The sequence below is a fragment of the Brevibacillus fluminis genome, assembly GCF_003710825.1.
GTDB lineage: Bacteria > Bacillota > Bacilli > Brevibacillales > Brevibacillaceae > Brevibacillus_D > Brevibacillus_D fluminis.
The window spans coordinates 230686-346028 of sequence record NZ_RHHQ01000007.1; the positions used below are offsets into that span (position 1 = coordinate 230686).

105 protein-coding genes (1 of these 105 running past the window's edge) are annotated in these 115343 nt (G+C 52.6%); 83 read left to right on the plus strand and 22 right to left on the minus strand.

What is annotated here, in order from left to right; all coding sequences use genetic code 11:
- The first annotated feature begins 18 nt into the window (after nucleotides 1-18).
- On the plus strand, nucleotides 19-1020 hold the full coding sequence (locus EDM56_RS07925; protein WP_122917355.1) for a sugar ABC transporter substrate-binding protein: 1002 nt from the start codon (nucleotides 19-21) through the stop codon (nucleotides 1018-1020).
- Between the two features lie 214 nt (nucleotides 1021-1234).
- Nucleotides 1235-2266 (plus strand): aldo/keto reductase, encoded by a 1032-nt coding sequence (locus EDM56_RS07930; protein ID WP_122917356.1) that lies wholly within the window; start codon nucleotides 1235-1237, stop codon nucleotides 2264-2266.
- A gap of 5 nt (nucleotides 2267-2271) precedes the next feature.
- Here EDM56_RS07930 and EDM56_RS32050 read toward each other — a convergent pair whose 3' ends face one another.
- A complete protein-coding gene (locus EDM56_RS32050; protein ID WP_281274943.1) occupies nucleotides 2272-2397 on the minus strand; it encodes a hypothetical protein in 126 nt (41 codons plus the stop codon).
- An 81-nt stretch (nucleotides 2398-2478) separates the two neighbouring features.
- Here EDM56_RS32050 and EDM56_RS07935 point away from each other — a divergent pair, with 81 nt between their 5' ends.
- Nucleotides 2479-5541, plus strand: coding sequence for a hybrid sensor histidine kinase/response regulator (locus EDM56_RS07935; RefSeq protein WP_122917357.1), 3063 nt, complete (start codon nucleotides 2479-2481; stop codon nucleotides 5539-5541).
- Between the two features lie 86 nt (nucleotides 5542-5627).
- On the opposite strand, the gene EDM56_RS07940 is transcribed toward EDM56_RS07935, so the two are convergent.
- Entirely contained in the window at nucleotides 5628-6578 is a 951-nt protein-coding gene (locus EDM56_RS07940; RefSeq protein WP_122917358.1) for a ring-cleaving dioxygenase, read from the minus strand.
- Nucleotides 6579-6628: 50 nt separating this feature from the next.
- Nucleotides 6629-7717 (minus strand): low temperature requirement protein A, encoded by a 1089-nt coding sequence (locus EDM56_RS07945; protein WP_122917652.1) that lies wholly within the window; start codon nucleotides 7715-7717, stop codon nucleotides 6629-6631.
- A 256-nt stretch (nucleotides 7718-7973) separates the two neighbouring features.
- On the opposite strand from EDM56_RS07945, the gene EDM56_RS07950 reads away from it, so the two are divergent.
- The 6 genes from EDM56_RS07950 to EDM56_RS07970 all read left to right on the plus strand — a co-directional run bounded on the left by EDM56_RS07950 (nucleotide 7974) and on the right by EDM56_RS07970 (nucleotide 11847).
- A complete protein-coding gene (locus EDM56_RS07950; RefSeq protein ID WP_122917359.1) occupies nucleotides 7974-8591 on the plus strand; it encodes a DNA-3-methyladenine glycosylase family protein in 618 nt (205 codons plus the stop codon).
- A 35-nt stretch (nucleotides 8592-8626) separates the two neighbouring features.
- Nucleotides 8627-9310: a DNA alkylation repair protein gene (locus EDM56_RS07955; protein ID WP_122917360.1), complete on the plus strand. Its 684-nt coding sequence runs from the start codon at nucleotides 8627-8629 to the stop codon at nucleotides 9308-9310.
- Nucleotides 9311-9397: 87 nt separating this feature from the next.
- The gene (locus tag EDM56_RS07960; RefSeq protein ID WP_122917361.1) at nucleotides 9398-10528 is read left to right on the plus strand and encodes a deoxyribonuclease IV; all 1131 of its coding nucleotides are present in this window, start codon (nucleotides 9398-9400) and stop codon (nucleotides 10526-10528) included.
- Nucleotides 10503-10802 carry an Ada metal-binding domain-containing protein gene (locus EDM56_RS07965; protein WP_122917362.1) on the plus strand — a complete coding sequence of 100 codons (300 nt, stop codon included), beginning with the start codon at nucleotides 10503-10505 and terminating at the stop codon, nucleotides 10800-10802. Before EDM56_RS07960 ends, EDM56_RS07965 begins: the two co-directional genes overlap by 26 nt.
- Nucleotides 10803-10961: 159 nt before the next feature.
- Nucleotides 10962-11114: a hypothetical protein gene (locus tag EDM56_RS31425; RefSeq protein ID WP_183192344.1), complete on the plus strand. Its 153-nt coding sequence runs from the start codon at nucleotides 10962-10964 to the stop codon at nucleotides 11112-11114.
- A 136-nt stretch (nucleotides 11115-11250) separates the two neighbouring features.
- Nucleotides 11251-11847, plus strand: a complete 597-nt coding sequence (locus tag EDM56_RS07970) for an ankyrin repeat domain-containing protein (RefSeq protein ID WP_122917363.1) — start codon at nucleotides 11251-11253, stop codon at nucleotides 11845-11847.
- A 67-nt stretch (nucleotides 11848-11914) separates the two neighbouring features.
- Here EDM56_RS07970 and EDM56_RS07975 read toward each other — a convergent pair whose 3' ends face one another.
- On the minus strand, nucleotides 11915-12790 hold the full coding sequence (locus EDM56_RS07975; protein WP_122917364.1) for a hypothetical protein: 876 nt from the start codon (nucleotides 12788-12790) through the stop codon (nucleotides 11915-11917).
- A gap of 295 nt (nucleotides 12791-13085) precedes the next feature.
- On the opposite strand from EDM56_RS07975, the gene EDM56_RS07980 reads away from it, so the two are divergent.
- The 13 genes from EDM56_RS07980 to EDM56_RS08040 all read left to right on the plus strand — a co-directional run bounded on the left by EDM56_RS07980 (nucleotide 13086) and on the right by EDM56_RS08040 (nucleotide 29256).
- Nucleotides 13086-13457 (plus strand): CidA/LrgA family protein, encoded by a 372-nt coding sequence (locus EDM56_RS07980; protein WP_122917365.1) that lies wholly within the window; start codon nucleotides 13086-13088, stop codon nucleotides 13455-13457.
- The gene (locus EDM56_RS07985) at nucleotides 13454-14134 is read left to right on the plus strand and encodes an LrgB family protein (RefSeq protein WP_122917366.1); all 681 of its coding nucleotides are present in this window, start codon (nucleotides 13454-13456) and stop codon (nucleotides 14132-14134) included. The genes EDM56_RS07980 and EDM56_RS07985 overlap by 4 nt, the downstream gene beginning before the upstream one ends.
- Before the next feature lie 686 nt (nucleotides 14135-14820).
- Nucleotides 14821-17013, plus strand: a complete 2193-nt coding sequence (locus EDM56_RS07990) for a hypothetical protein (RefSeq protein WP_122917367.1) — start codon at nucleotides 14821-14823, stop codon at nucleotides 17011-17013.
- 31 nt (nucleotides 17014-17044) lie between these two features.
- Entirely contained in the window at nucleotides 17045-18220 is a 1176-nt protein-coding gene (locus tag EDM56_RS07995) for a HEAT repeat domain-containing protein (RefSeq protein WP_122917368.1), read from the plus strand.
- A gap of 16 nt (nucleotides 18221-18236) precedes the next feature.
- Nucleotides 18237-19658: a glycosyltransferase family 2 protein gene (locus EDM56_RS08000; protein WP_122917369.1), complete on the plus strand. Its 1422-nt coding sequence runs from the start codon at nucleotides 18237-18239 to the stop codon at nucleotides 19656-19658.
- Nucleotides 19659-19665: 7 nt separating this feature from the next.
- On the plus strand, nucleotides 19666-20457 hold the full coding sequence (locus EDM56_RS08005) for a response regulator transcription factor (RefSeq protein WP_246009304.1): 792 nt from the start codon (nucleotides 19666-19668) through the stop codon (nucleotides 20455-20457).
- Nucleotides 20458-20476: 19 nt separating this feature from the next.
- The gene (locus EDM56_RS08010; RefSeq protein WP_122917370.1) at nucleotides 20477-21838 is read left to right on the plus strand and encodes a nucleotide sugar dehydrogenase; all 1362 of its coding nucleotides are present in this window, start codon (nucleotides 20477-20479) and stop codon (nucleotides 21836-21838) included.
- A 48-nt stretch (nucleotides 21839-21886) separates the two neighbouring features.
- Nucleotides 21887-23719: a glutamine--fructose-6-phosphate transaminase (isomerizing) gene (gene glmS / locus EDM56_RS08015; protein ID WP_122917371.1), complete on the plus strand. Its 1833-nt coding sequence runs from the start codon at nucleotides 21887-21889 to the stop codon at nucleotides 23717-23719.
- 121 nt (nucleotides 23720-23840) lie between these two features.
- Nucleotides 23841-24056: a hypothetical protein gene (locus tag EDM56_RS08020; RefSeq protein WP_122917372.1), complete on the plus strand. Its 216-nt coding sequence runs from the start codon at nucleotides 23841-23843 to the stop codon at nucleotides 24054-24056.
- Nucleotides 24053-25429, plus strand: a complete 1377-nt coding sequence (gene glmU / locus EDM56_RS08025) for a bifunctional UDP-N-acetylglucosamine diphosphorylase/glucosamine-1-phosphate N-acetyltransferase GlmU (protein WP_122917373.1) — start codon at nucleotides 24053-24055, stop codon at nucleotides 25427-25429. Before EDM56_RS08020 ends, glmU begins: the two co-directional genes overlap by 4 nt.
- Nucleotides 25426-26334, plus strand: a complete 909-nt coding sequence (locus EDM56_RS08030; RefSeq protein WP_122917374.1) for a hypothetical protein — start codon at nucleotides 25426-25428, stop codon at nucleotides 26332-26334. The genes glmU and EDM56_RS08030 overlap by 4 nt, the downstream gene beginning before the upstream one ends.
- Before the next feature lie 148 nt (nucleotides 26335-26482).
- Nucleotides 26483-28192, plus strand: coding sequence for a hypothetical protein (locus tag EDM56_RS08035; RefSeq protein ID WP_122917375.1), 1710 nt, complete (start codon nucleotides 26483-26485; stop codon nucleotides 28190-28192).
- Nucleotides 28193-28332: 140 nt separating this feature from the next.
- Nucleotides 28333-29256 carry an MBL fold metallo-hydrolase gene (locus EDM56_RS08040; RefSeq protein ID WP_122917376.1) on the plus strand — a complete coding sequence of 308 codons (924 nt, stop codon included), beginning with the start codon at nucleotides 28333-28335 and terminating at the stop codon, nucleotides 29254-29256.
- A 64-nt stretch (nucleotides 29257-29320) separates the two neighbouring features.
- Here EDM56_RS08040 and EDM56_RS08045 read toward each other — a convergent pair whose 3' ends face one another.
- The 4 genes from EDM56_RS08045 to EDM56_RS08060 are packed head-to-tail and all read right to left on the minus strand — an operon-like array spanning nucleotide 29321 to nucleotide 32846.
- Nucleotides 29321-29926, minus strand: a complete 606-nt coding sequence (locus EDM56_RS08045; RefSeq protein WP_122917377.1) for a pentapeptide repeat-containing protein — start codon at nucleotides 29924-29926, stop codon at nucleotides 29321-29323.
- A gap of 10 nt (nucleotides 29927-29936) precedes the next feature.
- On the minus strand, nucleotides 29937-31748 hold the full coding sequence (locus EDM56_RS08050) for an SH3 domain-containing protein (RefSeq protein ID WP_122917378.1): 1812 nt from the start codon (nucleotides 31746-31748) through the stop codon (nucleotides 29937-29939).
- The gene (locus tag EDM56_RS08055) at nucleotides 31748-32701 is read right to left on the minus strand and encodes a hypothetical protein (protein WP_122917379.1); all 954 of its coding nucleotides are present in this window, start codon (nucleotides 32699-32701) and stop codon (nucleotides 31748-31750) included. Before EDM56_RS08055 ends, EDM56_RS08050 begins: the two co-directional genes overlap by 1 nt.
- Nucleotides 32667-32846, minus strand: a complete 180-nt coding sequence (locus tag EDM56_RS08060; RefSeq protein WP_122917380.1) for a hypothetical protein — start codon at nucleotides 32844-32846, stop codon at nucleotides 32667-32669. The genes EDM56_RS08055 and EDM56_RS08060 overlap by 35 nt, the downstream gene beginning before the upstream one ends.
- Nucleotides 32847-33180: 334 nt before the next feature.
- Here EDM56_RS08060 and EDM56_RS08065 point away from each other — a divergent pair, with 334 nt between their 5' ends.
- The 8 genes from EDM56_RS08065 to EDM56_RS08100 all read left to right on the plus strand — a co-directional run bounded on the left by EDM56_RS08065 (nucleotide 33181) and on the right by EDM56_RS08100 (nucleotide 47805).
- Nucleotides 33181-34926 (plus strand): vWA domain-containing protein, encoded by a 1746-nt coding sequence (locus EDM56_RS08065; protein ID WP_122917654.1) that lies wholly within the window; start codon nucleotides 33181-33183, stop codon nucleotides 34924-34926.
- A gap of 13 nt (nucleotides 34927-34939) precedes the next feature.
- Nucleotides 34940-38338 (plus strand): tubulin-like doman-containing protein, encoded by a 3399-nt coding sequence (locus EDM56_RS08070; protein WP_122917381.1) that lies wholly within the window; start codon nucleotides 34940-34942, stop codon nucleotides 38336-38338.
- A gap of 57 nt (nucleotides 38339-38395) precedes the next feature.
- Nucleotides 38396-40756, plus strand: coding sequence for a hypothetical protein (locus tag EDM56_RS08075; RefSeq protein WP_122917382.1), 2361 nt, complete (start codon nucleotides 38396-38398; stop codon nucleotides 40754-40756).
- 36 nt (nucleotides 40757-40792) lie between these two features.
- Nucleotides 40793-42073: a vWA domain-containing protein gene (locus tag EDM56_RS08080; RefSeq protein WP_122917383.1), complete on the plus strand. Its 1281-nt coding sequence runs from the start codon at nucleotides 40793-40795 to the stop codon at nucleotides 42071-42073.
- A gap of 18 nt (nucleotides 42074-42091) precedes the next feature.
- Nucleotides 42092-42736: a beta-mannanase gene (locus EDM56_RS08085; RefSeq protein WP_122917384.1), complete on the plus strand. Its 645-nt coding sequence runs from the start codon at nucleotides 42092-42094 to the stop codon at nucleotides 42734-42736.
- An 11-nt stretch (nucleotides 42737-42747) separates the two neighbouring features.
- Nucleotides 42748-44016, plus strand: a complete 1269-nt coding sequence (locus tag EDM56_RS08090; RefSeq protein WP_122917385.1) for a TRAFAC clade GTPase domain-containing protein — start codon at nucleotides 42748-42750, stop codon at nucleotides 44014-44016.
- Nucleotides 44013-46724 (plus strand): GAP1-N2 domain-containing protein, encoded by a 2712-nt coding sequence (locus EDM56_RS08095; protein WP_122917386.1) that lies wholly within the window; start codon nucleotides 44013-44015, stop codon nucleotides 46722-46724. The genes EDM56_RS08090 and EDM56_RS08095 overlap by 4 nt, the downstream gene beginning before the upstream one ends.
- A gap of 178 nt (nucleotides 46725-46902) precedes the next feature.
- Nucleotides 46903-47805 carry a DMT family transporter gene (locus tag EDM56_RS08100; protein WP_122917387.1) on the plus strand — a complete coding sequence of 301 codons (903 nt, stop codon included), beginning with the start codon at nucleotides 46903-46905 and terminating at the stop codon, nucleotides 47803-47805.
- A 119-nt stretch (nucleotides 47806-47924) separates the two neighbouring features.
- Here the strand turns inward: EDM56_RS08100 and EDM56_RS08105 are convergent, their stop codons facing one another.
- On the minus strand, nucleotides 47925-49103 hold the full coding sequence (locus tag EDM56_RS08105) for an MFS transporter (protein ID WP_122917388.1): 1179 nt from the start codon (nucleotides 49101-49103) through the stop codon (nucleotides 47925-47927).
- Nucleotides 49104-49187: 84 nt separating this feature from the next.
- On the minus strand, nucleotides 49188-49946 hold the full coding sequence (locus EDM56_RS08110) for a TrmB family transcriptional regulator (protein ID WP_122917389.1): 759 nt from the start codon (nucleotides 49944-49946) through the stop codon (nucleotides 49188-49190).
- A 172-nt stretch (nucleotides 49947-50118) separates the two neighbouring features.
- Here EDM56_RS08110 and mobA point away from each other — a divergent pair, with 172 nt between their 5' ends.
- Nucleotides 50119-50748 carry a molybdenum cofactor guanylyltransferase gene (gene mobA / locus EDM56_RS08115; RefSeq protein WP_183192345.1) on the plus strand — a complete coding sequence of 210 codons (630 nt, stop codon included), beginning with the start codon at nucleotides 50119-50121 and terminating at the stop codon, nucleotides 50746-50748.
- 16 nt (nucleotides 50749-50764) lie between these two features.
- Here the strand turns inward: mobA and fdhD are convergent, their stop codons facing one another.
- Entirely contained in the window at nucleotides 50765-51562 is a 798-nt protein-coding gene (gene fdhD, locus EDM56_RS08120) for a formate dehydrogenase accessory sulfurtransferase FdhD (RefSeq protein WP_122917391.1), read from the minus strand.
- A 213-nt stretch (nucleotides 51563-51775) separates the two neighbouring features.
- Between fdhD and EDM56_RS08125 the strand changes: the two genes are divergently transcribed.
- The 4 genes from EDM56_RS08125 to EDM56_RS08140 all read left to right on the plus strand — a co-directional run bounded on the left by EDM56_RS08125 (nucleotide 51776) and on the right by EDM56_RS08140 (nucleotide 57248).
- On the plus strand, nucleotides 51776-52141 hold the full coding sequence (locus EDM56_RS08125; RefSeq protein ID WP_122917392.1) for a Na-translocating system protein MpsC family protein: 366 nt from the start codon (nucleotides 51776-51778) through the stop codon (nucleotides 52139-52141).
- A gap of 407 nt (nucleotides 52142-52548) precedes the next feature.
- Complete coding sequence (locus EDM56_RS08130) at nucleotides 52549-53811, plus strand: molybdopterin molybdotransferase MoeA (protein WP_122917393.1); 1263 nt, start codon at nucleotides 52549-52551, stop codon at nucleotides 53809-53811.
- A gap of 2 nt (nucleotides 53812-53813) precedes the next feature.
- Nucleotides 53814-54320, plus strand: coding sequence for a molybdopterin-guanine dinucleotide biosynthesis protein B (mobB, locus tag EDM56_RS08135; RefSeq protein WP_122917394.1), 507 nt, complete (start codon nucleotides 53814-53816; stop codon nucleotides 54318-54320).
- Between the two features lie 318 nt (nucleotides 54321-54638).
- Nucleotides 54639-57248 (plus strand): SLC13 family permease, encoded by a 2610-nt coding sequence (locus EDM56_RS08140; RefSeq protein WP_122917395.1) that lies wholly within the window; start codon nucleotides 54639-54641, stop codon nucleotides 57246-57248.
- 383 nt (nucleotides 57249-57631) lie between these two features.
- Here the strand turns inward: EDM56_RS08140 and EDM56_RS08150 are convergent, their stop codons facing one another.
- Nucleotides 57632-58987, minus strand: a complete 1356-nt coding sequence (locus EDM56_RS08150; protein WP_246009305.1) for an APC family permease — start codon at nucleotides 58985-58987, stop codon at nucleotides 57632-57634.
- Between the two features lie 182 nt (nucleotides 58988-59169).
- Between EDM56_RS08150 and cls the strand changes: the two genes are divergently transcribed.
- Both cls and EDM56_RS08160 read left to right on the plus strand, forming a co-directional pair.
- On the plus strand, nucleotides 59170-60615 hold the full coding sequence (gene cls / locus EDM56_RS08155; protein WP_122917398.1) for a cardiolipin synthase: 1446 nt from the start codon (nucleotides 59170-59172) through the stop codon (nucleotides 60613-60615).
- 96 nt (nucleotides 60616-60711) lie between these two features.
- Nucleotides 60712-62310 (plus strand): WG repeat-containing protein, encoded by a 1599-nt coding sequence (locus EDM56_RS08160; RefSeq protein ID WP_183192346.1) that lies wholly within the window; start codon nucleotides 60712-60714, stop codon nucleotides 62308-62310.
- A 63-nt stretch (nucleotides 62311-62373) separates the two neighbouring features.
- Here the strand turns inward: EDM56_RS08160 and EDM56_RS08165 are convergent, their stop codons facing one another.
- The 4 genes from EDM56_RS08165 to EDM56_RS08180 form a co-directional block, all read right to left on the minus strand.
- Nucleotides 62374-63483: a Ger(x)C family spore germination protein gene (locus EDM56_RS08165; RefSeq protein WP_122917400.1), complete on the minus strand. Its 1110-nt coding sequence runs from the start codon at nucleotides 63481-63483 to the stop codon at nucleotides 62374-62376.
- On the minus strand, nucleotides 63480-64580 hold the full coding sequence (locus EDM56_RS08170) for a GerAB/ArcD/ProY family transporter (RefSeq protein ID WP_122917401.1): 1101 nt from the start codon (nucleotides 64578-64580) through the stop codon (nucleotides 63480-63482). Before EDM56_RS08170 ends, EDM56_RS08165 begins: the two co-directional genes overlap by 4 nt.
- Complete coding sequence (locus tag EDM56_RS08175; protein WP_122917402.1) at nucleotides 64577-66139, minus strand: spore germination protein; 1563 nt, start codon at nucleotides 66137-66139, stop codon at nucleotides 64577-64579. Before EDM56_RS08175 ends, EDM56_RS08170 begins: the two co-directional genes overlap by 4 nt.
- 206 nt (nucleotides 66140-66345) lie before the next feature.
- The gene (locus EDM56_RS08180) at nucleotides 66346-67770 is read right to left on the minus strand and encodes a sigma-54 interaction domain-containing protein (RefSeq protein ID WP_122917403.1); all 1425 of its coding nucleotides are present in this window, start codon (nucleotides 67768-67770) and stop codon (nucleotides 66346-66348) included.
- A 276-nt stretch (nucleotides 67771-68046) separates the two neighbouring features.
- Here EDM56_RS08180 and EDM56_RS08185 point away from each other — a divergent pair, with 276 nt between their 5' ends.
- The 9 genes from EDM56_RS08185 (at nucleotide 68047) to EDM56_RS08225 (ending at nucleotide 75455) form a co-directional block, all read left to right on the plus strand.
- A complete protein-coding gene (locus EDM56_RS08185) occupies nucleotides 68047-68703 on the plus strand; it encodes a CoA transferase subunit A (RefSeq protein WP_246009326.1) in 657 nt (218 codons plus the stop codon).
- Nucleotides 68700-69359 (plus strand): 3-oxoacid CoA-transferase subunit B, encoded by a 660-nt coding sequence (locus EDM56_RS08190; RefSeq protein WP_122917405.1) that lies wholly within the window; start codon nucleotides 68700-68702, stop codon nucleotides 69357-69359. Before EDM56_RS08185 ends, EDM56_RS08190 begins: the two co-directional genes overlap by 4 nt.
- Nucleotides 69360-69457: 98 nt before the next feature.
- On the plus strand, nucleotides 69458-70288 hold the full coding sequence (locus EDM56_RS08195; protein ID WP_246009306.1) for a transporter substrate-binding domain-containing protein: 831 nt from the start codon (nucleotides 69458-69460) through the stop codon (nucleotides 70286-70288).
- Nucleotides 70289-70362: 74 nt separating this feature from the next.
- A complete protein-coding gene (locus EDM56_RS08200) occupies nucleotides 70363-71028 on the plus strand; it encodes an amino acid ABC transporter permease (RefSeq protein ID WP_122917406.1) in 666 nt (221 codons plus the stop codon).
- A gap of 39 nt (nucleotides 71029-71067) precedes the next feature.
- A complete protein-coding gene (locus EDM56_RS08205; RefSeq protein WP_122917656.1) occupies nucleotides 71068-71790 on the plus strand; it encodes an amino acid ABC transporter ATP-binding protein in 723 nt (240 codons plus the stop codon).
- Nucleotides 71791-71843: 53 nt separating this feature from the next.
- Nucleotides 71844-73025, plus strand: coding sequence for a thiolase family protein (locus EDM56_RS08210; RefSeq protein WP_122917407.1), 1182 nt, complete (start codon nucleotides 71844-71846; stop codon nucleotides 73023-73025).
- A gap of 16 nt (nucleotides 73026-73041) precedes the next feature.
- Nucleotides 73042-74067: a ketopantoate reductase family protein gene (locus EDM56_RS08215; RefSeq protein WP_122917408.1), complete on the plus strand. Its 1026-nt coding sequence runs from the start codon at nucleotides 73042-73044 to the stop codon at nucleotides 74065-74067.
- A 25-nt stretch (nucleotides 74068-74092) separates the two neighbouring features.
- Nucleotides 74093-74812, plus strand: coding sequence for a M15 family metallopeptidase (locus EDM56_RS08220; protein WP_246009307.1), 720 nt, complete (start codon nucleotides 74093-74095; stop codon nucleotides 74810-74812).
- A 94-nt stretch (nucleotides 74813-74906) separates the two neighbouring features.
- Nucleotides 74907-75455, plus strand: coding sequence for a hemerythrin domain-containing protein (locus tag EDM56_RS08225; RefSeq protein WP_122917410.1), 549 nt, complete (start codon nucleotides 74907-74909; stop codon nucleotides 75453-75455).
- Between the two features lie 50 nt (nucleotides 75456-75505).
- Here the strand turns inward: EDM56_RS08225 and EDM56_RS08230 are convergent, their stop codons facing one another.
- The 3 genes from EDM56_RS08230 to EDM56_RS08240 form a co-directional block, all read right to left on the minus strand.
- Nucleotides 75506-76249 (minus strand): thioredoxin-like domain-containing protein, encoded by a 744-nt coding sequence (locus EDM56_RS08230; RefSeq protein ID WP_122917411.1) that lies wholly within the window; start codon nucleotides 76247-76249, stop codon nucleotides 75506-75508.
- A 75-nt stretch (nucleotides 76250-76324) separates the two neighbouring features.
- Nucleotides 76325-77173: a M56 family metallopeptidase gene (locus tag EDM56_RS08235; RefSeq protein ID WP_122917412.1), complete on the minus strand. Its 849-nt coding sequence runs from the start codon at nucleotides 77171-77173 to the stop codon at nucleotides 76325-76327.
- Nucleotides 77174-77176: 3 nt separating this feature from the next.
- The gene (locus EDM56_RS08240; RefSeq protein WP_122917413.1) at nucleotides 77177-77590 is read right to left on the minus strand and encodes a BlaI/MecI/CopY family transcriptional regulator; all 414 of its coding nucleotides are present in this window, start codon (nucleotides 77588-77590) and stop codon (nucleotides 77177-77179) included.
- A gap of 128 nt (nucleotides 77591-77718) precedes the next feature.
- Between EDM56_RS08240 and EDM56_RS08245 the strand changes: the two genes are divergently transcribed.
- The 28 genes from EDM56_RS08245 (at nucleotide 77719) to EDM56_RS08375 (ending at nucleotide 102977) form a co-directional block, all read left to right on the plus strand.
- Nucleotides 77719-79695, plus strand: coding sequence for a methyl-accepting chemotaxis protein (locus EDM56_RS08245; protein ID WP_122917414.1), 1977 nt, complete (start codon nucleotides 77719-77721; stop codon nucleotides 79693-79695).
- A 156-nt stretch (nucleotides 79696-79851) separates the two neighbouring features.
- Nucleotides 79852-80505, plus strand: coding sequence for an ethanolamine utilization microcompartment protein EutL (gene eutL / locus EDM56_RS08250; protein WP_122917415.1), 654 nt, complete (start codon nucleotides 79852-79854; stop codon nucleotides 80503-80505).
- Nucleotides 80506-80520: 15 nt separating this feature from the next.
- On the plus strand, nucleotides 80521-81003 hold the full coding sequence (locus EDM56_RS08255) for a BMC domain-containing protein (protein WP_122917416.1): 483 nt from the start codon (nucleotides 80521-80523) through the stop codon (nucleotides 81001-81003).
- Nucleotides 81000-82457, plus strand: a complete 1458-nt coding sequence (locus EDM56_RS08260) for an acetaldehyde dehydrogenase (acetylating) (RefSeq protein WP_122917417.1) — start codon at nucleotides 81000-81002, stop codon at nucleotides 82455-82457. The genes EDM56_RS08255 and EDM56_RS08260 overlap by 4 nt, the downstream gene beginning before the upstream one ends.
- A 28-nt stretch (nucleotides 82458-82485) precedes the next feature.
- A complete protein-coding gene (locus EDM56_RS08265) occupies nucleotides 82486-82773 on the plus strand; it encodes a BMC domain-containing protein (protein WP_122917418.1) in 288 nt (95 codons plus the stop codon).
- Between the two features lie 11 nt (nucleotides 82774-82784).
- The gene (pduL, locus tag EDM56_RS08270) at nucleotides 82785-83555 is read left to right on the plus strand and encodes a phosphate propanoyltransferase (RefSeq protein WP_122917419.1); all 771 of its coding nucleotides are present in this window, start codon (nucleotides 82785-82787) and stop codon (nucleotides 83553-83555) included.
- The gene (locus EDM56_RS08275) at nucleotides 83555-84379 is read left to right on the plus strand and encodes a hypothetical protein (RefSeq protein WP_342772373.1); all 825 of its coding nucleotides are present in this window, start codon (nucleotides 83555-83557) and stop codon (nucleotides 84377-84379) included. The genes pduL and EDM56_RS08275 overlap by 1 nt, the downstream gene beginning before the upstream one ends.
- A gap of 5 nt (nucleotides 84380-84384) precedes the next feature.
- Nucleotides 84385-84654, plus strand: a complete 270-nt coding sequence (locus EDM56_RS08280; protein ID WP_122917420.1) for a EutN/CcmL family microcompartment protein — start codon at nucleotides 84385-84387, stop codon at nucleotides 84652-84654.
- 10 nt (nucleotides 84655-84664) lie between these two features.
- Nucleotides 84665-85006 (plus strand): BMC domain-containing protein, encoded by a 342-nt coding sequence (locus tag EDM56_RS08285; protein ID WP_122917421.1) that lies wholly within the window; start codon nucleotides 84665-84667, stop codon nucleotides 85004-85006.
- A 16-nt stretch (nucleotides 85007-85022) separates the two neighbouring features.
- Nucleotides 85023-85466, plus strand: a complete 444-nt coding sequence (locus tag EDM56_RS08290; protein ID WP_122917422.1) for a EutP/PduV family microcompartment system protein — start codon at nucleotides 85023-85025, stop codon at nucleotides 85464-85466.
- An 83-nt stretch (nucleotides 85467-85549) separates the two neighbouring features.
- A complete protein-coding gene (locus EDM56_RS08295; protein WP_122917423.1) occupies nucleotides 85550-87001 on the plus strand; it encodes a sensor histidine kinase in 1452 nt (483 codons plus the stop codon).
- Nucleotides 86988-87554 (plus strand): ANTAR domain-containing response regulator, encoded by a 567-nt coding sequence (locus EDM56_RS08300; RefSeq protein ID WP_122917424.1) that lies wholly within the window; start codon nucleotides 86988-86990, stop codon nucleotides 87552-87554. Before EDM56_RS08295 ends, EDM56_RS08300 begins: the two co-directional genes overlap by 14 nt.
- A gap of 144 nt (nucleotides 87555-87698) precedes the next feature.
- Nucleotides 87699-89162: an ethanolamine ammonia-lyase reactivating factor EutA gene (locus EDM56_RS08305; RefSeq protein WP_122917425.1), complete on the plus strand. Its 1464-nt coding sequence runs from the start codon at nucleotides 87699-87701 to the stop codon at nucleotides 89160-89162.
- Between the two features lie 4 nt (nucleotides 89163-89166).
- Entirely contained in the window at nucleotides 89167-90531 is a 1365-nt protein-coding gene (locus EDM56_RS08310) for an ethanolamine ammonia-lyase subunit EutB (protein WP_122917426.1), read from the plus strand.
- Between the two features lie 30 nt (nucleotides 90532-90561).
- Nucleotides 90562-91500 carry an ethanolamine ammonia-lyase subunit EutC gene (gene eutC / locus EDM56_RS08315; protein ID WP_122917658.1) on the plus strand — a complete coding sequence of 313 codons (939 nt, stop codon included), beginning with the start codon at nucleotides 90562-90564 and terminating at the stop codon, nucleotides 91498-91500.
- Between the two features lie 36 nt (nucleotides 91501-91536).
- Nucleotides 91537-91674: a hypothetical protein gene (locus tag EDM56_RS31430; protein WP_183192347.1), complete on the plus strand. Its 138-nt coding sequence runs from the start codon at nucleotides 91537-91539 to the stop codon at nucleotides 91672-91674.
- Between the two features lie 26 nt (nucleotides 91675-91700).
- The gene (locus EDM56_RS08320) at nucleotides 91701-93257 is read left to right on the plus strand and encodes an amino acid permease (protein ID WP_122917427.1); all 1557 of its coding nucleotides are present in this window, start codon (nucleotides 91701-91703) and stop codon (nucleotides 93255-93257) included.
- A 260-nt stretch (nucleotides 93258-93517) separates the two neighbouring features.
- On the plus strand, nucleotides 93518-94282 hold the full coding sequence (locus tag EDM56_RS08325; protein ID WP_122917428.1) for an IclR family transcriptional regulator: 765 nt from the start codon (nucleotides 93518-93520) through the stop codon (nucleotides 94280-94282).
- Nucleotides 94283-94494: 212 nt separating this feature from the next.
- Nucleotides 94495-95025 (plus strand): 3-hydroxyanthranilate 3,4-dioxygenase, encoded by a 531-nt coding sequence (locus EDM56_RS08330; protein WP_122917429.1) that lies wholly within the window; start codon nucleotides 94495-94497, stop codon nucleotides 95023-95025.
- Nucleotides 95010-96017, plus strand: a complete 1008-nt coding sequence (locus EDM56_RS08335) for an amidohydrolase family protein (RefSeq protein WP_122917430.1) — start codon at nucleotides 95010-95012, stop codon at nucleotides 96015-96017. The genes EDM56_RS08330 and EDM56_RS08335 overlap by 16 nt, the downstream gene beginning before the upstream one ends.
- A gap of 22 nt (nucleotides 96018-96039) precedes the next feature.
- Entirely contained in the window at nucleotides 96040-96495 is a 456-nt protein-coding gene (locus EDM56_RS08340; RefSeq protein WP_122917431.1) for a RidA family protein, read from the plus strand.
- On the plus strand, nucleotides 96492-97943 hold the full coding sequence (locus EDM56_RS08345; protein ID WP_122917432.1) for an aldehyde dehydrogenase: 1452 nt from the start codon (nucleotides 96492-96494) through the stop codon (nucleotides 97941-97943). Before EDM56_RS08340 ends, EDM56_RS08345 begins: the two co-directional genes overlap by 4 nt.
- A gap of 111 nt (nucleotides 97944-98054) precedes the next feature.
- Nucleotides 98055-98834 (plus strand): 2-keto-4-pentenoate hydratase, encoded by a 780-nt coding sequence (locus EDM56_RS08350; RefSeq protein ID WP_122917433.1) that lies wholly within the window; start codon nucleotides 98055-98057, stop codon nucleotides 98832-98834.
- Between the two features lie 14 nt (nucleotides 98835-98848).
- Nucleotides 98849-99727, plus strand: a complete 879-nt coding sequence (locus EDM56_RS08355; RefSeq protein ID WP_122917434.1) for an acetaldehyde dehydrogenase (acetylating) — start codon at nucleotides 98849-98851, stop codon at nucleotides 99725-99727.
- A gap of 27 nt (nucleotides 99728-99754) precedes the next feature.
- Entirely contained in the window at nucleotides 99755-100783 is a 1029-nt protein-coding gene (dmpG, locus tag EDM56_RS08360) for a 4-hydroxy-2-oxovalerate aldolase (protein ID WP_122917435.1), read from the plus strand.
- Between the two features lie 3 nt (nucleotides 100784-100786).
- A complete protein-coding gene (locus EDM56_RS08365; RefSeq protein WP_122917436.1) occupies nucleotides 100787-101575 on the plus strand; it encodes a 2-keto-4-pentenoate hydratase in 789 nt (262 codons plus the stop codon).
- A gap of 3 nt (nucleotides 101576-101578) precedes the next feature.
- The gene (locus EDM56_RS08370; RefSeq protein WP_122917437.1) at nucleotides 101579-101776 is read left to right on the plus strand and encodes a 4-oxalocrotonate tautomerase; all 198 of its coding nucleotides are present in this window, start codon (nucleotides 101579-101581) and stop codon (nucleotides 101774-101776) included.
- Between the two features lie 88 nt (nucleotides 101777-101864).
- The gene (locus EDM56_RS08375) at nucleotides 101865-102977 is read left to right on the plus strand and encodes an NADH-dependent flavin oxidoreductase (RefSeq protein WP_122917438.1); all 1113 of its coding nucleotides are present in this window, start codon (nucleotides 101865-101867) and stop codon (nucleotides 102975-102977) included.
- 112 nt (nucleotides 102978-103089) lie between these two features.
- On the opposite strand, the gene EDM56_RS08380 is transcribed toward EDM56_RS08375, so the two are convergent.
- The 3 genes from EDM56_RS08380 to kynU all read right to left on the minus strand — a co-directional run bounded on the left by EDM56_RS08380 (nucleotide 103090) and on the right by kynU (nucleotide 107148).
- Nucleotides 103090-104058, minus strand: coding sequence for a superoxide dismutase (locus tag EDM56_RS08380; protein ID WP_246009308.1), 969 nt, complete (start codon nucleotides 104056-104058; stop codon nucleotides 103090-103092).
- A 336-nt stretch (nucleotides 104059-104394) separates the two neighbouring features.
- Nucleotides 104395-105825 (minus strand): amino acid permease, encoded by a 1431-nt coding sequence (locus tag EDM56_RS08385; protein WP_122917439.1) that lies wholly within the window; start codon nucleotides 105823-105825, stop codon nucleotides 104395-104397.
- Between the two features lie 33 nt (nucleotides 105826-105858).
- Nucleotides 105859-107148, minus strand: a complete 1290-nt coding sequence (kynU, locus tag EDM56_RS08390; protein ID WP_122917440.1) for a kynureninase — start codon at nucleotides 107146-107148, stop codon at nucleotides 105859-105861.
- Between the two features lie 177 nt (nucleotides 107149-107325).
- Here kynU and EDM56_RS08395 point away from each other — a divergent pair, with 177 nt between their 5' ends.
- The 9 genes from EDM56_RS08395 to clpX form a co-directional block, all read left to right on the plus strand.
- The gene (locus tag EDM56_RS08395) at nucleotides 107326-107943 is read left to right on the plus strand and encodes a TetR/AcrR family transcriptional regulator (protein ID WP_122917441.1); all 618 of its coding nucleotides are present in this window, start codon (nucleotides 107326-107328) and stop codon (nucleotides 107941-107943) included.
- A 473-nt stretch (nucleotides 107944-108416) separates the two neighbouring features.
- On the plus strand, nucleotides 108417-109220 hold the full coding sequence (gene racE / locus EDM56_RS08400; RefSeq protein WP_122917442.1) for a glutamate racemase: 804 nt from the start codon (nucleotides 108417-108419) through the stop codon (nucleotides 109218-109220).
- A 97-nt stretch (nucleotides 109221-109317) separates the two neighbouring features.
- Complete coding sequence (locus EDM56_RS08405; RefSeq protein WP_246009309.1) at nucleotides 109318-110397, plus strand: GerMN domain-containing protein; 1080 nt, start codon at nucleotides 109318-109320, stop codon at nucleotides 110395-110397.
- Nucleotides 110398-110580: 183 nt separating this feature from the next.
- Nucleotides 110581-111354 (plus strand): ribonuclease PH, encoded by a 774-nt coding sequence (gene rph / locus EDM56_RS08410; protein ID WP_122917444.1) that lies wholly within the window; start codon nucleotides 110581-110583, stop codon nucleotides 111352-111354.
- Nucleotides 111347-111955 carry an XTP/dITP diphosphatase gene (locus EDM56_RS08415; protein ID WP_122917445.1) on the plus strand — a complete coding sequence of 203 codons (609 nt, stop codon included), beginning with the start codon at nucleotides 111347-111349 and terminating at the stop codon, nucleotides 111953-111955. The genes rph and EDM56_RS08415 overlap by 8 nt, the downstream gene beginning before the upstream one ends.
- A 7-nt stretch (nucleotides 111956-111962) precedes the next feature.
- The gene (locus EDM56_RS08420; RefSeq protein WP_122917446.1) at nucleotides 111963-112496 is read left to right on the plus strand and encodes a metallophosphoesterase family protein; all 534 of its coding nucleotides are present in this window, start codon (nucleotides 111963-111965) and stop codon (nucleotides 112494-112496) included.
- 113 nt (nucleotides 112497-112609) lie between these two features.
- Nucleotides 112610-113902, plus strand: coding sequence for a trigger factor (tig, locus tag EDM56_RS08425; RefSeq protein WP_122917447.1), 1293 nt, complete (start codon nucleotides 112610-112612; stop codon nucleotides 113900-113902).
- Nucleotides 113903-114013: 111 nt separating this feature from the next.
- Nucleotides 114014-114586 (plus strand): ATP-dependent Clp endopeptidase proteolytic subunit ClpP, encoded by a 573-nt coding sequence (gene clpP / locus EDM56_RS08430; RefSeq protein WP_122917448.1) that lies wholly within the window; start codon nucleotides 114014-114016, stop codon nucleotides 114584-114586.
- Between the two features lie 39 nt (nucleotides 114587-114625).
- Nucleotides 114626-115343, plus strand: partial view of an ATP-dependent protease ATP-binding subunit ClpX gene (gene clpX / locus EDM56_RS08435; protein ID WP_122917449.1) — the 5' portion only. 551 nt of this gene lie beyond the right edge of the window; the window shows 718 of its 1269 coding nt (coding positions 1-718); it begins with the start codon at nucleotides 114626-114628; the stop codon falls past the right edge of the window.

The window sequence follows — 115343 nt, forward strand, 5'->3', positions numbered from 1 at the left end:
GAGGGGGCGTTCATTCAGATGAAACGATGGAGGAGTTTGGCAGGGGTGCTTAGCTGTGGGGTGCTGTTGCTTGCGGGTTGCGGGACGGAGACAGGAGCAGGCGGACCAACAGCTGGCAGCAATGACAAAATCGTTGTCGGCGTAACAAATATCACGATGAAAGAGTCGGTTTACCAGTTCATGAAAACAGCCGCCGAAAATAAGGCAAAAGAGCTCGGAGTGGAAGTGATGTGGCAAAGCTCAGAGCTTGATCCTTCCGCGCAAATGAATCAAGTGCAAAATTTCATCGCGCAAAAGGTAGACGCTATCGTGATCGAGCCGGCCGATCCACATGCGGCCAAGCAGCAGGTCATGCTGGCGAAACAGGCAGGCATTCCGGTCATCAATCTGGAAGGGTTGATTGAGGGAGCCAAAACCGATTTGCGGATCGTTGGCGACAGTGTCAAGGTAGGGGAAGCACAGGCGGAGAGTTTTGTTCAGGAGTGGGGCGATAAACCTGCCAATGTCGTGATTCTCTCCGGAACGAAAGGTGACGAGGTGGCGGAAAGCATCACGAAAGGCAATCAGAACATCATTGGAAAACATGCCAATTTGAATGTCGTGGGGAGTCAATACCACACCAACTGGGACAAACAGCTGGCGATGAATACAATGGAAAATCTGCTGGTGAAATATAAAAACGACATACAGGTAGTCTTCGCGAACAACGACGGCATGATCGCAGGCGCCATGAAAGCCGCCGAAAATGCAGGCGTGAAGGACAAAATCATTTTTTACGGAGCTGACAATGACAAAAGCACGGTGGAAGCTATTTTGAAGGGAGACCCGGTGCGAACGATTGACAAAGGAGCTGTACTTCAAGGAGAACGCGTCGTAGAAGGTGCAGTAAAGCTTGCAAAAGGGGAAAAGCCGCCGTCTGATCAAGTGATCGATGACATCCCGGTATGGTATACGCCGATTACGATTGTGGATAAAGACCACCTGGAGGCAGCGAAGCAAAAGTTTCCGGAACTGTTTTGAGTTTTCGCCAAGCGCCGCTGCAATAAGCGGCTTTTTTTTTCACTCCACATCGCTTATTACTCGACACTGGATGGGTATAAATACCACCGATTGGATGGTCCCTTCCCGATGATTTTCACTTACATTCATCTCATCGCCCACGTGATGCGGATCCAATACATGGGGCTAGATCCATGCCAGGCATCGCACTAAAGGTGAAAGAGGGGGACCATCAATGAAATATCGGAAGTTTCCAGGCACGGATTCGCTAGTGTCGGAAGTTGGGTTCGGCGTCTGGACCGTAGCGACCAAATGGTGGGGAGTCACGGACAGGCAAGACGGGAAGCGGCTGCTCCGGTCAGCCTATGAAGACTATGGGATGACCTTTTTTGACACGGCCGACGTTTATGGCGACGGGTATGGGGAGGAGGTTCTCGCCGAGACGCTCGGGGATGTTCGCGACAAGCTTTTTATCGCGACCAAATTCGGCTATGACACCAGCCATCAGCCAGGTGAACGCAGAGGGCATTCGGAGCTACCGCAAAACTGGAGCAAGGCGCACATTATCAACGCTTGCGAACAGAGCTTGCGGAGGCTCGAAACCGATACCATCGATTACTACCAGCTCCATAACCCGCGAATGGAGGCCGTGCTTTCCGATGAGGTCATGGAAGCGCTGGAGCAGCTCAAGGACGAGGGCAAAATTCGGTATTACGGCGCCGCGCTGGGGCCGGACCTCGGCTGGAAGCAAGAATCGCTGGCAGCATGGGATAAAGGGTATGAAGCGATTCAGATCATCAACAACATCGTCGAGCAAGAGCCGGCAAGAGAGCTCTTGCGCACTGCAAAGGCAGAAAAGAAAACGCTCATCGTCCGCATTCCCCATGCTTCCGGGTTGTTAGACGGCACCTACGACCCCAACCAGCATTTCAGCAAGGCGGACCATCGTGCCCATCGCCCTGTCGCGTGGATGAAGGCAGGCAACGAGGTCGTGCATGAAATGAAAGAGATGGGGCTGTTCGATGATGGCAGACGCACGTTGGGGCAAACGGCGATCCAATTCTCACTCTATCATCCGACCGTTCTAGCCGTGCTGCCGAACATCACCAACGCGGACAATCTGAAAGAGTTTGCCCAGGCTGCGGATGTGTCGCCCCTCACAAAGGAAGAGTTCGAACTTCTGGACGCGCTGTGGTGCAACGGGTATGGCGAGCGCCTGCAGCAGCCGTTGTCAGACTCGATCAGCAAGCCGGCTCCCGTCCGCTAGCATTTTCATATCTGTAGAACAAAAAGCAGTGAGACAGGCATATCCCCGTCTTGCTGCTTTTTGTTCTGTAAAAACGGGCTGTCATGCTCGTAGCGAGTCAACTCACGATGATCGATTTGTTTGCTTGACATGGCAGGGACGCACCTCTTATCGTGGACAATGGGTACTACCATGAAAAATCAGGAAATGCGACTTAGATTGAGGGGAAGCGCATGTCGAATAAAGGGAAACTACTCATCGTTTTTGCCGTGTTTTTAGTGGTGACTTGCGTCCGCCTAGGGTGGCACGATATATCCGGCTCTCCCCAGATGCCGGTCGCCAAACAAGGGGTGCTGGATGCAAGAGGCTGGGATTTTGCCCACAACGGTGCTATGAAACTGAATGGCGAATGGGAGTTTTACCGTGATGGGCTGTATACGGCTGACCAGCTTGCGGCACAAGCCGGGCAGAAGCTCACTGTAAATGTGCCAGGTGTATGGGACGCTTATGTGAACGAGCAGTCGAAAACATCGTTCGGGTATGGCACATATCATCTAACAATGCTTCTGCCCGAGAGCAGCCAGCGTGTATGGGGCGTTCGGGTTGCGAATATACGATCGTCACATCGGTTGTTCATCGACGGACAGACCGCAGGAGAACAGGGCCGGCCATCTGCACGCGCCGATGATGTGGTTGCCCGCAATGTTCCCTATGTGACGTATATGGAAGTAACGGGGAACCGTCTTGATATCGTGCTGCAAATTGCGAATGCCGATTTTGGCTCCGGGGGCGGGATATTTGAACCGATCATGGTCGGGCCTCTTCAGGAAATCGTAGCGGCCAAGCGCAGCTCGGAATATTTCGATGCGATCGCAGGCAGCTTACTGCTGTTGTTTGGCATTTACTTTTGCATGCTGTTTATCCACAATAGCCGCTTTACGGAATTCATTTATTTTTCATTATCAAATCTGTTTGCCGCTCTTTACTTGGTTACCCATCGGGAGCGCATCGCACTCGGCTGGTTTGACTTGTCGTACGATTGGGTAACGCGTATTCAATTTCTGTCCATGCTCGGGCTTATCATCACCTATTCGTTGTTCATGAAAAACATCGCCCGCCAAACATCGGGCGGAAAAGCGGGCAGCATGCTGCTGGCATTGACCGGTTTGTGCATTGCCTCGGTATTGCTGCTGAACGCGAACACATTCACCAGTCTGAACGCCTTTTATATTTTCGTCTCATGGATTACCGTCATGTATCACTTTGTTTGGCTGCTTCGCAGCGTGTGGTCGAACCATGCGAGCCTGATCTGGGTCGTCATCAGCACGTGCAGCATCTTTTATAACGGTGTGTTTGAAAATTTACGTTTTCTCGGCTGGATTCAAGACGACGGCTGGGTGCCGATCGAGATTCTCGTGTTTGCCATTTCGCTTGCGATGTTAAGCTCGGAGCGATTTTTCTCGACGTTGACAAAAGCGGAACAGCTATCCCAGCAGCTTTTGACGCTGGATAAGGCGAAGGACGAATTTTTGGCCAACACCTCGCATGAGTTGCGTACGCCGCTCCATGCCACGATGAATATCGTACAATCTGTAGTCGAGGGCGGTGCAGGAGAACTGAATGAACGGCAAAAGGAAAATCTTCAGCTCGTCTTGGACGTAGGGAAGCGCCTGACCCATCTCCTGGATGATTTGCTCGATATTTCACACTTGCAGGCAGGGATCGAGCTGAAGCGGACAAGCCTTGCTGTGCATGATGTCGTCGCTGTTGCTATGGATGTAATGCGTTTTTTGACAGACGAGCAGGTCGTGCGGCTCGTGAATCGGGTGCCCGAACAGCTGCCGCGCATCGTCGCTGACGAGCAGCGATTTCTGCAAATTATTTTTAACTTATTGTATAATGCAATCAAATTTACGCCGGTTGGTACGATTACGGTGGAAGCGGAGCGAAAGGGTGGGATGGTTGAAATTCGCGTGGCGGATACGGGAATCGGCATTGTGACGGAGAAACAGGCATCCATTTTTGACATGTTCGCTCAGGGCGATGATGGAAAAGAAGGGAAAGGGCTTGGGCTGCACATTTGCAAAAAGCTGGTGGAGCGACATGGCGGCACGATCCGCGTAACCTCCGAGCAGGGGCGCGGTACAACCTTTTTCTTCACGATGCCGATTACAGGGGCAACTGAAGAAGTCACTTCTTCTGCAGTCAACGAGCAATTCCTTCGTGAGTCGATTACGCACATGCAAACGGCAGCGGCGGCTATGCCGCAGGTGCCGGAAACCAGGCAACCGCAGCGGGAGAAGACGGAAGCGCATATTTTGCTGGTGGACGACGATCCGACTAATCGCTATGTGATGATGAATCTGCTGGCGGCGGAACCGTATCAGATCACGATCGCGACCAATGGGCGAGAGGCGTTGGCCGCGCTGTCACAGCATCGCCGATGGGACTTGGTGATTCTTGACGTCATGTTACCGCACATGTCGGGGTACGAGGTGTGTCACCATCTGCGACAGCTGTACACGCCGTCGGAGCTGCCTGTGTTGATGGTCACCGCTCGCATTCAAAAGGACGATTTGCTCGCAGGCTTTGCAGCGGGTGCCAACGACTATGTGACAAAGCCTGTGGAAGCGTTTGAGCTGCGGGCAAGGGTTCGCACGCTGCTCAGAATGAAACAGTCTGTCAGCGAGGTGATTCAGGCGGAAATGGCGTTTTTGCAGTCACAAATCAAACCTCATTTTTTGTTCAATACCCTTAATACGATTTTGGCGGTCAGCCAAAAAGACGTGGAGCGGGCGCAAGACTTGCTGATCGATTTGAGCACGTATTTGCGCAATAGCTTTGATTTTGAACAGCATGAAAACGTAATCGCGATTCAACGCGAGCTGGAGCTGGTGGAAGCGTATCTCCATATTGAGCAAACCAGGTTTGGCGACCGGCTGCATGTCGTCTGCGAATTCCCGGACAGTCCAGCTGGCCAGGTCCCGCCGCTGACGATTCAGCCGATCGTGGAAAACGCCATCAGACATGGGGCGATGAAGCGGCTGTCGGGCGGCACCGTGAAGATCGCGCTCTACGCCGAGGATGGCCACCTTGTGGTCACAGTTGAAGATAACGGCCCCGGTTATTCGGCGGATGAAGCTTTGCAGGTCGCAGACAAACGGAACCGGAAAGGGGTTGGGCTGCGCAACATTGAAAGACGCTTGCGGAGTATCGGCGCCGGGCTGGAGATTGAAAGCGAGCTAGGGAGCGGTACAAAAGTGACGATACGCATCCCGCAAACACTGGGTGCGTAAGAGCGCTCGTCGGCAAGCGTGTCCGATAAATGAAACAGCGGTCCGTCTATGACCTGATAAAATAAGTCGTAGACGAACCGCTGTTTTTATTGCCTGTCTGCTTCCAGCGCACGGACTTGGATAGGCGGCAGCTTCTCTTCGATCTGTGCACGGTTAGGCTCGAACCAGGACGGTAGCATCAATTTCTCTCCCAGAAACGCTGCAGCCTCATCATTGGCAAACCCCGGTGGATCGGAAGCGATCTCAAACAAGATTCCTCCTGCTTCGCGGAAATAAATCGCTTTAAAATAATTACGGTCTTTGATTTCAGTCGGCTCGTAGCCAGATTGACGTACTTCCTTTTGCCATTGCTCGTGTTCCTCTAAGTCCTTAGCCCGCCAAGCAATATGGTGTACCGTACCAGCTCCGCCGGCTCCCCGCTCCATATCGGCTATCCGTACGTCGATCAAGTTCCCCATCTCAGCTGACGTTTGGAAACGCGCATACTCCTGATCCTCACCGATTTTCTTCATACCGAGAAGATTCTCCATAGCACTCATCGTTTTTGCTGCGTCGAGACTAAACAGAACAGCTCCACCTAATCCTTTGATTGCCTTTTCAGTGGGCACTCCGTCAAACGACCATTCGCTATTTGCGCCTTCCAACCGTTCCACTATCTCTAGTTGGAGCCCTTGATCATCCGAGAACTGGAGATACTGCTCGGAGAATCTGGAAGTCTTCGTCGCCGAAATGCCATAGCTTGAAAGACGTTCTTCCCAGAAAGGAAGTGCGCCTATCGGAACGACAAAAGTAGAAATCCCCACCTGTCCGCCTCCAACCCGTCCCTTGCGTGAAGTGGGATACGGGAAGAAGGTGATGACCGTTCCGGGGCTTCCTGCTTGGTTGCCGAAGTACAAATGATACACTTCCGGAGCGTCAAAGTTAACGGTGCGCTTTACAAGTCGAAGGCCAAGAACGCCTGCGTAAAAATCTACATTCGCCTGCGGATCTCTTGCAAAAGCTGTAATGTGGTGAATACCAACGGTTCGTAATGACATGAATCATCTCTCCTAGTAAGATTCGATTTTTGGGGGCTTACGTTTGGGCATCAGGTCGTTACTTTAGCATAGACGATAAAAAACAGCGCTATTTCCGCAATGATCACGTAGTTAGGCAGCGGGAATAACAAATCCACCATGAAAAAAACGCCAAGTAAGCCTAAGAATACGACTAAATGGTAGAACTTTAATTGTTGGTTGACGTGTCTGTATTTATGGAAGACCAACGAGGTGGAAAGAAAGTAAATGAACACCGAACCAAAAAGAAAGTTTAACATAAAGCTATTATTTACTTGTTTCAAAAATAACAGTTGGATCGAAGCAGCAATCATGCACATGGATAAATAGATGAATAAATGGCCGTATATGATGGTCTGCCCGGCCGTCTCTATATTTTTGTTGACCTTCTTCTCCACATTATCGAAGTATTGCCACCATATCGCGATGAGTAATACAAACGTGATGGAAGCGAATAAAACGGATTGCCAAGTCATGTCCCCAGACTGCAGGACGGTGATGATACTGATGACGGATTCACCAAGAAGAATGAGTGTAAACAACGCGAAGCGCTCTAATAAATGATGCGTTTGGATCGGACTTCTCACCAAGTATTTCCGGCCGATCAAAGGTAACAAAATGTCAATGACAATGCCCGCGTAAAGAAGGGCATAACGAATCCACGAGTCAAAAAATAGGGAGAGCGAAGAGACCAAAAGTCCAATCCAAAAGCGGCTACCCAAATAACGAGCGGTGACTTTTCGATCGGCTTCCTCATTCTTATGTACCGAAAGATACTGGATGGCAGTCATGGCTCGTAAACCAATGTAGCCGATGAAGAAGGGAGCATAGTATTGATCAAAATGAACGGATAGGCTGACCGTCATGATAAGTACAAAAAATAATTGCACGATCAAAAATATCCGGTGCGATAAAATATCTTGCCCAAACCGGTTCACAAAGAGAGATTGGCCGACCCATGCCCACCAGATTGGGACAAAGATGAGAACGAATTTGGTCAAGTATTCGATCGGAACCACGCCGGATTCCACATGTAACAAAACATGACCCGCTTTTGAAACGGCTGCGACAAAAAGCAGATCGTAAAACAGTTCCAGCCAGGTAACCTTCTTTTCGGCCAATGGTGTGCCGCGTTTAAATCTTGATGCTTGTTCTTTCATCGTTTTGCTCCTTTAATAGGATGTTCCGGATAAACATTATTCCATTATACTCCATGTAATCGGATGCGTTGTCAACGTATCCAACCATTTCACAATCTTGCTCTTCCATTGCATTCTCGTCGTCTTGGTGCAGACAGATGCGATATAGTAGTGCTACAAAGGAAAAAATAGATTGTATCGGCCAAAATCATAGATACGGACAGGAGAGCAGAAGCAAATGGGGATTGTTCCGACTACTTATTTTATATATGGCAAAAAGGAAATCGATTTTTTAACACAGGCAGACCCAACGTTGGGGGAGGCGATGAAGCGGTTGGGCATGGTGGAGCGCACCGTCATCCCCGATCTGTTCACCGCCCTGGTTCACGCGATTGTCGGTCAACTCATTTCCGCCAAAGCGGCGCAAACCGTGTGGGAACGCATGCAGACACAGCTCGGTGAAATTACGCCGCACAACCTAACCGAGCAGCCGGCAGAGGTTATCCAGCAATGCGGTATCACCATGAAAAAGGCGTTGGTCATTAAAGAGATTGCCGCAAGCATCGTGCAAGGAACGATTCAGCTGGAGGAACTGTGCGAGCTATCAGATGCCGAGGTGATCAAAAAGCTGATGAGTATCAACGGAGTAGGCAGATGGACGGCGGAAATGATGCTGATCCATTCGTTGCAGCGTCCGGATGTCGTCAGCTGGGGTGATATCGCCATCCGACGCGGCATGATGAAGCTCTACGGCCTCGATGCGTTGACAAAGGAGCAATTCGAGTCATATCGGCGCACATACAGCCCATACGGCTCCGTCGCTTCGATCTATTTATGGCGCATCTCGTTTGAATAAAAGGCAACCGTTATGAGAAAAGAAGGGGAAAACAAGTGAAAACGACGATAAAACAGCAGCTAATTGAAATGGCGGAGCCGGAGTATCAACAATTTTCAGCGGCGCTGCTTCCTACCATCGACAACGTGCTGGGCGTGCGGCTGCCCAAGCTGCGTACGATGGCGAAGGCGATTGCGAAAGGGGATTGGCGTTCGTACTTGTCGAGCGCCGAAACAGATACGTTTGAAGAAATCATGCTGCAAGGGATGGTGATCGGCTATGCCAAAACCGATTGTGAGGAACGGTTGCGGCAGATCGCAACTTTTGTCCCCAAAATCGACAATTGGTCGGTCTGCGACAGCTTTTGCATCGGGCTTACGTTCACGAATACGAACAAAGCGGCCGTCTGGGAGTTTTTACAGCCGTACCTCGCGTCCCAAAACGAGTACGAAGTGCGCTTTGGCGTCGTGATGCTGCTTGATTTTTACATCGAAGAAGCATATATTCAGAAGGTCTTCGCATGTTTGGACAACGCCAGTGCCGACGGGTATTACGCCAAAATGGCGATCGCCTGGGCCGTGTCAATGTGCTTTGTGAAAATGCCGGAGCAGACGATACCTTATTTACGAAAAAACGCACTCGACGATTTTACGTACAACAAGGCACTGCAAAAAATAACCGAATCCAATCGCGTTGATTCGGAAACAAAAAAGGTTATTCGACAAATGAAACGAAAATAGTTACAGGCTGCTTATGCCAAAGGGACGAAAACGGAAAAGAATCGCAGGCAAGGCTTGCTTATGAGTGAAAGAAGAGGAGTGTTTATCATGTTGAGAATCGGATCACATGTGTCTTTTTCCGGCAAGGGGCTGCTGAACGCCGCGGAAGAAGCGGTCGCGTACGGCTCGAGCACGTTCATGATCTATACGGGCGCACCGCAAAACACGCGCCGCAAACCGATTGAGGACCAATATATCGAAAAAGGCAAAGCGATCATGGATGAGCAAGGAATCGGGGAAATCGTTGTCCATGCGCCATACATCATCAATCTGGGCACCTTTAAAGAAGATAATTTCGAATTCGCGGTGCAATTTTTGCAAGAAGAGATCCGGAGGACCGCTTACATCGGAGGCGCGAAAAACATCGTGCTCCATCCGGGCGCCTATACGGAAATGGACGCGGAATACGGGATTAAGCGGATCGCAGAAGGGCTGAACGAGGTTTTAAACGGTGTCAAAGATAACGACGTCAAAATTGCGCTGGAAACAATGGCCGGCAAAGGGACCGAGGTTGGCCGCAGTTTTGAGGAAATCGCCGCGATCATCGACAAGGTAGAAGCGAATAACAGACTTTCCGTCTGCATGGATACGTGCCATATTCATGATGCCGGCTACGACGTCGTCAATGATTTCGACGGCGTGCTGGAGCAGTTCGATCGCATTGTCGGGTTGGACCGGATCGCTGTTGTCCACTTAAATGACAGCAAGAGTCTCATCGGTACAGGGAAAGACCGTCATGCCCCGGTGGGAGCCGGCATGATCGGCTTTGACGCGATGAACCGGATCGTGCACCACGAAAAAATCCGTCATCTGCCGCTCATCTTGGAAACACCATGGATCGGCAAGAGTAAAGAAAAGCTGTATCCGATGTACGAGGCGGAGATCGCACTTCTTCGCGGCGATGCCGATGGCCGATTCGGCACGGCATTCATTACCGATGTCGAAAAGCTGGCTGACTTTTTCCGCAAGCAGGAAGTAGATCGGCGCGATTTTGTTATCAACACGTGGCACCTGCTGAAAACCGATGCAAAGGCGAAAAAAGCAGATGGACGGGAACCGATGGAACGTTTGTACGACATGGTTACAGAAGCCAACCTGTTTGAAGGCTTGGCTGAGGAAGAGATCAATTTCCGCCTGATCGGCTGGTTTGCCAATGTGCACGCCGCAAAGACCGTGTGACGGCAGCGACAAAACCTTCACGCTGCTAGGGGCGGACGGGCTACGATATCAAAGCAAAACACCCGGAACACTCGGCGGATATAAGCCACGCAAGCTTTATGGGCGTTTGGACTGCCCATCCGCACTGCGTGCAATCGCCCGTGGCGGCTATGTGAGGCATCGTGTATTTTTTGAGGATGAGCGGACAGCGATTGCGGCAGGGTATCGACCTTGTGCCATCTGCTTGCCTTCCGCCTACAAACAGTGGAAAACGGCAAAAGGTGTGACAGATTAAAGGCGGCTATGGCGATGGAAACGAAGTGGATGGGTAAATTAACGAAAAAGTGGATGGTTTTCACCCTTTTCTCGCATCCTATAATTAGGATGGTACGTGTCGTTGGTATGTGGGACGGTAGCTAAGGGTTAGAGAATGCCAATGTCTGGAGGATTGTATATGGGTAGCGGATTTATTATCGTCATGGTCGTCATGTGTGCCGTCATCGTGTGGATCAGCATATGGGTCACCAACAAGGCCTATGCGAGAAAACCCGATGTTGTTGACCCGATCGAGACGAATCAGAATAAATGGGATGACAAAAGAGAGTAACGGCAAAGCGCTCCCCCTATTTCCTCGAAAGAGAGTAGGGCGGAGTCTTTTTTTTTTACAAAATGACCCAGTTGGAAGCGATGTCTTCTATTATAATAGGATGGAAACAGGTCAATTGTGTAGGGAGGAACTGAGGATGACTCACAAGCTCTTGCAGGCTGCAAAAAATGGTGAGACAAGTGTCGTTAAAGATTTGCTCGAACGAGGTGCTGACATCAATGCGCGGGATGCTGCAGGGCGAACGCCTGTCCTACTCGCAGCACATGGGAGCCATATCGAAACTATTCATTTTCTGATCGAGGCGGGGGCAGATGTGAATCTGCGGGATGATCGCAATGACAATCCGCTGCTGCATGCAGCGGCTGCAGGGAAGCTCGCGATCGTGAAGCTGTTGCTCGATGCGGGCGCGGACACGCGACTGACCAACCGTTATGGCGGTGTTTCGCTGATCCCTGCCAGTGAACGCGGCCATGTGGAAGTGGTGAAGGAGCTGCTTACCCGTTCTGATGTGAACGTGAATCACATCAACAACCTTGGCTGGACGGCACTGCTGGAGGCGATCATCTTAAGCGACGGCGGAGAGGACCATCAGAAAATCGTCGCGTTGCTGATCGAACACGGCGCTGATGTGGAGCTTGCGGACCGGGAAGGTGTTACGCCGCTTTCGCATGCAAGAAGCCGACGGTATCAAGAGATGGAAAGGATGTTGGTGAATGCAGGCGCAACCCGTTGATGTACACGAAAAACCCCAGTACCGAACACGCAGTGCGTGCGGGACTGGGGTTTTTGTCTGAACGGGCCTACCGAAGGCGATTCGCGGCAACTACACGATGTGTCAAGGAGCGTCGTAGCACAAGCGCTCCCGATGCGATCGAAACGAGGAAGCATCCCAGGGCTAAAAGAGGCAAGAGTGAGAATTCCAGAATAGAGAAGCCTTGATACGTTTGAGCGGCGATAGCGACGAGGCCAAGCAAGTATGTGATACCAGCTAGGTGGATAGGACGGCTTCGTACTTTTTCGGCGAGGTTTGAGCGTTCGGCAAGCAAGGCGACTGCCGGTACTGCCTGTAGCGCATGAAAACCGAGGCCGTGCAGCCAGATGATATTTCCGTGAAGACCGACGATCCTGCCATGGTTGAAAGAAATCCAGACCCCGGCCACAAAGGAGATGACCACGGCAACCATCGCATAGCGGATGGCTAAGACCAATGTGGGGCGGAGCTTTGTGGACCTTTGCCGGAAATATTGTACCGCGAAAAACAAATATCCAACGATCAGCAGCAGGGCGACGAAAGTAAAAATGGAGCCGACCATGACGTCAAAGGGAGCGCCTCCCTTTACGAACCGCGGATTGACGCCGCGAAAATTTTGTACGGTTTCAGCAAAGTACGAATAAAGTGCGAGGATGATATAAGACCAGCGAAAAGCAGCCCTTCTCTTTGGCCCCATCCCGGAGAAGGGGGCGATTGCCGCTGTCGACAGCAAGAAGATGCCCAGAGCGGCATTGAAGGAGAAAGCATTCAATACGTCACCATTCGGACTGACTGGTCCTCCGTAAAGGATGACCCACCCTGCGCAAATGCAGGAGAGCAAAAAACCAAGCAGCCCGGTAAGCACCAGCCATTTTTCCCCTTCAAAAAAAGAGGGGGTTGTGTTGCGAGTCGTTTGACTCTTCATAAACGACCACCCATTTCGTTGTGATTTGTATCTCTGACTTTACAGGAGGAAGTGGAACATTTTAACAGGCCGAGGAATGATCGGTTGACAGACTCTTGTTGGGGGGCGGCTACGACCTGAGTCCGAGAGAAGGCCGTTTTGCGTATCCGGACAAAACGCAACCAGCCACCGCCCACCCAAGGTCGCTCTATGATTCGAAAATAGACAAATGGAATGAAAACCATGCGATAAATTCATTTCATTTATGAAAAGAGTTTCCCTATACTAGTCGTAGGGAGAGGAGACGACAAACAAAATGAATAGAATACTGAAATTGATTGGCCAAGTGCTTTTCTTCATCGTCATCGCCAAACTGGCGGATGCGGTGGTGGCTTGGCTGCATCTGCCCATTCCGGGCGCCATCCTGGGAATTTGCACGCTGTTTGCGTTGCTGAAGCTGAAGGTAATCCGGTTGGATTGGATCGAAACGGGCTCCAAATGGCTGCTCTCCGAGATGCTGTTGTTTTTTATCCCGGCGACTGTCGGCATCGTCAATTACAAAAGCTTGGTGATGACGAGTGGCCTGTGGATTGCGCTTACTATCATTTGCAGCACAATCATCGTGATGCTGTGCTCCGGTTTGATCGGTCAAATGATCACCCGACGCAAAGAAAGGATGACATCATGATGAGCGCCTTATTCTGGCTGTTCTGCACGATTGCCGTGTATGTGGCGGCAAAAAGATTGTACAGGGCATTTCCCAAAATTTATCTCACGCCGCTGCTCGTGACGCCAATCATCATTATCACGGCGATCGAGCTGTCTGGCGTTTCATTTGATACGTACAACCAAGGGGCGAAATGGCTGAGCGATATGATCGAGCCCGCCACAATCGCACTAGCCGTCACCTTATACAAACATTTTGACGTGATGAAAAAGAATGCGAGCGCCATCCTGATCAGCGTCGGCTGCGGGGCGATCGCAGCGATCCTCACCTCGGCGGGCCTTGCTCATCTGTTCGGCTTGACGAATGCGATCATGGACAGTCTCGCACCGCGTTCGGCCACAACGCCGATCGCGATTTCCATCTCCAAAATCATTGGCGGTGTGCCGACGATCACGGCGGTTGCCACCTTGGTGACTGGATTGTTCGGCATGATCATCGGCCCCTTAATCGTCAAATGGTTCCGGATTCACAGCCCGATCGCCCGAGGGGTTTTGTTCGGCACCAGCGCCCACTCGGCCGGGATCAGCAAGGCGTTGGAGTATGATGGCGTCTCCGGCTCCGTCGCCGGGATCGCGATGATGGTTACCGCCTTCGTCACGCTTTGCGTGGCCCCGTGGCTGATGACACTGTTCCAATGACGGGCTGACTGCATGGATCGACAACAGCTTACAACCGAAATTAGCATGTTGACTCCCCGAAAGCGGGTGAGGCAGCATGCTTTTTTTGTTATAAGTACAACCGCAACTCCGCCAAAAAGCATGGCGTAGCCAGGTTTTCTAACTATTGACGCCTGATTCTGCCCAAAAAGGGTTAAAATCGTTAAGTTTTCGTGATGTTTTCACACAATTCCGTCGATCGCAATTAGTTGCAACCTACCAATTTTCATCCTTCTCCTTCGCAAATTAGTTGCAACCTCTCACTTTCCCCCCACACATTTCCAGCGGAAAACTGATCCGATTTCCTACTCGGTCTCTGCAACCTTTTCGATGCAGGAAAAAAGTCCGTATAGGTTGCAGACTTTTTTCCTGAAAAGTTTGGCAATTTTATCCTTTTGTCAAAAAACATTAATTTTTGATGAATATCGATCATGGTTCATTATGGGGACATGGGTCTATGGGAACAAGCTGATTCCGGATTATATAATGGCAACAAAGCTGGCTGCATTTTACAAAAGCTGACAAATGGTGCGTGGAATGCGTTTCCCCCATCATTTCACGATATAGAAATGCATGAGGAAGCCGGGTTTGCGCAACGGATTCACGAGGCGCGAACGAAATAGGAGGTCGAATGAGTTTTGGCACGGAATAAGAGGCGGCTTCGCTGGATGGGCTTGCTCGCCGTAGTCGTGGCAAGCGCAGGTTTTCTTACCTGGTACTGGCAGCCGCCGCCAGTTGAAAGCATGCAGACTACCGATGGCGTCAAGCTGAAGTTTCGCACACAGGGAGATCAAATCGAAATCTATCAAAACCAAAAATGGCAGCCTTTCTTTGCGAAAGGTATGAACCTCGGCGCGTCGCTGCCGGGGCATTACCCAGGTGAGCTGCCGATGACAAAAGAGGACTATATGCGGTGGTTTTCCATGATGGATGAGATGGGGGTCAATGTGATTCGCATCTACACGATCCATTCGCCGGTCTTCTATGAAGCATTGGTTGATTTCAATCGAAAGAAACAGGGTGAACCTTTGTATTTCATGCAAGGGATCTGGAGCCCGGAGGAAAAGCTCGCTGAGAAAAAAGATGCGTATCTGCCGGAGATTCGCCAGGAGTTTCATCAAGAGATCGCGGATGCGGTCGGCGCGGTGTACGGCAAAATCACGATCCCGGAAAAACCGGGGAAGGCGAGCGGGACCTATCGCGCCAATGCGGGACCGTACCTGCTCGGATGGCATACCGGAACGGAATGGGACCCGCTGATGGTGCAAAAGACGAATAAGCTACACCAAAAAGATGCACTTCCGCCAGGCACTCATTTCCAAGGGACGAAACAAGCGACACCTTTTGAAAAGTGGTTAGCCGAGATGGTGGACGATGTGGCTACGCAAGAGAGCAAGTATAACTGGCAGCATCCGATGACCTTCACCAACTGGGTGACGACCGATCCGTTGTCCCACCCTGGTGAGCCGATTTTGCAGGAGGATTTGGTTAGCGTTGATCCGACGCACATTCAGGCAACGAATTGGCAGGCGGGTTACTTTGCTTCCTACCACGTCTATCCGTACTATCCGGATTTTTTCCGGTATGACAAGACGCTGCAGACGGTGAAAAGCAAGAATGGCCAAATCGATACGTACAAAGCGTATTTGCAAAAGCTGAAGGCATATCACAAAAACATGCCGGTCATGGTCACCGAGTTTGGGGTGCCGGCTTCCTGGGGAACGGCGCATTTGGGCAATTTGGGTCGCGACCAAGGCGGGCATTCCGAAAAAGAACAGGGTCAAATCGACGCCGACCTGCTCAAAGAGATTCATGAGGAAGGGTATGCGGGCGCCATCCTGTTTGTGTGGCAGGACGAATGGTTCAAAAAAACGTGGAACACGATGAAATATGAGCTGCCGGAGGACCGACGGGCGTTCTGGATCAATGTGCTGACCAATGAATCGCTGTTCGGTGTGCTCGGGATGTATCCGGGCAAAGAAGATGAGCTGGCGATTGACGGTGATGCGAGTGATTGGGACAAGCTCAAGCCGGAAGAAAAGCAACGGCTCGATATCCAGATGCCAGGTGTGAAAGAAATGTGGATGACCCATGACGAAGGGTACGTCTACATCATGACGAAGCTAGACCATGCGTTTAACCCTGCAGCCGAGACCCTATATCTGGGGGTCGACACGTTGCCGGGCGGAAATCGCCATGCTGCTGAATTGGGCGGGCACACGCTTGACGAGGGATTGGACACATTGATCGAGTTGGGCAACGACAAGGAGAGCGGCGTACGCATTGCCTCTAATTACGATTTCTTCACCCGACTCTATGGGAAACGATACCGTATGGTGCAGGTGCCGCTGCAAGAGCAGCAAGATAATTCGGGCATCTTCAATCCGTGGAAGCTGGCGGTCGGCCTAGAAATGGAGCCGCCGGACAGCAAGACATATCATCCGTTGGAAGCGGTGAACGCCGGGCAGTTAGTGAGAGGCACATCCAATCCGAACGATCCAGCTTACAATTCGCTTACCGCATGGCAAGCGAAAGGGGACACGGTGGAAATGCGCATACCGTGGATGTTGCTCGGATTCACGGACCCAAGCTCTCTGCAGGTGATGAGTTACCAGGATGCGGGGAAAGCATTCCGCAGCGAAACGACCAAAGGCATCCGCTTGCTGCCATGGATCGTTGAGCGAAAAAGCAAAAGTGTGATCGGGCTGGGGCCGGATACGGCGGTGGTCCCGGTATCCAAACTGCCGCGCTATACATGGCAGCCATGGGAGCAAGTCAACTATGTCGAGCGGAAAAAGCAAAGCTTTGGGATCATGCAAAAAGCTTTGGGCGAGATAAGCCCGACGCAGACAAAAAAATAGAAACCATGTGTGGATAGGAGAGGAGATTTTCGTGGAGACACATTTGGCGACAGCAATTACCTTCATCTATGCGCTCACGGGAATAACGGTTATTGGGTTGATTGTGCTGTTTGCGATCAAGCTGCGGCATGTTGCAGAAGAAAAGCGGACGGCGCGCTGCATGGAGACCCATCAAGATTACTTCCAGTACGTACAGGCTTACATCGAGGAGGAAGAGCGGCTGCAGTTGCCGCCCGGCACGGTTACGCTTGCCGAGCGGCGGATTATCCAGAAGAAGCTCTTTGAATTGATTGAGCGCTTCAATGGCGCGCATCGCGAAAAGCTGATCATGCTGTGCCAGGACTTGGGACTGGTGGAGTACGATTTGCAAAGGCTGCGCAGCTGGCGCAAATGGACGCGCATCGATGCGGCTTACAATCTCGGCACCATGCGGTCGCCACTGGCCGTACCCGAGCTGCTTGGGCTGCTTAGACGGAGCAGCTACGATCCGAGCATCTTCATTATCGCCCGGGCAATTGCCAAATGCGCGGAGGACGAGGGCACGCTGCGTGAATTAGTGAAGCTGATGAGCATCTATCAAAAAAGCTTTCATCAGCTCATCGTGGATATTTTGAGCGAATCGCAGGTCGATTTCATCCCACTGTTGATCTCGTTATTGAAAGAACAGGACCAAGAATTGGTCAAAATCGCGCTGGTCGGTCTTTCCTTCCACGCAGAACTAGGCATGGAAGGGCCGCTCGCCAACTTGAGCCGCTCGACGGACAAGGAAGTAAGAATCAAAGCGATCAAACTACTCTGCCGAGACAGCCGCTTCCTGACAAAAGAGCGTATCAACCGTTTCATGAGTCACGCTGATTGGGAAGTTCGGGCGATTTGCGCGAAAGCGATCGGCGACTTGGGTCTGCAAGGCTACATTCCATTGCTGAAAAAAGCGGTAGGGGATTCCAACTGGTGGGTCTGCCGCAATAGCGCGCATAGTTTGGCCCAGCTTCATGTCGATGGTTTTGTGGCGCTGTGCGAAATTTTGCAGGAAAACAACGAGTCAGGCAAGCTGGAAATGGCGTACCACGTCATTCAGGAAGAGCTTGAAAAAGGCGAATCGATGCAGTCCGATCTGGACGTGCAGCTCGATTACAATCACAAACTGCATGTGTATCAAAAGCTGAATAAGCAAAAGACAGCTGCGATGCACGCGCTGGAAATGTAGCAGGAAGGAGGAAGACATGAGAGAGTTTCTGCTTTATTACGGCATCTTTGCCATCTACTACGTCATTGCGATCAACTCCATGTATTTTTTCATCATGATGTTCTCGTTCAAGAACATCATGACGATTTTGAAAAGCTCGGTTTATTCGCGCTTCCAGAAGTTGTCAGGTTCGGAGTACGTACCGCCGATCTCGATTTTGGTTCCGGCATACAACGAAGAGCTGACGATTATTGAAAATGTTCGTTCGCTTCTGTCATTGAACTATCCACGGTATGAGGTGATCGTGGTCAATGACGGCTCGAAGGACGATACGCTGCAAGTCTTGATCGATCAGTTTGAGCTGACAGCGGCCAAGCATCAACCGATCAACCGGGTGCTGTCCACGTCGAAAGTGAGGGGGATTTACCACAATCCCGCTTACCCGAACCTTTATCTGATCGACAAGGGGAACGGGGGAAAAGCGGATTCGCTCAATGCCGGAATCAACCTTTCCCACTACCCGCTGATCGCTTCGATCGACGCGGACTCCTTGCTGGAAAAAGACGCGCTGATCCGGATCGCCAAAGTTTATATGGAAAATCCGGAAGAGACGGTTGCAATCGGTGGCGATATCCGCATCGCGAACGGCTGCAAGATTGAAGACGGAGTCGTAAGCGACATCCGCTTGCCGAAAAAGCTATTGCCGATGCTACAGTGTGTCGAGTATCTCAAGGCGTTTCTCGGCGGCCGGATCGGCTGGAGTGCGATCAACGGGTTGATCATCGTCTCGGGGGCGTTCGGCGTGTTCCGCAAAGACTATGTGGTCAAGGTCGGCGGCTATCGCGAAGGTTATCCCGGCGAGGACATGAACATTATCATCAAGCTGCACAAATACATGCTGGAAAACAAGCTGCCGTATCGGATCGCGTTTGCGCCGGACGCGGTGTGCTGGACCCAGGCGCCCGATTCGTTCAAAATTTTGGGCAGCCAGCGGCGCAGATGGGGCCGCGGGAATCTGAAAAACATGATCGAGTACGGCAAAAACATGGTGCTACGTCCCAAATACAAAGTGTTCGGGATGATCACGCTGCCGTTCAACATCTTGTTTGAGACACTCAATCCGTACTTCCGGCTTACCGGTCTATTGGCGCTCATCGGCTATACCGCTCTCGATATGACGAACAGCAAGATTTTGCTGGTGTACGGGCTGCTCAACATCCTGTATGGCGTGCTGCTTGGTATCGGTTCGCTGCTTCTTGAAGAAATCGCATTTCGCCGTTATCCGCGCGTGCGTGATATCGTCAAAATGCTTTTCTATACAATCCTTATGTTTTTTGGCTATCGCCAGATTGGCGTCATTTGGAGATTCCTCGGGCATATCGAGTTTTTGCGCAACAACAACTCGTGGGGAACGATGACGCGAACCAGCTGGAAGCTGGAAGAGAAAAAATCTAGTTAGGAGGAAAATGACGTTGAGCAGTCTCGTGCAAAGTTTTTACCAGTTCCTTACCCATTGTGAAGAAAACCGGTTATCATGCGGAGCCATCCTTGCCAGATGCAAAAACTTCTCTAAGGAATTGCTGGATACCATGCGATTCGATCTGGAAAAGGAGCGGCCCACGGTAGTGGCGCAGTATGTCTTTGACGCAAGCAAGGGCATTTTGGGCGTAATCGTGGAGGGACAAAAGCTCAGCGACACCCATTTTCATTGCTTGCTGGTGAAAGATTACCTGCTGCAGCGAAATTTGTTGGGCGGGTCCCTCTTGGTCGCCAGCTTTCCAGAAAGTGCGGAAACCGCGTCGGAAATGCTGATTCGCATGATCCAGGAGATCAAGGAGCCAGGCGTGCTGGGGGCGATCAAAATTTATGACCATCGCATCGAGGAAAGGCAAGAGGAAGCAGCGAGCATCCTGTTGATCAACAACGATGAAACCGTGACAGAATTTTTGCGCATCTACCTTCAGCGCAAAGGATACCAGGTCCATGTCGCGTGCGATGGGATGGATGGTGTGAACAAGTACCAGGAAGTCACCCCCGATCTGGTCATCACCGATCTGAATTTGCCGATCATGAATGGTTATCAAATCATGGAGCGCATCCGCAATGAGGCAAAGCAGGCAAGCAAAATCGTTGTGTTAACCGACAAGCGGCTCGAAGAAGACGTCAGCAAATCGTTTGCCATGGGGGCGTCGGATTACATCACCAAGCCTTTTTCCCCCACGGAGCTGGAAGCACGCGTCAAACGTTTAATTTCATAAAATAGAGGAGAGAGCCAGAATGGATCGATATACAGAACTAAAAAAACGTTTTCAAATGAAAACCGCAAAAATCGGTGTGGTTGGATTGGGATATGTGGGCTTGCCGCTCGCGATGGAAATCGTAAAAAGCGGGTACACCGTCGTCGGGATCGACCTCGATCAAAGCAAAATTGAAAAATTGAAGGCGGGCAGCTCCTATGTGCAAGATATCGCCGATGAAATTTTGCAGGAAGCGAATGCGACCAACCGCTTTATCCCGACCGCCGATTATTCCGTGATTGAGGGCCTCGATGCGATCAGCATTTGCGTGCCGACGCCGCTCAGTCAAAATCAGGACCCGGACACATCCTATATCACCAAAGTGGTTGACCAGATCAAGACCTATATGAAAAAAGGGCTGCTCATCACGCTGGAGAGCACCACGTATCCAGGGACGACCGAGGAATTGATCCAGTGGGAGCTGGAAGCGATGGGCTACAAGGTTGGCGTCGACTTCTTCCTTTGCTATTCGCCGGAGCGCGTCGATCCGGGCAATAACCGGTTCACGACCTTCAATACACCGAAAATCATCGGCGGCACGACGGAAGCATGCCAGGAGCTGGGGACGCTCTTGTACAGCAATCTGGTCAAAACCGTCGTACCCGTTACCTCGCCGAAAGTGGCTGAAATGTCCAAGCTCTTGGAAAATACGTTCCGCAGCGTGAACATCGCGTTCATGAACGAAATGGCGCTGATGTCCGACAAAATGGGCATCGACATTTGGGAAGTGATCAAGGCAGCTTCTACCAAACCGTTCGGATTCATGCCGTTTTATCCGGGACCGGGTATTGGCGGACATTGCATCCCGCTTGATCCGATGTATCTGGCTTGGAAGGCAAAAGGCTTCCGATTCCACAGCCAGTTCATCGAAATCGCGCAATCGATCAATGTCAACATGCCGGATTACGTGCTGAATAAGACGGCACAGGTGCTGAATGTGAAGGCGAAATCGATCAACAATTCCAAGATTTTGATTCTCGGCATGGCGTATAAGCCGGATGTCGATGACTTGCGCGAATCGCCGGGCCTCGAAATCTATGAATTGTTCAAGCACAGTGGAGCGACGGTCGATTTTTACGATCCGTATGCCCAAAGCTTCCTAGACAAACACGGCAAAGTGATTCCGTCGATCAGCTACGATTTGGAGCGGATGAAAACGTATGACTGCATGGTGCTTGTCACCAACCATCGCTGCTTCAATTATCAGGAGCTCGCCGATTTGGGTGTTGGCATCATCGATACGCGCAATGCGTTTGACGGAATTCGTAGCCCGAACATCTACAAGATCGGTACGCCGATTTCCATTCAGCAAGAAAAAGAACTGTACAGCCTGTTGGCATAAGCGAACGGGTCACCGGAGCTCGTCTTAACTGAAGGAGGAATTACAAGTATGTGCGGAATTATGGGATATATTGGCTTCAGAGAAGCGCAAACCATTTTAACCAATGGGTTGAGAAAGCTGGAATACCGCGGCTATGATTCGGCCGGAATCGCCGTAAGCAATGGCGATAAAATCACGGTCTGCAAGGCAAAGGGCAGAATCGACGTACTGGAGCAGCAGGTGAGCGAGGTAAGCCTTGCGGGCAGCGCAGGCATCGGTCATACCCGCTGGGCGACCCATGGCCGTCCTTCTGATGAAAACTCACATCCTCATGTCGATGAGACAGGCAAATTTTCGATCGTCCATAACGGCATCATCGAAAACTATTTGGACATCAAGCAAGAGCTAATCGACAAAGGTGTGACGTTCACCTCGGAAACCGATACGGAAGTCATCGTTCATTTGCTTGCCGACCTGTATGATGGCGACATCGTGTCGACTGTACGCAAAGTGGTGGGCAAAATTCGCGGGGCCTTTGCGCTGGGCGTCATGTGCGAGCATGAGCCGGACAAGCTGATTGCGGTCCGCTACGCCAGCCCGCTGATCATTGGTGTCGGCCAAGGCGAAAACTTCATCGGCTCGGACATTCCGGCAATCCTTGAGCATACGCGCGATGTGTACATTCTCGACGACGGCGACCTGGCAATTTTGACAAAAGAATCAGTGACGGTCGTTGACATCCACACCAATGAGCCGCAAGCGCGTGAGCTTGTGCGAGTGGAATGGAACAAGGAGCAGGCCGAGAAGGAAGGCTTCCAGCATTACATGCTGAAAGAAATTTACGAGCAGCCGCGCGCCCTGAAGAGCACGATGGCGGGCCATCTTGATGAGGCCGCGGGCAAGGTGACGTTTCCAGGCTTGCGCTTGACAGCGGAGGAGCTCAAGGAGATCGACAAAATCTTCATCGTCGCTTGTGGTACAGCGTACTATGCCGGGCTGGTCGGCAGATACGCAATCGAGCGGCTGACGCAAATCCCGGTCGATGTCGATGTGGCCTCCGAGTTCCGTTATCAGCGACCGCTGGTGACCGCCAAAACGTTGACCATCGTCGTCAGCCAATCCGGAGAGACAGCGGATACGCTCGCTGCGCTGCGTGAAGCGAAGCGACTGGGCTCAAAAGTGCTCGCGATCACCAACGTGGTCGGCAGCACGATCGCACGGGAAGCGGATGATGTGATCGCCACGATTGCTGGTCCTGAAATCGCAGTCGCGTCGACGAAAGCGTACACCGCACAGCTGATGGCATTCTATCTGTTTGGCCTGTATCTGGCGCAGGAGAAGCAAACGATCGATCCGCAGGAGCATGCGACCTTGATCGCCGCTCTGAAGAACGTGCCGGAACAAGTGGAAAAAGTGTTGGAGAACGCCGACGATCTGCGCACGTTTGCCGAAGGGATCAAGGATGAGAAGAGCGTATTTTTCATCGGACGCGGCATCGATTTTGCCGTGTCGCTCGAAGGCTCGCTCAAGCTGAAGGAAATTTCCTACATCCATTCTGAGGCTTATGCCGCAGGCGAGCTGAAGCACGGAACACTTGCGCTGATCGAGGAAGGCACACAAGTGATCGCGTTGTCCACGCAGGCCGAACTGCACGAAAAAATGATCAGCAACATTACCGAAGTGAAGGCGAGGGGCGCGAAGGTGCTCGGCATTACGCCGGATTCGCACATCGAATTGCATCGTACCGTCGATGAGCTTTGCTTCATTCCGACTACGGCACCGCTGTTCACACCGATTTTGAGTGTAGTTCCGCTGCAGCTGATCGCTTACTATACATCGCTCGCATTGGGAAATGACGTCGATCGTCCACGCAATCTCGCCAAAAGCGTGACGGTTGAATAGCGGAAAAGGAAAGAACACGCAAACGTTTTCGGTCTGGGTCTCGCTATAAGAGTGAGGCCCGGCTATCACCATACAGCACATGGCAGCTGATCAAATTGGAAAAAGAAGGAGGAACAGATGGATGAATACCTCTCAACCAACGATGGACCAGCGAGTTTTGTATGAAATCATGCTGCGTGCCTATCGATTGGGCAGCCAGGCAAACATGGATTCGAAAGAGATCGTGCAAAAAATGGCGGGCGAGCTACGCGCCTACCTCCAGCCAGACCATACGCCAATCGAGCGGATGGACCGGGCGGAGTTGAAACGGACGAATAGCAAGGAGGTAGCAGGATGAAGACACATGCAATTGTACTCGCAGCAGGAAAAGGCACAAGAATGAAATCAAGCCTCTACAAGGTGATGCATCCGGTTTGCGGCAAGCCGATGATTCAGCATATCGTCGATTTGCTGCAGAAGCTCTCCCTGGAAAACATCGTGGTGGTAGTCGGCCATGGGGCTGAGGCCGTCAAGGAGCAGCTCGGCGATCGCGTGCAGTTCGCGTTTCAGCCGGAGCAGCTGGGGACGGCCCACGCAGTCTCGATGTGCCGCGATCAGCTACAGGGACAGGATGGCATCACGCTCGTCATCAATGGCGACACTCCATTGGTGAAGGAAGAAACACTGCAGAGCCTGTTTTCCTATCACCAAAGCAAACAGGCGACGGCTACCGTCCTGACCACGCTGTTGCCTGATCCGACCGGCTATGGCCGTGTCATCCGGGACCAAAACGGTGATGTCAACCGCATCGTGGAAGAGAAGGACGCCACTCTTGGACAAAAAAAGGTGTGCGAGATCAGCACCGGCATCTTTTGCTTTGATAATCGCAAGCTGTTCGAGAGTCTGACTCAGGTGCGCAACGACAATGCGCAAGGGGAGTATTATTTACCCGATGTACTCCACATTTTGAAAGAACAGGGGTGCCGGGTCGCCGCCTTCATGACGAGTGATCCTTCTGAAGGAACGGGCGTCAATGACCGGGTGCAGCTGGCTCAGATGGAAGCGCTCATGCGCAAGCGGATTTGCGAGCAGCATATGCGCAACGGTGTCACGCTGATCGATCCGTCGTCCACGTATATCGATGCGGATGTCGAGATCGAGCCGGACACGGTGATCCATCCAAGCACGTTTTTGCGCGGGCGGACGCGGATCGGCAGCGCGTGCGTGATCGGCCCGAACGCGGACGTGACCGATTGCCTGATCGAAAGTCACGTCAAGATCACCCAGTCCACACTTGCGGGAAGCATCATCGGCGAAGAGGCGACGGTGGGGCCGTTTGCCTACATTCGTCCACAGTCCGAGGTGGGCAGAGGCGCGCGTGTCGGCGACTTCGTGGAGTTGAAAAACACCCGGATCGGCGCGTTTTCCAAGGTGTCTCACCTCTCCTATCTGGGAGACGCAGAGGTGGGACAAGGCGTCAATGTTGGCTGCGGCGTCATTACGGTGAATTATGACGGCGTGGAAAAGCACAGAACGGCCATCGAAGATGAGTCGTTCATCGGCTGCAATGTAAACCTGATCGCTCCGGTGACGGTCGGGGAGGGTGCCTATGTGGCGGCAGGCTCGACCATCACAGAGGATGTGCCTCGACAGGCGTTGGCGATCGCGCGGCAGCGGCAGCAAAACAAAGAAGCGTACAGTGTGAAAAAGAAACTGCAAGAGGTGCGATGAGCGGTTTGCGCTCGATCCAATCGGAAAAAAGGAAACTTTTCGCATTGGTCGCCATGCTGCTTATTCTCTCTGCCGTTGTGTTTTCACTCTACAAAGACAAGCCTGTCACCACGGCGACCTGGATTTGGGACGCCACGATCATCACCGAACAAGCCGACGATGTTATCGCCTTTGCCAAAGAAAACGGAGTGAACCTGATCTATTTGCACATTGAACAAAACAAGATCGCCCCGGACCAATACCGCTCCTTCATCAAGGCGGCGGGTCAAGCGGGCATCAAGGTCGATGCGCTCGGCGGCGACCGGAACTGGGCCCTCACCGACAATCAGAGTAATATTTCCAGCTTCATCTCCTGGGTGAAGGACTATAACAGCCAGGCGGCAGAAGCGGAGCGGTTCCAGGGCATCCACGTTGACATCGAGCCCTACTTGCTGTCCCGCTGGGAAAAACATAAGGATGACGTAATCGAGCAATGGATGGAGAACATGGAGTTCGTCGTTAGCGAGACGAAAAAAGATCCGGGGCTTACCGTAAGCGCGGACTTGCCGTTTTGGATCGATACGCTGAAGGTGCCTGGGGATTCGGAGAAGGTCAGTAGCTGGATGCTCGACCGGCTGGACAGCATCACCCTGATGGCGTACCGCAACTATGCGGAAGGGCCGAACGGCATCGTCGACATCACGCAGCGGGTGCTGGCGGATGCCAACGACCGGAAAAAAGCGTCCGTCATCGTCGGCGTCAATATTTTAGAGTCAAAGGAAGGGGATAACGTCAGCTTCCACAAGCAGGGAACCACAGAAATGGAAAGGGAGCTGTCGATTTTGCAGTCTGCGCTGGCCCAATCCCCCTCATTTGCAGGATATGCCGTCCATGATTACAAAAGCTGGCGCAAAGCCAGTCAGTAGGCGGGGGAGACGATTAGTCTCTCCCGCTTTCATTTTTTATACAGATAAGAATTTATAAAATTCTTATCCAGTATAAGGGCAACCGCGGCTTAAGCCAAAAGCATGGCGTAGCCAGGTTTTCTAACTCACATCAAAAGGAGGAAAGCGAATGAAAGCTGCCCGTCTCTATCTCTGCCTCCTTGGCATTGCCATGTGCTTTTTGGTTGGTTTTTCTTCGCCTGAAAAGAAGAGTAAAGCGACCTGGATTTGGCAGGCAGAGCTTATCGGGAAAGAACAACAGCAAATTCTCACGTTTTGTAAGCAAAATGAAATCAACTTGATCTATTTGCGGATCGATCAGGGAAAGCCGGATGACGACTATCGCGCATTCATCCGGCAAGCGACGGCGAACGGGATCGAAGTGCATGCGGTTGGTGGCCATCCGACATGGGCGCTTGCTTCCGGAAAGTCGCGCATGCTGCAGCTCGCAAAATGGGTCAAGCGCTATAATGAGCAGGCAGATTCAGATGAACGAATCAAAGGCATTCAGCTGGATGTCGAGCCTTATATGCTGAAGCAATGGGAGACCGATCAAGAGGACGTGCTTGTCCAATGGCAAGCGAATGTGAAAGCGTTCATGAAGGAAGCGGGTGCCGAATCGGATCTGCAAATTGGCACGGCACTCGCATTTTGGCTGGATGAAATCCCGGCTCCGAATCAGCCTGACATGTCGATGGGCAAATGGATGATCAGCCAGTTTGATACGGTCACGATCATGGCGTATCGCAACGAGCTCGATGGGAGGAACGGCATTCTGTCATTGGTGGAAAAGGAAATGAGCGACGCGGATGAATTGCATAAACCGGCGATCATCGCGGTCAATATGAAAAAGATGAATGAGCGTCATACGTCGTACGCTGATGTGGGCGCGGCGGAAATGAACCGCCAATTGGCCCAATTGCCACAGGAAATGGCTGCACATCCATCGTTTGCAGGAACGGCTGTCCACGATTTCCGCTATTGGAAGCAAGCGGATGCCCCGTCCGAGGAGGTGCCGCCTGTGGAGGTGCCGGCGACAAAAGGGATAAAAGGGACCTACATTTGGGAAGCGGAGCAGATCATGTCCGAGCCCGATGAGATCCTCGCGTTCGCCAAGGAGCATGGTCTCAATTTCCTCTACGCCCGCCTTGATTTGGATCAACCGTTTTCCGTGTACCGCAATTTCGTCAAGAAAGCTCATGCGGCAGGGATCGAAGTACAGGCGATGGGGGGGCATCCAATCTGGGCGTTGGAACAGAACCGACCGCGTATCATGCGCTTGGTCAAGTGGGTGAAAAACTACAATGCTCACGTCGAAAAAGATGAGCGGTTCCAGGGCATCCACCTGGATATCGAGCCGTATGTGATGCCGATTTGGCGCACCGACAAGGAGTCTTTGCTGCGTCAATGGATGGGCAACATCCGTGCGTTTGTACAGGAAACAAAAGACTCACCCGATTTGAAGACGAGCGTCGATTTGGCTGTATGGCTGGAAAATACACCGACGCCTGGCGAGCCCGAGCTTCCGTTCAGCAACTGGATGATCAAGCAGGTGGATCAGACGACGCTGATGGCGTTCCGCGATCATGCCGAAGGCCCGGGCGGGATCGTGGATATCGTGAAAAATAAGATGGCTTACGCTGACTCGATCGGCAAACCACTGATGGTCGCCGTTGAGATGAAGGAAAGCCACGAAGGCAACTATGTCTCCTTCCATGAGGAGGGCAAAGCCGAAATGAACCGCCAGCTCGAGCTGATGGCGTCACATTTGGAGAAGTATGACTCGTACAGTGGCTTTGTCGTTCATGCCTACGATTATTGGAAAACCAGCAAGGAATAAAAGAAGGCTCCCCCGGGGATTGAGGGGGAGCTTTTTGCCGTGTGCGCCCTGTTTGTGGCAGATGCGCGCTCCACCCTTGCAGGCTGCACGCAATTACGATTATCCTTAGCAGTAGCAAGCGTTTGTGCAGGAGGAAACAGATGCGAAAACGATACGGCAACATGGACGGGATCGAAAACAATCACGCTTTTCTCGATGGCTGGCGGTGGATGAAAGAACGGCGGAGCAAGCAAAAGGATTTGTCCACACAGATCCCTGTCGCCGAACAACAGCTGCATCGCGAAGTTAAGCAAAACCAAACGAAAACGACGATCACCTGGATCGGACACTCGACTTTTTTGATTCAGATGAACGGGCTGGCCATACTGACAGACCCGGTCTGGGCGAAGCGAATGGGTTTTGCCAAACGGCTTACCGAGCCGGGCTGGTCGCTCGCCGAATTGCCGGAGATTGATATCGTCGTGATTTCCCATGGCCATTATGACCATCTGGATTTTCCAACATTGCGGCAGCTGAAAGGAAATCCACACTATTTCGTGCCAGTTGGCCTGAAACGGCTGTTTGCCAAAAAAGGGTACCCGAATGTGACGGAGCTGAACTGGTGGGAATCGGTGCAGCACAAGGACCTGGAGCTGCATTTCGTACCGGCCCAGCATTGGACGCGTCGCACGCCGTTTGACACGAATACGTCGCATTGGGGCGGCTGGGTGCTCCGCAAGGCGGGTGAGACGCTTTATTTCGTCGGAGACACAGGCTATTTCCGCGGCTTTGCCGAAATCGGCAACCACTTTGATATCGATATCGCGCTGGTACCGATCGGCGCCTATGAGCCGGAATGGTTCATGAAAGTGTCTCACATGACGCCGGAGGAAGCGGTGCAAGGGTTTATCGACATGCGCGCAAAGACCTTTATTCCGATGCATTATGGGGCCTATCGCCTGGCGGACGATACGGGACCGGAGGCCTTGGCGCGATTGCATGCAGCGTGGGAGAAGGCGGCTTTGCCAAAAGAGCGACTGCACGTGCTTGCGATCGGCGAGACGCTGTTTGCAGAGCGAGAATAGAAGGCTACAGAAACAAAAAACCATTCGGGCGAAACGTTATGACACGTCTCCCGAATGGTTTTTTTTACTCGACCCGTGCCCCGAACGAGCGCAGAAACGAAATCGCTTGCGCGGCATCCATCCGTGCCCCTTTTACCTCGACCGTGCGAAAATCAATGCCGTCGAGGATCGCTCCGCGCAAATCAGCCCCTTCAAACGTCGCTTTGGATAATTGGGCGCGCGTCAGGTCCGCGTTGCGTAGGTCTGCTTTGCCGAATTCGGTTCCGTACAAGTCAGCCTCATAAAAGCGAACCCCGCGTAAATCTTGCTTTGTCAGTTTGGCATGCCGGAGTATCGTATACGACCAATCTCCCTCGTCGATCGTGATGCCGTCGAGCTGCGCTTTGGTAAAGTCGCTCCCCGTCATTTTGCACTGGCGAAACTGGGCGACAAACAGGTTTGACTCTTGCATTTGGCAATTCGCGAACACGGTTTCCGTGTGGATCGAGGCATTCAGCTGCGCGCCCCGGAAATCGCATTCGATGAAGCGGCAGCTGTTGGTGACGACTTCTGACAGTGAAGCACTGGTAAAACGGCAGCGCACAAAGGTGCTCCGCGTCAATTCGCGGTCACGCAAATCTTCCGAACGAAAATCAACCTCTTCAAAATGTGCTTCAAGATAAGGCTCCATAGTGTCTCCTTTATGGTTTGATCCATCCGGCCGCACCGTTGTATTCGATTCGGTACCAGCCATTTTTCTCAGCTTCGATTTGAAGCGTATCGCCTGCCGTCACTTGCCCGATAACATCCGAGCCAGCGTCGGGGGAGGCGTGTACATTGGTGATTTGTTGGATCACCAGCTGCTTGGGAGTTGCGGCGGGATCAACCGGTTTGGAACCGTCCGCAGGTGCTATGGTGTTGTTCCCGCTGTTATCTGTACTGCCGCCCGATTCACCAGCACCGTTCGTTCCCGTGTCGCCATTGCCGCCCCCCAAACCATCTGTGCCCTGTCCCGATTCGCCATTGCCTGAATCCGAAGGCTCATCAGTCGTTTTCCCGATGTAAGACAGCGAGCTATCGTGCAATTGATAGGGGGCCTCCGTCTGGCCTTCGCCCTCACCAACTGGATTCTCAAACACGAGAAGACCGGGCTCCTGGACGGTCAGCCCGTCCGCTTCCATCAGAAACCATTTTTTTAGCGAGGATGGATTGACCGCATATCCAGTAAAAGTAGATTTCCGATTGGGAGAAGTAGATTCTACTAACAAGACGAGCTGGTTGTTTTCGGCGATAGACTCGGTAAGCGACAGTTTTTTTACCCGGGTGCTGTCATCAAGGGCAGCATCCCAAAAACGCACGTCGCCGTCTGTGAGCTTGGCAGCGTAATACAGCTGGTTTCCATCAGCTACACCGGCAGCATACAGCTGCGCACCGAATCGATCTTTCCCCGACACAACATCGCTGAACGTTTTATCCGGGTACTGCTTTTGCAATAACTGAAGCGGGTCATGGTCGAGCCAGCGGTCCTGGAGCTGTGTCAAATAACTTGCAGTCGATTTGTAGGCACCAAGTGCCTGGTATAGCTCAATCGCCTTGTCGAACGCATTCCCCTTTACATACTGCTCGGCCTTTGTAAAGAAGCCGTCGATTTTCCGGTCGATCAGCGCGAGCACGTCGGAGGCGTTCGGTAGCACATCTTTGATCTGTTCGTAAAGTTTCGCGTCGTTGATAAACGCTTCGATATTGGCGCTCTCCTTGGATAGCGTCTGCAGGCCGTATTGTTCCAGTGCATCGACCAGCCAGGGAGCGTTAAAATGATTTTCCTGATATAGCCGCAAGCTTTTGGCCGTATTGCCGACCACCGTGGCGAAGCTTTGGTTTTCTTTTTGGTCGCGGAATTTTTTCCGGTCATAGTTTTTGAACAGGGCAGTAAGCTCTTTTTCCTTGCCGCCCTCGAAATAGTCGCCCGGCATGGCGATCAGATTAGGGATAAACGATTCATCTTGATAGCTTCCCTTTTTCAGATTGTTCGCCATCTGCGCCTCGAATTGCGCTCTGTACTGGGAAAATTCGCTCTGCATGTCTTTTTCGATGGAAAGCCCAGTGCTGATTTGCTGGAAATACGCTTTTTGCGCAGGTGGCTTTTGGCTAAAGGACGCTTTCAGGTCTGCATAGCTGCGATACGTCTCAAGCAGGGCTTTGTAGTCCTTCCCCTCATGCGATAGCGATAGCCGGGCGTCGATGTCAGCAAGCTGGCTGTGGATTTGGTCAAGGGCGCCAAGCGCCTCGCGAATCTCGGGATCGCCGTACGTGATGGCATCGTATGTTTGCGCGGAGGAAAAGCGCTCGACGGCCTGTTCCAGCTTGTTTTGCTTGTAAAGCGCTTCGGCCTCCCGAATCAGGCTGACTTCCCGCGCGCTTGCATACAGCTTCAGTACGACGGCGAGGAAGGCGAGCGCAAAGGCGATCAGCAGGATATTGCGGACCAAGGTCGTTTTTTGATAGAAGCTCATCAGGCAGAACCCCTTTGGAAAATTCCTTTGAAATCAGGATCGAACGAGTAGCGTGCTTGGACGAGCGCTTCCGTCCGTGCATACAGCTCTGCCCATTCCGTGCGGTACGTACTGGCTAATTTTGCTAGGCGCAGCAAACGTTCTTTCGAAAGATATTCCAAAAATTCAAGGATAAACTCGTAATAGTCATCCACATAGGCTTTCATCCGTAAGGCAGCACCGGCTACATTTGCCAGTATTTCCGTGCCGTTTTCGTGCCGCAAGATTTCATTCTTGTAAGCGACGGCATAATCGAGCACTTTCTTTTTGATCAAGGAGCGCTTCACCTGCGCGACTTTTCGCAAATACTCGACGAACTGGTAGTCATAGGAAGAAGGAACCAGCGTATCTAACTCCAGCTCCATATCGCTGCGCAGCACAAACTGGTTCAGGCAGGCGATTTTCCGGCGCTTGATCGGATCATTGTTCAGGAAATGACTGACCTCCCGCAGCTTTTCATAGGCGGTTTTCGGATTGCCTTCCTTCATGTCGACGGCGATTTCATCGAGCTCGCGCATCAGCGCCAGCCTGATTTTTCCTCGCTCCGCGTACAGGAAACGCCGAAAGTGCACCGACCGCTCATAGCGGGCCAGTTGTTTTTGCAAGGAAAACGCCACCCCGAACAAAACGATGCTGCCGATGATGCTGCCGATGAGCGACGGCAATGTTTGAGCAGAAATGATCGCGAGGCAAAGCAAAATGCCCAAAAACAGCAGCGAGCTTTGCCCTTTGCGCTGTGACCAAGCGTGAGCGACCTGCTGGATGGGCGTAAGGCGGCTTGTTTTGCCGCATTCCTCGCATTCGTCTTGCATCCGGATTGAGTAGGTTCCGCAATGCTGGCAGAGCAGGAGCCGTTCGTAGGCGTAATTCGTTTTTTTGCTATCGGTAAAGTGGACGGCCAGTTTCTTTTTCATCTGGTTCTTTCTCCTCATTCAGCATGGTAAGAAATAGTTGATCAGTATCGCGGTCAGAGAGGTAGCGCTTTTTGTGCGCATACAGGACGAAAAAGCGGATTGCCACGAACAACGCCGCGATCGCTAGTAAGAAATAGGTGAGCATGTCACATCTCCCGAGATCAGATTTGTCGAACATTGTCGATGCGGTAATTTCGTTGTAACTTAACTACGTGACGCATCGTATAACAGGTAAGCCCTTCATTTGTCCTATTTTTTACTTGCGGATGCCTTACAATTTGCGACAAAAGGGGTCATCCGGTGCGCTCTTTCATTGCTTTGCAAAAATGCTGTGGATTACAATGAACTGGAGAATAGCTGCAACATTTGCTAGATATTGAATTATTTTACTACACTACTCTCCAATATCAACCTTAAGGAAATGGTCGGAGGCCCTAAGTATGGTTCAACTTACAAGAAAAACCACCTGGTTACTCGCAATGATGCTCGTTCTTTGGGTGCAGCTAGGCGCCATGCTGCAGGCGCATGCTGCGAATGCTACGAATGCAGGCAAGCTAGACGCGGTGCTCGTCGTCGATGTCAGCAACTCGATGACGACAAGTGACAAACATAACATCAGCTCAGAAGCGATGAAAATGTTCGTCGATATGACATCTGCCCAAGGAAACAAGATTGGCGTCGTCTCGTATACGGATAAGGTCGAGCGGGAAAAAGCGTTGATCGCTGCCAACTCGCCCGCAGACAAAGCGGAGATCAAGTCGTTTATCGACAGTCTCCACAAGGGCGCCTATACCGATATCGCGGTGGGCGTGGACGAAGCGGTCAAAATTCTTGAGGCCGGTCATGATCCGGCCAATTATCCGATGATCGTGCTGCTCGCGGACGGCAACAACTATTTGAATACTGCCTCATCGCGCACGCAGCAGCAGTCAGACAACGAGTTGCAGGCAGCGATCAAGACCGCCCAGCAAAGCGGCTACCCGATTTATACGATCGGATTGAATGCCGACGGGCAGCTCAACAAAGATTCGCTGAAAAAAATCGCGGCCGATACGCAAGGGAAGTTTTTTGAAGCGAGCACGGCAGATCAGCTGCCAAGCATCTTGAGCCAAATTTTTGCCGATCACCTGAAGCTCAAGGTCGTGCCGCTGACCAGCATGACGGCCAATGGGCAATATCAGGATGTCACCATTAAGATCCCAAATGCGAGCGTGATGGAAGCCAACGTGTCGATCATGTCGGGCAATCCGGTTGAGCTGAAGCTGTATGCGCCAGACGGCAAGGAAGTGAGCCTGACGTCAAACAATGTGCAGCTATCCCGCTCGAAAGCGTACTCGATGCTCAAAATCGTCTCGCCGGTGCAAGGCGACTGGAAGCTGAAAGTGAAAGGCGTCACACGGGACAAGATCGACATCAGCATGGTATTTAACTACGATTTACAGCTGGCGATGGAGCCGATTCCGGTGAAAACGTACAGCAAGGGCGACACCATCGCGATCAAAGCCGCACTTACCGAAAACGGACAAAAGGTGACGAGCGCAGATGTTTACAAACAGATGAAGGCGACGCTTCTGGTGACAGATACGGCCACGAAGCAGGTTAAAGAGCTGCCGCTCGCAAATACTGGCAGCGGGTTTGAGGGCAGCTACAGCGTGGAAGACACGCACCGCTACGAACTAAAAATCAAGGCGGAGGCGTCCAGCTTTTACCGAGAGACACAGCCGGTGATCGTCGATGCATCCACAGCGGCAGCTTCTGGCACACAGACACCGGCGAAGCCGGCCGAACCGGAAAAGCCGTTCCCGTGGCTTCTTGCCATCGGCTGTCTGGTTGGCGCCATTGTACTGATCATCGCGATCCTGTACATTTTGGCCGCGATGAAAAAAGCGAACAAAGGCTTTATCGGCCAGATCGCGATTGAAATATGCGACGAGGATACGGGGAGCAAAACCCCTCCCCAATACAAAAAGCTGAACACGTTCAAAGGTAAGGTGAAGCTCCACCAGCTGCTCCAGCTTGCGCCGGAACTGGCGGAAACGGACAAGGTCACACTGGTGCCGGGCAAAAACGATACGATCATCATTTTCAACCGTTCGGCGTGCACGATTGAAAAAGCAGGTAGGGTGCTTGATGCGGCAGCGGGCAAAGAGCTCAAGAAAAACGACCGGATCAAGATCATGCTGCAAAACGTAAATAAATCGATCTACGTCGATTACATTGTTTAGGAGATGAAAAACGATGAAAGCACTTGTCAGAGAACATATCCAACAGCTTGACGTATCGCAGGGCGGCGGGATCGTCAGCGAAAAAATCCGCGTCCAGACCATCGATAACCCGATGCTCGTAATCGGAATCGGCGGAACGGGGATCGATGCGCTGCTGCGTTTGAAATACCAAATCAACAGAAGGTTCAAACTGCCAGAAGATCCATTATCGAGAAAGAAAAAAGAGAAGCCGGACAATATTGAATTCATTGCGTTCGAGACGAACGAGCATGACCGCAACAAGCGCTACAAAGGTATCGGCCTCGATCCGATCACGGAATTCGTGCTCTTGTCCAATCCAGAGATCGGCGGCGTGCTGCAAAACCGCAGCATTTTGGAGCCGTATATCACCGAGTGGCTCTCCCCTGAACTGAGTATCACCGACGGGATCAGCGGCGCATCGGGCGTGCGGCAGGCAGGCCGCCTGTTAATGTTTACCAAAATTACACAAGTGGTGCAAACCATCGAGAAGAAAATCAAGACGCTGACCGAGGGCACGAACAAAAAGCTGATGGTTTTCATACTGACTGGATTGTCCGGGGGGACGGGGAGCGGCTGTTTCCTCGATATCGCCTATATCGTTCGCGGGATTTTGGAGAAGGAATTCGGTAGCGCCGGCGTGGACCGCGTCAATACGCTCGGCTACGTATTCACGCCTGATGTCAACCTGTCCAACAAGAGCCTGAGCACGCATACGCGCGATTACATCGCGAAGAACGGTTATGCCGCTCTGAAAGAGCTGGATTACTGGATGAACGTGGACGAGCGGATGGAACGGTTCAAGCAGCAGTACGGCAACTTGCTGTCCGTCAATTCGCCGATGCCGCCATTTAACCTGTGTCACCTGATTTCGGCAACCAATTTGGAAGGCAAGCCGCTTGAGAACGCATATGACTACTGCATGAATGTAACGGCTGAAAATATCACCAACTTCATGGCGAATGAAGAAAAGCAGTCCGGCGAGGAATTTGCCATCCATGACTACATCAGCAACATTCGGACGAACATCAACCAGATGCCGAAAGCTTATGCAGCCAACTATCAGTACAACGTCATCGGTGCGTCCTCCGCGGTGCTTCCGATCGAGGAGATCACGACCTATTTGGCGTATCGCCTGTTCAAAAAAATGGAAAAAATGTTTACGGTCGCGCCGACACAGGAAGATGCGGAGAAATTCGCCCGCAAGCTGGGCATCGACATCGACACCGTTGCCCGCAAATTCGAGGAGCGCGTGCCGGAGCCGATTCCAGGCTACGAGAACAGCGAGCGCCTCGCCTACAACAACGTAATCAAGCAGCAGTTGGTCAGCATCGACAACGAGCTGGAGCAAGGCTACCTGGCCAAAGCGCGCGAAGCCTACATCAAGTGCAAAAAGCAGCACCCGGGCGAATTGGTGGAGACGTTCTCCGAAATGATCGCCAAAGTGTTTCTGCATCCGGAGCAAGGCCCGTTCTATGCGTCGCGCCTGATCCATTCTGACAAAGGCTTCTGCCTGCTGAAAATGATTTCTTCCTATATTGAAAGCTTGAAGGTCAATCTGGACGGCTTTCCACGCGAGATCGATGGTGCGCGCGAAAATGCCAACGAAAAGCTCGGCGACGCCCGCAGCGCATTTATCTCCAAGGAGAAGAAGAAAAACGCCTACATCGAAGCAAAGATTCATGAATACCAGCTTCACGCCGATCAGGAAAAAATCGAGCAGATGATCGAGTTTTACGAGGATTTGTACCGCCTCTTAAACGATGAGAACAACCGGATTTACAACGTGTTCTCCGAAATTCTCAATGCGCTGAACCAAATTTTTGACAAAAACGGCGACATCCTGATCAACGGTGAGGAAGAGACCGACAAGACCGGCAACAAAACTTATTACTGGAACATCGTCAACGTGCCTGATATCGCCGGAGTGATCAGCAAGTTCATGGACAATAAGAGCACCGACGATTTGATCCGCGAGTTCACCGGTTTGCTTCTGAAACGTTCTGACAAGTGGGTTCGCGAGCAAGAGGTCGATATCATCAATGAGATCTCCGACTTTTTGAGCGACGAATTCGGCGACTTGATCACCAAATCGATGGAAGAGTTTTTGCAAATCAAATATGGACAGGATGAAACAATCGAACGAATCATCGAGCGCAAAATCGCCAACAAGCTGGACGAGGAAGCGATTCCGGTATTCCATCTGAGCAACAGCGTTGGCAACCTGCACTTCCCGTCATGGGGCTTCGTGTCCGTTCCGGTGAAGGCGCCTGGCATTTTGAAGGGGATCAAAAACTATCAGAACACCTCGATCAGCGGCTCGCGTTTCACCGTGAAGGAGAGCGAGGTCAAAAACCGGATCTTCTGGCTGAATACGAAAAACGGGGTACCGCTCTTTGTCTATACACCACTCAGAGTGTACGAGGAGAGCTACGAACGGACGATCCTCGAAAGAGAAGGGATCGGCCGCCATCTGGTGCAAACGGAGAAAAACAACTGGGCGTACTTGCCATCGCCAATCCCGGAAAAATCATGGGGCGAGACATACAGCAACAATCGCGTCCAGGCGTACAACACGCGCATTCGCCAGCTGTTCGTACGCGCGCTTTCGTTCGGCTGCATCGTGGAGAAGAATGCCGATAGCAAGACGAGCAGCCGCTACGAATGTATTGGAACGAAGCCGTTTGATCTGCAGGCGGTGCTTAGCAAATACAAGCTGCAAGCAGGGCAATCTGCGCAAACAAAGCCGAACCCAGGCGAAACCAAGCGCTGCTTGGATGAGCTGAAAGGATTGCTTGTGGGCGGCCTGGAACGAGTGCTGGTCCGCGACATTTTCGGCAGCGTCAATGAAGAGATGGCGCAGGAAAACTTGATCCGCACCCCTGAATTGATCAAGCTGGTGAGCGAAGAAGTGGAAAAATACGCGGCCATCCAAAGCAAGATTGATGAGCTGGAAGCAACGCTCGCTACGATGAAGGGCGAGGAAGCGCTGCTTGATCAGTTCGTCGAGGTCATGTATACCGGCACCATCTGCAAAAAAGGAGCGCTGTACGTCTACGACAAGGATGAAGAGGAAGATGCATGGGAGCCGTTCGTCAACTTGATGAAGGTGAACAAGTGGATCGAATTCGCGATCTATGAAAAAATGCGCGAACTGGAGCCGAAGCATTTGAACCTGTTGTCCCGCAAAGCGACGAAGCGCAGCAACGAGCTGACGAATCAGGAAGATACGCAACAATTGGTCGCCAAGCTCGAAGAACTGGCAGCCGCTTTCCAAAAAGGCAAAAACGATCTGGAATACGACCGTGACGACCTGATCAATGGCGAGGAAGTGTACCAGTTCTATAAAAACGCCTGGTCCAAGCTGAACAACATGCTGCAGACGCTGAAGTAGGGCGGCTCGGAAACGCAAGCGAGATCAAATGCAATGTCGTAATTTTACGGAGGAACGATGAGGGAATTGGTAAATCAGTTCGCACATGATTACGTGCTCGATTTGGAACGGCGCGTATATAGCGGTGATGAGCAGCGGCGTCTGAACAACCCCGTGGTCTTCCTCTTTGTCGGGGATAAAAGCCTTGAGGCGCTCGTGGCCATCCACGAGCTGAACAGGCGGAAGTGGAGCAATAGCGCGAGCGTTGCCTATGTTCATGCATACACAGCGGAGACGTCCGAACGCGAGCATGTGTACAGCTTTCGGCTGCCGCGCCCGGATGCGGATAAAAAGACGATCCGCAAAGAATTGCACCAGCAGTTTTATCAGGACGAAGCGGGGCGTTATGAGCTGAACCGCCTCTACAGGCAGGTGAGCAGCTGGATTGGTGAGCACGGCACCGCCTTTGCATCGTTTCAAAAAATTAACATCGCCGTCGTGACGAGAGTGGACGACGTAAGCAACGTGCTCCTCCCCGAGCTCACCTTGCTTGCCAAAAGCATTTTTCAAGAGTCATTTAAAAACGTGCAGATCGACTTGTACGCGCTGATCAAGGAAAAGAGCGAAAGCGGCGAATTCGGTTACGCCGCCTCGCTCGGGATCAGCTTTTTGCAGGAGCTGGACCGTTACCAAAATGCGGACTTTACCTTCCGCGCGGATTTGCAGGTGACGGAGGACAAAATCAAGCTTCCCGTTGAGCATGCGGGAGGACCGTTGTTTTCGCTGGCCTATCTGCTCGGTGATAAAAACGAGCGGGGTGTGCTTTCAGCAAGCAGCATGAAGGAAAATTACGAGCTGATCAGCAACCTCAACCTGCTGAAAAACAGACAGTACAATCTGCAGGAGAGCGAGCTTCCTTTCAGTGGCAAAAACGAGGGGTACAACGAAGCACAGTTTATCCGCAACATTATGTCGGGCACGACCAAAAATGCGTATGCATCGGCTGGTTTCGCCAAGGTGTCGCGTCCCAGCAAACAAATTGCATTCACTGTGCTCGCCGCCTATTACTCGCAATTTCTCCATCGCTTGCAGAAGGTGGCGACAGCAGACAAGCGTGACATCCTTGCCTTGCTTGCTTTGGATGCTGCTTCTTTGCAAAAAAAGGTAATCGGCATGCTGCCGGAGGAAAGCAGGCTGGAAGGTCTGCACAGCCTGATGTCGGATCGCGTCAGCTTTGGCGAGCTCAAGGAAATGACCCTGCAGGAAGCTGAGGAAGCGCTCTACCGCGATGGCAGCCAGCGTTTTTTTGTCAGCCATTTCGTTCAGCCGGCGCTCGAGCGGTTGGCGGAGCAGCGAATCGGTGATCAATTGTCTGCCCTCCTAAACCGCAATGTGATCGAAAATGAAGCGTATGGTTTTTACCATGCCTATACCTGGACCTCGGACAGTGAACAAGGCATCGCAGGGGAGCTGCATCGTCTGGTGAAAGATACGAACCGGCAGTTGGATGCGGCGAAGGCAGAGCTGGCGGACGTCTATCGGCAGCGGGCCTGGGAGCAGCCGTTCAAAAAAGGCGGACTCTTCACGTCAGACAAGGAACGGGTCAAGAGCTTCATCCGTTACTTTTTTGAATACGTCTATGGGAAAAAATACGAGATTCTCGGCTTGGAAATACAGCTGCAGCTATTGCAGCAGCAGATCGGGGCACTGGAGGAAATCCATGCGCGCATCGGTAAAAAGATTGTGGAGCTGAATGAGACCGAGCGGCTGCTACATGCGCTGGCGCAAGAGTCCCTCAGCGAAACGACAGACGGCTTCGGTAAAAATATGAAAGAATATTACACCGGCGTCGTTGCAGCTGTCATGCAGGAGCAAGAAGCCAAGCGCGGTCAGCGCTTTGTGTTCGAAGACCGTTTTCTGGGTAGTCCGGTACGGATGTTGACATCCAGCATGAGCGAGCTGATTTCCCGTTTCATCGAAGTGTGCCGAAGCGTCATTTTACCGAGCGAGCCGTTCCAGCTTTTATTTGAAGAAGAACTGCTGCGGCGCGCTAATGTGGCCGGTCATTTTGAGCAGCGCGAAATTTTGTCCAAAGAGAGCTTGTTTAAAGAGCTGTATCATGCGCTTGAGGACAACGCGGCAATCCATATCGAAGTTTTCCATTATGCCCAAAAGCACCGCTATGAGGAAACCTACTTTTTTGCCGATTTTTCCAGCGAGTTCATCCGCTTTGCATTCGATTATGACAAAGGAACGCGGACCTACAAGCTGGGGTGCATCCATGAAAAGAGAAGCAGCGGCATTGAAAAAATGAAGCTGATGGGTGGCTTCCACATGGATGACTTGATGTATGTGCGAAACGGTAGGAAGTATTATGACTCGTACGTAGCAAATGGCTATCAATTTCATGGAGAGACGCCTGAGCGAGATCGTTTCTGAAGTTGACCATTTGCGAGAAAGAAAGGATGCATCGGCATGAGTCGAAGAAAAATCAATCTGCTCCTCCTGATCCTTAGCATGGTAGGTGGGGCAGTTGGCTTTTTGGTTGGCGAATACTTGTTGGCAGAGTATGAAAACCAACTGCCCCAATGGCTGTTAATGGGCCTTTATTTTGGGCAATATGCGTTATTCGTCGGTCTTGGCTGTCTGTTGGCCGAAATGATCTCCCCTCAATTGAACGGACTTGGCTGGAAACAGCGCTATCTCGGCTTTTCCTGGAAAATGCTTGTGCCGAGTACTTTGGTGATGCTGTTTGTGGCAGGCTCCCTGTTCCAGCTGATCTATGGCATGAACATTGGAGGGGTGAAACCGGCTTCCGCCGATGATGTCATCATGGTTCTGGACATATCGGACAGCATGAGCCAGACCGACCCGAATCGCCAGCTGTTCAGTGCGGCAGCTGACGTGATTCGTAACATGGACGATGACAAGCGTGTAGGAATCATCGTTTTTAATGATCAGGCAACCATCCTACAGCCGCTGACGAACGTTTCGTCACAAAAAGTAAAAGATCACATCATTGCCTTGCTGAAAAATTACCAGGCTCCAGCTGGCGGCACCAATATCGGCGAGGCGCTTTCGACAGCGATGGAGCACATGAAGCAGATGAACAGCACTCGCAGCATGCTGATTCTGATGTCGGATGGCTATAGCCAAGTGGATCTTGCGACCGCCCTGGCGCCGTATCAGCAAAATCATGTGGCGATCAATACGGTTGGAATCAGCAATGTGGAAGCCGATGCGACCAATTTGCTGAAAAATATCGCCGAGCAAACGGATGGAACGTATTACAGCGTCGAAAACGCCAATGAGCTTTCTGCCATCTTCCACAAAATTTATTTGTTGAATAACCGTGACCAGCACCTTGTTGGTGAAAGGGTAGGTGCGGCAGCGGACAGCACGGTGTATGCCGTCCTGCGAGTGTTCTTTTTAACACTCATCGGCGGATTGGTTGGTCTGTCGCTTGGCCTGTTTTTTGACAATAAACATTTGGCGAAAAGCTTTCTCGCAGGCGGACTGGTTTCGGGCTTGCTGGCCGGCTTAATTCTGGAGCTTGGACTCGGCCATTCGGCTTTCACTGATATACTGGTGCGACTTATTGCTGCTATTGTCATGGCGGCAGTGCTCGCCATCTTCACTGCGATTATGCCAGTGCAGGAAAGAAGTTTGACTGCAGGCAGCTTCAGCAGGAGCCGAAACGTCGGAGAGAAGACATTCACCGACCGAAAGGCAAGCGGGAAGCGCTTTGACATGTAGGGGTAGGAGTCGAGTGGAATGACTGTGAATTGGATGGAAGAAACAAACCCTGACCGTTTTATCCGAAATGTCGCGTTTGAGCTTCATGACAATCAGGCGTTGATCACCTGGCATTGGCCGGACGGGATTCCGTGCGTCTATATCTACAAGGCGCTCCCCGGGGTCCCCGTTGTTCCGAACGAGCTGCCTTTACAGCAGCTGCGGCTTTACACCAGGGAAGAGTACAAGGCGCATACTGGCTACAGGGAACGGGTAGAGGGAATCGGCCGTTACGAGTACCACATCTTCCCATGTGTACTGGACGCGGGCAAACCGGTTCTGCTGGCGCAGGCAAACGGTGAGAACAGCATCGTGGTCAGCACTGGCCGAGCCCGGATACAGTATTCGATCAAGCAAAGAAAGCAGCTATTCGGCAAGTACCAATCCGTGCAAATTCAGATTTTCACCGAAACGTTCGTCGCGCGAGACGTCCTCTGCTATGTGAAAAAAGAGGGGGCAATGCCGGCGAAAAAGGACGACGGGACACGCTACGATTTTCTGGATGATTTCGAACCGGGTACAACGATCCTGCCTGAGATCGAGATCAAAAAAACGGAATACATCCGTCTCTTTTTGACAGACGGACAAAAGTACGGCGAGCTGTATGAATTGATTCCCAAATAGGAGGGATGCGCATGTTCACGTTTTTGAAAAGCATCTTCGAAAAAAAACCGATCCCAAAGGAGCGACCTCCTTTTTTTGATATTGTTTGTCCGTTATGCTTTTCCAAGTTTTCACCGGAGGATGTCGTCTTCCGCGCCACACACCACCGTAATGACGATGAGGACTATGCGTTGCAGGAAGATGAAATCCTCAATCATTATCGGGACAAGTTCGGCCTTGATTCGATTGATGAAATCGAAGCGGTACTTGATCCGGAGCTGGTACCGGACGAAAACAAGCTGTATGTCGACAATGTCTTGGTCGGGTTGACGGACCGCTATGGTATGACTACAAAAAAGCGACTGTGTCCCAAATGCCACAACGAATTGCCGATCACTGCAGGCAAGGCGCCGAGCAACATCATCTCGATTGTCGGCGCCTCACAGGTAGGCAAATCCGTCTACATGACCTCGTTGATCCATACGCTGCAGAAAATAACAGCCAGCAATTTTGAAGCGGCTTGCATGCCATTGAATGCCGAAATCAGCCGGAAGTTCCGCGAAAACTATGAGGCGCCGCTGTTTGAGCACGGCAATCTGCTCGATTCCACCCAGAAGGAAAAGAGGCAGGAGCCTTTTATTTTCCAGTTCATTTTCAAGGATAGCAGCAAAGCGCCGTTGACCCTTGTTTTCTTTGATGTGGCGGGCGAGGGAATGGTGGATCGCGAGTATTTGGACATTTACGCGGCTCATGTCAAAAATTCATCCGGCATTTTGTTTTTGGTCGATCCATTGCAGATCAGAACGATCCGTGATCGCATCATGATCAATCTGGGCGACCGGCCAGGCGAATTCACGGCCCGCTATGATGAGCCGCGCGATGTCGTGATTTCGCTGTTCGAAAACTTCATCGGCTACCAGGAACAGAGCAAAACGAATATTCCAACAGCAGTCGTGCTGACCAAGAGCGACATGCTGCAATCGCTGAAAGACGAGGATGGCGATTACATCAAGAGCAACAGCAACGTATTCAAAAACGTGGTTCACAAAGAGTTTCTCAACCTAAGCGAATTCGAAAATATTAACGGGGAGGTACGACGCTTCATCGAGAAGGTGGATCGCCCCTTTAAAGATGCTTTGGAAGTATACTTCACCAATGTCGCGTATTTCGCCGTATCGTCGCTCGGCAGCAATCCTGTCGATCAGCGGGTTACCGGAATCGTCACCCCGATTCGCGTCGATGAACCGTTCATCTGGCTGTTACATGAGCTGGACTACGTGGAGGGGAGAGAACAGCATTGAGTCAGCAGTTGATCTTGCAGCAATACTATACCCGTGCGCGGCAAGGGATTTTCCGCTCGAACGAAGGGTACGATACGATTGCCAAGTCGGAATCTCTCGACAACAACTTCATTAAAAAAATGCTGCATCCGTTTTGCGGTTATGACGCGCCGAAAGAACTGCAGAAGCGCGGGGAACGCGATGTCAGCCTGTATCCGGAGTCGCTCGTCTGTTTTCACAGTGAGACGGGCGAGCTGATCCTGGGGCGCAGCGTCTATGTCGGCGCCGATTTCACCGGGCAGCGGAATACGTTTTTTACACATAACTATGTGATTCCTCCGTCACGCCGGGATGAATTCCTGAAGGCTCCGGCAAAGATTTTTACAGCAGGTGGATTCGTCAGTCACCATCAGGCAGAAGGGGAGAAGAGCCTTCCGGAATTGACAGCAATCCCGCAAAACAGCTTGTCACAAGCGGGGGCAAACCCACGCCAGGTTTTGTCTCAGGAAGGCATTGACGAGAAGCTGTTCAAGCAGCTTCTTTATGCTGTGATCAGCTCGATCACAAGCAAGAAAAAGGTGTATGTCATTCTCAACGCGGATGTGTCCGAGTCGTCCTTGCGCGCCCGCGAGCTGCTGCGGGTTGTGTACGATGCGCTGCCTTATGAGCTGAGGCGCCATTTCGGGTTTATGACGTACAGCAGTGAGCCGCAGAGCAAAAAATACATCAATGTCATGTTCGTGGAGAAGGGCAGCATTCGGGCAGGGGATCAGCAGATCGAGAAAGACTTCCTTTTCGATTTCCCCAACCAGCGCTTCGCAAACGTCGATTTGCAAGGGGCGAGTCATGAGTATCTTGATTTCGCATGGCATACCCTTGAGCGGCCGCATATTCGCGAGCGCTTTTACGACTTTGTCGAGGAAGTGCTTGCGGGTGCGGACAGCTCGATTACGATGCGAATCGCGACCTACTACCAGCTTGCCGCTTTTTATCAGATCGAGCAGGGCATTGTGGAGCTGTATAAACGCAACAAGGCGGGTATCTTGCATACGCTCGCCGAGTATGCGGGCAATGACAGCCTCCGTCAAAAGCAGCGGCTGCATGAGCTGTTCATGGGCCTGTTCCAGGAAGAGAATCGGGCGCTTACTGGCGGTAATCTCCCAACGCTTGACGTGCTCAAGGCGATCGTTGCTTATTATCCGCATGTTCAATCGGAAGCGGTTCAAGAGCAATTCGCCGCTTATTTCATCAACGTGCTCAAGCTGGCAAAAGAAGCAGGCGCTCATACGGAAGCGGCAGAGTTCTACAAGCTGCTGCAGGCATGCGAACCGTTGTTTTCACTTGTGATCAATGCGAGTTTGCAAAATCCGAAGGTAGTCAAGCCGGTTTTTGAAGAGTTTGCTGTAGAAAGACTTGGCGCTTGCCGGACGGTAAGTGAAGTTCAAAAGGAAATTCGCTATTGGTCGGCGCTTGCCGAGCAGTCGTTGCAAAATCGTGTTTTTCAGGAGCGGGCACAGGCAAGGATGCTGGAGCTGTTCGATGGCGAACGCGATCAGCTCGGCGCGCTGCTCGAACTGCATACATTTTTGGCAGACTTCACCCGTCAACGCACATGGGCGGAAGAAATCATCGCTTCGGCGGAGCGGAAATTTTTGGCCGGGATCAAGCTAGAATCGCTTGGCCGAGATGCTTTCGAAAAGATCGTAGCAATTCTTAGAGAGAAGCCGCAAGTTTTTCTACAAGTTTTTCTACAAGAGCTCGACCCGCAGAGCAGAAGAGAAGCGAAGATCTTGCTCGCAGCGGGAGAATTGCTGGAAAATACCCAGGTTTTTGACCCGGAGCAATTTTATAAGGAAATGAGCAGGGATGATGCCAGTACCACCCAGCGCATGCTGCAAAGCTTGCTGGAAGGCCCGTTTGGCAAGGAGCAGTTTTTGACCGTGACCTTCGCCTTTTACAATCCGGACTCGCCTCAGGCAGCGTCTTACCGGTTCTACGACATGCTGTGCTACATCAAGCGAAAAGGCGGCGCAGATAATGCGTTCGATTTTATCGTGTGGTCCATGTCGCGTCATATCTTTTTTACCAAACGAACACTGCTGGCCTCATACAAGGAGGGGCTTAAGCAGTATTTGACCCGGGACGTACCCGATGAGCTGCGCGATAAGCAGTCGCGGAAAAAGTGGTACGGGATCAAGCATCCGGAGCTGCGCAAAGTGCTCGAAGAGGTTGCGGATGAAACGTCGGGCGGACTGTCGCGGTTTTTCCGAAAATATATGGACAAGCTGCTAATCGGCGTGGCAGGGGTGATTTCCATCGGTGTGATCGCGTGGGTAGTTATGCTGTCGATGGGCGATCCAAGTCCGGCGCAAATGCCACAACAGCCTGTCGTGAACAATAATGGGGACAATCAGGAGAACCCGGGTTCGCAGCCGTCCACCGGCCAGCAGACGGATCCCGGAACAGCGCCAACAGGTACGACGCCGAACGGAACCGTGCCGGGCAACGAATCGGTTCCTGCGTCGACGACACCAGCAGGGCCGAATGATCCGACCAAGGCAGGGCAAACTCCATCTCCTGCAACCGATTCGGGCAAACCTGCTTCCCCCGGCAAGACGGAGCAGCAGGGAGCGGGACAAGCGCCAACAGTCGGTTCCGGTTCAACGAATACAGGAACACAGACAAAAACGCCGGCAACAGGCAACAATCCGGCAACGGCAAAGCCGTAATCATCGAGAAGCCTCCGATCAGCCGAAAATCGATCGGGGGCTTTCTTATTGTCAGGCGTAATCGAAAAAGCAGCTCGCTCTTCACAAGTGCCTATCGTAACGATTGATTTTCCTGATTGTTTTTCCATCCGGTCCATATGATAAGGTTATGGTACATCTATCGAAAAAGGAGAAACCAATGAGAGACGTGAAAAGCCCAATCCCGCTATTTATTCCCATTATCGTCGGAATTATCGCAATTTCATTTTCACCGATTCTGGTCAGATGGTCGCATGCGCCCGCATCTGTCCAAGCGATGTACCGCCTGTTGATCACAGTTCTGCTGATGCTGCCGTTTGGCGGCAGATATTTCGGCACGATGAAAAGTATATCCCGCAAAAATTGGCTGCTCTTACTCGTTGCCGGATTTTTTCTCGCACTGCATTTCTTGCTGTGGATGAGCTCGCTTCTGTATACGACGGTTGCCAGCTCGACGATTTTGATGGCGCTTGAGCCGATGTTCGTGATGGTCGGAGCGTTTTTTCTGTTCAAGGAGCGTACGACGCCATTTGCCATTGCGGCGATGGGGGTTGCGATTATCGGAGCGGTTTTAATCGGCTGGGGCGATATCGGCGTCTCGGCGGAAAATGTGTACGGCGACGTGTTGTCCATTTTGGGGACGTTAGCGATGGCTTTCAACATGCTGGCTGCTCAGCAGCTTTTGACAAGGATCTCATCGTATGTGTACAGCCTGCTTGTGTTTATCATCGCAGGAGCGTTTTTTGCCGTGTACAATTTTTTGATGGGCATTCCGATGTTCAACTATCCGCTGGAGGAGTGGGGCGTTTTCCTGCTGCTGGCGATCGTGCCGACAGTGTTCGGGCACATTCTCTTCAACTGGCTTCTGCAATTCACCAATGGCACGACGATTTCCATGTGCGTGCTAGGCGAGCCAATCGGGGCGAGCATATTGGCGGCGGCTTTGTTCGGCGAAATGCTGTCGTTTTCGCAAATGACCGGGGGCGTGTTCGTCGTCGTCGGACTGTACCTGTTCTTGCGGACCAACCGGGTATCGTATGAAGTGAATTCGTCGACGGCGTAAGAGAAACGAGTGCGGACAAAAAAAACAAGCATGAGCGCGTAGTAAACCGCAACCATGCTTGTTTTTTCATTTGGCCGGAATGCTGCCGGTCCTTTGTCCAGCGTTGCCATCCTGCTTTTTTACGCCGAGCTATTATCGGTGAGCGGCACCTTTTGCCCGACAAGTGGTCGCGTGATGGAAAAAATCGCGCAAACCAGGGAGAGAACGACGATCGCGGCACCTACCCATGCGTTGTAAAAAACGGAGGCTCGCTCGGCTACAAAGCCCCCGATGAGGGAACCGCCGGCCACCCCGATATGCAGGACAGAGGTATTCAGCCCCATTTGGATGTCAGCGGTCTCCGGGGCGCAGTGAATCAGGTAATGCTGCTGCGCTGGAGAGATAGCCCAGCTCAGGCTGCTCCATAGCACCATCACGACCATGAAGAGGGCGAACGAATGGGTCGCAAGCGGCAGAAACGCCATGATGACAGCGAACAGCGAAATGATCGTGATGATCGAGCGCGTCGCCCCCCATTTATCGGAAAGCCAGCCGCCGATCCCGCCCCCCATTACGGCAGCGATTCCGAACAAAAAGTACGTGATGCTGAGCCAACCGGCGGACAGTCCCATCGTCTGCTGCAAAAAGGGCGTAAAATACGCGTACAGCGTCAAGTGCCCGGTTAGCATGAAAAATGGCGTAAAATGAGCGCTGATGATTTTGACGTTTTTCAAGGCGGCGAGCTGCTGCTTCAAAGGGACAGGGTCGGGTGTGGACACCTTCGGCAAAAACAGGCCGAGGCAAACCATTGCGACGATGGAGAGAGCAGCGATCAGCCAAAAGGGGGCTCGCCAGCCGTACAGATTGCCGAGCATCATACCCAAAGGTACGCCAAGCACAAGTGAGCCGCTGATTCCCATGAATATGACACCGATGGCTCTGCCACGATACGCAGGCTGGACAATTCCCGCCGCGATTGTGATCGATAAGATGACGAGCAAAGAACCGCTGGACGCTGCCACGATTCGAGCCAGCAGCAGAACCAGATAGGACGGGCTGAGCGCAGCAAACACATTGCTTAAAAAGAACACGGACAGACAGGCGAGATACAGCTTTTTTCGCTCCACCTGCCGTGTGAGATGCAACAAAATAGGGGCCGTAATCGCGAAAGAGAGCGAGAAGACCGTGATGAGCTGGCCGGCAGCGCTAAGTGAGACAGACAGATCCCGGGCGATCATGTCCAGCGTGCCTCCGATAATCAGCTCGACTGTACCGACGACGAACGAAGCGATAGCCAAAATGTACACGCGTGGATTCACAAAGACGAAACTCCTTCCTAAAACAAAAAAGGTTACTACTAATATAGTAACCTTAAAATGGAGATGCGACAACAAATCATTTGTTCAGTACCTCAACCGCACAAGCATTTTCCGAATATCCTCATCACCGAACAACAGGTCGTAATGCTTTTGCGTAATCTGCGACAAGGCGACGTCATGATAAAAGAAGTCCGCAAAAAACTTCACGAATGGCTGGGCGCCCGTCTTGATCGCATGCCACTGGCCTTGTTCTTCCCCGGCAAAAATCATGTCGCGTTCATCAGCGACAATCAGCTGGGATTTCTCCAGCCCATTGTGCTCCTTGCTCGGAATCAACAGGTGAACATTGGACAAACCTGTTTCAAGCGACCCGATCACGAGCGCTTCGATGTGGATGCCTTCCCGCTCCTTTTGCAGCAAAAGGGGCAAATAATCCGCGAAATCCTGGCTCCATGCCATTATTCGGATGGATTCGCTGGCTTGCTGGATCATCTGCTTGATCTCGGCGCGGATGGAAGCATCCACTTTCAGGCTCCATACGCGGTCATCAATCACCCGCTTCGGCGTCAGCGAGGCGGCAAGCTGTTCCATATCTTGCTGGAACTGCCGTGTCAGCTTGTCGATGAGGCTCGGCAGCGGCAGGGCGGCATATAATTTTTTCTTTTCCGAAACGGTATCGAGCACCATGCCTTTCTCAATCAGGCGGGAGAGCACTTCATAAATTTTGGCTTTGGGTACGCCAGAATGCTTGACCACGAGCGCCGCGTCCATCGGCTCGCTGCTTCCGGCCAGCGTCTCATATACTTTGCTTTCGTATTGGGAAAAGCCAAATGTTTGCAGCATACGTTCCTCCACATCTTGTCCACGGGAAATCAAGTGATGCTTCTATTATACATCGTTTAGCGAAAAAGATGGAAAACCTGGCGAGGATGCAGGTGAAATCATTTTGACAGGGTCGCAGGAGAGGTGCATGATGGAACAAAGAAACGCAACGAAAAGGGGGGGCGGATGCCTCATGAATAGCACGTATAGCATGTGCGGCGTCATTTTGGCAGGCGGACGAAGCAGCCGAATGGGGCAGCGCAAAGAATTGCTGGGTTGGGGCGCAGAAACGCTGATCGAACACCTTGTCGGCTGTGTCCGGGCGCTGTCGCTTCCTTGCTTGGTCGTGACGAACGAACCGCAGCTGCTGCCGGATTCCGTAACGAACGATTCGGAGATACAGGTGAGCTGCGATGCGGTGGAGCCATGCGGACCGCTGGGCGCCATCCTCACGGCATGTCGGCTCCGTACGGAAGACAGGCTGCTGCTGCTCTCCTGCGATCTTCCTTTTGTCACACCCGGCGAGTTGGAAAAGCTGCTCGCCTACCAAGCCAACGTGGAACAATGGGATGCCATTTTGGCCCAATCGCAAAATCGGCTGCATCCGCTGCTCGGCATCTACTGCAGGGAAACGCAACCTTTCTGGGAGAGCGCCTATGCGAATCGGGAGCTGAAACTTATGGCGACATTAGGCAAAATGCGAGTACATGCCGTACCGGAGGACGTGCTCGATCCATGGACGACGTACAACGCCAATACGCCGACAGAGTACGAGCGGGCACTGGCAGAATGGTCGGTCCGCCGTGAAGGGGAAGCAAAATAAAAGCGGGCGCTGCGACTTACGGCAGCTGTACCCGCTCATGATGTGTATAGACATTCAGTTTATTGCCCCTGACAAAACCGATCGCGGTAATCGCGAGCTCTTCGGCCAAGTTTAGGGCGAGCTCGGTTGGAGCGGACTTGGAAATTAGAATTCCTGCGCCGATTTTGGCCGATTTCAGCAACACTTCCGAGGAAATGCGTCCGCTAAAGACGAGTATTTTGTCATTCGTCGCAATCCCTTCCTTCAGGCAATGGCCAAAAATTTTATCCAGCGCATTGTGGCGTCCGATATCGGAATAGCCGAGCAAAATCCCTTCCGGTGTGCAAAGCGCCGCATTGTGCACGCCGCCCGTGCTGCGGTGCATGGCAGACGAGGCTTGCAGCTTGCTCATCAGGTCGATGCATTGTGCAGGTGTTACGACCGTGTTGCTCTCCACCGGCTTGGTCGTCCGCGCATCGCTGAAAAAGTAGAACGATTGGCGGCTTTTGCCGCAGCAGGACGTGATTCGCCGCTTGGAGTAAAACTGTTGCGACAAAAGTGTCTGTTCATGCAGTTCAATGTATGCGAAGCCTTGGGCCGTATCAATCGAAATGTGCTTGATCTCGCTATGGCTGCGGATGGCACCTTCGGAAGCGAGAAAACCGATGACCATTTCCTCCAGATCGGAAGGTGTGCAGACGATGGTGGCGAATTCCTGATCGTTGACGAACAGCGTAAGCGGATATTCCGTGACGATTTCATCTTCTTCCCATGATGCCGTCAAGTCGGTGATCTTGAGTACGCGCCGTTTGATGGTTGAATCCAAGTCGGACATATGTACCTCCCCAAAAGTCTGGAATGAAAAAGGTAACGTTCACATGATAGTATACATGGCGAATAATTCTCTGTCACACCAATTTCATCGATTAATCAAATGGACGGGAAACGCGAATAGGCGGGAGTGGCGAAATCATCTGTTGAAAAAATTAGCTGAACAGTGCTACATTGGGGGTAGTACAGAAAATAGGTAAAGGTGATCTGCCTCGTAATGAATAAATATGAAGCTGAATTCAGCAATCTGGTCAGAGCTTTCCGCAAACGTCATATGGGAAAAGGACCGAGCAAGGTCATGACCACCTTTTGCAAAAATTGGGCGATCAGCGAAATGGAAGGCAATCTTTCGCCAGTGGAAAAATTCATTGCCACAGCGGAGGAAGGAAAGCAAATGCTCCGTTCCGCCCGCACGGAAATGGTCAAGGAGATGTACCGCAAGAACCGTCCGGTCGAAATAGAACAGCTGTTGGGCGCAAAATTCGTGGATTTGTTTGTCGATATCGACATCGAGCGAGATTTCGGCATGTCCATCTTTGTGTTCGACCAAGACATCGAGAAGAAATTCAAGCACGAGTCGTAAGCCAGACAGCGCAGCGTTCCTGCGCATCGTTTTGGCTGACTGCTCTCGCCTACATGGGACATTGACACCTGGTAGCGGACCTGCCAAGGACAATCGCCGTGAACCCTTCACTGCCTCGGGCAGTCGAGTGGCTTCATGGCGATTTTTTCATCGTATGGCGCACCAGCTGTGAGCAAGAGTATCGAAATGGGATGCGAGAGAGCCACACAGCGAGTAGAATGGAAAAGGACAGGACTTTTGCCAAATCCGCTTGCCATTGCGCACGATAGGAGAAACAAGGGCAGCGAACCGATTTTTGCAAGAAAGTGGGACGGAAGCGCGAATGCTGAACGGCTGATGGAGCCCCCTTCCGTAGAGCTTTCTTGTAAAAATCTACGAACGACCGCTGCAGCCAAGGAGGAAAAAAGATGCGCTTTACAAGAGAGACAATCAGCGTGGAGAAAGCAGTCCAAATGCTGCTTGCGGCAACCGCCCATCCGCTTCCGCAAGAGGAGATCAGCCTCTATGAAGCGCATGGACGCGTGATGGCCCGTTTGCTTCAAGCGGATAGCGACATGCCGCCTTTTGACCGCTCCCCGTTGGACGGCTACGCCGTCAGGGCGGAGGATACCGTCCATGCGTCAGTCGAGCATCCGGTATGGTTGAACGTGATCGAAACCATCGCTGCAGGGCAGGTGCCGTCCAAACAGGTTTTGCCCAACACCGCGATCCGGATCATGACAGGCGCACAAATGCCGGAAGGGGCGGATGCGGTCGTCATGTTTGAACAAACTGAAAATCCGGGTGAAATCAGCGAGCGTGTCGGCGTCAAGCGAGCGATGAAAGCCGGTGAAAACATCTCGCGCCGCGGTGAGGAAATATTGCAAGGGACGCAAGTGATCGAGCGCGGCGAGCGGATTAATGGCGGCGTGATGGCGCTTTTGGCCGCGTTTGGGTATGTGCGAATCCCCGTTGTGCGCCGCCCGCGGGTCGGATTATTGATCACAGGCAATGAACTGCTACCGCCGGAGGAGCCGCTGCGCCCTGGTCAAATTCGCAATAGCAACGGCCCGATGCTTGCAGGCATGATCGCCGATGCGGGTGGAGTGCCGCTGTTGTTTCCGCCGCTGTCGGATCATCCTGGTGTCGCGAAGGAAGCGCTCGATCAGCTGGTCGATCAGGTGGATCTATTTGTGACGACGGGCGGTGTTTCTGTCGGCGACTTCGATGGCATCGCAGCGATGACGGACGATGATGATGTACAGCTTTTGTTTAACCGGGTGGCGATGCGACCGGGCAGCCCGACAACTGCCCTCATGTATCGGAATAAGCCGCTTTGCGGATTGTCCGGCAATCCGGGCGCTTGTTTTCTCGGCTTCGAGCTGTTTGTCCGGCCGCTGCTCGAACAGATGATGGGGCAAACGAAAGTGCTACGCCATTCCGTCCGGGCGACGCTCGGCAGCTCGTGTGAAAAGCCGTGTCCGTATCCCCGTTACTTGCGCGGACGTCTACAGGTAGAAAACATGCAGCTTGTTGCGTATCCAGATAAGAACGACAAAGCAGGGAATTTGACCACGCTGAAAAACAGCGAGTGTTTCATCATCATTCCGGCTGGCGGAAGAGGCAGGAGTGAAGGGGAAGAGGTCGAAGTGATTTTGCATGCTATGCCGCGTTTTGGAGGGGAGAGTTAGCGATGACGGCAACTCCTTTTGTCTTTCAGATCTCCGGCTATTCCAATACGGGAAAAACGACACTCATGACCGAGCTGATTCACCGATTCGAGCATGCTGGCATTCGCGTCGGTGTACTCAAACATGACGGCGCCCACGATTTCGAGCTCGACCAGCCGGGTAAAGACACGCACCGCTTCAGCGCGGCCGGAGCATCGTTTGTGGCAATCCAATCAGCAGCCAAAAGTGCGCTGATCCAAAGAGGGAGTCTTTCTCCCGACGAGCTGATCAAACGTTTGGCAGACGCGGGGGCCGAGATGATCTTGGTCGAGGGCTACAAGCGGGAGTGCTATCCAAAGCTTGTGCTGATGCGGGAACAATCGCATACCGCTCTGCTTACGGAGTTGAGCAATGTGGTGGGAGCGGCGAGCTGGTTTGCGTTCCGGCAGGAAGGGCTGCCCGTTTTCGGGATTGATGATGTCGACAGCATGTACGAGCTGATCCATAACCGATTCTTGGCACATCGCTGAGAGTCGGTTTTTTATACAGATATAAGTGCAACCGCGGCTTAAGCCAAAAGCATGGCGTAGCCAGGTTTTCTAATCGTATAAGAATTTATAAGCGCTCGCGCTTATAAATTCTGGAGCGGAAGACGGAGTACCTCAGCGTCACTTCCAGCATAGGCATCGGTAAAAACTTCCACAGATCGAAGGATCTGCTTCTTGAGAGGACTTCTGAGAGAAGTTTTTCTTATACGCGCTATCCATTTGGGGAGATGACAGGCTGGACGAAAAGACGCTATAATTCCGCTCATACGACGCAATGGGAAACGGATACGAGGTGAGGGCTTGAATCAAATTGAAATGCTTCATGGATTGTCAAAAGTCGAACAGGCTCGCTTGCTGGGCAAGCTCGAACGCATATCCTATCAGAATGGGGAAACGGTTTTTGAACAAGGGACAGCTGGGGACAGCATGTATCTGATCCAAAGCGGTAAGATCGAGCTGTTCACGCAGGGACTGGACGGCCGCCGGTTTTCGCTGGTTGTCCTTGCGCCGGGCGAGGCATTCGGCGAGATGGCGCTCTTGACGGGGGAAGCCCGCACCGCGACGGCAATCGCAGTGGGCGAGACGGTTCTCATGCGTATCGATGCGGAGACGTTTATCGAGCTGGTGAACGAGAAAACCTCCATTTCCGCCTATTTTATTCGACTGCTGTCCAAGCGGCTCGTCCAGACGAACCACAACTTGCAGGACGCGAAAGAGGAACGGGCGAGACAGTTTGCAGCGGAGTTCCGCGTGCTCGATCCGACGTGGCACAAAGTCATCTTGCGCTGTGCTCATGTACCTTATGTCAGCAAACGCCTGATACTGCGCGAGTTGAACATTCCGACGTGGGAAGAAGGGCTGCGGGCGAATCCGTCCGTCGGGAACTATCTGAAGCCGGTCGAGGAGAATGTTCAGCTCCTTGAGGTTTTGCCTGGAGCAAGAAGCAAGCTGATCGAGCTGTACGGCGCCACAAGCGATACGGAAGGCAGACATGCATGGATGGAGACGGTCGCCGCCGATTTTTTGCAGCATGGTGAGATCGGACATGGTGCATATGTCTTCGCATATGCAGAAAAGTGGGAGAAGCTGCTTGGATTGCTTACGCAAAAGCGCGATCAACTAGAACACGCCGATTGGAACATCATCATCTCTGCGCTCGCGCAATGTCCGGAAGAGTTGCTCTTTTGTGATTTTTCGCTCTTGCTCGCCTTTTTGCAAGAGTGCGTGAAAGAAAACCCGGAGCTTGGGATCGTCAAATTGGATGCCGCTCTCGGGCAGCGCACCGGCTACTTTTCCGACGACGAGGCGATCGCACTCTATCGGATCGGTGCGGAGCTTTGCCGCCAGCAACATCCGGCGAAATCGCTGGAGTATTTGAATGCGGCCATGGGACTGTCGCAGCAGACAGCGGCAGCGGCCGCAAACGATGAGAATCGTACCTTTTTCCTTGCCAAGCTGTCGCTAGACGGGATGAAGCGAAACGGCTTGGTGGACGCTGCCGGAAAGCTATTCGCCAAAAACAAATTGATCACCAGCCTGTCTGTTCTCCTCGCCATCGTATGCATCGTGTTCTTTTCACTAAGCGCGCCGTTCGGCGGCTTGTCGCACCAAGGCATGGCATTTATCGGCATCGCAATCGCGGCCGTTATTTTTTGGATAATCAATATCATTCCTGATTTCATCGTTGCCTTGTTCATGGCCATGTATTGGGTTATGGACGGCTTAGTCAAGCCGGAGGTAGCGCTCTCCGGGTACGCATCGCCCGTTTGGCTCTACATGTTGTTCATCCTTGCTTTGGGCGCTGCGATCACCAAATCGGGGATCTTGTACCGGTTGTCTTTGTATGCGCTAAAAGCGTTTCCGAGCCATTATCGCGGACAACTGTGGGGCATCACGGTCAGCGGCTTGCTGCTCAATCCGCTGATTCCATCCTCATCCGCCAAGGCGACGCTAGGAGTTCCGATCGCCCAGACCATTTCCGAATCGATGGGCTTCGCCGACAGAAGCAAGGGAGCGGCAGGACTTGGGCTCGCGGCGATGATCTTTTACGGCTTTATGGCGCCATTTGTGTTGACCGGTTCGTACACGAACGTCATGGCGTACGGCTTGGTAGCGGGCAATAGCAGCCTTTCCTGGTTCCAATGGTTTTGGTATGCGCTGCCGGCCTTTGTGGTTTTCACGATCGGTATGCTTGCGGTTATCCTTATTTTTTTCAAACCGAAAGCGCCTGCCAAACCGATTACGAAAGAAGTGATCGACGACCAGATCCGCGTTCTCGGTGCATTGACCCGCGAAGAAAAAATCACGATCGCGGTCACGCTGGCATGCATCGTGCTCTTGATGCTCCAGCCTTTGCACGGGATTGACAACGCCTGGGTCATGCTGCTCGGCTTCGCCGTTTTCGTCATCACCGGCGTGCTGGATGCAAAAACGTTGAAAAGCGGCATCGACTGGCCGTTCCTTCTCTTTATCGGAATCGCCTTCAGCTTTGCGGAAGTAGCGACACAGCTTGGCGTTGCAGATGTGATGGCACAGGCGACAAGCCAGTACATGGCACCGTTCATGACATCACCTTACTTGTTTCTGATCGCCGTCTCGCTACTATCATTTCTGGTCACCTTGATCATCCGCGACGACCCCGCTGTCATATTACTAGTTATGTCGATGCTGCCGCTGGCGCAAAAAATGGAGATCCACCCATGGGTGCTCGTGTTTATAATCTTGCTCTCTACGGATCCATTCTTCTTCGCGTACCAATCACCAACCTATTTGACAGCCTACTACAGCACGGAGGAACGCTCCTTCACCCACAAACAAGGCCAATTCATCGCCGTATGCTACGCAATCATGGTCCTGATACTGATAGTCGCCTGCGTGCCATTCTGGCAGATGATCGGGTTGATTCATTGACGAATAGAGGAAAATGCGAAAAAGCTGGGAGATGCCTGTACGTGGCGTTTTCCCAGCTTTTATTTCGGTTTTTTTATCTTTTTGATAACTGCAGCGAAGGGATTTTTGCAAGAAAGTGGAACGCCAGCTTTGGCGATGCCTGCCAGGCCCGGAGGAAAAAATGGAAACGCTTTTGCGCCACATCTACTGCATTGAGGTACACCCGCCGCGCAGCGTGTGGCTTTGGGGCGCAGTTTCCATTTTTCCTTCGGGCCGTTCACCCCGACCCCTAGAGGGCAGCGTCACCGCTGCCGTGGAACTTTCTTGCAAAAATCCCCTCACCTCCACATAAGCCAAAATAAAAAACAACCCCAGCTACAAGCCGAGGTTGTCATAAACGAATCCTAATTGTCCTTTTCTAAATCCACCTCATCAAAATTCAACTCAGGCGGCCGCTTCGTAAACATCTTGGTCAAATACATCAAATACAGCAGCCCGCAAAGCGCCCAAACACCGCCAAGAATCAGCGAATGCTTGTCCAGACTGGTCCAGAGCCATACCGTAAAGCCTGCACCGATCAGCGGAAGGATCAAGTACCTAAGCGTATCCAGCGGTGAACGGCGGCGGTTGCGCACATAATAATGCGCAATCACGGACAGGTTGACGAACGTAAAGGCAACCAGCGCCCCAAAATTGATAAAAGAAGTCGCGGTAACCAGATCAACGAACAACGCAGTCAGCGACAGCACACCGACGAGCACGATGTTGAACACCGGCGTTTTGAATCGCGGGTGGAGCGAGCCAAACAGCTTCTGCGGAAGAACCGAGTCACGGCCCATCGCGTACAACAGACGCGTTACGCTGCCATGGGCGGCCACTGCCGAGGCAAGGAAGCCGACGAGCGACGCCGCTGTAAACAGGGCGGTCAACAAGTTGCCGCCGACATACTCGATCATCTCATACGCAGCCGTATCCGGGTTTTTGAACGACGCATAGTCAGGATATACCATGTGGCCCACATACGAAATGAAGATGAACAAGGCGCCTCCGATCAGCGTCACCAACAAAATCGCTTTCGGAATCGTTTTGTCCGGATTTTTAGTTTCCTCGGACAAGGTCGAGACCGCATCGAATCCGAGGAAGGAGAGGCACAGCAGCGATGCGCCCGCCATAACAGACGAAAGCGGCACGTCTGGATTGAAGAACGGCTTAATTGAGACGAGCGTGCCCGTACCCATGCCATGTAGGATGCCTTTGATCGACAGCACGACGAAAACGACCAGAACGAAAAATTGATAAATGACAAACAGCGTATTGATATTGGTAGCCAGCTTGATTCCCAAAATGTTGAGCACCGTAGTAATCACGATGAAGCTGATAACCCAGACCCAGAACGGGACGCTGGGAAAATAAATCGCCAAATACAGTGCGGCAACCAAGTAGTTAATCATCGGTAAGAACAGATAATCCATCAAAATAGCCCAGCCAACAAGGAAGCCGGCATGCGAATTCAGCGATTTTTGCGTATAGGTATAGGCGGAACCGGACATTGGATACACCTTGACCATTCTGCCATAGCTATAGGCGGTGAAGGCCATCGCAATCAGGGCGACGATATAGGCAGCCGGCAGCATGCCGTGCGATGCCTGCGTGGCAACCCCGTACGTAGTGAAAATCGTCAGCGGCGCCATATAGGCAAGGCCGAAAAAGATGACGTGAAATAGCGAGAGTGAGCGTTTGAGTGTTCTAGGTTGTGACAAGTAACGAGCCTCCATTCGGTAGAATAAGTTTTTTTCGTCTCTTATCCTAGCAACTGTCGTGCCAAATAAAAAGCCTTTTTTAAAAAAATAAGAAGAAACGCGAAAAAACGATTCGTTTTTGAGGGAATCTCTTCCTTTTTGTTATAATAGACGGACGGCCATCAGAACGGAGGGATTCGCACGTGGAAATTTTATCAAAGCTATATATCCTTCTATTGGTTGTGAACATCATGTTTGCCCTATCCATCATTTTTCTCGAACGGCGCAACATTGCTGCCACATGGTCGTGGCTGATGGTATTGGTGTTTTTCCCGATCGTCGGATTCTTTCTTTATATCTTTCTTGGCCAAAATTTGCGCAAGCGGAAAATCTACCGCATCAAGCGGCAGGAAGTCGCTATGGTTTCCAGGCAAGTAGAAGAGCAGGCGACACAGCTGACCCACGCCCAGCTTGGCTGCCATGACCCGTCGGTTTATGAGTACGAAAATCTCATTTACATGCATCTGACTACCAACTACAGCTTGCTTTCCTCCGATAATAAGGTGGACATTTTTACGGATGGGAATGACAAATTCGCGCAGCTTTTGCAAGATATTGAGGCTGCACAGGATCATATCCACATGCTCTACTACATCGTGCGCGATGACGAGCTGGGACGACGGATCTTGAACGCGTTGACGAAAAAAGCGCGGGAAGGCGTGGAGGTCCGCTTCTTGTATGACGACATCGGCTCCTCGCATCTGTCGCGTCATTTTTTTGACGAGCTACGGAAGGCAGGCGGGGAAGCGGTTCCGTTCTTTCCGTCCAAAATCCCGTATATTAACCCGCGGATCAATTACCGCAACCACCGCAAGATCGTCGTCATCGACGGAAAAGTCGGCTATGTGGGCGGGTTTAACGTCGGAAACGAATATTTGGGTTTGGACCCTTACCTAGGCTACTGGCGCGACACGCACCTGCGCCTGTCAGGCGGGGCCGTGCTTAATTTGCAGGCGCCGTTCTTTCTGGATTGGAACCTGGCCACCGGGGAGGGCGTTGCCTATGAAGAGCGCTATTTTCCCAAGGAGGTAGGCGAGGGCAAGACGGCGATCCAAATCGTGACCAGCGGACCGAATTCCAAGTGGCATCACATACGCGACGGGTATGTCAAAATGATTCATTCGGCGAAAGAGTCTGTCCTGCTGCAATCTCCTTATTTCATCCCGGATGACAGTCTGCTCAACGCGATGAAAATCGCCGCTCTCTCCGGCGTGGACGTCAAGCTGATGCTGCCGCGAAAAGCCGATCATAAATTTACCCGCTGGGCATCGCATTCGTATGTGGGGGAGCTTTTGGAGAGCGGGATCAAGTGCTACTTTTATGAAAAAGGGTTCCTCCACGCCAAAACGATTGTCGTTGATGGAAAGATCGCCTCTGTCGGCACGGCCAACCTGGACATTCGTAGCTTCAAGCTCAATTTTGAGATCAATGCTTTTGTGTACGATACGGAGACGGCTTGCAAGCTGGCACACATTTTCAACGAGGACCTGAAGGAATGCAGCGAGGAAACGCTGGCCGAATACATCCGACGGTCACGATTTGCCCGCTTCAAGGAGTCAATTGCGCGCCTCGTTTCGCCGATCTTATAAAGAGGGGAAACTTGCAAAAATTTGTAACGAAACTAACGAGAGAATCGTCTATTTTAGGTGATGCGATCACTGGAGAGAGAAAGCGGGGAAGAAAGAATGAAAAAAAATGCGACAGCGCTGTCGGTTGTACTGATCAGCAGCATGCTTTTTGGCTTAAACGGTGCCATGGCGGAAGAGAAGAAGCAGGACGATCCGCTTTATCCGGCATACATCAACTTCAAATTCGGCTTTATCAATAAAGAAGGCAAACAGATGATTGCCCCGCAATTCAGCTGGGTGGGCACGTTTAGCGAAGGATTGGCGCCGGCGAGCGGGGAAAACGGCAAGGTGGGCTTCATCGACCGGACAGGCAAATTCGTGATTCAGCCCGTTTATGAATCAGTGGTGGACTCGTTTACAAACGGAATCGCCCACGTCAGCTTAAACGATGATGTGTTGACCATTGACAAAACCGGCAAGGCAATGGGACCAAACCCGGACAAGATCGGTTTGGACGGCTACTATGAAGGTCTTGCAGCAGTACTCGATGGCGAAAAATGGGGCTTCATAGACGAAAAGGGGAACTGGATTGTGAAGCCGACCTATGATATGGTCGGGCGTTTTTCCGAAGGGTTGGCAGCTGTAAGTCAGGATAATGCAAAGCAAGGCTACATCGACAAGACTGGCAAGCTCATCCTGCCAGCCCAGTATAGCTTTGCTGGAGAATTCCACGAGGGCAAAGCGGCTGTCACGATTAACGACAAAATGGGCTTTATCGATAAAACGGGCAAAGTCGTTATTCAGCCGAACTTTTTCAGCGTCGGTGATTTCACAGACGGCCTCGCACCCGTCGAAGTGCAAGAGGGAGAAACATACAAGTACGGGCTGATCAATGCCAAGGGCGAATACGTGGTGAAACCGGTATGGGACGCGCTGCCGCAAGTGATCGATGGCCTTGTTTATGTAGACAATAAGCTATTCGATAAGACGGGCAAACAACTTCTTGAAGCACAAGGTACCATTTATCCGTTTCAGGACGGTTTGGCGGAAGTGAGCAAGGATCTGCACTCTTCTTATATCGATATGACCGGCAAAACGGTCTGGACCGAATCGCGCGATTATGCCCTCGGCAACGGTGCGACATTGGTGGAAAAGAAACAGTCGCTTCAATCCGAGGATTCCTACATGTACTATCCGCAAGTCACCGGATTGAAGGATACCAAGCTGCAGGATGCGCTGAACAAAACGCTGGTTGAGAAATTCGCGCCTAAAATCGAGGAAGAACCAGACCTCAGCTTTTCGTCGGATTACCGCGTCGTGTTCCAGAAAAACAACATCCTCAACATTATCGGCGACTCGTATTCCTACTACATCGGCGCGGCGCACGGTATGCCGGGAAGAGACTCTGTCGTTCTCGATATGGCGACAGGCAAAACTATCGGCCTGAAAGACTTGTTCAAAGCGGGTAGTGACTACAAAAAAGTGAGCAACACCGTGATCAAAGACGGTTTTAAGAGCATGGAAATGCCGCTGCTTGAAGACTTCGAAAGCATCGAGGATGACACGGCGTTTTACTTGACCAAAAACGGGATCGTTGTCTATTTCCAGCCATACGAATATACCCCGTACGCAGCAGGCTTCCCCGAATTCGAGATTCCGTACAGCACGCTGAAACCATATTTAGCTGAGCAGCATGATTTTTGGAAGGAAAAATAATGTAAGGAACACCAAATCCCCCTGACCCTTTGGAAGTCAGGGGGATTTTTTCAGGGCCTCTTCCTATTTCGACGTTCCCATTCCGATAATGGTGGCTTTCACCTTTACGTTCACATCCCCCTTCGCGAGTGCTTCGCCCCATTGATTTTGCACAGACTTCCAATGACTGTATTCATAAGCACGCGCGTGCAAGCCAAGGCCAATCGGATCGATTTTCGCTTTTTGAATTTTGCGGATGAGCACCTTGAAGCGTTTATCCAACTCTTCTTCCATGTCCTTCTCCAGCTTTTTCGCCTCTTTCCTGATATCGAGTTGAAACAGCCGTTCTGTCAAAGCTACCCTCATTTTTACCTCAATGTCGAACTTGAACTTGTCGTCTGAAAATCCTGTTTTTGTTTTAACGGAGATTTTCTCGGTGGAGAAGCTATACGCATTGGCTGGGAAAACCTCACCCTTCGGTTGCTCGGGGGCTTTAAACGTGAATCCGAAGTCCCCTTTCAGCTTGTTCTGTAAAATGCGAAGCAATTTGGTCTCGTCGGCACCAATGGTGAACGCATATCTTCCCCCTTCTTCGAACAGCGCCGTACCGACGACCATCACCTCATCATCGGTGTGCAGTTCGGTCACGCTCGGCGTTATTCCTTTTTCGTACGTCTCCCTGCGAAGATCCTGCAGTGTTGTCTTTACGGTAAGATTTCGGCGAGAGGCCGTATCGATCAGTTTTGCCAGGTAAAGGGGGAGACGAGGCTTGTTTGCGGGTTTCAATTGGATGAGCTCGTAAGCAAGTCCTTCGACCATCGCAATTCTCACGTTCACTGTGTTTTTGGGATCCCGCAGAAACGGTTCAAGCAGCTTGAACCAGCCCTTATGCTGCATCACGCGCTTTCCGATCAAAAACACCTGCGCTTTCCCTCCGGTCGTCAAAGCCATAAACGTTTTGTCGTCTTCATCCCTCGATTTCCGCAGCGTTGCCGCCCTTGATACATAGACCTCTTCTTTAATTTTTGCCTCTTTATTGAAAACGGGGCTGGATGCGGAAAAAATCAAGTTATTCTTTTCATCAAGATCGATACCGATGAGAAGAGATAGGGATGCGTCTTCGATATCGATCCTGTCCGCACATCCTGTCGTTACCATTGCCAGAGACAAGAGCCCGATCAACAGCTTCTTCATTCGGCTTTCCCCCTCCGGAACAGTTCGAAGCCTCGGACATAGACGTACAGCAGAACAGGAAGCACATACATGACAATCATTCCGGCACGGGTCAGCAGCTTTACCCATTCGTCGGCTTGATTCCATGTCGGCTTAACCACGTAGACAACTCCGATTGCCAGCAATAAATAAATGGAGCTGTGCAGGCGATGATCATGTTTCTGACGGATTTGGGATGTTGAGAAAACAGTGCAGTAAATGTAGATGATCCAGGCCTTGGACACGACAAATAAATAAAAAGCCAGAATCACCATATCGAACCGTTCCAGAAAGCGAAACTCGATGTTTTTGAGCAAACTCAACACAGGTTGATTCAACGTGGTGATTCCATCCGGCGTATAAAAAACAAAGCAAACGATGGTGACGTACATATAGTAGAGCATCGTCATGGTATTGGCGATTAAAAACCCGTGTATGGCGTATTTCTTGTTTTGCAGAAACGGATGAATAAAAAAGAGGACCTCGATGCCCGCATAAGCGAAAACCGTCGTCGGCAATCCCTTCAAGACGGGGCCCCATCCTTCCTTAAGCACAGGCAGCAGATGGAGAGGCTCTGCTCTCCCCAGCGGAAACAACAAAAAAAACGGGATCCATAACATCATATAAAAGACGAGTTCCACGTATCGGGCTTGTACGCGCAAGCCATTGCGAACGACAAGATAGGTCGGAATAGCGAACAGCAGCAGGACCAGATATCCTGGTGTTTTCGTCAAAAACCATGCTTTGATATAGAGCATCGAATTCACCAGGATGTCCAGGCCAAAAAAGGCAAAGTAGGCAATCAAAGGAAGAAATAGTAGTTTCCCGAACCACTTTCCGAACAAGTAGCTGAACAAATCCAGCATTGTAAAGTTCGGATACTTCCTAAGCGTCAGCAAGATGATCCAACCCGCCAAACAGTTGATCACCCACGCCACGAGTATCGTCACCCATCCGTCTGTTCCGCTCTTTTCGGCAACCTGCCTCGGAAGTGACAATATCCCTGTTCCGACTTGGGCCCCATGGATCAGAAAAATGTATTGCATCAAGGTAATTTCGTTCAGCGTGTATTTTCTCATGACTGGTCCCCTCTCGGGCGTGTGTGGCTCATCCGGACTTCTTGCGTCGGTCTGGCGCTTTTCGGCCGCTTGAGCATCGTCCATAAAGGGAAACGGATGAACGTATCCTTCATATCTACCCAACGGAACGGGGCCAGTGGGCTGCCGTAAGGAGTCCCAACCGACTCTAGGGCGACCAGATGGGCAACCAGAGTCATAGCGCCAATCACGATCCCGACGATCCCAAACAGCGAGGCCATCAACATCATCGGAAAACGCAGCAGCCTGACCGCAGTCCCCATGTCGTAGCTGGGCAGAATGAACGAAGCGATCGCGGTGGAGGCAACCACGATGACCATGATGTTGCTGACAATGCCTGCTTGTACAGCAGCCTGCCCGATGACGATGCCACCCACGATCCCGATCGTTTGCCCAACCGGAGCAGGAAGGCGGATCCCAGCCTCACGCATCATTTCCAGCATGATTTCCATCATTGTGGCTTCCAGAAGAGGCGGGAACGGCACCCGTGCCCTTGATTCGGCGATCGACAAAAACAATTGAAGCGGGACCACCTCGTAATTGTAAGAAATGAACGCAATATAGATAGCCGGGAGAAACAAGGCGATCATGAAAGCCAAAAAGCGTAAAAGCCGAATAAACGATGCAATCTGCCAACGCATGCTGTAGTCATCGATACTTTGAAAAAACGAAGTAAACGAAACCGGGGCGATGATGACGCTGGGTGAACGGTCAACGACCACGACAAAACGACCTGCCAGCAGTTGGGCTGCTGCTGAATCCGGACGCTCCGTGATGATGAACTGGGGAAACGGCGAAAACGGGTTATCTTCGATAAGCTCAGCCAATTCCCCCGTATTGATCACGGCATCTACATCGATTTGGCTAATGCGCCCTTCCAGTTCCAAAAGAACGTCCGGATGGGCGATATCTTCTATATACATGATCCAGACTTGTGTTTTCCCACGACTCCCTACCACCTGCTTTACAATGCGAAGCCCCGGGCTCGGAATGTACCTTCGCAGCATCGAGATATTTTGCATCCCGATCTCCAAAAAACCCTGATGCGCCCCTTTTAGAGAGCTTTCCAGCTGGGGATCTTCGATAGCGCGCTGGGGCCAGCCTTTTGTATCGTAGACCCACGCCTCCTGCCGCCCTTCCATGAAAAGCACGCTCTCTCCAAAGAGAATGGCGGTTACCACGTCGCCCCAGGTCGTAACGATGTTGAACCCGCTGATCGTAGGTAACGGGATTTCAATTTCGTTTCTTGGATCGGTGTTACCATACATCAATGGGCGCAAAACGTTGTTGTTGAGCGCATTTTTATCTGTCATTCCATCAAGATAGCAAAGAGCAATCGGAGTCCCATGGGGACCGACCGCTACCTCATAAATAACCAAATCGGGTGAAGCAGGGAAAGAACGGTGGATTTCCTCGATATTCCGGGACAATTCAGGATGAAGCGGACGAACATCTTCCTCCTGAACCGGTTGGTTCGATTTCACTTGTTTTCCCCTGTGGGAGTAACGTTTTCTTTTGAGGAATTCACCAAAAAAGAACATGATCAACTCCCCCCAACGTGTAATATTTTCTTAGGATGGATAATATTTGGGGCATTATTCATTGCCATCACATGAGCCTCGCACAAATCGCAGTGTTCACAGGCATTACCGAACAAGAGATTGAAAAATTGAAGAAAAACGATGAGTAAACAACAAAGATCCGTAAAAAAGGCCCTCCAAGCAGGCCCTTCTTACGGATCTTTTTCTTATTCCTCTCCCGGCTCCAGTTGAATCCCATACTTCTTCACCCGTCGCATGAACAGCGATTGCGTGATTCCGAGCGCCTGCGCCGTCTTCCGCGAGCTTTTGTGCGTCTTCAGCGCTTGCAAAATCAATTCCGCCTCGATTTTTTCAATCCGTTCCGTAAGTGACAGGCTGGTGTCGAGCGTCAGCAAGCTTTCCTCGATCGCGCTCATCCCGCGCAGCTCCTCCGGTAGGTCGGATATTTGAATCTCCACGTTTTTGGCGGTAATCACGATGCGCTCCACCAGGTTTTCCAGCTCCCGGACATTGCCTGGCCAGTCGTAGTGATGCAGCACATCGAGCACCTCAGTGGAAAATTTGCGCTCCTGATTGTGCTTGATATTGAATTTCTGCAAATAGAAGTAGAGCAGCGGGAAAATGTCCTCGGTTCGTTCGCGCAGCGGCGGGACGTTGATCGGCAGGATGTTCAGCCGGTAATACAGGTCGTGGCGGAACTTGCCGGCCTTCACCCGATCGAGCAGGTTGGCGTTGGTAGCCGCGATGATCCGCACATCCGCCGTATATGCCTTCGTATCGCCGATCGGCATGTAGGTTTTGTTTTGCAAAAGCAGCAGCAGCTTCGATTGCAAATGAAACGGCAGCTCGCTGATTTCATCCAAAAAGAGCGTGCCTTTTTCCGCCATTTTCACCAGACCGATTTTCCCCGTGTGGCTTGCCCCTGTAAACGCCCCTTTTTGATACCCAAACAGCTCGGACTCGATCAGGGACTCAGGGATTGCGCTACAGTTGACGTGTACGAACGGCGCGTCGCAGCGGTCGCTGAGCTTGTGAATATGTTCGGCATGATACGTTTTGCCCACCCCGGTTTCTCCGGTGATCAGGACGGTCGTATCGACAGCGGCCACTTTTTTCAACAGCTCGAGTAGCGACAAGTAGGAGCGGCTGCTGCCGATCAGCGTGGCAGGCATGCTGCTTTGCGCCTCTCGTTTCATCAAGTCGATCTCCTGGCTGTAACGCCTGAGCAGCGAGACGGTCTCTTCCAGCTGCGAGCTCGTCCGCACCGCCTCGGTGATGTCGCGCGAATGGGCGACGATCAAATCGGGCTTGCCATGCTCGTCGGGGATGATATAGCCGGTGACGAGGTAGCGGCTCCGGTTGTTCACCAGCTGGATGGTGGTGGTCGTCTTGCCCGTTTCCAGCACGAGGCGTGTGATCGAGGGACTAAAGATGCCCATTGATTCCAGCTCGGCAACATTGCGCCCGATCAGCTCTGATTTGGACAGCCCGCACAAATTTTCGCTGGCATTGTTCATCCAGAGTGTGGTTCCGATCGCATCCGAGATATAGATGCCGTCCGCAAGCACGTTAAAGATGTCAATGAGATGGCTCAGCTTGAATTTTGACAAAATTTCTGCCTCTTTGTTCATTGGCGGTCTCTCCCGTCTCTCACTAAGTATCTGTATTCTACCGAAATGAATCGGTTTTGAAAATACGTGAATTGAAATCGATTCAGTAGAAAACATGCGCCATTTCTGCCGATTTCGGTTCAGGAGCGAATCGAATTCGATTCGACAAAAAGTTGGATATTGTCGAAAAAGCGCGTCTTGTAAGCGTTTTTTATTTTGGCACGGCTTTTGCAATACTAGTGTGGTGTACAAGATAACACAAAAAGAGGGATGAGATTGAATCCGTTGTTTTCCAAAATGGTTTCCCTGTCAGAAGCGCTGGAAACGATTACAGACGGGACAAGCCTAATGTATGGCGGGTTCGGCGGGATCGGTTCGCCAGCGGACTTGATTGCAGAAATTATGAATAAAGGGGTGCGCGATCTTGCGCTGATCGGCAATGACGCCGGATTTCCGGATGCGGGAATCGGTCGGCTGATCACCAACGGCCAAGTCAAATCCCTCATCACTTCACATATAGGCTCCAATCCGGTTGCAGGCCAGCAGATGATGGATGGCACGCTCACGATCGAATTTTTCCCGCAAGGTATTCTCGCTGAAAAAATTCGCGCAGGCGGCGTCGGGCTGCCAGGCATCATCGTCGATGTGGGCATGGGGACGATCGTGGAAGACGGCAAGCAAAAGGTGAAGCTGAACGGTGGTACCTATTTGGTAGAACCGGCGCTCACGGCAGATGTGGGCATCGTGTATGCGAAGCGGGCCGACACGTATGGCAATCTAATTTTTGACAAAACGGCGCGCAATCTCAATCCGCTGGTGGCAATGGCCTGCGAGGTGACGATCGTCGAGGTGGAGGAGCTCGTCCCGGTCGGGGAGCTGGACCCGGAGATGATCGTTACCCCCGGAATCTACGTGGACTATATCGTGCAGCGAAACGGAGGGGAAACGCGATGAGCCAGGGGAATGTCACGCGCTACCTGATCGCTCGCCGGGCAGCCAAAGAAATCGAGCCGGGGATGGCAGTCAATCTGGGGATCGGAATACCGGAGCTGGTCGCCGATTTCATCCCGAACGAGTGGAATGTGATGTTCCATTCCGTCAATGGTATTTTGGGCATCGGGCCGACACCGCCAAAAGGCGAGGAAGATCCCCATCTGTTCAATGCTGGTGGTTCACCGGTCACGATACTGCCAGGCGCTTCCTTTTTCGATACGACGCTCGCGTACGGAATGATTCGGCGCGGCATGCTGGACGTAGCGATGATGGGGGGGCTGCAGGTGAGCAGCCGCGGAGATTTGGCCAACTGGATCGTGCCTGGCCAACGGGTGCACGGAATCGGTGGAGGTACCGAGCTGGCGCACAAAGCGCAAAAGGTGATTGTGCTGATGAATCATCTGAATGCAGAAAACGAGCCGAAAATCGTTCGCAACTGCACGCTCCCGCTGACGGCCAAGGATTGTGTCGACCTGATCATCACGGAGATGGCGGTTATCGAAGTGACGCCTGACGGATTGTTACTAAAAGAAGTGATGTATCCGCACACGCTGGAGCAAGTGATCGCGTATACGGCGGCACCGCTAAAGCTGTGTGAGCGGCTTCAGCTGGATTGAAGCGAAATATGGGAGAGGGGGTGTTGCTGTTTCTCGAAGGAGCTGAGAAACGCAACGTTCATGATGAAAAAACACAACAGAAACAGGGGGAAGAATCCATGAAAAACTTGAAAAAATCTGCAGGTGTTGTTGCCACTCTTTTATTGTCCATGTCACTTTTGGTCGTTGGCTGTGGTGGTCAATCCGCATCCAATACATCCGGACAGCCAGCGGCTGGCGGCGAAAGCAATGCTGCCGCATCCGGTATGACCAAAGAAGCTGGCGTGTTCACATATGCTGCCTCCGGTGAATATCAACCATTCAGCTATTTCAAAGACGGTCAGCTGACCGGCTTCGATATCGAGATCGGCGAAGAGATCGCCAAGCGTCTGGGAATGAAGGCAAATGCGGTAACATCCCCGTTCTCCGGCATCATCGCAGGGGTGAAGGAAGGTCGTTACGATGCTGCGATCGCAAGCCACGCGATCACCGAGGAGCGCAAACAGCAGATTGATTTCGCTGATCCATACTATTTGTCCGGCGGTCAGCTGTTCACACGTCCTGACGGCAACATCACCACGCTCGACCAGCTGAAAGGCAAGGAAGTTGCAGTAGCGCTCGGAACGACTCATGAAAAAATGGCTCGCCAATATACAGACAATATCAAAACATATGACAGCGATGTAACCGCACTGCGCGCACTGGAGCAAGGCAAGCATGATGTGGTCATCACCGACAGCGTCGTTGGTGAAATCGCGATTGGGCAAGGCTTGAAAATTAAGAAAAGCGGCGCGGCTCTGACAGAGGTACAACACGGAATCGCTGTGCGCAAAGGCAACACCGAGCTGTTGAACAAAATCAACGAGGCGCTGAAAGCGATGCATGAAGACGGCACGTATGTGAAGCTCTCGGAAAAATACTTCAAACGCGACATCAGCAAAAAAGACTAATACGTTTCAACACCTACCATCTCGCACAGCCGGAGGTGGTAGGTGCATTCCATTTCAGCAAGGAGTGACATATCGTGCCAAGCCTTTCCCATTTGCTTGAAGAATTGTTCCGGACGCTTCCGTTTTTTTGGAAACCGCTGCTCTTGACATTTGAATTGACGCTCGCCTCGGTCATTGTCGGGACGATCATCGGACTGTTTATCGCCCTACTCAAAGTATCCAAAATCCCGGGCGGCTCCCTGATCGCTAACTGCTACATCGCCGTTATCCGCGGTACGCCGCTGATCGTGCAAATTTTCGTGCTTTATTTCGGCTTTTACAAGGTGATTGACCTCGGCCAATTCTGGTCCGCGACGCTCGCGCTGGCGATCCACAGCGGCGCGTACATCGCCGAAATTTTCCGCGGTGCCATCCAGTCGATCGATAAAGGGCAGCGCGAAGCAGGACTTTCACTTGGAATGAACGCGGCTCAAACGATGCGCCGCATCATTTTGCCGCAAGCGCTGAAACGCTCGGTGCCACCGCTCGGCAACCAGTTCATCCTGTCTTTGAAAGAATCGTCACTGGCCGCCTTCATTGCGATGGACGAGCTGTTCTCGCTGGCGCGCCGCCTGTCTGCCGAAACGTTTGACGAAATGACGTACTTTTTGATCGTAGCGCTCTATTATTTTGTCATCGTGCTGATCTTCACCATTCTCGTCAACAAATTGGAACGCCGTATGGCCAAAGGCGACATCTAGGAGGGCGAATCGATGAGTACATCTGTAGCGAAAAAAGAAATGATCCGTGTGCAAAACCTGAAAAAGAGCTTTGGCAGCGTCGAGGTCCTGAAAGATATCAATCTGACGGTCAAGCAAGGGGAAGTGGTCGTGCTGATCGGCGCGAGCGGTTCCGGCAAAAGTACGCTAATCCGCTGCATCAACTTTTTGGAGATGAAAGATGCGGGCGAAATCGTCATCGAAGGCAAAAGCATCAATCCGAAAAAAGACGATTTGACAAAAGTGCGTCAAACGGTCGGGATGGTATTCCAGCATTTCAATCTGTTCCCGCATAAAAGCGTGTTGGAAAACGTGATGGAAGCACCGATGATCGTGAAAAAAACGAGCCGCGAGGAAGCAAAGAAGGAAGCGCTTCACCTGCTGGCGAAAGTAGGACTTGTCGACAAAGCGAACATGTATCCGTCCAGCTTGTCCGGCGGGCAAAAGCAGCGTGTCGCGATCGCCCGTTCTTTGGCCATGAAGCCTGACATCATGCTGTTTGACGAGCCGACCTCGGCGCTCGATCCTGAGCTCGTCGGTGAGGTACTTGAGACAATGAAGCAGCTGGCCCGCGAAGGGATGACGATGATCATCGTGACGCACGAAATGGGCTTCGCTAAAGAGGTGGCCGATTGGGTAGCTTTCATGCACCAAGGCAAAATCATTGAATTGGCGCCACCTGCTGAAATATTCAATAATCCAAAAGAAGAGCGCACTAGGGAGTTTTTGAATCGGGTCCTGTAAGAGCCCGATTTTCCCGTATCCAAAAATAACCGCAAAAACAGGGAGTGACCGGCATGAAAGATGTTGTGATCGTAGCAGGCGCACGAAGCGCAGTGGGAGCATTCGGGAAAAGCTTGCGCCCCCTCTCCGCCACGGAAATGGGACGTCAGGTGTTAGAAGGACTCATGGCCAGAACGACCTTGCCGAAGGAAGCTGTCAATGAAATCATTTTGGGCAATGGGTATGTGCATGGAGGCGGATTGAACGCAGCGCGCATTTGCTCGCAGCAAGCCGGTTTTCCGCGCAGCGTCTACGGCCATGTTGTGATCAAAGCGTGTGGTTCGGGCTTGAAGGCGATCACGAGCGCTGCCTTGGCGATCGGAGCCGGTCAGGAAGATGTCGTCATCGCAGGCGGCGTGGAGAGCATGAGCAATGTGCCGTACCTGGTGAAAAACCGCTGGGGCAGCAAGTTCGGCAATATAGAGATGGAAGATGCGCTCTTGTCTGACGGTCTAATCTGCTCCCTGGAGCATGAGCATATGGGCAATACGGCGGAGCGTTTGGCTGTCCAATACGGGATTAGCCGCGAGGAGCAAGACTTGTACGCGCTTTCGAGCCATCAGAAAGCGGCGCAGGCGATTGCGGCAGGCAAATTCGACGATGAGATCGTTCCGCTTGAAATCAAAAGCCGCAAAGGTGTGCAAGTGTTCAAGCAGGATGAATCGGTGCGGATGGAAGCGAACATCGACGATTTAGCAAAATTGCCGGCTGTTTTCCAAAAAGACGGCACGGTCACAGCGGGCAACGCATGTCCGATGAACGACGGCGCTGCTGCTGTATTGATGATGTCGCGCGAGAAGGCAGAAGAATATGGCTTAAAGCCGCTTTTGACCGTCAAAGCATTCGCGAGTGCTGGCGTGGAGCCGAACATCATGGGCATCGGCCCTGTGCCTGCGACCCGTAAAGCGTTGGAGAAAGCAGGCTTGACGCTGGATGATATCGGGCTGATTGAATTGAATGAAGCGTTTGCGGCACAATCGCTGGCAGTTATCAAAGGGCTGGAGCTAGACCCAGCAAAAGTGAACGTCAACGGCGGTGCTATCGCCTTGGGTCACCCGGTTGGGGCTACTGGCGGCAAATTGACTGTGACGCTGATGCACGAAATGCTCCGTCGCAAAGAAAAATACGGTATGGTGACACTGTGCATGGCTGGCGGCATGGGATTGTCCGTCATTTACGAAAACGCAACACTGTAGGCAGGGGGAGATTTTCGTGCGAACTGCCATTATGGGCGCCGGATCGCTTGGAACGATCATCGGCGCATTTCTTTCGCGTGAGGGAGTGTCGGTTGAGCTGATCGATACCAACGTAGCGCACGTGGAAGCCTTGAATCGGCATGGAGCGACGGTAAACGGCTTCACGGAATGCACCGTGCCGGTGATAGCTTATACGCCGGATCAAATGAACGGAACCTACGATCTGGTGCTGCTTTTGACCAAGCAGACGTACAATCAGCAGGTGCTGTCCGCTTTGCTGCCTTTCCTACACAGCGATAGCATAGTCTGCACACTGCAAAACGGAGTGCCGGAAGAGCGGGTTGCCGCCATCGTTGGTCGGGAACGGGTGATCGGCGGTGCTGTCGGGTTCGGCGCGACATGGAATGGGCCGGGTGTTTCGCAATTGACGACGCCACTTGAAACCGTAGCTCGCTACGCGTTTGAAATCGGCGAACTGGATGGAAGCGATTCAAGCCGCATCCGTCACGTGCAAGAGCTGCTCGGCCATGTCGGCGGATGCCATGTCGTTTTCAATTTGCTTTCAATCAAATGGTCCAAGCTTTTGATCAATGCCACGTTCAGCGGGATGTCTGCGGCGCTTGGCTGCACGTTCGGCGATGTGCTTGAGGATGAGCGGGCGATGGCGTGTGTCGCGCAAATCGCCGACGAGACGATCAAAGTGGCGCACGCCCAAGACATCCGGCTCACACACATGCAAGGAAAAGACCTCGAAGAACTGGCGCTTGCGCCAGGCGAAACGTTCCTTGTTAAGCTGCCGATCTATCGCCATGTTTTTGCTCCACATGCAGCGCTCAAGGCAAGCATGCTGCAAGATTTGGAGCGCGGGCTGCCGACCGAAATCGACTGGATGAACGGCCTCATTTGCCAAAAAGGCAGGCAGCTGGGCATTCCGACACCGTTCAACGACCGGGTTGTGGCTTTGGTCAAAGCGGCGGAAGCGGCAGGCCTGCGTCCTGACACTCATCAAAATCTTGCCAAAATGCTTGGTGAGCAATGGTAAAATAGAGTCATCAGGGCAGACGGAGATGATGATGATGAAAGAAAAAGCGATGGCGATCCCGCCGGAAGCGATCGTGGAACAAGAAGCAACCAGCCAGCCTGTGATCGAGGAGTGCGGCGAGCAGCTCGTGTCCTTGATCGGCTATGAGCCTGGCATCGAGGTATACCCGTACTACTATCACCTTGGTTTTCAGCAGGCAAAACCCGATTGCTTAATCCGGGAAGGCGTGGCCCGCAAGCTGGCTACGGCTGCCAGTAAGCTTCCCGCTGGTTATTCGCTGGTGATTTGGGATGGGTGGCGTCCCTATGCGGTTCAGCAGGAGCTTTATGACCGGACAAAAAACCAGCTGCTTGTGCAAGGGTGGAACGAAGGCGAAGCGTTGGAGGCAGAGATTTCCCGCTTTGTGGCAAAGCCCACTACGAATGTGGACAAGCCTTCCCCGCATTTGAGCGGCGGTGCGGTTGATCTCACGTTGGCAGGGCCGGATGGCTGGCTTGAAATGGGCACGGATTTTGACGATTTTAGCGAACGCGCGCTGACTCGTTATTTTGAACAAAACGGCGCGGCTACAGACCTAGAGCGCGAAGCGATGGAAAACCGCCGCCTGCTATATCATTTGCTCATCGAAGAAGGCTTTTCCAACTATGATGAGGAATGGTGGCATTTCGAGTACGGTACGCTAAGCTGGGCACGTAAGAAGCAGGCGACAGCCTCTTATCGCGGCATTTTGTCCACGGAATCGTAACGCATTCTCACAAAAGGTGTGATTTACATCACAGCATGTCTCCTTCCAGCGGGGTACAATAAGAGCAAATCTCCTATGGAAGGAAATGCATACGATGGCAAACGGATTTGCACGATCAAAACAAGAACAAACGGATTGGCAACCGGCGAATGCTGACGAATATAAGCAAGTGCTTTCGATCATTTCGCCACAGCTGTATCCTTATGTAACGGAACACGCGGAATTGAGCACGTTGATGGACGAGGTGCGCGAGGGATTCGATCGTGACGTGTACCGGACTGCGCTCGATGCAATCGGCGAGGAATTGGAGCATCATTTCCGCTATGAGGAAGAGTTCATCTTATCGAAGCTTGCGAATCATATCCCGACGGAAGAAGCGGGTCCGATCAAAAAGCTGAAAAGTGAGCATCAGATCATCCGCGATCGGCATGCGGAAGTGTCCAAGCTGCTGGGAGAGAGTCCAAGTGAAGAATCGGACAAAGAGCTGATGCAAAAGATGAACCTTTTGGCGTATTTGCTGAAAAAGCACATCGAGAAAGAGGATCATTATTTTTTCCCGCTTGTCAGTCTCGTTTTGACCGAGGCAGAGAAAGATCAAATCGCTGTGGAAATAGCGGCCGAGAACAGACACAGCGACAAATAAAACGACACCCCCCGTTACTCCAAAATGGAAGCGGGGGGTGATTTTCGTTTTTATTGCTTATATTCCTTTGCTCGCATCGGATCGAGCATTTCCGGCCCTTTGTTGATGTATACGGCAATGAATTTTTGCAGCTTTTGCGAATCAAACGAATCTTGGACCATCATTTTCGTCCAGGCGGTCGCGACAATTTCCCCTTTGATATCCGCGTAAGGGACAAGCAACACGCCAGAGGCATTTTTGGTCAAATCGGTAAACACTTTGAGATGTTCCAGCTTGTCGGCAGCTAGGTCCGGTTTATAGTAGATGACGATATCACCGTGCTCAAGATTGTGCACAAGGTTTTCAAAGCGCTGGGGCTGCTGATAAAAGCCGAATTTGAGATCGTCGGGATCGTGCGGACCCGATGTCGGCGGATAAGACGGATAGTGGATCGGCTCACCTGGCTGCACATGATCGCGGCCCAAGTCGGAAAGCGTCTGAACGTCGATCGACACATCGGGAGACGCAATCGGTGTGTCGCTATTGAACCAGACGATGCCTGTGATCAGCGTCCCGATTAGCGAAAGCGCGGCGAAGCCGATGAAAGAGTCGCGTATTTCTTTGTTGCGGCGCTTTGCCGCCAGCTTGACGCCGACAAATCCGCCGATGGCAAGCATCAGCAAAAACAGGCAGGCGTAGCCCCAGGCGCTCAGCTGAAATCGGGGTTCGGAAGCGGCGGCTCCATGGGCAAAGGCGGGTGCAGCACAGAACGGAAGTGAAAAAATACAAATCGAAACAACACGTAAACGCAGCATGGCAAACACTCCTTATCAAATCGGGCGGGGTTGGAATCCAAAACTACAGACTGTAGTGTAAAGGGGTAAAAAAAATTAAGAAAAGACGATCAGAAACATCGCGGCAAGTAGCAGCAGTATCGGCGTGGAACACAGGACGGAACGCCACGGGTACGCAAGCGCCAGCTCTGTTTCTGGTTCGAGCAGCTGTTTCATCCGGTAATTGATCGATGTGTCAGCGAATGAGACGTGTGAAAAAGCTAAGGTCCGTTGCTTTTCAAGCCGGAGCATTTTCAACATCGCGCTGCCCAAATGGACAGGGCTTCCCGTTTGGCTGATGGCATACCGATCTGCTAGAACTTCCCGGATAATTCTGTATTGTTTTCGGAAGCAACGGAGGGCAGGTATGTACCACATCGACGATGCGAATAAGCCCAGTACAAACGTTTTGCCTGGATCGCCTTTCAGCTTATGGAACATTTCGTGCTGGATTACAGCCGTAAGCTCCTGCTTGTCCAGCAATTGGATCATGCCGGTGGAAAGAACGATGCGTGCACGGAATAACCCCATTGTGAATGCCGCGGGGGCCGGATGGGAAATGGCGATAATAACGTCCTTGCCGTTGCAATAGGTGTGATTGAGCAGTTGCGAGAGAGCAGGCTCGCGCAGCGCAATCAACTTGCGACTGGCGCGATGACTTAGCCAAAACTGGCTCAAGGCAAGCCACACCAGCAAAAAGACGGTAGAGAATACGACCAAATTCAAGATGAAGCCGATGACTGGCAGCCCCAGGTCGTGCAACAATCGCACGCACACATCGATCAGGTTCATATGGATGTTCCAATGAAACAAAACGTGGACGGCATAAAAGCCGATTTGCACAAGCAGCGTTCCGGCGATAAGCATACATGATAGATACATGGTTCGTGAGCGATTTTCCCACATCCGCTATCGTTCCTTTTTCAGTTCCTTGATTTTTTGTTCCAATTTGGCGAGCAACTCATCATCGACCTCTTCCAGCGCATCAATCATGTGGCTGATGGCCAACGGACCGAATTCTTCCATCAGGTCATGGGTCAATTCCTTGGATTGCGTTTCCAAAAACGCTTCTTTGGACAAAACCGGCCGAAACAGCGACAGCCTGCCTTCGCTTCTTTTTTGCAGGATGCCTTTTTCAACCAGACGGTTCATCACCGTCATGATCGTGTTGAAGTTCACGGCTTTTTCCTGGTCGATGCGTCCTTGCACATCTTTGATGCTCATTTCAGAAGCATCCCAAAGAATATCCATGATCTTGGCCTCCAATGGGCCGAAAAACCGGTTCAACCCGCTTTCGTGAAACTTGAAGTTTTGAATTTTCATGGCACGCACCCCTTGCACTACTTATTGTAGTGTCGGCCTGTAAGCAAGTCAAGACAAGCGGAAGGTTTCAGTTTGAGTGAAAGGGGGTAATACTTGGTAAATCGTTTTTTGTTTTAGGAGGAGAGTGGATGGCAATGAAAAGCATACGTGCGAAATTATTGCTAATAGTGATTCCCATTTTATTGGTGTCGAATATCGGTTTAATTTGGTTCACATATGACCGTTCGGCTGCATACCTGGAAGCGAATTTTCGTAAAGACGCAGCGTCCCAGCAGGAAGTGTTGAAGAACAAGATCAATGCGTGGCTGCAAGTCCATTTGGAGCGATTGCAAACGATGGCGGGGACGGAAGAAATCACCGGCTTTGATCAAACCAAACAGGAACAATACCTGAAGCTTGAGCAAGGACAACATCCTGAGTACGAGATGCTGTTCGTCGCTGCAAAAGACGGATCAGCAATTACATCGTCTGAGGCCCGTGTGAATGTGGCAGAGCGCGCGTATTTTCAAGCGGTCATGAGCGGCAAACCGTACGCGATCTCTGATCTGCTCATTTCCAAGACAAGCGGCAACCAAATTGTAGTGGTCGCGGCTCCGATCGTGAAAAACGGGTCAACGGTCGGCATGGTCGGCTGCACGATTCCGGTCGATACAATGGGCGAATTGGTCGCAAAAGCCAAGCTTGGTGAAAGAGGAACCGCCTTCATGACGCAGGCAGATGGTCTGATGATCGCCAATCGCGACAAAGCGACGATCATGAAGCAAAACATTTCGCAGACGGGCGCCACGACGTTAAAAGAAGCGCTGGCCCGCGCCGTCAAAGGCGAAACAGGGGTTACCGACAACACGTTTAACGGGGAAAACGAACTCATTTTTTATACGACGATTCCGTTGACCGGTTGGGTTTTGTTCATGTCCGCGCCGCTTTCCGAGGCCACCCAGCAAGTAACCGAGCTGGCACAAATCTCTTTGCTGGCGGCAGCGATCATCTTGGTCATCGCGATCGTAGGGGTTTACGCATTTACGACTCGCTTGGTACGTCCGCTGCAAAAAATGAGCGAACTGACGGAAAAAGTCGCACAGGGTGATTTGACGATTCAACTTATGCACCGTTCTCAGGATGAGATTGGCCGCCTGAGCAACCACTTCATGGTCATGATCGAAAACATGCGCAATGTGATCGGCAAGATTGGCGGCGCGACCGAGCAAGTGAAGCAATCGTCCGAATCGCTCGCCATGATGAGCCAGGAAACGAAGCATGCAGCTGATCAGGTTGCACTGACGATTGGTGAATTGGCAACGGGTACGGCTGAAACAGCGGAATCGGTGACGGACGCTACTGAAAAAATGAACCGAGCTATTACGACCGTCCAGGAAATCGCCACCTTTGCGGATCGCGTCATGGAGGGGTCGGAGCAAAGCAAGAAGTCGGCAGCGAACGGCCGCAGCCACGCCGTCGAAGCCATGGCGAAAATGGAAGAGCTGCAAAAGGTCACACAGCAAACGTCGTCCATACTTGAAAAATTGGACGGGCACTCCAAAGAAATCGGTTCGATCGTCGGCATGATTACAGCCATCGCGCGGCAAACCAACCTGCTCGCATTGAACGCATCCATCGAAGCAGCTCGTGCAGGCGAACAGGGCAAAGGCTTTGCAGTCGTCGCGGAAGAGGTGCGTAAGCTGGCCAACGAAACCGGCAACTCTGCCGAGCAAATCGCTGACTTGATCAGGCAGACCCAGCATGAGAGCCGTCTCGCCGTTGAGTCCGCCACCCATGGGGCGAAGATGATGGCGGAGGGTGCCGCTGTGGTGAAGCAAGCGGGGACTGCCTTTGACGACATCGCTGCGAATGTGGATAATGCCGAACAGCAAAACCAGCAAATCCACGCCGCAATCAATGAGCTAATGCAAATGAGCGGGCGCATTTTGAACGACATGGAAAACATTTCGGCCGTCACGGAGGAAGCATCGGCAGGAGCAGAAGAGGTCAGCGCGTCCAGCCAACAGCAGGCCGCAGGGGCCAACCAGATCGCCGCAGATGCGCAAACCTTTACGGAGCTCGCAGAAAACCTTCAATCGCTGGTTAAACAGTTCAAAACAGAATAGTGAAGAAAACAATTGCAATTCTGACAATTAACTTTTATAGTAAAAGATAAGTAAATACAAACAGGCAAAGGTGCCTCGGAGAGCAGGAGTAATTCTGCCACGAGGCACCTTTTTTGTTACTTCAATTGTCAACGAACGGAAAGCGGAGGTGAAAAAATGGCAAATCAACCGATACGGGCGGTGCCGCTTGCGGTTCGGATCATCCCTAACGTCGATTCCGGCTTGGCGGAAAAGCTGGAGCTGGCTCCTGAGATCCGCAGCCTAGGCCTGTTGACCTCGACCATCGATGATGTCGGGTATACAGCGATTGACGAAGCGACCAAAAAGGCGGCGGTTGAGGTGGTCTATGCCAAATCGTTTTATGCAGGCTCTGGCCATGCCTCTGGGCCATTGTCCGGCGAATTTCTCGGCATCATTGGCGGCGCGACGCCAGCGGAAGTGACGAGCGGATTGGATGCTGCGATGGCATTGATGGAGAGCGGCGCATGTTTTTACTCCCTCAACGACGAGGGAACCCATGCGTATTACGCCCACGTCGTGTCGCGCACCGGCACGTATTTGTCCAAGGTGGCGGGAATTCGTGAGGGCGAACCGCTCGCCTATTTGATTGCGCCGCCGCTTGAAGCCGTTTTTGGGCTCGACGCGGCGTTGAAAGCGGCGGATGTGACGATTCAACAATTTTACGGCCCTCCTACGGAAACGAACTTTGGCGGCGGGTTGTTGACAGGCAGCCAATCCGCTTGCACAGCTGCCGCTCAGGCTTTTGCGGATGCCGTACGCAGCGTCGCCTCGCAACCAAGGAAGCTGTAGAGAGGAGATAGGCCGATGGAAGGAGCAGCCTTTTCGCTTGGCATGATTGAAACGTGGGGCTTCCCGGCGCTCGTGGCCGCCGCCGATGCAGCCGCCAAGGCAGCGGATGTCAAAATCGTGACGTACCAGGGGGCGGATGCGGGCATCGTGACTGTCTACGTCATTGGCGACGTGTCTTCCGTGCAAGCCGCAGTCGACGCAGGTGCACAAGCGGCATCTCGAGTGGGCAGACTGCTGCACGTTCATGTGATTGCACGCCCGGATGCAAGCGTGCCGCGCATGATATGGCAGCTGGTGCAAGGCAAGGAGCAAAAGCAAGAACAATTGGAAGCGGTTACAGAAGGGCTCGAGCATAAATCGGTGTCAGAATTGCGCAAGCTGGCGCGTTCGCTTGCCGATTTTCCGCTAACCGGCATTGAGATCAGCACGGCGCGCAAAGAGGAATTGCTTCTGCACCTGCGCGAGCTCGAGGCAAAGCGGGGTGACGAGAAGAAATGATGCTGGACCCTGATTTGGCATCTGTGCAAGAAGTGCGCAACTGTTTGCAGGAAGCTGCACAGGCGCAAAAGCAGCTGGAAGCGCTCAGTCAAGCTGAGATTGATTCTATCGTGCGTGCCATGTGCGATGCGGGTTTGCGCGAAGCAGAGAGGTTGGCTGTGCTTGCGGTTGAGGAGACCGGCTTCGGCAATGCGGCTGACAAAAAAGTGAAAAACGAATTCGCGGCGCGCGACGTATACAACGCGATGAAAGATCTGAAGACGGTCGGGATCATCGGCAAGGATGAAGTGAACAAAGTGTGGGAAGTGGCGCAGCCCGTCGGCATTGTGGCCGGGATCGTGCCGTCGACCAACCCGACGTCGACGATCCTGTTCAAATCGCTGATTGCGGTAAAAGCGCGCAATGCCATCGTGTTCAGTCCACACCCGTCGGCGGCGAATTGCTCGTATGAAGCAGCGATAGTAATGCGGCGTGCGGCAGAGCTGGCGGGAGCTCCGGCGGGACTGATCCATTGCATCACGAAACCGACGCTCGCCGCTACCAATGAGCTGATGCGGCACAAGCTGACCGATCTGATCCTTGCCACGGGTGGGACGCAGATGGTGAAAGCGGCCTACAGCTCAGGAAAGCCAGCGTATGGCGTGGGTCCCGGCAATGTGCCGGTATATGTGCATGCGAGCGCCGATCTCAAGCAAGCGGTGCGTCGCATCATCCAAAGCAAAACGTTTGACTACGGGACGATTTGTGCGTCCGAACAGGCTCTTGTGGTCGATCAAAGCATTAAGCGGCAGTTGATCCGCGAGCTGACCGAGCAAGGCGCGCATTTTCTCGATGAACAGGAGAAAGCGCGCGTGGCTGCGATCATCATGGTCAATGGCGGGCTCAATCCACAGCTCGTAGGCCGCTCCCCGCACAAGATCGCGGAGATGGCGGGAATCGTGATTCCATCCTCCACCCGCGTGCTGATCGCGGAAGAAGCGCACGTTGGGAAGACGCACCCGTTCTCTATTGAAAAGCTGTCGCCAATTTTGGCTCTCTATACGGTTGCCGATTGGCGGGAAGGCTGCCACCGGTGCATGGAGCTTTTGGAGCTGGGCGGACTCGGGCATACGCTTGGGCTGCACTGCGAGGACGACACGGTGATCGAGGCGTTCGCGCTGGAGAAGCCGGCATCGCGGATCGTGGTGAATACGGGCACGACGTTTGGCGGAATCGGCGCGACGACGGGGATCCTCCCCTCAATGACACTGGGCTGCGGCTCATTTGGCAATAACATTACATCGGATAATATCGGCCCCAAGCATCTCTTGAACATCAAAAGGGTCGCCTTTGGCATACGCGAAATGTCGGAACAGCCGGCAGGCGAGCCCCATGCGACGGGCACAGCGTCCGGAATTAGCCGTGAAGAAGTCATGGCGATCATCAAAAGCGTGTTGGCAGAATGGAAAGCTTGATGAATGAAGATAAGGGAGGTTTTTTGAAATGGCGGGAGAAATGTCAGCGCTTGGCATGGTGGAAACGAAAGGATTGGTCGGTGCAATCGAAGCTGCGGATGCGATGGTGAAAGCGGCCAATGTGAAATTGATTGGTAAAGTTCATGTGGGCGGCGGGTTGGTCACCGTCATGGTGCGCGGGGATGTAGGAGCGGTCAAGGCATCGACGGACGCGGGCGCGGCAGCTGCGGAAAAGGTGGGAGAGCTGGTCTCCATCCACGTCATCCCGCGCCCACACTCCGATATTGAACTGATCCTGCCTCGCTTAGAAGGCTGAGGGAATAGCCGATGGCGCTGATAACCGAATTATCGTTGCGGTCAATGCTTTCCGCAGGGATCCCCAACCCGTTTCCGATAGAGGCGGGCGACAAGATCACCCCGGCAGCCATCGATTTTCTGAAGGGGAGAGGAATTCAGGTGAAGCCGTCACAACCGAATGAAGCTGCAAATGACCAGCCGTCTTCCATACCCGTCGGCGTCTCTAACCGGCATGTCCACCTGTCACAGGAGCATGTGGAAGCGCTGTTTGGCAAAGGGCATACGCTGACGCCGCTGCGCAATTTGTCACAGCCCGGCCAATTTGCCACAGCGGAAGTTTTGACCCTGCACGGACCAAAAGGGATGATCCAGCATGTGCGCGTGCTCGGGCCTGCGCGCGGCGAAAGCCAGGTGGAAATCTCACGGACCGATGGCTTCGTCCTCGGCATCCATCCACCAGTTCGTCTGTCCGGTTCCATTGAGGGAACGCCCGGGATCACCTTGATCGGCCCCAAAGGCTTCGTCACGCTAGGGCGCGGGGTGATCATCGCCAAATGCCATGTCCATATGTCGGTAGAAGAGGCGAAACAGTATGGTGTGACACATGGAGATTCCTTGGTTTTGCGAACGGCGGGAGAGCGCCCAATCATATTCCCGGATGTATCGGTGCGCGTGTCTCCCCAGTTTGCGCTCGACTTCCACATCGATCTGGATGAGGCCAACGCCGCCAACCTGAAAACCGGTGATACCGTCCTGATCGCAGGCAAAAACGGAGTTCTGCACAGAGGGGAGGCTGGGTGATGCCGATGGATGTAAAAGAAATGATTACGGCTATCACGCGCGAGCTGTTAGCCCAGATGGCACAGGAGCAAAAACTAGCCAGCCCCAAAGTGCTGTACCTGTTCTGTGACAGTACGGCACACGAGCCGTTTTTGGACCAATTCATCACATTGAAAAATCACGGCATTTGCCACGACTTGCTTTTTCTCGATGGTGAGACGTCGTCTTGGCTCGGCATGCATCGGATCGAATGCGGCGGAGCGGGGAAGCTGATTGCCATCGATGAATACGCGCCAGCACCGCTGGAGGTTCCCAGCGAGTACGATGCGATCATCGTGCCGGAAATCGATCTCGACAACGCGGCGCGGGTGGCATCCGGTATGAAAGGAACGGTAAAAGCGGAAATCGTGCTCGCCGCGCTGGTGACAGGCAAGCCGGTTTTTGTCGGGGAAGACGCGCCGGGGATCAAGCGCACCGACAGGCGAACGCTGCAAACCGTCTCCTTACCGCCGGCCTATCAGGCGCTTTTCGCCCGACATTTATCAGCAATGCGTGAGCTAGGGGTGCAACTCCGTCCGCAGCGACAGTTGGCAGAAGACGCAATCGCCTGGTTCCGCAAGCAAGAGCTGCTGCCTGCAACAGAGCAGCGTCAACCCGGGCAGGCAGGCGAGCCGCAAGAAGAGCCGGAGTTTGCTGGCAGACTGCTAACGGCAGAGTGGCTGCGGGCGAACTTGACATCCACCACCAGCTCGCTCGTCATCAAAAAAGGGGCGATCGTCTCCCCGCTTGCCGCAGACATGCTGAGGGAAAAAGGGATCGCGTTGCAATTCATCAGCAAAGGGTGATCGTGATGTTTTTGGGCAAAGTGATCGGAAGCGTCTGGGCGACGCAAAAGGAAACCGGTATGGAAAATCTGAAGCTGATGATGGTCCAGCCGATCGATACCAAGGAGTGCGAGAGCGGCCAGGTAGTGATCGCCGCCGACCGCATCGGCGCAGGCGTCGGCGAGCGAGTCATCGTTTCGCGGGGGACGCCCGCCCGCATCCTGTTCGGCCAGGGGAATGCGCCGATTGATGCCGTAATCGTCGGCATCGTGGATTCGTTTGAAGTCGCAGAATAGGGGGAAGGGAATGGAGCAGGACCGACAGCGCGTCATCCAAGAGTATGTGCCGGGCAAGCAGGTCACGTTGGCCCATGTGATCGCCAACCCCGACCCAGTGCTATATACCAAGCTCGGCATTAAGGAGCTGGGCGCGATCGGGATCATGACGCTGACGCCGACGGAAAGCTCGATCATTGCTGCGGACATCGCGACCAAGGCTGCCAATGTAGATCTGGGCTTTCTCGACCGGTTCACCGGCTCGTTGATCGTCGTCGGTGATGTTTCGGCGGTCGAGATGGCGATTGAAGCGGTGAATACGTTTTTGTCCACCAAGCTGCGCTTTGCGCCAGCTATTTTGACGAGATCGTGAAAGGAGGCTTCTAGAGATGAAGCGGGTCATGATCATCGGAGCAGTTGGTGCAGGCAAATCGTCCTTGGTGCGCGCACTGGAAGGCGACCATGAACCCGCGCGAAAGACACAGACGCTGGAATTCCACGACTGGATCATCGATACGCCGGGTGAATATAGCGAAAATCCGCTGTATTATCGGACGCTGATGGCCACCTCGCTGGAAGCAGGCCTTTTGCTCATGGTGCAGGATGCGACGCGCGACCGCAACTATTTTCCGCCAGGCTTTTCGCAAGGCTTTCCCATCGTGCCGATCGGTGTGGTGACCAAGATGGATCATCCGGATGCAGATGCAGAGCGGGCAAAAACGCTCTTACACGAGTCTCTTGATCCAAATCATCCGGTATTCCTCACATCGGCAACGACCGGTGCGGGCATTGCGGAATTGCGCCGCTTTTTGCTGGATGCATTGAAAACGTAGAAAAAACGTATGGAAAAAGGAATGAAGCGGCCCCTAGCGAAAATAAAATAGATGAAATAATCTGATAGTTTGGGGGGCTGTCGATGGATACCGTCATGGACATTTGCAGAAACACCACCGTTTTAACGAAAGCGGATGCTGCGATCATCCACGAGATGGCCCGCCACATGCAGATCATCGCGGACATATCGCAGGCAGACGTCTTTATCGACTGCCCGGTCGAGGATAAGTCCGCCGCCATCGTCGTCGCGCAAGCCTCGCCCGCTACATCCAAATCGCTGTACAAAAGCTCGGTGGTCGGCGAGCTGGCATTGGCCAAAAACGAGCCAGCCGTGCTGTTTTGCCTAACATCGGGCCGACCGGTCATCGGGGCAAGGGCGATCTCCCAGGAACACACCGTCATGCAGCAAAGTGTGGTTCCGATAAAAAATGCGGAAGGCAAGACGATTGGCGCCTTGATCATGGAGCAGGACATTTCGGAGAAGGTCGAGCAGGAAAAAAACGTGGAGCGCTTGATCGAAACGACCGAGCATCTGTCGGAAACGCTGATGCAGGTGGCGATGCAGGAGCATCAGGTTCCTTCGCTTATGCACGAGGGCATCATTTTATTCGATCATCGCCGGGTGATCAGCTACGCCAATTCCCGCGCTTATGAGCTGATGGCGCGGATGGGCTACGACTCACCGATCAAGGGGCAGCTTATCGAGCGTTTTTTCTACGGCAAGTTTTCCGATGAAAATCTAGAGCAGCACGGCGGCATGATGTTCGAAGAGCTGCACTATGGAAAAGCGACGCTTTTGGTCAAAGCCGTCTCGATCTTTCGGGAGCAAAATCCCGTCGGCGGGTTGATTCTGCTGCGCGACATCTCGGACATCAAAGAAAAAGAAAAGCAGCTGATGATCAAATCGGCCGTGATCAAGGAGATTCACCATCGGGTCAAAAACAATCTGCAAACCATCTCGAGCCTGCTGCGGCTGCAGATGCGCCGCTCGCAGTCCAAAGAGCTGGAGACGGTTTATAAGGAAAGCATCAATCGGATCAACAGCATTGCCATCATCCATGAATATTTGGCGCAGGATGGACTGGAACGGGTCGATCTGCGCAAAATCGTCGATAAAATCGCGAAAACGATCGTCTCCTCTATGGCCCAGCCCAAGCAGCAAATCGCCATCGCGGTCGATGTCGACTCGGTTCAGTTGCCTTCAGAGAAAGCAACGTCGCTTGCCCTGATCGTGACCGAGCTGATTCAAAACAGCGTGCTGCATGGTTTGGCGGAGCGGGAGTGTGGGACTATTAGCGTGTTAATCCGCCATGAAGAGGAGCGAGAGCGACTTTTGATTCAGGTCACCGATGACGGCATAGGCATCGGATTTACCGGCAGTACCGCGCAAAACGGCCACCTTGGCCTGAAGATCGTCGAGACGCTTGTACAGGAGGATTTGGAAGGGCAGCTGCATTTTAGCGATACGGGACTTGGCACACAGGTAAGCATCATCTATCCCATTCAGAGAGGTGTTATCCATGAGCCGCTATAAAATTCTCGTGGTGGATGACGAACCGATCATCCGCATGGACTTGACAGAAATTCTCCAGCGGGAAGGGTATGAGGTGGTGGCAGAGGCGAAAAACGGCGAGGAAGCCGTCGAACTCGCCTACCGCCACAAGCCGGATCTGGTGATCATGGACGTGAAGATGCCGGTCATGAATGGGATCAAAGCGGCCGACATCATCCGCAAGTTTTCCCACACATCGATTTTGCTATTGACTGCCTACAGCCATCGGGAACTGATCCAGGAGGCACGGCAGTCGGGCGTGACGGCTTATCTGGTGAAGCCGGTGTCCGAGGAGGATCTGATCCCCGCAATCGAAATCGCGCTGAGCCAGCGCGACCGGGTCAGCTCGCTCCAGCAAGATATCGAGGACCTGAAGCAAAAGATGGAGGAGCGCAAAATCGTGGAACGGGCAAAAGGCAAGCTGATGAGCACGCTTCAGCTGGGCGAAGAGGAAGCGTACAAATGGCTGCAGCGTCAAAGCATGGAATCGCGCGTTTCGATGGCGAAATTGGCACAAGAGCTGCTGAATGCATAACCGCGACAAGTACATACGACAAAGCAATGGCGCTTTGGAAAGAAAACGGCTGCATGGTCGCAGTCTGGTTTCTTTCAAAGCGCCTTTTTGTTTGTGTAAGACTTCTGAACGAAGTTTTTCTTATCGAAATGAGTGGGTGAGCGTATGGAGGAGCAATGGATCACAAGCGTCGGCATCGATTTGGGCACAAGCACCACCAAGTTCATCGTGAGCCGTTTACGGCTGGGGCGGATGTCGAGCACGTTTTCGCTGCCGCGCTTTCAGATTGTGGAGCGCCAGCTGCTCTATGCGAGCCCGGTCTATACAACGCCGCTGCTTGATCAGACGCAGATTGATGCGGGGCAGGTTTTTTCCTTGCTGCAAGCTGAATACCGTGCGGCTGGCATTACGCTGGCCGATGTCGGATCGGGAGCGGTGATCATCACCGGGGAAACGGCGACGAAAGCCAATGCCCAGCAGATTGTCCACAAGCTGGCCGAACGCGCAGGCGATTTCGTCGTGGCCACGGCCGGAGCTGATTTGGAGGGGGTATTGGCAGGCAAAGGCGCCGGTGCCGAGACCCGCTCCAAAGAGATTCGCGGAGTCGTGGCCAATGTCGATATCGGCGGCGGCACCGCTAATGTCGCCTTTTTTGAGCGAGGGCGGGTGATTGCCACCGTAACCTTCCATGTGGGTGGCCGGTTGATTCGGCTGTCGGAGCATGGGGAGATCCGCTATCTTTCACCCCATTTGAAAGAGTGGCTTGCGCTAAAAGGGATGGCAGCTGCAGTTGGGCAGACGATAAGCTTTGACGAGCTGAGGGGGCTCACTAGAGCGCTTGGTGAGAGCATGCTTCGGTATTTGGCAGGTGATTGCGAGACAAAGGAGGGGCGCAGTCTCGTTTTCGGGAGACAGCTTACCGCGGTTCCGCCGATCGAGGAGATCATGATCTCAGGCGGCGTCGGCCAAATGATGCTGCAGCCGCCTCCGAAAACGATGGTGGAAACGGCAAGGCATGGCGATATGGGGCCGCTTTTGGCCCAAACGCTGAAAGAGGAATTGCCGCTCTACAGCTGGCGCATCGCAGTTCCGCAGCAAACCGTGCGCGCCACCGTCATCGGTGCCGGGATGCAGGCGACAGAGATCAGCGGGTCCACGGTGTTCCTCCATCCCACGCTCTTACCGATCAAAAATGTGCCGGTGATCAAGTTGGATTTGGAAGAAAAGCGATACTCGCTGTTGACGGTTGAGTCGTTTCGGCAGTTGGTGGAAGAGTCGATGGCAACAGCCAGCCGTCTGTTTGAAGGAAAGGGGCCTATTGCCTTTGCATTAAGCGGATTGCCGTACTGCTCCTATGCGACCTTGCAGCTGATCACCGAGGAACTAGCAAATGCGTTTCGCCGCTCGTTTCCCGATCATCCGCTCTTTGTGGTCGTATGCGAGCATGACATGGCGAAAGCGCTGGGACAGTCTCTGTCGCTGCGATGTAAGGGCAAGCCGAATGTGATCTGCATCGATCAGGTCAAAGTCGAACACGGCGATTACATCGACTTAGGCGAGCCGATTTCCGGCACGATGATCCCTGTTGTCATCAAGACGCTGGCTTTTGCCGACCAGGAAAAGGGGTGAAAAGATGAACATGCGCATGACGGTGTTGGGGCAAACCTACCAATTCCGCGACTTGAAAGAGGTAATGGCCAAAGCGAATGAGGAGCGCTCGGGCGACCAGCTGGCCGGAATCGCCGCTGCCGATTCCCGCGAGCGGATGGCAGCCAAGCTTGTTTTGGCAGATATGACGCTGGCCGACATCCGCAATCAACCGCTGATTCCGCCTGAGGAGGATGAGGTCTCGCGTGTCATCGAATTGGGCCTCAATGAAAAAATTCACGGGGAAATCAAAAATTGGAGCGTAGCTGAGCTGCGCGAATACATCTTGAGCCACAAAACAGGAAGCGACGAACTGAAGCGGATCAGCCGCGGGTTAACCAGCGAAATGATCGCTGCCGCTGCCAAGCTGATGACCAATCTCGATTTGGTCGCAGGCGCAGCGAAAATCCGCAATGAAACACATTGCAACATCACGATCGGACAGCGCGGTGTATTGGCGGGACGCCTCCAGCCGAATCATCCAAATGACAGCATCCAGGGCATCAAGGCGGCGATTTACGAAGGGCTTTCCTACGGGATCGGCGATGCGGTGATCGGGATCAATCCGGTGATAGACACGATGGACAGCGTCAAGGACATTTTGCTGATGACCAAGGAAATCATGACGAAATGGGAAATTCCGACCCAAAACTGCGTGCTTGCCCACATTAGCACACAAATGCGGGCAATCCGGGCGGGTGCACCTGCGGATATGGTGTTTCAAAGCTTGGCGGGCACGGAGAAAGGAAACCGCGCGTTTGGCATCGATGTCGAGCTCTTGGACGAAGCGAATGAGCTAGTTCATAAGGAAGGGACCTCCACCGGGCCGAACTGCTGGTATTTCGAGACCGGTCAAGGCTCGGAGCTGTCGTCGGAGGCGAACCACGGGGTCGATCAGGTGACACTGGAAGCCCGCTGCTACGGTCTCGCGCGTAAATACAAGCCGTTCATCGTCAACACGGTCGTCGGCTTCATCGGTCCCGAGTATTTGTACGACAGCAAGCAGGTAATGCGTGCCGGACTCGAGGACCATTTCATGGGCAAGCTGCACGGGCTGCCGATGGGGGTGGACATTTGCTACACCAATCACATGAAGGCCGACCAAAATGACATGGACAATTTAGGCGTGCTGCTCACGTCTGCGGGCGTTAACTTTTTGATCGGGGTCGCGATGGCGGACGATTGCATGCTGAACTACCAGTCGACCAGCTTTCATGACATCGCGACATTGCGCGAGCTGTTCGGCATGCGTCCGGCTCCAGCCTTCGAGCGGTGGCTGGAGCGGCAGGGCATTATGGAAAACGGAAGGCTGACGCCACAGGCGGGCGATCCAACGATCTTTTTAGCCTAATGGGAGAGCGGGGTGACAAGTGAGATGAAGATGGAACAGGAACTCGATCGATTGGTAGACAAAGTGATGGCGGAGCTGGCGAAAAAACTGGCGGAAGCAGAAGGCAGCGGAAAGGCGGCGACAGTGAGTATTCAGTCAGCACAGTTGCGTTCCCAGGAGGATACCCAGCCTGCAACGTTGTCAGCCGAGCAGTCGTTGAGCGACAGGCTCAGCCAGCTGCTGTTTGACGAAGTAGATCCAGCCCGCGTCGCTAATATTCCCGAGCCGCGCTGGAAGGAAGGATTGGAGGAGCTCCTTGCGAGCACCCCTGGCCGCATCGGGGTATGGCGCACAGGGACGCGTCCGCTGACCAAAACCATGCTCCAGCTGCGCGTCGACCATGCCGCGGCCGTCGATGCTGTGTACGGGGAAGTCAGCGAGGGACTGCTGCAAGAGTTTCGGCTGTTTTCCGTGGAAACAACTCACGAAAACACGGAAACGTATTTGAAACGGCCGGATTTGGGGCGGATCATTACCGAGCAGGGTGTATCGCTGATCAAAGAGCGCTGCAAGATGAAACCGCAGGTGCAGGTCGTCGTGTCCGACGGCTTGTCGGCGAGCGCGGTGGAAGCAAATTTGCGCGATGTGTACCCGGCGCTGCTTGACTCGTTGGCTTCTTATGGGCTCAGTGTTGGAACGCCGTTTTTCGTCAAAGGCGGGCGGGTAGCCTGCATGGACCACATCGGCGAGATTTTGCAGCCGGATGTATTCGTGCTGCTGATCGGCGAGCGCCCCGGACTGGTGACGGCCAATTCCATGAGTGCCTACATGTGCTACCGTCCGCGGAGAGGAACCGTCGAATCGGACCGCACCGTGATCTCCAATATCCATCGCGGAGGGACCTCGCCTGTAGAAGCAGGCGCGCACATCGGCACGGTCTTGAAAAAAATGCTCGAACAGCAGGCGAGCGGCGTGAAGCTCAGCCTGTAAGTCAAAACGCGTGAGATGAAGGGAGGTGAGGGAGGCATGTTTGCGCTGGGGATTATCATTTTGCTGCTTACTGCTGCGGTGGCGGTCGCCATATTCATCAAAGCAAATCAGTCGGTTCGCAATTTTGACGAGCGGAAACACGAAAGCTTTATCGGGTCCAAAAAACACGGATGAGAGGTAGCGAAAGGAGGAACAAGGTGATGCAAGGGTCTAACCGTAGTAACCAGCTGCAGGAAGATAAACAATATTTGCACCAATTTGGCTATGCCCAGGAGCTGCTGCGGGACATGGGCGGCTTCTCCAACTTCGCGATTTCCTTTTCAACGATTTCCATTTTGACCGGTGCCGTATCGTTGTACGGCCACGGGCTCTTATACGGCGGGCCGGGGATGATGGGCTTTGGTTGGCCGATCGTTTCACTCTTTGTCTTGCTGGTCGCAGCCTCGATGGCGGAGCTCGCCTCGGCGATTCCGACGGCGGGTGCGCTTTACCACTGGGCGGCGATTCTCGGCAGCAAACGATGGGGCTGGTATACCGCATGGATCAATCTGATCGGGATGGTAGGGATTGTGGCCGGGATCGAATATTCGGTGGCGACGTTTGCCGACCCGCTGCTCGGTGCGTCGTTCGGCTATGAATCCACCACAACGACGACGATGATCCTGTTTGCCATCACGCTGTTGATTCACGGAATTTTCAACCATGTCGGCATTAAGCTGGTCGCCAAATTGAACGACTTCTCTGCCTGGTATCATATCGGTGTCGTGCTCATTTTATTCGTTAGTTTGGCGTTCTTCACCAAAGACAAGCTGCAGCCGGTCGAATACTTGTTCCAAGTCGGTCAGACGTTTTCCGACAAGCCGTATCTGCTGGCCTTTTTGATTGGCTTGCTGCAAGCGCAGTGGACCTATACCGGCTATGACGCCTCGGCGCATACGATCGAGGAAACGGTCAATCCGCGCGTACGCGCACCGTGGGGGATCTTCAGCGCTGTTGCGTTTTCGTTCGTTTTCGGCTTTATCATGCTGGCGATGGTGACGCTCTCGATCAAAGACGCGGGTGCCGCTGTCGGCGAAAGCAACCCGTTCATCTATATCATCAGCCAAGCGCTGGGCGGCACATTCGGAAGCGTGGTCCTGTGGCTGGTCACCTTGGCGATGTTTTTCTGCGGCTGCTCCGGGATCACGTCGTTCTCCCGCATGATGTATGCGTTTTCACGCGATAACGGGATGCCGTTGTCCCGCCATTGGGCGCAAATCTCGAAAAAATACCGCACACCGGCGAAAGCGATCTGGCTGGTCGTCATCCTTTCCTTTGCACTCGCGCTGTTTGACAGCATCATGAAGATGATCAATCCTGATACGAGCTACAGCACGCTTGCCTTCCTCACCGCCGTTTCGGTTGTGGGCTTGTATGTGTCCTACGGCATCCCCGTCTATCTCAAGCTGGTTGCAGAAGGCAAGGGTCTGTTCAAACAAAAGCACTACGGCCCGTGGAATTTGGGCAAATGGAGCAAGCCGATCAATGTGCTGACACTTCTCTGGATCGTATTCATTTCCATTCTGATGATCGTCCCGCCAAACCAAAACGCCGCCTACGCCCTGATCGGTATGTTCGTGCTGCTTTTGATCATGGACTATGGCTACTACAAAAAGAATTTCCAAGGCCCGGAAGCCGCGCTCAATGTCTCCATGGAAGAAATTTTGCGCAGGGAAGCACAGTATACAGAAGAACAAGGCGAAAATTTCAAGGCATAATCACACAAAATAGGCCCGATTCGGCTCATCATGCCGAAATCGGGCTATTTCGTTGAAAAAAATTTTTAGGCCTGATCGGCTCGATGAATAGGGGAGGCACTTTGCATCCGTTCAAGATATGGGTGAATGCAACCCATTTGTTGAAATGGTCAGAAAACACAAAAAATGGGTTGCGTTTTGCCAGCTGGAAAAATATAATAAGCCTGTAAGTTAATATTTGCGAACGACGTTCGACAATGTCGAATGAGGAAGGAGGGGAAATGAGCGAGCGATACATTCAATCGGTAGACCGCGCGATTGACATTCTGGAGTTGTTTACACCTACCGTCATGGAGCTTAGTGTCAAGGAAATCAGCGACAGGCTGCAGTTGTCCAAAAGCACGGTACACGGATTAATTAAGACGTTGGAGCACAGAGGGTATTTGGAGCAGAGCCCGGTCGATCAGAAGTATAAGCTGGGGCTTCGTCTGTTCGAACTGGGAAACCTCGTCGGCGGGGGAATGGAACTGAGAAAGCTGGCACATCCCATCATTCGGGAGCTGGTGGAAAAGCTGCAGGAGACGGTGCATCTGGTCGTTCTCGACGAAACCGAGATCGTCTATGTGGAGAAACTGGAAGGACCTGGAGCGCTCCGCATGTATTCACAGATCGGCAAGCGTGCGCCGCTTTATTGCACAGGGGTAGGCAAGGCGATCTTTGCATTTCTTGACGAGAAAAAGCAGGAAGAGATTCTATCGAGGACGGATTTGAAAGCGTTCACTTCCTACACCCTGACCGATCCTACTGAGATCCGCAATCATATGCAGGAGATTCGCGAACGCGGCTATGCGATCGATGATGAGGAGATAGAACTTGGTCTAAAATGTGTCGCAGCGCCGATTTTTAACCACCTGGGCGAAGTAGTGGCCTCGATCAGCTGCGCTGGTCCGAATTTCCGTTTTTCTGCAGAAAAAATGGAGCACATCATCGCCGAAATAAAGAAAGCAGCACAAGAGCTGTCAAAAAAATTAGGATATCGAGTGTAGGAAACAAAAAAAGACTTCATCCCCGAGCATTGCGCATTTTCAAGCGGCCAACGAGAAAAGGCATGGGAATAAAGTCAATCTATGCTATTCGTCAAAAAGGAAGAGAAACCTGCTGCTGGCTTTAAAAAGCTTTGGGTGGCAGGTAGATTTCATAACATTGCATTGAAAGAAACGCATTCCAATCGTCAATTGAAAAATGGGGAGGCCATATTATGATCAAGCCTATCAATCTGTGGAAATTCATTGAGGAAAACAAAGACAGTTTGAAACCGCCGGTGAACAACAAGGTGATCTGGAAAGACGCCGAATTGATGGTGATGATTTTGGGCGGCCCCAACAAGCGCCGCGATTTCCACGTCGATCCGTCCGAAGAAGTGTTCTACCAATTAAAAGGCGACTGCTATGTGGAAATCATCAATGCCGAAGGGAAACGCGAGGTTGTGACGGTCAAGGAAGGGGAGATGTTCCTCCTGCCTGCCAATGTACCGCATTCCCCGCACCGCGTGCCAGACACCATCGGGCTTGTCATCGAACGCAACCGCGCACAGGGTGAGCTGGAAGATTTCGTCTGGTTCTGCGATCAATGCGACGCTGAAATGCACCGCACTCGAGTGCAATTGACCAATATTGAAGTTCAGGTGAAAGAAGCGATCAACGCTTTTAACTCCAGCCAGGATCTGCGTACATGCAAATCTTGCGGCCATGTAATGCCAGAGGAAGTGACAGAATGGCAGGTCAAGTAAAGCGCGTCGACTTTCATACGCATATTATCCCTGTTGATTTGCCTGATTTTTCGAAAAAGTACGAGGGCGAACGCTGGCCGATTATGCATCGGACATGCGCCTGCGGTGCCAACATCATGGTGGGCGGCAAGGTGTTCCGCGAAATCACCGACCAGTGCTGGGACCCGCAAAAGCGTATCGCCGACATGGATCGCGAGGGTGTGGACATTCAAGTGATCTCGCCGATTCCCGTCACGTTTTCCTACTGGGCTCCAGCGGAAGCCGCGGCCGTAATGTCGCGTTTGCAAAACGATTTTATCGCCGATACCGTCCAAGCCAATCCGCAGCGTTTCATCGGTCTTGGCACCGTTCCGCTGCAAGATGTGGAAACCGCGATCCGCGAGATGGACCGGTGCATGAATGAGCTGGGGCTAAAAGGTATCGAAATCGGCACAAACGTAAACGGCAGCAATCTAGATGATCCGTCGTTGATCCCGTTTTTTGAGATGTGCGAGCAGTGGGAAGTCCCGCTGTTTATCCATCCGTGGGAAACGATGGCGAAAGAGCGGACGCCCCGCCACAATTTCATGTACACCGTCGGGATGCCTAGCGAGACTGCACTAGCTGCAGCAAGCCTGATCGCAAGCGGCAGCATGGAAAAATTCCCGCGGCTGAAGATCTGCTTTGCCCATGGCGGCGGCTCCTTCCCGTACATTTTGCCACGACTGGACCAGGGCTGGCACGTGTGGCCGCATTTGCGCCTGACGACACATCCGCCCAGCCATTATGCAAAAAACTTTTACTTCGATTCGCTTGTCTACGATCCACTGAACATCAAATACATGGTCGATCGCTTTGGGCATGACAAAGTGATCATGGGCTCGGACTATCCGTTCCTGCTGCGGGAAATTCCGCCCGGACAGGTGATCGATGAGACGATATCGCTCACGGAGGAACAGAGACGATCCATGCTAGGAGAAAATGCGCTGCGCTTTTTGAACGTGCTGCCATAACCGGAAAGGAAGATCGAATGCGATGACACCAGAAGATAAATTGAGCGCACTAGGCCTGTCTTTGCCCAAGCCGCGCCAGGCGGTCGGGACATACGTCGGCTGCGTGCGCACAGGCAATCTCTTGTTTACGGCAGGGCAAGGCGTGGACGAATACCACGGCAAGCTCGGCCGGGAGCTGACAGTCGAAGAAGGCTACCTGGCGGCTCGCCAATCGATGCTGAATCTGCTTGCTACCGTCAAACAGGAGATCGGGGAATTGAGCAAAGTGAAACGGGTCGTCAAAATTTTAGGCTTCGTCAATTCCACTACGGAGTTCACGGCCCAGCCGCAAGTGATGAACGGCGCCTCTGATCTGCTCGTCGAGCTGTTCGGTGAAAAAGGGCGGCATGGTCGCTCTGCTGTCGGCATGGCACAGCTGCCAAACAATACGGCCGTAGAGATCGAGATGATTTTGGAGATTGAGGAGGATCGCGGATGAGTGGAACCACGTTGAAGGATGCCAAGCTGTTTATCAATGGGGAGTATGTCGACGCTTTGTCCGGCGAGACCTTTGATACGATCAATCCCGCTACAAATGAAAAATTGGCATCGGTCGCCAACGCAAGCGAGCAGGATGTGCAAAAAACCGCTGAGGTTGCGCAGAAGACGTTCGAAAGCGGTGTCTGGAGCAAGATGTCGGTAGACGATCGAGCCAAGATTCTGTGCAAAATGTCCGATCTGGTCATGGAACGAGTGGAAGAGCTGGCGATGGTCGAAACGCTCGACGTCGGCAAGCCGATCAAAGAGAGCCTTGGCTTCGACATTCCGCGTGCCGCACAAAACCTGCGTTTCTTTGCCGAGATGGCCAAGTATGTCAACCACGAGCACTATGACAAAGGCAATTACATGTCTTATGCCAAATATGCACCAGCAGGCGTCACGAGCCTGATCATCCCGTGGAACTTGCCGTTCATGCAGATGACGTGGAAAGCATCGGCCGCGCTCGCCGCCGGCAATACGGTGATCGTCAAGCCAGCTTCCTATACGCCGCTATCCGCCGTCATGCTGGGGGAAATCGCCAATGAAGCGGGATTGCCGCCGGGCGTCCTCAACATCATCACCGGCCCTGGCAGCACGGTCGGCACGGCGATGACGACCCATCCCAATGTGCGCCGCATCTCGTTTGTCGGCGAAACGACAACGGGCAAGACGATCATGAAAAACGCTGCATCACAGCTGATTCCCGTATCGCTTGAGCTGGGCGGCAAATCGGCCAACATCGTGTTTGAAGATGCAGATCTCGATGAAGCTGTCTCCGGTTCGATCGAGGCGATCTTCCGCAATCAAGGGGAAATCTGCTTGGCCGGATCGCGCTTGCTTGTGCAGGAATCCGTCTATGAAGCGTTCCTCGACAAATTCACAGCGGCAGTACAAAAGATCAAGGTAGGCGATCCGCTCGATCCTGCCACTGATATGGGTGCACTTGTATCGGCCAGCCATTTGGCGACGGTTGACGAGTACGTGCAGATCGGTTTGGCAGAGGGGGCGAAGCTGGCTGCTGGCGGCAAGCGTGTGGCCGGCATGGACAAAGGCAACTTTTATGAGCCGACCGTCTTTTACGAAGTGGATAACAGCATGCGCATCGCACAGGAAGAGATTTTCGGGCCGGTGCTGGTCGTCATTCCGTTTAAAACGGAGGAAGACGCGATCCGCATCGCTAACGATTCGATTTACGGGCTGGCTGGCGTCGTCTGGACGAATGATCTGCGCCGCGCACATCGCGTAGCTGCACAGGTGGATGCGGGGCTGCTCTGGATCAATTGCTGGTACGTGCGTGATTTGCGTACGCCGTTCGGCGGGTCCAAAGCGAGCGGAATCGGGCGCGAAGGCGGCCGCCACAGCTTTGAATTTTATACGGAAGCAAAGACCATCACGATGAAATGCTGACCCGCTGCAGGGGATGGTGGCCGCCGGTCATCATCCTCTTGTTTACGGGCAAAAGCAGTTTTGTGAAGAATAAGCGTTGCTTGCAACGCAAGAAAGGGTGGGCGTGAAAATATGCAGTCTATCGTAGAACAAATGGCGAGCGAGTTGCTCGAAGCGGAGCAGATGCGTGTAGCTGTACTGCCGATCACACAGCGGCATTCCGATCTCACGGTGCAGGATGCGTATGAGATCCAGCTTACGATTATGCGGCACAAGCTGGCTTCCGGCCGCCGCGTCATCGGCAAAAAAGTGGGGCTGACCAGCGTGGCGATGCAGCAAATGCTCGGTGTGAACGAACCCGATTACGGCCATTTGCTGGATGATATGAGCATCGCAGATGGGGCGACGATTTCGGCTGCGCAGTTTCTGGCGCCTAAAGTGGAGGCAGAGATCGGCTTTTTGCTAGGAGCGGATTTGGTCGGGCCGAACATCACGTACGTAGATGTGCTGATGGCGACGGAGAAGATCGTGCCTACGCTTGAAATCATCGACAGCCGAATCGTGGACTGGAAAATCAAGCTGATCGATACGGTGGCGGATAATGGCTCCTCTGCAAGGGTAGTCGTCGGCAGCCAGCAAAGCGACCTCAGCAATGTCGATTTACGTACCACCGGCATGGTCATGTATAAAAACGGCGAGCTTGCAGGAAACGGAGCGAGCGCAGCGGCTTGGGGACATCCGGCGCATGCGATCGCCTGGCTTGCGAACAAGCTGCATGAATTCGGCATTACGCTCAAGGCAGGGGAACTGGTTTTGCCAGGCGCGTTGTCCGCGGCGATTCCGGTGTGTGCAGGCGACACGGTAGAAGCTCATTTTGGCGCGTTGGGCTCGGTGAGCATCACGTTTGACTAGGGAGGGGAATGGCTGTGAGCAAAATCAAAGCGGCTATCATCGGTTCGGGCAACATCGGCACGGACTTGATGTATAAATTAGAACGCTGTGCGCATATCGAGCTGGCGGCGATGATCGGCATCGATCCGGATTCGGACGGTTTGCGGCGCGCGCATGATCGCGGATATCCGATCTACGCGAACGGAATCCAAGCCATTGTGGATCAACCAGGGCTTGCGGACATCGTATTTGATGCAACGTCCGCTAAAGCTCATGTACGCCATGCCAAAGCGCTGCGCGAACTCGGGAAAATCGCCATCGACCTGACTCCGGCTGCGCGAGGGCCGTTCGTCTGTCCGGTCGTCAATCTGGCGGAAAAGCTGGAAAGCGACAATGTTAATCTGATCACGTGCGGCGGTCAAGCGACGATTCCGATCGTACACGCGATCAACCGTGTGGCGGACGTGTCGTACGCGGAGATCGTGGCGACGATCGCAAGCAAAAGCGCGGGTCCGGGAACGCGGGCTAACATCGACGAGTTCACCTTCACAACCCGGCGCGGGTTGGAAGAAGTTGGCGGTGCAGATGTGGGCAAGGCAATTATCATTATGAATCCGGCGGAACCGCCGATTTTGATGCGTGATACCGTCTATTGTGATGTCAAAGAGATGGATGAGCAGGCGATTTGCCGGTCCATCCAGGAGATTGTGGCGAGCGTACAGCAATATGTGCCCGGCTATCGCTTAAAGCAAGAGCCGTTGTTTGACGGCAATCGCGTCACGGTTTTCCTTGAAGTGGAGGGAGCGGGCGATTATTTCCCGCCATACGCAGGGAACCTCGATATCATGACGGCCGCTGCGGCACAGGTTGGGGAAACGGTGGCACAGCATTTGCTGGCAGCAGGAGCCAACTAGAGAAATAGGAAAGGAGGATCATGAAGGATGCAGAGAAAGAGCGAGAAACCGATCAAAATTACGGAAGTGTGCCTCCGTGACGGCAGCCACGTCGTTGCCCACCAGTTTACGGAAGAACAGGTGCGCGATGTGGCGCAAGCGTTGGATGCAGCAGGTATGCACTATATCGAAGTAAGCCACGGGGATGGTTTGGGCGGCTCCACGATCCAGTACGGCAGATCGCGGGTTAACGAGATGAAGCTGATCGAGACGGCGGTTTCGGTGTGCAAGCAGGCGACCGTAGCAGTCCTGCTGATCCCCGGCATCGGTACGGTCAATGAGCTGAAGCAGGCGCAGGAATTAGGGGCCGGCCTCGTCCGCGTCGCTACTCATGTGACGGAAGCGGACGTTTCCGCTCAGCACATTCATCTTGCACGAGAGCTGGGAATGGAAGCGTTGGGCTTTTTGATGATGGCGCACTCGGCTCCGGTCGACAAGCTGGTAGAGCAAGCCAAGCTGATGGAGAGCTATGGCGCACAAGCGGTCTATGTGACCGATTCGGCAGGGGCGCTCCTGCCTCATGAGGTGCGGGAGCGGATCGCCGCACTGCGTCAGTCGCTTGACATTGAGATCGGCTTCCATGCCCACAACAACCTTTCGCTCGCAATGGCGAATACGCTTGCGGCGATCGAGGAAGGGGCAACTCGGATCGATGGCAGCATGCGCTGCCTGGGAGCAGGAGCGGGCAATACGCAGACAGAAGTGCTGGTGGCGGTTCTGGAACGCTTGGGCATCGATGTGGGAATCGACCTGTATCAGATGATGGATGTCGCGGAAGAGATCGTCGGGCCGATTTTGCCTGGATCGCAAGAAATCAAAAAAGGCAGCCTCGTGATGGGCTACGCGGGGGTATACTCCAGCTTCCTGCTTCATGCCGAGCGGGCGGGCAAGCGGTTTGGCATCGATCCGCGCGATATTTTGATCGAATTGGGCCGACGCAAAGCGGTGGGCGGCCAGGAAGACATGATCATCGATGTGGCGGCCGAGTTGGCCAAACGGCAAGGAAAGGGGGCGTAGTCGATGGCACTAAACGCAGAAGCGCAAAAAGAAATCGTCGCCTACTTGTTGGCAGCGGAAAAGGAACGGCGTGAGGTCGTAAAAGTAACCGAGAACTATCCGGCGATGTCCATCGAGGATGCATATGCGATCCAAGAGCAGCTCATCGCCCAAAAAGAGGCGGAGGGTGAACGTCGCATCGGTTTGAAGCTGGGGCTGACCAGCAAAGCCAAGCAGCAGATGATGGGCGTTCATGAAGCAATCTATGGCTATCTCACGAGCGGAATGCTCGGCTTGGAATGGGAGCCAGTCGATTACCAACGCTTTATCCACCCAAAGGCAGAACCGGAAATCGCTTTTTTCCTGGGCGCAGATTTGCAAGGGACGAATGTGACTGCAGACGATGTGTTGCGCGCCACGCGCTATGTCGCCCCAGCAATTGAGATCATCGACAGCCGCTATTTGAATTTCAAGTTTACGTTAGCGGACGTCGTAGCCGATAACTGCTCCTCTGCCTGCTTCACGCTCGGCAGCAAGCTGGTCGCACCGGATCAGCTCGATTTGGCCAAAGTCGGCATGGTGTTCACCAAAAATGGCGTCGTGCAGGCGACCGGTGCAGGTGCCGCTGTGCTGGGGCACCCAGCGGAAGCCGTTGCATGGGCGGTCAACAAGCTGGGGGAGCAGGGAAAAGGGTTGAAAAAAGGCGATCTCATCTTATCCGGCGCGTTGTCCGAAGCGTTCGCGTTCGAACCGGGTGATACGATCCACGCGCAATTCGATGGATTGGGCAGCGTTTCGCTTGCCTGCCGGTAACTGATGCCGATTATCAATATCCAGCTAATCGAAGGACGGGACGCGGAGCAGATTGAAAGTCTGATCGCCGAGGTGACGGAAACGGTAGTCAGGAATCTCCAGGTTCGACCGGAACAGGTGCGCGTACTCGTGACCGAGATTCCGGCGACCCACTGGGGTGTGGGTGGTAAATCAAAACGATCGCTTGAAAAGGAGAGTTGACTGACAGGTTCTGTCAGTCAATTTTTGTTACGATAAAGAAAAGCAGATCGTTTTGGGAGACCAATTCGCCAAACAGGAGGGAGAAATCATGAAAGCACGCTACCATCCCATCGCGGAGCCGTTGCACCTGGCAAACGGCCTTCAATTGAAAAATCGCATCGTAATGGCACCGATGACCCATTCAGCCTCACACCCCGACGGTTCCGTTTCCGATGCGGAAATCAAGTATTACGCTCGCCGCGCGAAAGGGGCTGGCATGATTGTCACAGCTGGTGCGACTGTCACCTTGAAAGGCGGGTTTCCCGGGCAATTCGCTGCAGATCGTGATGAGCTGCTACCCGGCTTGAAGCGGCTTGCCCGCACACTTAAGGCAGACGGCGCGAAAGCAGTGCTGCAGCTTGTCCATGCTGGTCGCAAGTTGCCACCATCATGCAGCGAGGTCATCAGTGCCAGCGCGGTGGCCGATGAAAAGCAGGGAGCGAGCGTTCCGCGAGAAGCGACAGAAGCAGAGATTGTTGCTATTATCGAGGCATTTGGCAATGCTGCCAGAAGGGCCATCCTGGCAGGCTTTGACGGAGTAGAGCTGCACGGGGCCAACGGATTTTTGCTGCAGCAGTTTTTCTCTCCGCATGCCAATCGCCGGAACGACAGCTGGGGCGGCACGCTCGAGAAGCGCATGGCGTTTCCGCTGGCTGTCATTGAGACTGTCAAGCGGGTGGTGAAACAGTATGCTGAGCAGCCGTTTTTGATCGGCTACCGCCTTTCTCCCGAGGAACCGGAGACCCCGGGGATCACGATGGCAGATACGCTGCAATTTTGCGATGTGCTTGCGGCGAGTGGACTTGATTACTTGCATGTCTCGCTGAACGATTTTTGGTCGCTGCCGCGCCGTGGTGTTACCGATGAGCGGTCGCGAATCACGATCATCGAGAGGCGTATCGGACACCGGCTACCTGTCATTGGCGTAGGCGGGATCCATTCGGCAGAGGATGCGCTTTTAGCCCTGCAGTCGGGTGTTCCGTTGATCGCGCTCGGCCGAGAGTTGATCATGGAGCCGGATTGGCTTGAAAAAATCGCCGAAGGTCGCGAAGAGGAAATTCGCACAACGATCAAGCTGGGCGATCAGGAAGCATTGGCAATCCCCGATTCGCTATGGAAGAGCATCTGGGCAATGCCAGGCTGGTTTCCGCTTGAGGTCTGAAGAAACAACGAAACAATCGAGGGAGACGCCATCGATTGTTTCGTTGTTACGCATTTCTTTTTATTTGTTTTCTGCAACACTTGCTCGGCCCTGTGCTTAATCCGGCCAGTCGTCAATATGGCGTCCAGCGCAGCTGACGCGCATCGTCGAATCGGTTCTGTACCGCATCCCAGTTGACCACGTTCCACCACGCATCCACATAGCGCGGCCGGTTGTTTTGGTAGCTGAGATAGTAGGCATGCTCCCATACATCGAGCGGTAAAAGCGGCACCGCATCCCATTGGGACAAGTTCTGGTGCTTTTCCGCCTGCAAAATTTCTAGACGCTGTGCACGTGGCGACCAGACGAGGATGGCCCAGCCACCGCCTTCGACTTTTTCCGCTGCTTGGGAAAATTGCTGCCGGAATGGGGCGAACCCGCCGAAATCGCGTTCGAGCTGCTTGTTTAGGTCGCCTTCGGGCTGTTTGTTGCCCTCTGGTCTCATACTAGTCCAAAAGAGGGTGTGGAGGTTATGTCCAGCCCCGTTAAATGCTAGCTCCCGTTCCCAATGCTTGAGCAAATCGAAATCTCCGCTGCTGCGCGCTTTTTGCAAGGCTGTTTCAGCTTTGTTCAGTCCATCCACATAGCTTTGGTGATGCTTGCTATGATGCAAGCGCATGGTCTCAGCGTCGATAAACGGTTCCAGCGCATCGTACGCATAGGGCAGTGGAGGCAGCTTATGCCCCCCGATCGGCACAGGACGATGCACAACCGCTTCTGCCCTAGGCTGCTGATAGCTCGCCTGTTGCAGCTGTGCCTTTGGGCTTTGCTCAGCCCCGTTTCGCTGCTGCACGCGCTGCAGCACCTGCTGGAATTGGGTTTGCACCGATTCGGCTTTATCGGATAAGCGGCGCAGTTCTTCTTCGCTTGCATTTTTGGCGAGCGCAACGCTAGCTTGCTGCCCGATTTGCTGAAAGACGTTCTCGAATTTGCGCAGCTGCTGGGCCGATATGGGCATTAGTTCGGGTTTTTTCCGCAAATAGAGCAGCCATTGCCGTCCCCATTCGCTCCATCGTTGTAAATCTTTCGCAGTTTGTACCAACGCGTTCTTCCTCCTCAACCAACTTCCTCTCTGTGTGTACCATATGATATGTCAGGTGCCCATGACAGGTGATTGGATCAAGTCATTCTCGCAATTGGGGAAGGAAAATGGCCCCAGACGCGATGGTAAGTTACCGGCCTACTGGTGGGAGAGTACTAAGAATATATATTATAGAAGAAACGCATATCGACCGAACAAAAAGGAGCACCTCTTTCCGCATTTTTCATGCTCGGAAAGGGTGCTCTCGTTGGCCAGCAGCCGTTTTGTTTAGGCATTCGGAACGCTCGCGCTTTTGCTTCTGAGTATCAAGCAGCGAGGCGCTAGTGGAGATTCGATTTACTGCGTAATATCTTGTTTTTTCGCATCGCTGGAAGTTTGATAGGCTTGCGGGTTTGCCTTTTTCCAAATGAAGTAGGCGATGGTGATGAAAATAAGCCATGGGAAGCCGAGTGTCAGCGTATCTTTGAATTCCGGCTGGAACCAGGTAGACAAGACTACCGCTGCCAGCAAAAGTGCGCCGAATATCGTCAGATAAGGATAGCCGATCATGCGCACAGGAAGCTGTCGACCGCCCGCTTGCTCCCATTTCCGGCGGAAGTACAGATGGGTGACGAACACCATGAACCAGGCAAACATCGCGCCAAAGCTGGACAAGGAAATCATGACGATGAATGCATTGTCCGGATTAACGGTATTGATAATCGTGGCGATGGCGATCCCTACCGTCGACAACGCAAGCGCTTTCGATGGAACGCCTTTTTTGTTCACGCTGCCGAGTGCGGCAGGGGCAAAACCAGCGCGAGATAGGGAGAAGAGCATGCGAGTCGCAATGTATAGCTGGCTGTTCATCGCCGATAGAGCTGCGGTCAGAACGACGAAATTCATGATGCCGGCGCCGCCTGGGAAGTTAATCAGCTCAAACACTTTCACGAACGGGCTCTTGTCGCCGCCTGCTTGCTTCCACGGAATAATCATCAGCATGAGTGCCAGTGTGAGCAAATAGAAGAGCACGAGACGGACGACTGCTGATTTTAGTGCGATCGGCACGGCTTTTTCCGGTTCCTTGGCTTCGCCAGCGCTGACGGCGATCATTTCGATGCTCAAATAGCTGAACAAGGAGATAAAAATCGCGATCCACATGCCCCACGCGCCATTCGGGAAAAAACCGCCGTCATTCGTCAAGTTTTGCAAGCCCATGTCCGGGTGGGAATTGGTTCCGAAGACGATAGTAGCGCCAAGGATGATAAATGCGACGATTGCAATGACTTTCACCATCGAGAACCAGTATTCCACTTTGCCAAACAGATTGACGCTTGTAGCATTTACATAAATAAGTGCAGCGGAAAAGAGAACGACCCAAAGCAAACCGGGAACATCGGGAAACCAATATTTCATATAGACCGACATGGCTGACACTTCCGTCCCGACGGCGCAGACTAAGCTGAACCAGTAGGAGTAGCGGACGGTGAAGCCAGCCCATGGATTGATGTAGCGTTCCGCATGGGCGCCGAATGAGCCTGTTGTCGGATGGGCAACGGTCATTTCAGCGAGGCAGCCCATCAAAAGGAGGGCGATGATCGCCCCGATGGCATAGCTCACGATCACGCTTGGACCGGCAAAGCCGATGGCCATGCCGCTTCCAAGGAACAGACCGGTGCCGATCGCCCCGCCGATGGCGATCATCGAAAGCTGACGTGTGGTAAGTCCGCGCTGAAGTCCTTTTTCTCTCTCCATAATGTCCTGAAATTGATCTTGCTTCAAAGACATACTATTGACCCCCTTAGACAAAAGTATTGAGGTTTACGCTACGACTCCACGCTTGTTTTCATATTTTTCGTACGATTTCTCTTGCATGATACGCTTGAGGATTTGGACGCATTGCCACACCTCGCTATACGTATTGTAGAGAGCGACAGGCGCGAGACGAATAATGTTCGGCGCACGGAAATCGGGGATGAGGTGATGCTCCTCCTTCAAAGTCCGGCAGATGCGGATCGCTTCTTCATGCTCAAGCGAGACGTGACCACCCCTGCGGTGATCCTCTTGCGGATTGGCAATGGTAAAGCCCATGCCGTCCAGTTCATGCGCGATGAGATCCATCATGTAGCGGGTAAGGGCAAGCGATTTGCGACGCAGCTTTTCCATCGTGGCTTCTGTAAATATTTCTAGTGAGCCGATGAATGGCGCGAGACTCAGGACGTGTGGGGTGCCGAGCTGGAAAGCGCCCGCATTTTCGGCTGGTGTAAGCGCGTGCTCCATATCGAACTGTTTGTCTTTTCGCGAGCTGTACCAGCCGGTAAGTCCCGGCGTGCGACCGAAATGCTTGCGGTTCACATACAGACCACCAACGCCGCCTGGGCCGCTGTTCAAATACTTGTAATTGCACCAGTACGCGAAATCGACATCCCACTTGCTGAATTCGTGCGGCACTGCGCCGACCGAATGGCAGCCGTCAAAGCCGATAAGAATGCCGCGTGCATGGGCTTCCATAGTCAAACGCGCGATGTCGAGCAGCTGTCCGCTGCGGTACAGCACGGTAGGCAGCACGATCAACGCCACGTCATCGGTCATCGCTGCGATGATGTCCTCTTCCTCAATCAGGCGGCCATCCCTGCTTTTAATGCGAATGAGATGCTCTTCCGGATCGAGGTCGTGCAGGTTCAGCTGGCTTTGCAGGGCGTAAATGTCGGAAGGAAAATCCAGCTCGGTTGCGATGATTTTGTTGCGTGTCGGCGTTGGGGTAAAAAAGGTTGCTGCCAACACGTGGAGGTTGCTGGTCGTGGAACCGGTTACAATTACCTCGTCAGGACCGGCACCGACAATGGAAGCGCTCCTCTCTCCCAATAGCTCTGACAGATAAAACCAAGGATATTTCCCTTGAGTCCACCCGTCGATTCCCAACTCCTTCCACGAATCGATCAGTTCCATCAGCGTCCGTTCCGAACGCTTGGACATCAGCCCCAACGAGTTGCCGTCCAGATAGATGGTGCCGTGTTTGAGATAAAATTCATTGCGGAAATGAGCCAGTTCGTCGTTGGCGTCGAGCGCCTCCGCATAGGCAAGGGACGGGTCAAAAGATGTGTGAGACATAAGTTCCTCCTTTGCGTAAAAACGAGTGAGATGTAGTGTGCATTCGCAGCTTGATTCCTAGCGTACTTAAAATATGACATCATGTCAATAATTTAGAACGAAATATTTCGAAAATTTGACCTCTTTCCTTTTTGCATACAAGCGTGTATTCTAAGATGATGGAGGGGGAGGAGCAACGTGCAGAACTCAAAGCAGCTGGTAGACGGGCGGCACCTGCGGTCCATCCAAACGCGACTGAAGTTATTGGAAGCAGCGCGTACCATTTTTCTTGAAGAAGGCTTCAACAAAGCGACGATTTCCCAGATCATCAAGCTCGCCAAGACCGGATACGGCACGGCATACGTTCATTTCACAGGTAAGGATGACCTGTTGATCGTACTGATTGAAGACGTGATGGCCCAGTTTTTTGAGATTGCCCAAACGCCGTTTTTCCCGCGTTCGAAAGAAGAAGCGCGCGGTATCATCTATAACCAGGTGTTAACCTTCTTGAAGCTGGCGGAATCCAACCGCCAGATGATGCAAGTCTTTTCCGAAGCGATGGGCTTGTCTCCGGCGATCAAAACCAAGTGGGAAGAAATCCGCCAAAAATTTATCGAGGGGATCACCCGCGATATTCAATATTCACAGGAACAGGGCTTGGCCCGCACCGATTTGAAGGCAGAAGTGGTAGCTCCGGGTTGGTTTTATTCCAATGAAATGTACCAGTGGAGCATCGTTTCGAACGAGCATCCAGCCTCTTTGGAGGAGATTGCACAGACGCTCACGGCGATGTATACAGACGGACTTTATTTGTGAGTCCGCTCGTTTTTTCTTGACGGGAGGCGCCGTTTATCTTATTTTTTAGTTGATAGCATGCAAAAGAGTCTCAAGCAGCCGCATATGCGTAGCATACATGCAAAGGAGAGTCGGATCACGCATCCGCCTCCTTTTGTTTTGTTTCCACCCGATTCTTACGTGATACCTGCCCGTGTTACATAGAAGCAGGCGCCAGCATATTCTAAGTTGAGGCGCAAACGGCGATTTTACGCTGGTATAGGCAGCCTGATAGCAGGCAAGACGAATGCATACATGAAACAGGAAGTGGGCGTTTTCCTTAAACGGGCAGCCGATTTTTTCAACGAGAGGCGGGCGGCGCAAGCACGTTTCAAAGGAACACGCCGAGGCGTTTGTTCATCAAGAAAAGCACGGTACTTTTGCAGCATTCGTGGTCAAATCTAGGTCTTATGAAAAGCGAAACCCGTTTTTCATCAAAAAAGGAGCATCGAAGCATGAATAGACAGCAGGCGATCGGCATCATTGATTCAGGAGTGGGCGGTCTTACGGTAGCTCGTGAGATTTTTCAGCAGCTGCCTAATGAAAAGCTGGTGTACGTAGGCGACAATGCGAGATGTCCATACGGTTCCCGTTCCGCAGACGAAATCCGTGCCTTTACCTATCAGATGATCCGGTTTTTGGAACAGTTTTCTATCAAAGCGCTTGTGATCGCCTGCAATACGGCGGCAGCTGTCGTATTGGAAGAGCTGGTCGGACAAAGCGATCTGCCAATCATCGGCGTCATCGAGCCGGGCGCGCGGGCAGCGATTTCTGCCAGCCGCAGCGGCAGGATCGGCATCATTGGAACGGAAACAACGGTTCGCACGCAAGCGTATGTACGCGCGCTGCGACGCATCAATCCGGATTTGTATTTTGCAAGTCTGGCCTGCCCGGCGTTTGTTCCGCTGGTGGAAGGACAGCTATTGGAAACCGAGGAAGCGCACCAGATCGTCACGGAAAGTCTGGAACCGCTGAAGCGGGAAGGGATCGACACGTTGATCCTCGGTTGTACTCATTACCCACTTTTGGCGCCATTGATCCAGGATGCGATGGGAAATGACATCACGCTGATCAATTCGGGGGAGGAGACGGCACTTGGGTTATCCAATTTGCTGGCTATCCATGATCTACACGCCGCTTCGGGCAGCGTGGAGCCAACCCACCGTTTCTTTACGAGCGGTGATCCGCAAGTGTTCAAAGAAATCGGCGATCAGTGGTTGAATCGCAAGCTGTTTGTGGAGCGGTTTCTGCCGGAATAGACAACCGACATTTCGTCCTTTTTTACGGACAATCCACGCATAATCATCATGGAAGCTCGTATACATTGTAGTACAAAGTGTTGCGAGGAGGTTACACATGATGGGAAGCGGGCGTTTGATAAAAGTTACGGCAGTTGTCGGTGTAAGTGCGATGCTTCTTTCCGGATGCAGCCTGTTTGGTTCGTCAGAGGAAACCAGCAATCTGAATGCAACCCCGCAAGCGACAGCGGGGATTGATCCCAATGCTACGACGCCGACTGACGGCACGCAGCCACTGCAAGTGCCAACGACGGCGGACGGCACGACTGCTCAGGCGACGGTGCACCCAACCGTGTATCTGTTTGACCCGAACGGCTATGTCGTACCGGTCATGCTAACGCTGCCGAAAGCAGAAGGATCGGCCAAACAAGTCCTGACCTATATGATCAAAGGAGGCCCTGTCCAGCAGCTGCTGCCGCAAGGGTTCCAGGCGATTTTGCCGGAAGGGACGAAAGTGCTTGGTATGTCCATCAAGGAAGGGGTCGCCACGGTTGACTTTTCCAAGGAATTTACGAAATACGATGCCAAGGATGAGCAAAAAGTGGTCGATGCCATCACGCGGGCGCTGACGGAGTTTCCGAACATTAAAAATGTGACGATTTGGGTAAATGGCACACCATTGGCCGAAATGCCTGCAGATAAAACGCCGGTATCGCTGCTTCAGCGCGGAAACGGTATTAATCTGGAACTGTCGGAAGGCTCGATTCCTGGTCAAACGACACCGGTCACCGTCTACTTTCAATCGCAGCTGGATGAAAAGCACAGCTATTTTGTCCCTGTCACCCGTTTGATTCCGGAAACGGAGAATCGGGCAAAAGCGGTGGTTGAGGAATTCATCAAAGGGCCAAGTGAAGGTTCGCCGCTCTTCAATTCCTTGGTGAGCACGACCCGCGTTCTGGGCGTGGAGCAATCGAACGGTACTTTGGTCGTCAATTTGAGTGATGAAGCGCTCTCCTATGATAAAGGTAAGGAGCCAAGTCCGGAAGCGATGGAAGCGCTCGTGCTCTCGCTTACGGAAAGCACTGGCAGCCAGAAGGTGCAAATCAAGGTGGACGGCAAGCCATTGGCGCAGGCGGGAGACCTTGACCTGAGCAAACCGGTTGTCCGGCCGAAGGAAATCAATGCGACACTTTTCTAATTTTCGCAGCACACGCCACGCCAGATTTGCCTGGCGTGGATTTTCATGTAGAGGACAAAGGAATTTCAAAAGTTTTCCAGTGGTCGAGGCTGTCCAAGAGTAGCAGAATGTTTTGCTGCTCTGGTATAATGAGCGGAAGTTGGACCAGTTTTTGGAGCGAAATGAAAACAGGAGGAACATAGAATGAGAAATGATGGACGTGTGAGCGACCAATTGCGTCCGGTGACCATCACCCGCAATTACATAAAGCACGCAGAAGGGTCTTGCCTGATCGAGGTCGGCGATACCAAAGTGATTTGCACCGCCTCACTGGAAGAACGGGTTCCTCCCTTTATGCGGGGCGGCGGTAAAGGCTGGATCACCGCTGAATATTCGATGCTTCCACGCGCGACGGAAACGCGCAACGCCCGTGAATCGTCTAAAGGAAAGCTGGGCGGAAGAACGATGGAAATCCAACGTCTGATCGGACGGACGCTGCGGTCAGTCGTCGCACTGGAATCCATGGGCGAGCGCACGATTTGGATCGACTGCGACGTAATCCAGGCGGATGGCGGCACCCGCACAGCCTCGATCACCGGCGCTTTTGTCGCAATGGTCGATGCCATGTACAAACTGGTTCAAAGCGGAACGTGGAAAAAACTGCCGATCACCGACTATTTGGCGGCAACCTCGGTGGGCATCATCAATGGCGAAGCGTTGCTCGACCTCAATTATAAAGAAGATTCGACAGCGACCGTCGACATGAACGTGATCATGACAGGTGCGGGCAAATATGTCGAGCTGCAGGGGACGGGAGAGGAAGCACCGTTTACCCCGACTGAGCTGACTACACTGCTGGCGCTCGCGCAGACGGGAATCGTCGATTTGATCGAGGCGCAAAAACAGGCGTTGGGTGACTTAACGCAATACATACATACACTGCCTGCACAAGAAGTGAAAGAGGGAAGCCATGCCTAGTCAAGCAAATGAAAAGAAGGTTGTGCTGGCGACTCGCAACCAAGGAAAAGTAAAAGAGTTCAACAAAATGTTCGCCGAGCTGGGCTACACCGCCGTCAGCTTGGCGGATTTTCCCGACGCGCCCGACGTGGTGGAGGACGGGGACACGTTTGAAGCCAATGCGGTGAAAAAAGCGGTGGAAACCGCGTCCTTTCTCGGCTGTGCCGTTCTTGCCGACGATTCCGGACTGGAAGTGGATGCGCTGAACGGAGCGCCTGGCGTCTATTCCGCCCGCTACGCCGGGGAGCACGGGAATGACGAGGCGAACTGGCGCAAGCTGTTGGCGGAACTGGAAGGCGTGCCGGATGAAAAGCGCACCGCTCGTTTCCGCTGCACGCTGGCTTATGTCGCGCCGGGTGAAGCACCCGTGATCGCGACTGGCACATGCGAAGGAATGATCGCCCATGAGCCGAAGGGGACGAACGGCTTCGGCTACGATCCGGTTTTTTACTTGCCGGAACGCGGATGTATGATGGCAGAAATCGATCCGGCGACCAAAAACCAGATTAGTCACCGAGCGGCGGCAATGCACAAGCTCATGCAAATTTTCCGGGGAGAGTGAACGGGCGATGAGCATTCTCATCCTCAGCGATTCACACGGAGCGACAGCTGAAGTAAAAGCGGTAGTGGACCGTCATCAGGCGGACCACGTGTTTCATTGCGGCGATTATTGCACCGACCAAAAAAAGGCGCCATTTTCTGCCATGCGGCTCGTTCGCGGCAATTGCGACGTAGATAGCAAAGTGCCGCTTGAGCTGGGCAGCGTCTGGAAAAACCTGCGTATCTATCAAACGCACGGGCATCTTTTCGGCGTCAAAAGCTCGCTTTTGAAGCTCCATTACCGGGCCGAGGAAACCGGGGCGAATCTCGTTATTTTCGGGCATTCGCACGTGCCGGTGTGCACGGTTGAACGGGATATTTTGTTCATCAATCCCGGTAGCATGCTGCAGCCACGCCACTTTCCAGTGCCAACCTATGCACTGGTAGAGGAAGAAGAGGCTGGAGCTGATTTCGTCACAGTCAAAGTCACCTATTTCGACATCAAGGGGAACACGGTGAACGAGCGTGGCGGCACGTTTCGACTGCGCAGGCAAGCGCCTTGAAATATCTTTCGTATGTGATATACTAAAATGGTTATAATGGCATGTAATGTACGTCGATATACGGTGTACTTGTGCAAGGTCCTTTGGAAACATTCTAGGAGGGGAAGTTTAAAGTGGCAACAAAATGGGAAAAGTTAGAGAATAATCAAGGTGTATTAACGGTTGAAGTTGAAGCCGAAAAAGTAAATGATGCATTGGATCAAGCTTTCAAAAAAGTAGTACAAAAAGTCAACGTACCTGGCTTCCGTAAAGGAAAAATGCCGCGCAAAATGTTCGAAGCGCGTTTTGGCGTTGAATCCTTGTATCAAGAAGCTTTGGACATTTTGCTTCCAACTGCATATGGACAAGCTGTTCGCGAAACCGGTATCGAGCCTGTAGACCGTCCAGAAGTTGACGTGGAAAAAATGGGCAAAGACGAGACGCTTGTTTTCAAAGCGACTGTTACAGTCAAACCAGAAGTGAAACTGGGTGACTACAAAAACTTGACAATCGAAGCGAAAGATTTCGGCGTAACTGACGAATCTGTTGACGCTGAACTGAAACGCATGCAAGAGCGCCACGCTGAACTGGTTGTTGTCGAAGAAGGCAAAGCCGAAAACGGCGATATCGTAAGCATCGATTTCGAAGGCTTCCAAGATGGCGTTGCTTTCGAAGGTGGCAAAGCGGAAGACTATTCCTTGGAACTGGGCTCCGGCACATTCATCGCTGGCTTTGAAGAGCAATTGGTCGGCCTGGCGATCGGTGAAGAGAAGGAAGTTACCGTAACGTTCCCTGAAGAATACCATTCTCCTAACCTCGCTGGCAAAGAAGCGAAATTCAATGTGAAATTGAACAGCTTCAAACGCAAAAACCTGCCAGTTCTCGACGACGAGTTCGCAAAAGATGTGAGCGAATTCGACACGCTTGACGAGCTGAAAGCTGATACGAAGAAAAAGCTCGAAGAAAAAGCGGAAAAAGAGAAAGAAAATTACGAGCGCGAGCAATTGGTGCTGAAAGCTAGCGAAAACGCAGAAATCGAAATCCCATCCGTAATGATCGAGCAAGAGCTGGATCAAATGGTGAAGGAATTCGCGCAACGCCTGCAATACCAAGGTATGAACATCGAACTGTACTACCAATTCTCCGGCATGGATGAAAGCCAGCTGCGCGACCAAATGCGCGCTGACGCAACCACTCGTGTGCGCACTGCACTGACGCTCGAAGCGATCGCAAAAGCGGAAGAGATCAAGGTTGAAGAAGCTGACATCACCGCTGAACTGGAAAAATTGGCTGGCCTGTACGGTCGTCCTGCAGACGAGCTGCAAAAACTGTTTGCAGCACAAGATGGCATGGCTGGACTGTACCAAGACATCCAAACTCGCAAAACAGTCGATTTCCTGGTTGCACAAAGCAAAGTAACCGCATAATTTAGTACAGGAGTACAAGGCACGAACAAGCGTATTCGTGCCTTGTTTTCTAACTCCAAAATGTTGTATCTTAGTATTCTACATATCAACGCAAAAAGGAGGGCGGATAGTATGCTAATCCCTATGGTCATTGAACAAACCAACCGTGGAGAACGCGCGTATGATATTTACTCGCGCTTATTGAAAGACAGAATCATTTTTTTAGGTACTGAGATTGACGACGACATAGCCAACCTGGTCGTGGCGCAGCTGTTGTTTTTGGCGGCCGAAGACCCTGAGAAAGACATTAGCTTGTACATAAACTCTCCAGGTGGGTCAGTCACCGCAGGTATGGCCATTTTTGACACGATGCAGTACATAAAGCCTGACGTTTCCACCATCTGCATCGGTATGGCTGCCAGTATGGGGGCGGTTTTACTTACCGCCGGAGCCAAAGGTAAACGCTACTGTCTGCCCAACAGTGAAGTCATGATTCACCAACCTTTGGGCGGCGTGCGAGGTCAGGCCGAAGATATCCGTATTCATGCCGACTGGATCTTGAAAACCAAGCGGCAGCTCAATGAGATTCTTGCCGAACGTTCGGGTCAACCGCTTGAGCGTGTCGAGCAGGACACCGACCGCGATAATTTCATGAGCGCGGAAGAAGCGTTGGCTTACGGATTGATCGACAAGGTAATTAAGTGATCGAATACGCAAGGAATCGACTGACGAGAGGTGAAAGCAATGTTCAAATTTAACGATGACAAAGGTCAGCTGAAATGCTCTTTTTGCGGCAAATCACAGGAGCAGGTACGCAAGCTGGTAGCCGGACCTGGCGTTTATATTTGTGATGAGTGCATCGAGCTCTGCAATGAGATCGTCCAAGAAGAACTGGGCAGCGACGAAGAAATCGATATGAAGGAAATCCCGAAACCGATGGAGATTCGCAAAATCCTTGATGACTATGTCATCGGTCAGGATTTGGCAAAAAAATCCTTGTCGGTTGCGGTTTATAACCATTACAAACGGATCAATACCGGTGCCAAGATCGAAGATGTGGAATTGCAAAAATCCAACATCGTGCTGATCGGTCCTACCGGTAGCGGGAAAACGCTGCTGGCTCAAACGCTGGCGCGCATTTTGAACGTACCGTTTGCCATCGCGGACGCTACCTCGCTTACTGAGGCTGGCTACGTAGGGGAAGACGTGGAAAACATCTTGCTCAAACTGATCCAGGCTGCTGATTACGACGTAGAAAAAGCCGAGAAGGGCATCATCTACATCGACGAGATCGACAAGGTTGCCCGCAAGTCGGAGAACCCGTCCATCACGCGTGATGTTTCTGGCGAAGGCGTACAGCAAGCACTGTTGAAAATTTTGGAAGGAACGGTTGCGAGTGTTCCGCCACAAGGTGGACGCAAACATCCGCACCAAGAGTTCATCCAAATCGATACGTCCAACA

Excerpts from the sequence above, each read along its gene's own strand:
- EDM56_RS07925 (WP_122917355.1), top strand. The coding sequence starts at position 19 with ATGAAACGATGGAGGAGTTTGGCAGGGGTGCTTAGCTGTGGGGTGCTG.
- EDM56_RS07930 (WP_122917356.1), top strand. The coding sequence starts at position 1,235 with ATGAAATATCGGAAGTTTCCAGGCACGGATTCGCTAGTGTCGGAAGTT.
- EDM56_RS32050 (WP_281274943.1), bottom strand. The coding sequence starts at position 2,397 with ATGTCAAGCAAACAAATCGATCATCGTGAGTTGACTCGCTACGAGCAT.
- EDM56_RS07935 (WP_122917357.1), top strand. The coding sequence starts at position 2,479 with ATGTCGAATAAAGGGAAACTACTCATCGTTTTTGCCGTGTTTTTAGTG.
- EDM56_RS07940 (WP_122917358.1), bottom strand. The coding sequence starts at position 6,578 with ATGTCATTACGAACCGTTGGTATTCACCACATTACAGCTTTTGCAAGA.
- EDM56_RS07950 (WP_122917359.1), top strand. The coding sequence starts at position 7,974 with ATGGGGATTGTTCCGACTACTTATTTTATATATGGCAAAAAGGAAATC.
- EDM56_RS07960 (WP_122917361.1), top strand. The coding sequence starts at position 9,398 with ATGTTGAGAATCGGATCACATGTGTCTTTTTCCGGCAAGGGGCTGCTG.
- EDM56_RS07965 (WP_122917362.1), top strand. The coding sequence starts at position 10,503 with ATGTGCACGCCGCAAAGACCGTGTGACGGCAGCGACAAAACCTTCACG.
- EDM56_RS31425 (WP_183192344.1), top strand. The coding sequence starts at position 10,962 with ATGGGTAGCGGATTTATTATCGTCATGGTCGTCATGTGTGCCGTCATC.
- EDM56_RS07970 (WP_122917363.1), top strand. The coding sequence starts at position 11,251 with ATGACTCACAAGCTCTTGCAGGCTGCAAAAAATGGTGAGACAAGTGTC.
- EDM56_RS07975 (WP_122917364.1), bottom strand. The coding sequence starts at position 12,790 with ATGAAGAGTCAAACGACTCGCAACACAACCCCCTCTTTTTTTGAAGGG.
- EDM56_RS07980 (WP_122917365.1), top strand. The coding sequence starts at position 13,086 with ATGAATAGAATACTGAAATTGATTGGCCAAGTGCTTTTCTTCATCGTC.
- EDM56_RS07985 (WP_122917366.1), top strand. The coding sequence starts at position 13,454 with ATGATGAGCGCCTTATTCTGGCTGTTCTGCACGATTGCCGTGTATGTG.
- EDM56_RS07990 (WP_122917367.1), top strand. The coding sequence starts at position 14,821 with ATGGGCTTGCTCGCCGTAGTCGTGGCAAGCGCAGGTTTTCTTACCTGG.
- EDM56_RS08000 (WP_122917369.1), top strand. The coding sequence starts at position 18,237 with ATGAGAGAGTTTCTGCTTTATTACGGCATCTTTGCCATCTACTACGTC.
- EDM56_RS08005 (WP_246009304.1), top strand. The coding sequence starts at position 19,666 with ATGACGTTGAGCAGTCTCGTGCAAAGTTTTTACCAGTTCCTTACCCAT.
- EDM56_RS08010 (WP_122917370.1), top strand. The coding sequence starts at position 20,477 with ATGGATCGATATACAGAACTAAAAAAACGTTTTCAAATGAAAACCGCA.
- glmS (WP_122917371.1), top strand. The coding sequence starts at position 21,887 with ATGTGCGGAATTATGGGATATATTGGCTTCAGAGAAGCGCAAACCATT.
- EDM56_RS08020 (WP_122917372.1), top strand. The coding sequence starts at position 23,841 with ATGAATACCTCTCAACCAACGATGGACCAGCGAGTTTTGTATGAAATC.
- glmU (WP_122917373.1), top strand. The coding sequence starts at position 24,053 with ATGAAGACACATGCAATTGTACTCGCAGCAGGAAAAGGCACAAGAATG.
- EDM56_RS08030 (WP_122917374.1), top strand. The coding sequence starts at position 25,426 with ATGAGCGGTTTGCGCTCGATCCAATCGGAAAAAAGGAAACTTTTCGCA.
- EDM56_RS08035 (WP_122917375.1), top strand. The coding sequence starts at position 26,483 with ATGAAAGCTGCCCGTCTCTATCTCTGCCTCCTTGGCATTGCCATGTGC.
- EDM56_RS08040 (WP_122917376.1), top strand. The coding sequence starts at position 28,333 with ATGCGAAAACGATACGGCAACATGGACGGGATCGAAAACAATCACGCT.
- EDM56_RS08045 (WP_122917377.1), bottom strand. The coding sequence starts at position 29,926 with ATGGAGCCTTATCTTGAAGCACATTTTGAAGAGGTTGATTTTCGTTCG.
- EDM56_RS08050 (WP_122917378.1), bottom strand. The coding sequence starts at position 31,748 with ATGAGCTTCTATCAAAAAACGACCTTGGTCCGCAATATCCTGCTGATC.
- EDM56_RS08055 (WP_122917379.1), bottom strand. The coding sequence starts at position 32,701 with ATGAAAAAGAAACTGGCCGTCCACTTTACCGATAGCAAAAAAACGAAT.
- EDM56_RS08060 (WP_122917380.1), bottom strand. The coding sequence starts at position 32,846 with ATGCTCACCTATTTCTTACTAGCGATCGCGGCGTTGTTCGTGGCAATC.
- EDM56_RS08065 (WP_122917654.1), top strand. The coding sequence starts at position 33,181 with ATGATGCTCGTTCTTTGGGTGCAGCTAGGCGCCATGCTGCAGGCGCAT.
- EDM56_RS08070 (WP_122917381.1), top strand. The coding sequence starts at position 34,940 with ATGAAAGCACTTGTCAGAGAACATATCCAACAGCTTGACGTATCGCAG.
- EDM56_RS08075 (WP_122917382.1), top strand. The coding sequence starts at position 38,396 with ATGAGGGAATTGGTAAATCAGTTCGCACATGATTACGTGCTCGATTTG.
- EDM56_RS08080 (WP_122917383.1), top strand. The coding sequence starts at position 40,793 with ATGAGTCGAAGAAAAATCAATCTGCTCCTCCTGATCCTTAGCATGGTA.
- EDM56_RS08085 (WP_122917384.1), top strand. The coding sequence starts at position 42,092 with ATGACTGTGAATTGGATGGAAGAAACAAACCCTGACCGTTTTATCCGA.
- EDM56_RS08090 (WP_122917385.1), top strand. The coding sequence starts at position 42,748 with ATGTTCACGTTTTTGAAAAGCATCTTCGAAAAAAAACCGATCCCAAAG.
- EDM56_RS08100 (WP_122917387.1), top strand. The coding sequence starts at position 46,903 with ATGAGAGACGTGAAAAGCCCAATCCCGCTATTTATTCCCATTATCGTC.
- EDM56_RS08110 (WP_122917389.1), bottom strand. The coding sequence starts at position 49,946 with ATGCTGCAAACATTTGGCTTTTCCCAATACGAAAGCAAAGTATATGAG.
- mobA (WP_183192345.1), top strand. The coding sequence starts at position 50,119 with ATGAATAGCACGTATAGCATGTGCGGCGTCATTTTGGCAGGCGGACGA.
- fdhD (WP_122917391.1), bottom strand. The coding sequence starts at position 51,562 with ATGTCCGACTTGGATTCAACCATCAAACGGCGCGTACTCAAGATCACC.
- EDM56_RS08125 (WP_122917392.1), top strand. The coding sequence starts at position 51,776 with ATGAATAAATATGAAGCTGAATTCAGCAATCTGGTCAGAGCTTTCCGC.
- EDM56_RS08130 (WP_122917393.1), top strand. The coding sequence starts at position 52,549 with ATGCGCTTTACAAGAGAGACAATCAGCGTGGAGAAAGCAGTCCAAATG.
- mobB (WP_122917394.1), top strand. The coding sequence starts at position 53,814 with ATGACGGCAACTCCTTTTGTCTTTCAGATCTCCGGCTATTCCAATACG.
- EDM56_RS08160 (WP_183192346.1), top strand. The coding sequence starts at position 60,712 with ATGAAAAAAAATGCGACAGCGCTGTCGGTTGTACTGATCAGCAGCATG.
- EDM56_RS08165 (WP_122917400.1), bottom strand. The coding sequence starts at position 63,483 with ATGAAGAAGCTGTTGATCGGGCTCTTGTCTCTGGCAATGGTAACGACA.
- EDM56_RS08170 (WP_122917401.1), bottom strand. The coding sequence starts at position 64,580 with ATGAGAAAATACACGCTGAACGAAATTACCTTGATGCAATACATTTTT.
- EDM56_RS08175 (WP_122917402.1), bottom strand. The coding sequence starts at position 66,139 with ATGTTCTTTTTTGGTGAATTCCTCAAAAGAAAACGTTACTCCCACAGG.
- EDM56_RS08180 (WP_122917403.1), bottom strand. The coding sequence starts at position 67,770 with ATGAACAAAGAGGCAGAAATTTTGTCAAAATTCAAGCTGAGCCATCTC.
- EDM56_RS08185 (WP_246009326.1), top strand. The coding sequence starts at position 68,047 with ATGGTTTCCCTGTCAGAAGCGCTGGAAACGATTACAGACGGGACAAGC.
- EDM56_RS08190 (WP_122917405.1), top strand. The coding sequence starts at position 68,700 with ATGAGCCAGGGGAATGTCACGCGCTACCTGATCGCTCGCCGGGCAGCC.
- EDM56_RS08195 (WP_246009306.1), top strand. The coding sequence starts at position 69,458 with ATGAAAAACTTGAAAAAATCTGCAGGTGTTGTTGCCACTCTTTTATTG.
- EDM56_RS08205 (WP_122917656.1), top strand. The coding sequence starts at position 71,068 with ATGATCCGTGTGCAAAACCTGAAAAAGAGCTTTGGCAGCGTCGAGGTC.
- EDM56_RS08210 (WP_122917407.1), top strand. The coding sequence starts at position 71,844 with ATGAAAGATGTTGTGATCGTAGCAGGCGCACGAAGCGCAGTGGGAGCA.
- EDM56_RS08220 (WP_246009307.1), top strand. The coding sequence starts at position 74,093 with ATGATGATGATGAAAGAAAAAGCGATGGCGATCCCGCCGGAAGCGATC.
- EDM56_RS08225 (WP_122917410.1), top strand. The coding sequence starts at position 74,907 with ATGGCAAACGGATTTGCACGATCAAAACAAGAACAAACGGATTGGCAA.
- EDM56_RS08230 (WP_122917411.1), bottom strand. The coding sequence starts at position 76,249 with ATGCTGCGTTTACGTGTTGTTTCGATTTGTATTTTTTCACTTCCGTTC.
- EDM56_RS08235 (WP_122917412.1), bottom strand. The coding sequence starts at position 77,173 with ATGTGGGAAAATCGCTCACGAACCATGTATCTATCATGTATGCTTATC.
- EDM56_RS08240 (WP_122917413.1), bottom strand. The coding sequence starts at position 77,590 with ATGAAAATTCAAAACTTCAAGTTTCACGAAAGCGGGTTGAACCGGTTT.
- EDM56_RS08245 (WP_122917414.1), top strand. The coding sequence starts at position 77,719 with ATGGCAATGAAAAGCATACGTGCGAAATTATTGCTAATAGTGATTCCC.
- eutL (WP_122917415.1), top strand. The coding sequence starts at position 79,852 with ATGGCAAATCAACCGATACGGGCGGTGCCGCTTGCGGTTCGGATCATC.
- EDM56_RS08255 (WP_122917416.1), top strand. The coding sequence starts at position 80,521 with ATGGAAGGAGCAGCCTTTTCGCTTGGCATGATTGAAACGTGGGGCTTC.
- EDM56_RS08260 (WP_122917417.1), top strand. The coding sequence starts at position 81,000 with ATGATGCTGGACCCTGATTTGGCATCTGTGCAAGAAGTGCGCAACTGT.
- EDM56_RS08265 (WP_122917418.1), top strand. The coding sequence starts at position 82,486 with ATGGCGGGAGAAATGTCAGCGCTTGGCATGGTGGAAACGAAAGGATTG.
- pduL (WP_122917419.1), top strand. The coding sequence starts at position 82,785 with ATGGCGCTGATAACCGAATTATCGTTGCGGTCAATGCTTTCCGCAGGG.
- EDM56_RS08275 (WP_342772373.1), top strand. The coding sequence starts at position 83,555 with ATGCCGATGGATGTAAAAGAAATGATTACGGCTATCACGCGCGAGCTG.
- EDM56_RS08280 (WP_122917420.1), top strand. The coding sequence starts at position 84,385 with ATGTTTTTGGGCAAAGTGATCGGAAGCGTCTGGGCGACGCAAAAGGAA.
- EDM56_RS08285 (WP_122917421.1), top strand. The coding sequence starts at position 84,665 with ATGGAGCAGGACCGACAGCGCGTCATCCAAGAGTATGTGCCGGGCAAG.
- EDM56_RS08290 (WP_122917422.1), top strand. The coding sequence starts at position 85,023 with ATGAAGCGGGTCATGATCATCGGAGCAGTTGGTGCAGGCAAATCGTCC.
- EDM56_RS08295 (WP_122917423.1), top strand. The coding sequence starts at position 85,550 with ATGGATACCGTCATGGACATTTGCAGAAACACCACCGTTTTAACGAAA.
- EDM56_RS08300 (WP_122917424.1), top strand. The coding sequence starts at position 86,988 with ATGAGCCGCTATAAAATTCTCGTGGTGGATGACGAACCGATCATCCGC.
- EDM56_RS08305 (WP_122917425.1), top strand. The coding sequence starts at position 87,699 with ATGGAGGAGCAATGGATCACAAGCGTCGGCATCGATTTGGGCACAAGC.
- EDM56_RS08310 (WP_122917426.1), top strand. The coding sequence starts at position 89,167 with ATGAACATGCGCATGACGGTGTTGGGGCAAACCTACCAATTCCGCGAC.
- eutC (WP_122917658.1), top strand. The coding sequence starts at position 90,562 with ATGGAACAGGAACTCGATCGATTGGTAGACAAAGTGATGGCGGAGCTG.
- EDM56_RS31430 (WP_183192347.1), top strand. The coding sequence starts at position 91,537 with ATGTTTGCGCTGGGGATTATCATTTTGCTGCTTACTGCTGCGGTGGCG.
- EDM56_RS08320 (WP_122917427.1), top strand. The coding sequence starts at position 91,701 with ATGCAAGGGTCTAACCGTAGTAACCAGCTGCAGGAAGATAAACAATAT.
- EDM56_RS08325 (WP_122917428.1), top strand. The coding sequence starts at position 93,518 with ATGAGCGAGCGATACATTCAATCGGTAGACCGCGCGATTGACATTCTG.
- EDM56_RS08330 (WP_122917429.1), top strand. The coding sequence starts at position 94,495 with ATGATCAAGCCTATCAATCTGTGGAAATTCATTGAGGAAAACAAAGAC.
- EDM56_RS08335 (WP_122917430.1), top strand. The coding sequence starts at position 95,010 with ATGGCAGGTCAAGTAAAGCGCGTCGACTTTCATACGCATATTATCCCT.
- EDM56_RS08340 (WP_122917431.1), top strand. The coding sequence starts at position 96,040 with ATGACACCAGAAGATAAATTGAGCGCACTAGGCCTGTCTTTGCCCAAG.
- EDM56_RS08345 (WP_122917432.1), top strand. The coding sequence starts at position 96,492 with ATGAGTGGAACCACGTTGAAGGATGCCAAGCTGTTTATCAATGGGGAG.
- EDM56_RS08350 (WP_122917433.1), top strand. The coding sequence starts at position 98,055 with ATGCAGTCTATCGTAGAACAAATGGCGAGCGAGTTGCTCGAAGCGGAG.
- dmpG (WP_122917435.1), top strand. The coding sequence starts at position 99,755 with ATGCAGAGAAAGAGCGAGAAACCGATCAAAATTACGGAAGTGTGCCTC.
- EDM56_RS08365 (WP_122917436.1), top strand. The coding sequence starts at position 100,787 with ATGGCACTAAACGCAGAAGCGCAAAAAGAAATCGTCGCCTACTTGTTG.
- EDM56_RS08370 (WP_122917437.1), top strand. The coding sequence starts at position 101,579 with ATGCCGATTATCAATATCCAGCTAATCGAAGGACGGGACGCGGAGCAG.
- EDM56_RS08375 (WP_122917438.1), top strand. The coding sequence starts at position 101,865 with ATGAAAGCACGCTACCATCCCATCGCGGAGCCGTTGCACCTGGCAAAC.
- EDM56_RS08385 (WP_122917439.1), bottom strand. The coding sequence starts at position 105,825 with ATGTCTTTGAAGCAAGATCAATTTCAGGACATTATGGAGAGAGAAAAA.
- kynU (WP_122917440.1), bottom strand. The coding sequence starts at position 107,148 with ATGTCTCACACATCTTTTGACCCGTCCCTTGCCTATGCGGAGGCGCTC.
- racE (WP_122917442.1), top strand. The coding sequence starts at position 108,417 with ATGAATAGACAGCAGGCGATCGGCATCATTGATTCAGGAGTGGGCGGT.
- EDM56_RS08405 (WP_246009309.1), top strand. The coding sequence starts at position 109,318 with ATGATGGGAAGCGGGCGTTTGATAAAAGTTACGGCAGTTGTCGGTGTA.
- rph (WP_122917444.1), top strand. The coding sequence starts at position 110,581 with ATGAGAAATGATGGACGTGTGAGCGACCAATTGCGTCCGGTGACCATC.
- EDM56_RS08415 (WP_122917445.1), top strand. The coding sequence starts at position 111,347 with ATGCCTAGTCAAGCAAATGAAAAGAAGGTTGTGCTGGCGACTCGCAAC.
- EDM56_RS08420 (WP_122917446.1), top strand. The coding sequence starts at position 111,963 with ATGAGCATTCTCATCCTCAGCGATTCACACGGAGCGACAGCTGAAGTA.
- clpP (WP_122917448.1), top strand. The coding sequence starts at position 114,014 with ATGCTAATCCCTATGGTCATTGAACAAACCAACCGTGGAGAACGCGCG.